The sequence below is a fragment of the Pyrococcus yayanosii CH1 genome (assembly GCF_000215995.1).
Lineage (GTDB): Archaea > Methanobacteriota_B > Thermococci > Thermococcales > Thermococcaceae > Pyrococcus > Pyrococcus yayanosii.
This window is the reverse complement of the sequence record NC_015680.1, coordinates 484,574-595,873: the sequence shown is the minus strand read 5'-3', so window position 1 is coordinate 595,873 and position 111,300 is coordinate 484,574. Positions and strand designations below refer to the sequence as shown.

General features: G+C 52.3%; 114 protein-coding genes, 2 tRNA genes, 3 pseudogenes and 1 CRISPR repeat array (2 of these 120 only partly in view). Of the genes and pseudogenes, 69 read left to right on the top strand and 50 right to left on the bottom strand.

The features are described 5' to 3' along the window. Both PYCH_RS10330 and PYCH_RS03435 read left to right on the top strand, forming a co-directional pair. Positions 1-536, top strand: a pseudogene (locus tag PYCH_RS10330) (ATP-binding cassette domain-containing protein); it begins 606 nt to the left of the window's first position. 198 nt (positions 537-734) lie between these two features. Then, the gene (locus PYCH_RS03435; RefSeq protein WP_013905445.1) at positions 735-1,625 is read left to right on the top strand and encodes an acetamidase/formamidase family protein; all 891 of its coding nucleotides are present in this window, start codon (positions 735-737) and stop codon (positions 1,623-1,625) included. A gap of 115 nt (positions 1,626-1,740) precedes the next feature. Here PYCH_RS03435 and glmM read toward each other — a convergent pair whose 3' ends face one another. The 9 genes from glmM to PYCH_RS03390 all read right to left on the bottom strand — a co-directional run bounded on the left by glmM (position 1,741) and on the right by PYCH_RS03390 (position 8,744). After that, positions 1,741-3,111: a phosphoglucosamine mutase gene (gene glmM / locus PYCH_RS03430; protein ID WP_013905444.1), complete on the bottom strand. Its 1,371-nt coding sequence runs from the start codon at positions 3,109-3,111 to the stop codon at positions 1,741-1,743. Between the two features lie 10 nt (positions 3,112-3,121). Beyond that, on the bottom strand, positions 3,122-3,505 hold the full coding sequence (locus tag PYCH_RS03425; RefSeq protein WP_013905443.1) for a hypothetical protein: 384 nt from the start codon (positions 3,503-3,505) through the stop codon (positions 3,122-3,124). 2 nt (positions 3,506-3,507) lie between these two features. Then, positions 3,508-4,890, bottom strand: coding sequence for a mannose-1-phosphate guanylyltransferase/mannose-6-phosphate isomerase (locus PYCH_RS03420; RefSeq protein ID WP_013905442.1), 1,383 nt, complete (start codon positions 4,888-4,890; stop codon positions 3,508-3,510). Next, positions 4,887-5,618 carry a mannosyl-3-phosphoglycerate phosphatase gene (gene mpgP / locus PYCH_RS03415; RefSeq protein ID WP_013905441.1) on the bottom strand — a complete coding sequence of 244 codons (732 nt, stop codon included), beginning with the start codon at positions 5,616-5,618 and terminating at the stop codon, positions 4,887-4,889. Before mpgP ends, PYCH_RS03420 begins: the two co-directional genes overlap by 4 nt. Beyond that, entirely contained in the window at positions 5,615-6,799 is a 1,185-nt protein-coding gene (gene mpgS / locus PYCH_RS03410; RefSeq protein ID WP_013905440.1) for a mannosyl-3-phosphoglycerate synthase, read from the bottom strand. Before mpgS ends, mpgP begins: the two co-directional genes overlap by 4 nt. A 53-nt stretch (positions 6,800-6,852) precedes the next feature. Then, complete coding sequence (gene cutA, locus PYCH_RS03405; protein ID WP_048058357.1) at positions 6,853-7,158, bottom strand: divalent-cation tolerance protein CutA; 306 nt, start codon at positions 7,156-7,158, stop codon at positions 6,853-6,855. Between the two features lie 2 nt (positions 7,159-7,160). Further along, the gene (locus tag PYCH_RS03400; RefSeq protein ID WP_013905438.1) at positions 7,161-8,321 is read right to left on the bottom strand and encodes a 60S ribosomal export protein NMD3; all 1,161 of its coding nucleotides are present in this window, start codon (positions 8,319-8,321) and stop codon (positions 7,161-7,163) included. A gap of 6 nt (positions 8,322-8,327) precedes the next feature. Continuing rightward, entirely contained in the window at positions 8,328-8,636 is a 309-nt protein-coding gene (locus PYCH_RS03395) for a DUF424 domain-containing protein (RefSeq protein WP_013905437.1), read from the bottom strand. Positions 8,637-8,656: 20 nt separating this feature from the next. Further along, positions 8,657-8,744, bottom strand: a tRNA-Leu gene (locus PYCH_RS03390). Between the two features lie 235 nt (positions 8,745-8,979). Between PYCH_RS03390 and PYCH_RS03385 the strand changes: the two genes are divergently transcribed. The 6 genes from PYCH_RS03385 to PYCH_RS03360 all read left to right on the top strand — a co-directional run bounded on the left by PYCH_RS03385 (position 8,980) and on the right by PYCH_RS03360 (position 13,489). After that, on the top strand, positions 8,980-9,780 hold the full coding sequence (locus PYCH_RS03385; protein ID WP_013905436.1) for an N-glycosylase/DNA lyase: 801 nt from the start codon (positions 8,980-8,982) through the stop codon (positions 9,778-9,780). A gap of 37 nt (positions 9,781-9,817) precedes the next feature. Continuing rightward, positions 9,818-10,339 (top strand): ferritin, encoded by a 522-nt coding sequence (locus PYCH_RS03380; RefSeq protein WP_013905435.1) that lies wholly within the window; start codon positions 9,818-9,820, stop codon positions 10,337-10,339. A 6-nt stretch (positions 10,340-10,345) separates the two neighbouring features. Beyond that, on the top strand, positions 10,346-10,867 hold the full coding sequence (locus tag PYCH_RS03375) for a 4Fe-4S dicluster domain-containing protein (protein ID WP_013905434.1): 522 nt from the start codon (positions 10,346-10,348) through the stop codon (positions 10,865-10,867). 4 nt (positions 10,868-10,871) lie between these two features. Next, positions 10,872-12,743 (top strand): aldehyde ferredoxin oxidoreductase family protein, encoded by a 1,872-nt coding sequence (locus tag PYCH_RS03370; RefSeq protein WP_013905433.1) that lies wholly within the window; start codon positions 10,872-10,874, stop codon positions 12,741-12,743. A gap of 25 nt (positions 12,744-12,768) precedes the next feature. Beyond that, positions 12,769-12,990 carry a MoaD/ThiS family protein gene (locus PYCH_RS03365; protein ID WP_013905432.1) on the top strand — a complete coding sequence of 74 codons (222 nt, stop codon included), beginning with the start codon at positions 12,769-12,771 and terminating at the stop codon, positions 12,988-12,990. A 106-nt stretch (positions 12,991-13,096) separates the two neighbouring features. Beyond that, positions 13,097-13,489, top strand: a complete 393-nt coding sequence (locus PYCH_RS03360) for a CoA-binding protein (protein ID WP_013905431.1) — start codon at positions 13,097-13,099, stop codon at positions 13,487-13,489. An 89-nt stretch (positions 13,490-13,578) separates the two neighbouring features. Here the strand turns inward: PYCH_RS03360 and PYCH_RS03355 are convergent, their stop codons facing one another. Next, positions 13,579-15,492 carry a GNAT family N-acetyltransferase gene (locus PYCH_RS03355; RefSeq protein WP_048058186.1) on the bottom strand — a complete coding sequence of 638 codons (1,914 nt, stop codon included), beginning with the start codon at positions 15,490-15,492 and terminating at the stop codon, positions 13,579-13,581. 91 nt (positions 15,493-15,583) lie between these two features. On the opposite strand from PYCH_RS03355, the gene PYCH_RS03350 reads away from it, so the two are divergent. From PYCH_RS03350 to PYCH_RS03310, 9 genes are all read left to right on the top strand, one after another. Next, positions 15,584-16,585, top strand: a complete 1,002-nt coding sequence (locus tag PYCH_RS03350) for a FecCD family ABC transporter permease (RefSeq protein ID WP_048058185.1) — start codon at positions 15,584-15,586, stop codon at positions 16,583-16,585. Beyond that, positions 16,578-17,294: an ABC transporter ATP-binding protein gene (locus PYCH_RS03345; RefSeq protein WP_013905428.1), complete on the top strand. Its 717-nt coding sequence runs from the start codon at positions 16,578-16,580 to the stop codon at positions 17,292-17,294. Before PYCH_RS03350 ends, PYCH_RS03345 begins: the two co-directional genes overlap by 8 nt. Positions 17,295-17,325: 31 nt before the next feature. After that, positions 17,326-17,856 (top strand): NTPase, encoded by a 531-nt coding sequence (locus tag PYCH_RS03340; protein WP_013905427.1) that lies wholly within the window; start codon positions 17,326-17,328, stop codon positions 17,854-17,856. Next, positions 17,837-18,673, top strand: a complete 837-nt coding sequence (gene taw2 / locus PYCH_RS03335) for a tRNA(Phe) (4-demethylwyosine(37)-C(7)) aminocarboxypropyltransferase Taw2 (RefSeq protein WP_013905426.1) — start codon at positions 17,837-17,839, stop codon at positions 18,671-18,673. Before PYCH_RS03340 ends, taw2 begins: the two co-directional genes overlap by 20 nt. Positions 18,674-18,688: 15 nt before the next feature. After that, a complete protein-coding gene (locus tag PYCH_RS03330) occupies positions 18,689-19,420 on the top strand; it encodes an arginase family protein (protein ID WP_013905425.1) in 732 nt (243 codons plus the stop codon). Next, positions 19,417-19,734: an Sjogren's syndrome/scleroderma autoantigen 1 family protein gene (locus tag PYCH_RS03325; RefSeq protein WP_013905424.1), complete on the top strand. Its 318-nt coding sequence runs from the start codon at positions 19,417-19,419 to the stop codon at positions 19,732-19,734. Before PYCH_RS03330 ends, PYCH_RS03325 begins: the two co-directional genes overlap by 4 nt. Continuing rightward, on the top strand, positions 19,731-19,943 hold the full coding sequence (locus PYCH_RS03320) for a helix-turn-helix domain-containing protein (protein WP_013905423.1): 213 nt from the start codon (positions 19,731-19,733) through the stop codon (positions 19,941-19,943). Before PYCH_RS03325 ends, PYCH_RS03320 begins: the two co-directional genes overlap by 4 nt. 398 nt (positions 19,944-20,341) lie before the next feature. Beyond that, entirely contained in the window at positions 20,342-20,677 is a 336-nt protein-coding gene (locus PYCH_RS03315) for a DUF4855 domain-containing protein (protein ID WP_158306784.1), read from the top strand. Between the two features lie 88 nt (positions 20,678-20,765). Further along, positions 20,766-21,809 (top strand): CGP-CTERM sorting domain-containing protein, encoded by a 1,044-nt coding sequence (locus PYCH_RS03310; protein ID WP_013905421.1) that lies wholly within the window; start codon positions 20,766-20,768, stop codon positions 21,807-21,809. A 66-nt stretch (positions 21,810-21,875) separates the two neighbouring features. Here the strand turns inward: PYCH_RS03310 and trmBL2 are convergent, their stop codons facing one another. Beyond that, the gene (trmBL2, locus tag PYCH_RS03305) at positions 21,876-22,670 is read right to left on the bottom strand and encodes an HTH-type transcriptional regulator TrmBL2 (protein ID WP_013905420.1); all 795 of its coding nucleotides are present in this window, start codon (positions 22,668-22,670) and stop codon (positions 21,876-21,878) included. A gap of 176 nt (positions 22,671-22,846) precedes the next feature. After that, the gene (gene rgy, locus PYCH_RS03300; RefSeq protein WP_013905419.1) at positions 22,847-26,485 is read right to left on the bottom strand and encodes a reverse gyrase; all 3,639 of its coding nucleotides are present in this window, start codon (positions 26,483-26,485) and stop codon (positions 22,847-22,849) included. A gap of 106 nt (positions 26,486-26,591) precedes the next feature. Here rgy and PYCH_RS03295 point away from each other — a divergent pair, with 106 nt between their 5' ends. Further along, positions 26,592-27,110 carry a cob(I)yrinic acid a,c-diamide adenosyltransferase gene (locus PYCH_RS03295; RefSeq protein ID WP_013905418.1) on the top strand — a complete coding sequence of 173 codons (519 nt, stop codon included), beginning with the start codon at positions 26,592-26,594 and terminating at the stop codon, positions 27,108-27,110. Further along, positions 27,107-27,787, top strand: coding sequence for a cysteate racemase (locus PYCH_RS03290; protein ID WP_013905417.1), 681 nt, complete (start codon positions 27,107-27,109; stop codon positions 27,785-27,787). The genes PYCH_RS03295 and PYCH_RS03290 overlap by 4 nt, the downstream gene beginning before the upstream one ends. On the opposite strand, the gene PYCH_RS03285 is transcribed toward PYCH_RS03290, so the two are convergent. Both PYCH_RS03285 and PYCH_RS03280 read right to left on the bottom strand, forming a co-directional pair. Further along, positions 27,750-28,283, bottom strand: a complete 534-nt coding sequence (locus PYCH_RS03285; RefSeq protein WP_048058184.1) for a FumA C-terminus/TtdB family hydratase beta subunit — start codon at positions 28,281-28,283, stop codon at positions 27,750-27,752. The genes PYCH_RS03290 and PYCH_RS03285 overlap by 38 nt on opposite strands. Next, a complete protein-coding gene (locus PYCH_RS03280) occupies positions 28,274-29,110 on the bottom strand; it encodes a fumarate hydratase (protein WP_013905415.1) in 837 nt (278 codons plus the stop codon). The genes PYCH_RS03285 and PYCH_RS03280 overlap by 10 nt, the downstream gene beginning before the upstream one ends. A gap of 60 nt (positions 29,111-29,170) precedes the next feature. Between PYCH_RS03280 and PYCH_RS03275 the strand changes: the two genes are divergently transcribed. Further along, a complete protein-coding gene (locus tag PYCH_RS03275) occupies positions 29,171-29,452 on the top strand; it encodes a DUF3216 domain-containing protein (protein ID WP_013905414.1) in 282 nt (93 codons plus the stop codon). 38 nt (positions 29,453-29,490) lie between these two features. Further along, a complete protein-coding gene (gene hflX / locus PYCH_RS03270; RefSeq protein WP_013905413.1) occupies positions 29,491-30,771 on the top strand; it encodes a GTPase HflX in 1,281 nt (426 codons plus the stop codon). Here the strand turns inward: hflX and PYCH_RS03265 are convergent. Beyond that, a complete protein-coding gene (locus tag PYCH_RS03265; protein WP_013905412.1) occupies positions 30,749-31,705 on the bottom strand; it encodes an inorganic phosphate transporter in 957 nt (318 codons plus the stop codon). The two genes, hflX and PYCH_RS03265, sit on opposite strands and share 23 nt — an antisense overlap. A 176-nt stretch (positions 31,706-31,881) precedes the next feature. Here PYCH_RS03265 and PYCH_RS03260 point away from each other — a divergent pair, with 176 nt between their 5' ends. The 7 genes from PYCH_RS03260 (at position 31,882) to porB (ending at position 37,506) form a co-directional block, all read left to right on the top strand. After that, complete coding sequence (locus PYCH_RS03260; RefSeq protein ID WP_013905411.1) at positions 31,882-32,439, top strand: pyruvate/ketoisovalerate ferredoxin oxidoreductase subunit gamma; 558 nt, start codon at positions 31,882-31,884, stop codon at positions 32,437-32,439. Positions 32,440-32,468: 29 nt separating this feature from the next. Beyond that, the gene (locus tag PYCH_RS03255) at positions 32,469-32,786 is read left to right on the top strand and encodes a 3-methyl-2-oxobutanoate dehydrogenase subunit delta (protein WP_013905410.1); all 318 of its coding nucleotides are present in this window, start codon (positions 32,469-32,471) and stop codon (positions 32,784-32,786) included. A 10-nt stretch (positions 32,787-32,796) separates the two neighbouring features. Further along, a complete protein-coding gene (porA, locus tag PYCH_RS03250; RefSeq protein WP_013905409.1) occupies positions 32,797-33,981 on the top strand; it encodes a 2-ketoisovalerate ferredoxin oxidoreductase subunit alpha in 1,185 nt (394 codons plus the stop codon). Positions 33,982-33,986: 5 nt separating this feature from the next. Then, positions 33,987-34,922 carry a 3-methyl-2-oxobutanoate dehydrogenase subunit beta gene (locus PYCH_RS03245; protein WP_013905408.1) on the top strand — a complete coding sequence of 312 codons (936 nt, stop codon included), beginning with the start codon at positions 33,987-33,989 and terminating at the stop codon, positions 34,920-34,922. A gap of 61 nt (positions 34,923-34,983) precedes the next feature. Continuing rightward, the gene (porD, locus tag PYCH_RS03240; protein ID WP_013905407.1) at positions 34,984-35,301 is read left to right on the top strand and encodes a pyruvate synthase subunit PorD; all 318 of its coding nucleotides are present in this window, start codon (positions 34,984-34,986) and stop codon (positions 35,299-35,301) included. Positions 35,302-35,312: 11 nt separating this feature from the next. After that, positions 35,313-36,500, top strand: coding sequence for a pyruvate synthase subunit PorA (porA, locus tag PYCH_RS03235; protein ID WP_013905406.1), 1,188 nt, complete (start codon positions 35,313-35,315; stop codon positions 36,498-36,500). 10 nt (positions 36,501-36,510) lie between these two features. Then, complete coding sequence (gene porB, locus PYCH_RS03230) at positions 36,511-37,506, top strand: pyruvate synthase subunit PorB (protein WP_013905405.1); 996 nt, start codon at positions 36,511-36,513, stop codon at positions 37,504-37,506. A 732-nt stretch (positions 37,507-38,238) separates the two neighbouring features. Next, positions 38,239-39,290: direct repeats of the CRISPR family, unit length 30 nt; unit sequence CTTTCAATTCTCTTTGAGTCTTATTGGAAC. 539 nt (positions 39,291-39,829) lie between these two features. On the opposite strand, the gene PYCH_RS03225 is transcribed toward porB, so the two are convergent. After that, a complete protein-coding gene (locus PYCH_RS03225; protein WP_013905401.1) occupies positions 39,830-41,458 on the bottom strand; it encodes a Na+/H+ antiporter NhaC family protein in 1,629 nt (542 codons plus the stop codon). A 166-nt stretch (positions 41,459-41,624) separates the two neighbouring features. Between PYCH_RS03225 and PYCH_RS03220 the strand changes: the two genes are divergently transcribed. Continuing rightward, positions 41,625-45,770: a bifunctional RecB family nuclease/DEAD/DEAH box helicase gene (locus PYCH_RS03220; RefSeq protein ID WP_237698688.1), complete on the top strand. Its 4,146-nt coding sequence runs from the start codon at positions 41,625-41,627 to the stop codon at positions 45,768-45,770. 85 nt (positions 45,771-45,855) lie between these two features. Here the strand turns inward: PYCH_RS03220 and PYCH_RS03215 are convergent. The 5 genes and pseudogenes from PYCH_RS03215 to iorA all read right to left on the bottom strand — a co-directional run. Next, positions 45,856-46,220, bottom strand: a pseudogene (locus tag PYCH_RS03215) (RNA-guided endonuclease InsQ/TnpB family protein); the annotation flags it as partial. Further along, positions 46,201-46,383: pseudogene (locus tag PYCH_RS09595) on the bottom strand (IS607 family transposase); the annotation flags it as partial. The pseudogenes PYCH_RS09595 and PYCH_RS03215, both read right to left, overlap by 20 nt. Next, complete coding sequence (locus PYCH_RS03210; protein WP_148236186.1) at positions 46,353-46,682, bottom strand: hypothetical protein; 330 nt, start codon at positions 46,680-46,682, stop codon at positions 46,353-46,355. The gene PYCH_RS03210 and the pseudogene PYCH_RS09595, both read right to left, overlap by 31 nt. Positions 46,683-46,883: 201 nt before the next feature. Then, complete coding sequence (locus PYCH_RS03205) at positions 46,884-47,288, bottom strand: DUF2240 family protein (protein ID WP_013905397.1); 405 nt, start codon at positions 47,286-47,288, stop codon at positions 46,884-46,886. A gap of 88 nt (positions 47,289-47,376) precedes the next feature. Continuing rightward, positions 47,377-49,224, bottom strand: a complete 1,848-nt coding sequence (gene iorA / locus PYCH_RS03200) for an indolepyruvate ferredoxin oxidoreductase subunit alpha (protein WP_013905396.1) — start codon at positions 49,222-49,224, stop codon at positions 47,377-47,379. Positions 49,225-49,272: 48 nt separating this feature from the next. Between iorA and PYCH_RS03195 the strand changes: the two genes are divergently transcribed. Then, complete coding sequence (locus tag PYCH_RS03195; RefSeq protein WP_013905395.1) at positions 49,273-50,799, top strand: amidohydrolase; 1,527 nt, start codon at positions 49,273-49,275, stop codon at positions 50,797-50,799. Here the strand turns inward: PYCH_RS03195 and hypF are convergent. The 3 genes from hypF to PYCH_RS03180 form a co-directional block, all read right to left on the bottom strand. Further along, complete coding sequence (gene hypF, locus PYCH_RS03190; RefSeq protein ID WP_013905394.1) at positions 50,769-53,087, bottom strand: carbamoyltransferase HypF; 2,319 nt, start codon at positions 53,085-53,087, stop codon at positions 50,769-50,771. The genes PYCH_RS03195 and hypF overlap by 31 nt on opposite strands. A 92-nt stretch (positions 53,088-53,179) precedes the next feature. Continuing rightward, a complete protein-coding gene (gene hypD, locus PYCH_RS03185; protein WP_013905393.1) occupies positions 53,180-54,298 on the bottom strand; it encodes a hydrogenase formation protein HypD in 1,119 nt (372 codons plus the stop codon). Position 54,299: 1 nt separating this feature from the next. After that, complete coding sequence (locus tag PYCH_RS03180) at positions 54,300-54,536, bottom strand: HypC/HybG/HupF family hydrogenase formation chaperone (protein ID WP_013905392.1); 237 nt, start codon at positions 54,534-54,536, stop codon at positions 54,300-54,302. 234 nt (positions 54,537-54,770) lie between these two features. Between PYCH_RS03180 and mobA the strand changes: the two genes are divergently transcribed. Next, a complete protein-coding gene (gene mobA / locus PYCH_RS03175; protein ID WP_013905391.1) occupies positions 54,771-55,346 on the top strand; it encodes a molybdenum cofactor guanylyltransferase MobA in 576 nt (191 codons plus the stop codon). Here mobA and PYCH_RS03170 read toward each other — a convergent pair. Next, positions 55,333-56,229: a GNAT family N-acetyltransferase gene (locus tag PYCH_RS03170; protein WP_013905390.1), complete on the bottom strand. Its 897-nt coding sequence runs from the start codon at positions 56,227-56,229 to the stop codon at positions 55,333-55,335. The two genes, mobA and PYCH_RS03170, sit on opposite strands and share 14 nt — an antisense overlap. Further along, positions 56,222-56,704 carry a hydrogenase 3 maturation endopeptidase HyCI gene (locus PYCH_RS03165; RefSeq protein WP_013905389.1) on the bottom strand — a complete coding sequence of 161 codons (483 nt, stop codon included), beginning with the start codon at positions 56,702-56,704 and terminating at the stop codon, positions 56,222-56,224. Before PYCH_RS03165 ends, PYCH_RS03170 begins: the two co-directional genes overlap by 8 nt. Positions 56,705-56,900: 196 nt before the next feature. Between PYCH_RS03165 and PYCH_RS03160 the strand changes: the two genes are divergently transcribed. After that, positions 56,901-57,638, top strand: a complete 738-nt coding sequence (locus PYCH_RS03160; protein ID WP_013905388.1) for a cytochrome c biogenesis CcdA family protein — start codon at positions 56,901-56,903, stop codon at positions 57,636-57,638. 77 nt (positions 57,639-57,715) lie between these two features. Here PYCH_RS03160 and PYCH_RS03155 read toward each other — a convergent pair whose 3' ends face one another. Continuing rightward, on the bottom strand, positions 57,716-58,441 hold the full coding sequence (locus PYCH_RS03155) for an Mrp/NBP35 family ATP-binding protein (protein WP_013905387.1): 726 nt from the start codon (positions 58,439-58,441) through the stop codon (positions 57,716-57,718). Beyond that, positions 58,438-58,857 carry a hydrogenase nickel incorporation protein HypA gene (hypA, locus tag PYCH_RS03150; RefSeq protein WP_013905386.1) on the bottom strand — a complete coding sequence of 140 codons (420 nt, stop codon included), beginning with the start codon at positions 58,855-58,857 and terminating at the stop codon, positions 58,438-58,440. The genes PYCH_RS03155 and hypA overlap by 4 nt, the downstream gene beginning before the upstream one ends. A 98-nt stretch (positions 58,858-58,955) precedes the next feature. On the opposite strand from hypA, the gene PYCH_RS03145 reads away from it, so the two are divergent. The 9 genes from PYCH_RS03145 to PYCH_RS03105 are packed head-to-tail and all read left to right on the top strand — an operon-like array spanning position 58,956 to position 64,370. Beyond that, positions 58,956-59,792 carry a M55 family metallopeptidase gene (locus tag PYCH_RS03145; protein WP_013905385.1) on the top strand — a complete coding sequence of 279 codons (837 nt, stop codon included), beginning with the start codon at positions 58,956-58,958 and terminating at the stop codon, positions 59,790-59,792. Positions 59,793-59,832: 40 nt separating this feature from the next. Beyond that, entirely contained in the window at positions 59,833-60,585 is a 753-nt protein-coding gene (gene cobB / locus PYCH_RS03140) for an NAD-dependent protein deacetylase (RefSeq protein WP_013905384.1), read from the top strand. 22 nt (positions 60,586-60,607) lie between these two features. Then, positions 60,608-61,213 (top strand): Na+/H+ antiporter subunit E, encoded by a 606-nt coding sequence (locus tag PYCH_RS03135; protein WP_013905383.1) that lies wholly within the window; start codon positions 60,608-60,610, stop codon positions 61,211-61,213. Continuing rightward, positions 61,189-61,461, top strand: a complete 273-nt coding sequence (locus tag PYCH_RS03130; protein WP_013905382.1) for a monovalent cation/H+ antiporter complex subunit F — start codon at positions 61,189-61,191, stop codon at positions 61,459-61,461. Before PYCH_RS03135 ends, PYCH_RS03130 begins: the two co-directional genes overlap by 25 nt. After that, entirely contained in the window at positions 61,454-61,768 is a 315-nt protein-coding gene (gene mnhG / locus PYCH_RS03125) for a monovalent cation/H(+) antiporter subunit G (protein ID WP_013905381.1), read from the top strand. Before PYCH_RS03130 ends, mnhG begins: the two co-directional genes overlap by 8 nt. Beyond that, positions 61,749-62,210: a hydrogenase subunit MbhD domain-containing protein gene (locus tag PYCH_RS03120; RefSeq protein WP_013905380.1), complete on the top strand. Its 462-nt coding sequence runs from the start codon at positions 61,749-61,751 to the stop codon at positions 62,208-62,210. Before mnhG ends, PYCH_RS03120 begins: the two co-directional genes overlap by 20 nt. After that, positions 62,207-62,590, top strand: coding sequence for an MnhB domain-containing protein (locus PYCH_RS03115; RefSeq protein ID WP_013905379.1), 384 nt, complete (start codon positions 62,207-62,209; stop codon positions 62,588-62,590). The genes PYCH_RS03120 and PYCH_RS03115 overlap by 4 nt, the downstream gene beginning before the upstream one ends. 2 nt (positions 62,591-62,592) lie before the next feature. Beyond that, a complete protein-coding gene (locus PYCH_RS03110) occupies positions 62,593-62,871 on the top strand; it encodes a cation:proton antiporter subunit C (protein WP_013905378.1) in 279 nt (92 codons plus the stop codon). Further along, positions 62,868-64,370, top strand: coding sequence for a proton-conducting transporter transmembrane domain-containing protein (locus tag PYCH_RS03105; RefSeq protein ID WP_013905377.1), 1,503 nt, complete (start codon positions 62,868-62,870; stop codon positions 64,368-64,370). The genes PYCH_RS03110 and PYCH_RS03105 overlap by 4 nt, the downstream gene beginning before the upstream one ends. Here PYCH_RS03105 and PYCH_RS03100 read toward each other — a convergent pair. Next, complete coding sequence (locus tag PYCH_RS03100; protein ID WP_013905376.1) at positions 64,348-64,755, bottom strand: ACT domain-containing protein; 408 nt, start codon at positions 64,753-64,755, stop codon at positions 64,348-64,350. The two genes, PYCH_RS03105 and PYCH_RS03100, sit on opposite strands and share 23 nt — an antisense overlap. Before the next feature lie 174 nt (positions 64,756-64,929). Between PYCH_RS03100 and PYCH_RS03095 the strand changes: the two genes are divergently transcribed. Both PYCH_RS03095 and PYCH_RS03090 read left to right on the top strand, forming a co-directional pair. After that, complete coding sequence (locus tag PYCH_RS03095; protein ID WP_013905375.1) at positions 64,930-66,246, top strand: NfeD family protein; 1,317 nt, start codon at positions 64,930-64,932, stop codon at positions 66,244-66,246. 1 nt (position 66,247) lies between these two features. Then, a complete protein-coding gene (locus tag PYCH_RS03090; RefSeq protein WP_013905374.1) occupies positions 66,248-67,051 on the top strand; it encodes a slipin family protein in 804 nt (267 codons plus the stop codon). Positions 67,052-67,056: 5 nt separating this feature from the next. On the opposite strand, the gene PYCH_RS03085 is transcribed toward PYCH_RS03090, so the two are convergent. From PYCH_RS03085 to thiC, 4 genes are read right to left on the bottom strand one after another with little or no spacing between them, the layout of a single operon-like run. Continuing rightward, the gene (locus tag PYCH_RS03085; protein ID WP_013905373.1) at positions 67,057-67,647 is read right to left on the bottom strand and encodes an IMP cyclohydrolase; all 591 of its coding nucleotides are present in this window, start codon (positions 67,645-67,647) and stop codon (positions 67,057-67,059) included. Then, positions 67,644-68,576: a formate--phosphoribosylaminoimidazolecarboxamide ligase gene (locus tag PYCH_RS03080; protein WP_013905372.1), complete on the bottom strand. Its 933-nt coding sequence runs from the start codon at positions 68,574-68,576 to the stop codon at positions 67,644-67,646. Before PYCH_RS03080 ends, PYCH_RS03085 begins: the two co-directional genes overlap by 4 nt. Next, complete coding sequence (locus tag PYCH_RS03075; RefSeq protein WP_013905371.1) at positions 68,573-69,232, bottom strand: phosphoribosylaminoimidazolesuccinocarboxamide synthase; 660 nt, start codon at positions 69,230-69,232, stop codon at positions 68,573-68,575. Before PYCH_RS03075 ends, PYCH_RS03080 begins: the two co-directional genes overlap by 4 nt. Further along, positions 69,229-70,521 carry a phosphomethylpyrimidine synthase ThiC gene (thiC, locus tag PYCH_RS03070; protein WP_013905370.1) on the bottom strand — a complete coding sequence of 431 codons (1,293 nt, stop codon included), beginning with the start codon at positions 70,519-70,521 and terminating at the stop codon, positions 69,229-69,231. The genes PYCH_RS03075 and thiC overlap by 4 nt, the downstream gene beginning before the upstream one ends. 80 nt (positions 70,522-70,601) lie before the next feature. On the opposite strand from thiC, the gene PYCH_RS03065 reads away from it, so the two are divergent. Together PYCH_RS03065 and PYCH_RS03060 are read left to right on the top strand one after the other, a co-directional pair. Further along, positions 70,602-71,360 carry a sulfide-dependent adenosine diphosphate thiazole synthase gene (locus PYCH_RS03065; RefSeq protein ID WP_013905369.1) on the top strand — a complete coding sequence of 253 codons (759 nt, stop codon included), beginning with the start codon at positions 70,602-70,604 and terminating at the stop codon, positions 71,358-71,360. A gap of 159 nt (positions 71,361-71,519) precedes the next feature. After that, a complete protein-coding gene (locus tag PYCH_RS03060) occupies positions 71,520-72,671 on the top strand; it encodes an inositol-3-phosphate synthase (RefSeq protein WP_013905368.1) in 1,152 nt (383 codons plus the stop codon). Between the two features lie 2 nt (positions 72,672-72,673). Here PYCH_RS03060 and PYCH_RS03055 read toward each other — a convergent pair whose 3' ends face one another. Beyond that, positions 72,674-73,306: a hypothetical protein gene (locus PYCH_RS03055; protein ID WP_048058183.1), complete on the bottom strand. Its 633-nt coding sequence runs from the start codon at positions 73,304-73,306 to the stop codon at positions 72,674-72,676. 61 nt (positions 73,307-73,367) lie between these two features. On the opposite strand from PYCH_RS03055, the gene PYCH_RS03050 reads away from it, so the two are divergent. Further along, positions 73,368-73,667, top strand: a complete 300-nt coding sequence (locus PYCH_RS03050) for a DUF2103 domain-containing protein (RefSeq protein ID WP_013905366.1) — start codon at positions 73,368-73,370, stop codon at positions 73,665-73,667. Between the two features lies 1 nt (position 73,668). Here the strand turns inward: PYCH_RS03050 and nurA are convergent, their stop codons facing one another. From nurA to PYCH_RS03020, 6 genes are read right to left on the bottom strand one after another with little or no spacing between them, the layout of a single operon-like run. Beyond that, the gene (gene nurA, locus PYCH_RS03045; RefSeq protein WP_013905365.1) at positions 73,669-74,994 is read right to left on the bottom strand and encodes a DNA double-strand break repair nuclease NurA; all 1,326 of its coding nucleotides are present in this window, start codon (positions 74,992-74,994) and stop codon (positions 73,669-73,671) included. Further along, a complete protein-coding gene (gene rad50 / locus PYCH_RS03040) occupies positions 74,991-77,645 on the bottom strand; it encodes a DNA double-strand break repair ATPase Rad50 (protein ID WP_013905364.1) in 2,655 nt (884 codons plus the stop codon). The genes nurA and rad50 overlap by 4 nt, the downstream gene beginning before the upstream one ends. Beyond that, positions 77,642-78,886, bottom strand: coding sequence for a DNA double-strand break repair protein Mre11 (mre11, locus tag PYCH_RS03035; protein ID WP_013905363.1), 1,245 nt, complete (start codon positions 78,884-78,886; stop codon positions 77,642-77,644). The genes rad50 and mre11 overlap by 4 nt, the downstream gene beginning before the upstream one ends. Positions 78,887-78,898: 12 nt before the next feature. After that, positions 78,899-80,587, bottom strand: coding sequence for a DNA double-strand break repair helicase HerA (herA, locus tag PYCH_RS03030; RefSeq protein WP_048058182.1), 1,689 nt, complete (start codon positions 80,585-80,587; stop codon positions 78,899-78,901). Positions 80,588-80,618: 31 nt separating this feature from the next. Beyond that, positions 80,619-81,794 carry a cation:proton antiporter gene (locus PYCH_RS03025; protein WP_013905361.1) on the bottom strand — a complete coding sequence of 392 codons (1,176 nt, stop codon included), beginning with the start codon at positions 81,792-81,794 and terminating at the stop codon, positions 80,619-80,621. A gap of 49 nt (positions 81,795-81,843) precedes the next feature. Then, entirely contained in the window at positions 81,844-82,089 is a 246-nt protein-coding gene (locus PYCH_RS03020; RefSeq protein WP_013905360.1) for a TIGR00304 family membrane protein, read from the bottom strand. 78 nt (positions 82,090-82,167) lie between these two features. On the opposite strand from PYCH_RS03020, the gene PYCH_RS03015 reads away from it, so the two are divergent. The 4 genes from PYCH_RS03015 to PYCH_RS03000 are packed head-to-tail and all read left to right on the top strand — an operon-like array spanning position 82,168 to position 85,447. Continuing rightward, a complete protein-coding gene (locus PYCH_RS03015) occupies positions 82,168-82,845 on the top strand; it encodes an HAD family hydrolase (protein ID WP_048058181.1) in 678 nt (225 codons plus the stop codon). After that, on the top strand, positions 82,829-83,431 hold the full coding sequence (locus tag PYCH_RS03010) for a diacylglycerol/polyprenol kinase family protein (RefSeq protein ID WP_013905358.1): 603 nt from the start codon (positions 82,829-82,831) through the stop codon (positions 83,429-83,431). Before PYCH_RS03015 ends, PYCH_RS03010 begins: the two co-directional genes overlap by 17 nt. 40 nt (positions 83,432-83,471) lie before the next feature. Beyond that, positions 83,472-84,623 carry a tyrosine decarboxylase MfnA gene (gene mfnA / locus PYCH_RS03005; RefSeq protein WP_013905357.1) on the top strand — a complete coding sequence of 384 codons (1,152 nt, stop codon included), beginning with the start codon at positions 83,472-83,474 and terminating at the stop codon, positions 84,621-84,623. After that, entirely contained in the window at positions 84,620-85,447 is an 828-nt protein-coding gene (locus PYCH_RS03000; RefSeq protein WP_013905356.1) for a radical SAM protein, read from the top strand. Before mfnA ends, PYCH_RS03000 begins: the two co-directional genes overlap by 4 nt. Here PYCH_RS03000 and tgtA read toward each other — a convergent pair. Both tgtA and PYCH_RS02990 read right to left on the bottom strand, forming a co-directional pair. Then, on the bottom strand, positions 85,426-87,177 hold the full coding sequence (gene tgtA / locus PYCH_RS02995) for a tRNA guanosine(15) transglycosylase TgtA (RefSeq protein ID WP_013905355.1): 1,752 nt from the start codon (positions 87,175-87,177) through the stop codon (positions 85,426-85,428). The two genes, PYCH_RS03000 and tgtA, sit on opposite strands and share 22 nt — an antisense overlap. Positions 87,178-87,288: 111 nt before the next feature. Continuing rightward, positions 87,289-87,948 carry an adenylate kinase gene (locus tag PYCH_RS02990; protein ID WP_013905354.1) on the bottom strand — a complete coding sequence of 220 codons (660 nt, stop codon included), beginning with the start codon at positions 87,946-87,948 and terminating at the stop codon, positions 87,289-87,291. A 58-nt stretch (positions 87,949-88,006) separates the two neighbouring features. Between PYCH_RS02990 and PYCH_RS02985 the strand changes: the two genes are divergently transcribed. From PYCH_RS02985 to PYCH_RS02975, 3 genes are read left to right on the top strand one after another with little or no spacing between them, the layout of a single operon-like run. Beyond that, complete coding sequence (locus PYCH_RS02985; RefSeq protein ID WP_013905353.1) at positions 88,007-88,465, top strand: single- stranded DNA-binding family protein; 459 nt, start codon at positions 88,007-88,009, stop codon at positions 88,463-88,465. Next, positions 88,455-88,931, top strand: coding sequence for an NDR1/HIN1-like protein (locus PYCH_RS02980; protein ID WP_013905352.1), 477 nt, complete (start codon positions 88,455-88,457; stop codon positions 88,929-88,931). Before PYCH_RS02985 ends, PYCH_RS02980 begins: the two co-directional genes overlap by 11 nt. After that, positions 88,928-89,341 (top strand): GIY-YIG nuclease family protein, encoded by a 414-nt coding sequence (locus tag PYCH_RS02975; protein WP_013905351.1) that lies wholly within the window; start codon positions 88,928-88,930, stop codon positions 89,339-89,341. Before PYCH_RS02980 ends, PYCH_RS02975 begins: the two co-directional genes overlap by 4 nt. On the opposite strand, the gene PYCH_RS02970 is transcribed toward PYCH_RS02975, so the two are convergent. Then, the gene (locus PYCH_RS02970) at positions 89,338-91,143 is read right to left on the bottom strand and encodes a PINc/VapC family ATPase (protein WP_013905350.1); all 1,806 of its coding nucleotides are present in this window, start codon (positions 91,141-91,143) and stop codon (positions 89,338-89,340) included. The two genes, PYCH_RS02975 and PYCH_RS02970, sit on opposite strands and share 4 nt — an antisense overlap. Before the next feature lie 96 nt (positions 91,144-91,239). Here PYCH_RS02970 and PYCH_RS02965 point away from each other — a divergent pair, with 96 nt between their 5' ends. Together PYCH_RS02965 and PYCH_RS02960 are read left to right on the top strand one after the other, a co-directional pair. Then, on the top strand, positions 91,240-91,842 hold the full coding sequence (locus PYCH_RS02965; RefSeq protein ID WP_013905349.1) for a hypothetical protein: 603 nt from the start codon (positions 91,240-91,242) through the stop codon (positions 91,840-91,842). A 45-nt stretch (positions 91,843-91,887) separates the two neighbouring features. Further along, positions 91,888-93,099 (top strand): ATPase domain-containing protein, encoded by a 1,212-nt coding sequence (locus PYCH_RS02960; RefSeq protein ID WP_013905348.1) that lies wholly within the window; start codon positions 91,888-91,890, stop codon positions 93,097-93,099. Here the strand turns inward: PYCH_RS02960 and PYCH_RS02955 are convergent. Then, entirely contained in the window at positions 93,080-93,850 is a 771-nt protein-coding gene (locus PYCH_RS02955; RefSeq protein WP_013905347.1) for a geranylgeranylglyceryl/heptaprenylglyceryl phosphate synthase, read from the bottom strand. The genes PYCH_RS02960 and PYCH_RS02955 overlap by 20 nt on opposite strands. Positions 93,851-93,916: 66 nt before the next feature. On the opposite strand from PYCH_RS02955, the gene PYCH_RS02950 reads away from it, so the two are divergent. Continuing rightward, positions 93,917-94,531 carry a hypothetical protein gene (locus PYCH_RS02950; protein WP_013905346.1) on the top strand — a complete coding sequence of 205 codons (615 nt, stop codon included), beginning with the start codon at positions 93,917-93,919 and terminating at the stop codon, positions 94,529-94,531. Positions 94,532-94,539: 8 nt separating this feature from the next. On the opposite strand, the gene PYCH_RS02945 is transcribed toward PYCH_RS02950, so the two are convergent. The 3 genes from PYCH_RS02945 to PYCH_RS02935 all read right to left on the bottom strand — a co-directional run bounded on the left by PYCH_RS02945 (position 94,540) and on the right by PYCH_RS02935 (position 95,550). Then, entirely contained in the window at positions 94,540-94,788 is a 249-nt protein-coding gene (locus tag PYCH_RS02945) for a hypothetical protein (protein ID WP_148236185.1), read from the bottom strand. Positions 94,789-94,887: 99 nt separating this feature from the next. Then, entirely contained in the window at positions 94,888-95,250 is a 363-nt protein-coding gene (locus PYCH_RS02940) for an RNA polymerase Rpb4 family protein (RefSeq protein WP_013905344.1), read from the bottom strand. Positions 95,251-95,256: 6 nt separating this feature from the next. Next, a complete protein-coding gene (locus PYCH_RS02935; RefSeq protein WP_013905343.1) occupies positions 95,257-95,550 on the bottom strand; it encodes a 50S ribosomal protein L21e in 294 nt (97 codons plus the stop codon). A gap of 153 nt (positions 95,551-95,703) precedes the next feature. Between PYCH_RS02935 and pyrE the strand changes: the two genes are divergently transcribed. The 3 genes from pyrE to PYCH_RS02920 are packed head-to-tail and all read left to right on the top strand — an operon-like array spanning position 95,704 to position 99,132. Next, positions 95,704-96,258, top strand: coding sequence for an orotate phosphoribosyltransferase (gene pyrE / locus PYCH_RS02930; protein ID WP_013905342.1), 555 nt, complete (start codon positions 95,704-95,706; stop codon positions 96,256-96,258). Between the two features lie 44 nt (positions 96,259-96,302). Continuing rightward, a complete protein-coding gene (locus tag PYCH_RS02925; RefSeq protein WP_013905341.1) occupies positions 96,303-97,793 on the top strand; it encodes a HEAT repeat domain-containing protein in 1,491 nt (496 codons plus the stop codon). After that, positions 97,762-99,132, top strand: a complete 1,371-nt coding sequence (locus PYCH_RS02920; RefSeq protein WP_048058180.1) for a hypothetical protein — start codon at positions 97,762-97,764, stop codon at positions 99,130-99,132. Before PYCH_RS02925 ends, PYCH_RS02920 begins: the two co-directional genes overlap by 32 nt. Here the strand turns inward: PYCH_RS02920 and PYCH_RS02915 are convergent. The 3 genes from PYCH_RS02915 to PYCH_RS02905 all read right to left on the bottom strand — a co-directional run bounded on the left by PYCH_RS02915 (position 99,116) and on the right by PYCH_RS02905 (position 100,639). Further along, positions 99,116-99,448, bottom strand: a complete 333-nt coding sequence (locus tag PYCH_RS02915; RefSeq protein ID WP_013905339.1) for a nascent polypeptide-associated complex protein — start codon at positions 99,446-99,448, stop codon at positions 99,116-99,118. The two genes, PYCH_RS02920 and PYCH_RS02915, sit on opposite strands and share 17 nt — an antisense overlap. Before the next feature lie 17 nt (positions 99,449-99,465). Continuing rightward, a tRNA-Leu gene (locus PYCH_RS02910) sits at positions 99,466-99,553 on the bottom strand. A 39-nt stretch (positions 99,554-99,592) separates the two neighbouring features. Beyond that, positions 99,593-100,639, bottom strand: a complete 1,047-nt coding sequence (locus tag PYCH_RS02905; protein ID WP_048058179.1) for a M42 family metallopeptidase — start codon at positions 100,637-100,639, stop codon at positions 99,593-99,595. Positions 100,640-100,752: 113 nt separating this feature from the next. Between PYCH_RS02905 and PYCH_RS02900 the strand changes: the two genes are divergently transcribed. The 10 genes from PYCH_RS02900 to PYCH_RS02855 all read left to right on the top strand — a co-directional run. After that, the gene (locus PYCH_RS02900; RefSeq protein WP_013905337.1) at positions 100,753-101,907 is read left to right on the top strand and encodes a hypothetical protein; all 1,155 of its coding nucleotides are present in this window, start codon (positions 100,753-100,755) and stop codon (positions 101,905-101,907) included. Beyond that, positions 101,907-102,941 (top strand): RNA 3'-terminal phosphate cyclase, encoded by a 1,035-nt coding sequence (gene rtcA / locus PYCH_RS02895; RefSeq protein WP_013905336.1) that lies wholly within the window; start codon positions 101,907-101,909, stop codon positions 102,939-102,941. The genes PYCH_RS02900 and rtcA overlap by 1 nt, the downstream gene beginning before the upstream one ends. Further along, complete coding sequence (locus PYCH_RS02890; RefSeq protein WP_013905335.1) at positions 102,938-103,450, top strand: metallophosphoesterase; 513 nt, start codon at positions 102,938-102,940, stop codon at positions 103,448-103,450. The genes rtcA and PYCH_RS02890 overlap by 4 nt, the downstream gene beginning before the upstream one ends. A 67-nt stretch (positions 103,451-103,517) precedes the next feature. Beyond that, positions 103,518-104,012, top strand: coding sequence for a Gins 23 protein (locus tag PYCH_RS02885; protein WP_048058177.1), 495 nt, complete (start codon positions 103,518-103,520; stop codon positions 104,010-104,012). A 6-nt stretch (positions 104,013-104,018) separates the two neighbouring features. Beyond that, positions 104,019-107,843 (top strand): MCM2/3/5 family DNA replication licensing factor, encoded by a 3,825-nt coding sequence (locus PYCH_RS02880; protein WP_013905333.1) that lies wholly within the window; start codon positions 104,019-104,021, stop codon positions 107,841-107,843. A gap of 50 nt (positions 107,844-107,893) precedes the next feature. Continuing rightward, complete coding sequence (locus PYCH_RS02875; protein ID WP_013905332.1) at positions 107,894-108,316, top strand: translation initiation factor IF-2 subunit beta; 423 nt, start codon at positions 107,894-107,896, stop codon at positions 108,314-108,316. Positions 108,317-108,465: 149 nt separating this feature from the next. Further along, a complete protein-coding gene (mmdA, locus tag PYCH_RS02870) occupies positions 108,466-110,034 on the top strand; it encodes a methylmalonyl-CoA decarboxylase subunit alpha (RefSeq protein WP_048058176.1) in 1,569 nt (522 codons plus the stop codon). Between the two features lie 9 nt (positions 110,035-110,043). Next, complete coding sequence (locus PYCH_RS02865) at positions 110,044-110,397, top strand: OadG family protein (protein WP_013905330.1); 354 nt, start codon at positions 110,044-110,046, stop codon at positions 110,395-110,397. A 2-nt stretch (positions 110,398-110,399) separates the two neighbouring features. Further along, positions 110,400-110,828: a biotin/lipoyl-containing protein gene (locus tag PYCH_RS02860; protein ID WP_013905329.1), complete on the top strand. Its 429-nt coding sequence runs from the start codon at positions 110,400-110,402 to the stop codon at positions 110,826-110,828. 5 nt (positions 110,829-110,833) lie between these two features. Beyond that, positions 110,834-111,300, top strand: partial view of a sodium ion-translocating decarboxylase subunit beta gene (locus PYCH_RS02855; protein WP_013905328.1) — the beginning only. It continues 736 nt past the right edge of the window; the window shows 467 of its 1,203 coding nt (coding positions 1-467); it begins with the start codon at positions 110,834-110,836; its stop codon lies beyond the right edge, outside the window.

Here is a 111,300-nt window from a genome sequence, read left to right as displayed (position 1 = left end):
GTGAGCCTCAAGATAGAGCGAGGAGAGGTGTTCGGATTTCTCGGACCCAATGGGGCAGGGAAGAGCACGCTCCTCTTTCACCTGAACGGAATACTAAAGCCGAAGAGGGGAGAGGTTCTCGTGGAAGGCCTCAATCCAGCGAAAACCCGAAAGAAGTTAGGAGGAAGGTTGGCATACCAACAGTTTTTGAGGACGTGGCCCTTGGTCCCTACAACCTCGGCCTCCGGGGAGAAGAGCTCAGGGAGCGGGTTCTCTGGGCCTTGAGAAAGGTGGGCATGGAGATCCATGCAGACAGGGAAACTAGGGAGCTCAGCTTTGGTGAGAAGAAGCGGGTGGCGATAGCGACCGTCCTCGCCATGGGGCCCGAGGTTATAGTCTTCGACGAGCCCTTTGCAAACCTTGACTTTGGGGGAAAGGTTCTCGTGGAGAACATCATCAGGGAGCTAAGGACAGAGGGCAAAACCGTAATCCTCGCATCCCATGAGGCCGAGTACCTAATGCTTTGCGATAGGATTGCACCGATGGATGGGGGATAATAGTCAAAATTGGCACCCCCGAGGAGATCTTAGGGAATATCGAGCTCTTGAGAAGCCACAACCTGTCGGTTCCTCCGCTCGTGGAGATCTTCTTGAGGTTAGGGCTCGGCGTTCCAAGAAGCCTTGAGGATGCGAGAGAAAGGCTTAGAAGCATGATTTTTAAACATCAAAGCCATATTCAACAGTTGGTGAGCTCCCATGATACTAATACCGAAGGAGAAGCACGTGTATTCTTTTGGGCCGAATATGAAGCCCGTCGCAAGGGCAAAGCCTGGCGATATCGTGGTCTTTGAGACCATTGATGCCCTGGGAGGGCAGATAAAAGACGAAAGCGACACCATAGAGAAAATTGACTTCTCCCGTGTGAATCCTGCCACAGGCCCTCTCTACGTTGAAAACGCCAAGCGTGGCAAGGTCTTGGCCGTTGAGATCCTCGACATCGAGATTGCTGGTAGGGGGATTGTAGTTACGGCGCCAAAAGCAGGGGTTTTGGGAGATAAGGTTGAAAAACCAAGGACAAGGATATGCGAGATAAAAGACGGAACCGTCCACTTCGGAAACCTCAAAATACCGGTAAAGCCAATGATAGGGGTCATAGGTGTGGCTTACGATGAGGAAATCCCAACGGGAACACCGGGAAGGCACGGGGGAAACATGGACACGAATTTAATAACGAAAGGCACGATCCTGTATCTTCCGGTCTTCAAGGAAGGAGGACTTTTAGCGATAGGCGACCTGCATGCTGTCATGGGGGACGGGGAAGTTTGCGTTTCTGCGTGTGAAGTGTCGGGAAGGGTGAAAGTTAAAGTAGACGTCTTGGATGGCGTCCTCGAGTGGCCCCTCCTTGAAACGGCGGATGCCTACTACTTGCTCGTATCGATGGAAAAGTTGGACGATGCCATTAGGGAAGGCGTTGAGCTGGGGGTTGAGGCGCTCGCCAAGGCGAACGGGCTTGAATGGGACGATGCATACATGCTCGCGAGCCTCGTGATGGACGTCGAGATAAGCCAGCTGGTTGACCCGGCGAAAACGATCAGGGTGAGGATACCAAAGGAGTATGTCAGTTTAGAGGCGTTTTTCAAGGGATAGGAGGCACTAACTTTTTCTTTCTAGATATTCAGGATGAACAGCTTCACCAAGTTCCCACTTAAATACGCAGTTGTTTAATGATTAAATAAAATAAAATTAATAAGTTAGGAAGAAATTACTCCATTGCTTTCTCAAGAAGCTCAAGGCCTAGCTCGAGGTATTCTTGGGCCTTCTCCTCACTCTTGGCCTCGCTGAAAATCCTTATTATCGGCTCCGTTCCGCTGGCTCTCACGAGAACCCAGCCCTCCTCGAAGATTACCTTAACGCCATCGGTGGTGTCTATCCTGTAGCCCCTTCTCCTCGCAAGTTCCCCAACTTTCGCAACAACTGCCTTCCTGTCGCCCTCAACGTGCCTCTTGGTCTTTATCTGGTAATACTTTGGCAACTCATCGATGAGCTCACTGAACTTCTTGCCGCTCTTCGCGAATATCTCCACTACCTTCGCTACCGTCATCGCGCCGTCCCTTCCCAAAACGTGGTCCGGGAAGATGACGCCCCCGTTCTCCTCGCCGCCTATTGTTCCGGCGTGCTCAAGGAGAGCCCTTGCAACCACGAGGTCACCTACCTTCGTCCTGAGAACCTTAGCCCCATTGCGCTTCGCTATATCATCAAGCAGGTTAGAGGTAGCCACAGTAGTGACAAGCAGGCCACCCCCCCTTTCCCTGAGGACGGCATCAGCAACGAGGGCAAACGTCTTGTCTCCTTGGATGAAGCGCCCGTTTTCATCTATGAAGACGGCCCTATCTGCGTCGCCATCCTGAGCAACTCCAAAGTCCGCTCCAAGGGCCTTGACAATTTTCATTAATCCTTTGAGGTTCTCCTCGCTAGGTTCTGGGTTTCTGGCCGGGAAGTGGCCATCCGGATGTGCGTTGACGCTCACAACCTTACACCCGAGCTCCCGAAGGAGGTATGGCAACGTAAGGGAGCCGGCGCCGTTGGAGGTGTCAACGACTACAAATGGCTTTCTCTTCCTTATTGCATCCACGTCGACCTTGCTCTTTATCGCGTCGATGTACGGTCTTATGATATCCTCCCGTCTAACCCTACCTATCTCATCCCACTCTGCCCTGTCAAAGTCCTCCTTGAGGAAAATCTCCTCTACAATCGCTTCCCTTTCCTTCTTAAGGCCCATGCCGTTGGGCTCGAGGAGCTTTATTCCGTTGTATTCCGGAGGGTTATGACTGGCGGTGATTACTGCTCCCCCATCGGCCCTGAAATGTTTGCAGGCAAATTGAACTGCAGGCGTTGGTGCTATTCCAACGTCGATAACATTGACTCCAACACTCAGGAGGCCGCTTATTAAGGCGTTCTTGAGCATCTCCCCACTCACGCGCGTATCTCTGCCAACCACGACCCAAAGCTCCTTCGCTGGGTTCTCCCTCTTCAGCATCGTCCCGAAGGCCATGCCGAGCTTCAGGGCGAACTCTGGAGTTATATCCTCATTCGCTATTCCCCTAACGCCAAATGTCCCGAATAACTTTCCCATTCCCATCACCTCACGCAAGCATCGCAGCGAAGTCAAGGATTGCCCTCACGAAGACGTAGAGGGCGTATACGAAGGTGCCCGCTTGGAGCAGGGCCACCAAGGCCTTCAGGGGCTTGAGCTTCTCCGGGAAGAGTGGCATGGGAAGTCCCAGGAGTATCGTCCCGAAGAGATAAATTACCAAGCTCCTGATTGCTTGGACGTTCATGGGGACTCCGATGTCTGGTAGCTTCATAGTAACTACCTGGCCCGAAACCGGGATTCTCAGTTCGGCTCCCTTGAGACCCCACGTGAGCACGTAGGAAAGGACTAAGATAAAGAGGAGGGTGGAGAGGAGGTTTATAGAAAGGGAGGATATCCCGGAGCTGAATCTCTCCCAACCGTCACGCTCCCCCATGCTCACTCCCTTCCGTAGTCGTCTTGGAAGCGGACTATGTCGTCCTCGCCAAGGTACTCGCCTATCTGAGTCTCTATGACCTCAAGAACGACTTTGCCCGGATTCTCCAAGCGGTGCTTGACTCCAGCCGGAATAAAGGTGCTCTCGCCAGGCCTCAGTATGAGCTCCTTCTCGCCAACGATAACCTTGGCGGTTCCTCTGACAACGACCCAGTGCTCCGAGCGGTGGTAGTGCATCTGGAGGGAGAGTTTCTTTCCGGGCAGGACGGTTATGCGCTTTATCTTGTACCGGTCGCCCTCTTCAAGAACCGTGTAGGAGCCCCAAGGCCTGTAGGCAGTTCTGTGAACTAGTGCCCTCTCGTCTCCATCCTCCTTCAGCCTCTTGAAAACTTCCTTAACCTTCTGGGTCTCGCCCTTCTTCGCAACAAGGAGGGCATCGCCCGTATCTATTATCACGAGGTCCTCGACGCCGATCGTCGCCGTCAGGCGCTCCGTCATTATGAGGTTGTTCCGTGAGTCGACGTTTATGTACTTGGCCTTGAAGCCCTTCACCCTAACGGCATTACCGTTCTTATCCTTCTCCATAGCCTCATAGATGGCGTCGAAGCTCCCGAGGTCATTCCAGTAGGTGTTGAGTGGGACAACTGCGGCTTTATCCGTCTTCTCTAGTATTCCGTAGTCTACGCTCGTCTCCGGGGCGAGCTCATAAGCCTCTTCGATGGTCTTCGCCTCCTCAAAGGCCCTGACGAGCTCGGGTGCATGCTTCCTTGCCTCCTCCATGAAGATCTCCGTGCTGAACATGAACATCCCGCTGTTCCAGTAGTAACCGTTCTCCACGTAGCGCTTGGCGGTCTCATAATCGGGCTTCTCCTTGAACTCCGCCACTAGGTAGCCACCCTCCAGTTTTTCACCGGGTCTTATGTAGCCGTAACCCGTGTGCGGCTTAGTAGGCTTTATGCCGAAGGTCACGAGGTACTCCTCTGCGAGCTTCTTGGCTCTCTTAAAGGCCTCCATGTAGCTCTCGTTTACCTCTATCCTGTGATCGCTCGGCAGGACCGCGACCACGCTCCTGCCAAAGTTTTCCCTAATGACCTTGAGGCCCCAGTATATCGCCGGTAGCGTGTTCTTACCGACGGGCTCGAGGAGAACGTTCTCCTCCGGAACCCTGATTCCCAGCTCGTCGAGTTCATCAAAGACACGGAACCTGTATTCCCTGTTCGTCACTATAAATATCTCCTTGGGCTTCGAGAAGAGAAGGGCCCTCTCAATGGTGCTCTGGAAAAGAGAGCGGTCATCAAAGAGCTTTATGAACTGCTTAGGAAGAAGCTCCCTGCTGAGGGGCCAGAGCCTTGTCCCCTTCCCACCGGCCAGTACCAAAGTCTTCATCCAATCACCTCCAAGAGCTTTTCAATGGATGGAATATTTTTCGCTTTTGAATGCCTGAGGTCTCCAACTATGAACGCCCTGTCGACGACATCGAACATGGGAAGGTCGTTCTCCCCGTCCCCAACGGCCCAGCTCTCGACGGGGCCCACCTTGAGGTAAAGATCGAGCAGGACCCTTGCGGCACTTCCTTTGTCCGTATTTCCTGTAACGGTGTGGAAACGGCTCCCCCTCGTGACCTTTAGGCCTCGAGCCTTCAAAAGCTCAGCCCATCCATCCCTGGTCCATCTGAATACCGTCTCGCTGTACTCTCGCTTTACGGCGAGTTTTGCTAAGTCCCTCGGTAAGCCAGTAAAGGCTACGACCTCTTCGATGGTCGAGTTCCCGTAATATTTTAGGCCGTATTCTTGGGCTATCTCATCGAGCGCTTCCCTTATTGTTTCGTATCTCATTCCCAGCTCTATCACGATGTATTCTCCTTTTTCCCGGCCCTCAACTGGGAAGGGAAAGTAATCTTTGGGGATGAAGATGGCACTCCCATTCTCGACTATGAATGGATCCTCGACGCCGAGTGCCTGCCTGTAGTACTCGACCTCGGCCCTGGTCTTCGAGGTGTTGAAGACGATGATAAAGCCCTTCCTCTTGAGCGCCTTCACCACGGGACGTGCTAGTTCCGGAGAGTAGTCGTCGCCGATGAGGGTTTTATCGAGGTCTAGGAATATGGCCCTCATACCTCGAACCTCAGGAGGGTCTCTGCGCTGTTTTCTAGTACCTCCATCCACTCCTTCACGTCGATGTCCTTTATGGGCCTCATCACGGTGGGTTTCGGCGGCTCCTCGTTGGGGCCTATTATCCCGTGCTCCCTGAGGTCCTCGAGTATCCTCTTCCGAAGGTTCTCGGAGGCAAGCTTCGAGTGGTAGATAGTAGTTAGGCTTAGGAGTATCATCTCCTTCACATGCTCCTTACCCTTGTCTTCGTGGAAGTGCGGGTTGAGGGTTTCAATCTGGAATATCTCTATGCCCCGGTCGAAGACATCCTGAAACTCCTCGACGTTCTCCCAGCGACCAAAGCGCTCAAGGAGGTAAACTATCTCGTAGGGCTCTATGGAGTAGCCAGTCGAAAATGGCATTATCTCGGCAAGCTTCATCGTCATCGCATGCTCTCCCGCGTTGCCCGTGACCATTATAGTTGTCTCGAAGGCAGTCTGCTCGCTTATGAGCATGTTGAGGTAGTGGTTCGTTATCTCGCTGACCCTCCCCCATTTCCTGAAGTATAGGCTACCCTTCGTAACCTTAGGTTTATGCCTCCAGTGAAGCCTCACCATTGTGTAGTCACTCTCGCTCATCAGAAAGCCTGCGGCGTAGTCCTTCACGTATTCGTTGACAGAACCCGGAATGTAGTTGTCAGCATCGACAAACCCGACGTACTTAGCACCGATGGCCTTCGCAAGGAGGATTCCTATGAGCATGCCCTCTCCTTTACCGCTCCTCACGTTGCCCTTCTCATCCAGTATATCGGTATAGCCGACCTCCTTGAAGGCCTTGGCAAGGCCGGGGTCCCTCTGGTGAACCATGATTACCTTCGAATGCGTCAGGTTGTAGAAATGCCTGACCAAATCGACCTCCAGCTTGTACTGGTTGGGGCCTTCGCGCTTACTGTTAGAGACGATTATTATCGGACACTTATGAGGAATCGCCTTAAGGACGCCATCCACGAGGTGAAGCTTTTCGTCCTTCATGGGGACGACTATCGCCATCTCACCCAGCGTTGAGTATATCTTCTCCCTTGGAACGTTCGTTATGGTGTATATGGGAACCTCTTCGGTTTCGGTGTCCATCTTTATGACTTTCTGGAGCTCATAAATTTTCACGGCGCCAAATATCTCCTTGTAAACGGGAGCTTCGAGAAGCATCTAACCACCCCGGGTTTATAGACGGCGAGGAAATATATAAAAGTTCGGACGCATCACTTGGTTTCCTCAAAAAGCCACCGGAGGTAGGGTTCATTCACATCGCTCGCGTCAATCCTTATTATCGCCGGAACCGTGTAGGGATGTTCTTCCTCCAGCCTCGCCTTTAGGGTCTCCCACAGCTCCTCCTTCGTCTTCAATATCGCCCCTACCTCAGTGTCCTCCTCTATCTTCCCCTGCCACCAATAGAAGGCCTTGTGCTCCCTGAGGTTGACACAGGCAATGAGTCTCTCCTCCAAAAGCTTCTTTACAACCCTTTCGGCACTCTCCCAGTCCGGGAACGTCGTGTAAACGAGTATCATGCTCATTCACTCACCCCCATAAACCCCACGTAGTATCTGCCCCTTACCCTTATGAGTCTATAAACCCTTCCCTCTTCGAGCTCCATCTTGGGCCTCTCTATCTCGAAGGTCTCGTAGGTCTGCATGTCCATAAACTGAGCCTCCTTCGGCGTCAGGTTCATGAGGAGGGCCTTCCTCTCCTCGTGCTCCACTAGGTCAATCCCATCCCTCTTCACGGTCCTCCAGTCCCTGTGCTCCTCGCTCCAGTCCTCAAGATTCCTGAGCTTAAGCCCTTTGCCATCCACACGCTCGACAACGTAAACGCGCCCGTGCTTATCCCCAACCACGTCCCCCTTCCTGAACTTCGGTAGCCTGATTGTGACGCTTGTCCTGTAGATCTCCTTGCTGGTCTGTCTGTCAAGGCCGACGAGCTCGTAGGCCTCGCTTATCGTCCCGCCGAAGCGCTCCCTTATGGCTTGGGCAAGTTTTCTGGCACTAGAAGTTGAACCCATGTAGAAGTCAATTCCTTCCTCCTTCTCTATCGTGTCTTGGATGAAGCCCATTCTGTCCCTCTTCATTATCTCATCGACCTTAGCCTGGACGAGCCTCGTTATTTCCTCCCTCTCTTCCTTCGTGAACTCCCTGCCCTCCACCCTCACTTGGAGGATGGCCTCGTAGTAGCCCGCGAGGAACCTTTGGCATCTCGGGCAGACCGTCTGACGGACGTAAACGGTGACCCTTCTCGTCTCGTCGTGGGGCTCGACCTGGAGCTCGTGGATTCTGGCCTTGGCACGCACCTCGTAGATAATTATGGCAGGAAAATAGTCCACGTGCCAGTCAACGGGCCTGAAGGCCACGAGGGCTCTCCCGACGGGCGGCTCCCTTTCTTCGATATCCTCCCACCCAACTATCTCGAAGTCCTTCACACGGACCAGGCATTCCTCGAGGCTCTCAATAAGGGTGTTCTCGGCAACCTCGAATATGAGGGCTGGGAGCTCGTAGTTCTGGGGGTCCACCCAAACGCCCCCCTTTTTATAGCTCCCGCAGTTCTGACATAGCTCCGTGTTTTTCTCCGGCTCTAGGAGAAGGATGGGATTCTCCCTGCGGAAACACACCTGACAGAGGCCGTCTATGAGAGGGCCACCCTCTTCTTCGCTTATCCCACACCGATAACAGAACCTCATAGTCCATCACCACAGCATCTTGGCCATCTGGGCGTGGGGAACCCCCTGAATGCGGAGCACCCTCTCCTCATCCACGTATCCCAACTCTATTGCCTTTCCTACGCACCTCTCACCAACGAGATTCGCTATCGTTGCCTCCTTGAGGAAGTCGGCGAGGGCATCGACCTCCACGAGCTCCCCCTTGTAGAACCTCTCCTTCACATCTAACCTTAGCTCTCCTTCTCTGAAGGTTTTCCCAAGGAGTTCCTCGTCGCAGGCTGCAAGAAGAACTTCACCTTGAACCCTATAGACCTTAATGTATACCTTTCCCGACATACTAACCCCTCAGAAGTAAATGGTGCGGGGGCGGGGATTTGAACCCCGGAACCCCTACGGGACGGGACCCTCAATCCCGCGCCTTTGACCAGGCTCGGCAACCCCCGCTCCGTCCCGCTTGTTGTCGGGTTATAGTTCGACGGGGAAGCACTTATAAAGTTTTCGCCGGCCGCCGTCGGGAAGGGGGTTATAAAAGGGATTATCCAAGATAGACCCGAGAGGCACCCTTGGGAGGAGGTTCGGGAATATGGGGGCTCGTGAAGGTCATCAAGGCAAGACTTATGGCCGTGGTCAAAGTAGGGAACTTCAGTGTTGACAGGTGAAGGCCCGAGGTGAAGCATCTATGACCCCCGACCGCTTCTTAGGCCTTGATGATAATGTGGCCAGGCTGAAGGGGATACTCGGAAAGCTTGGCATTGAATGTGCCCGGACGATAGAGGAGCGGGTCGATCTCCAGTTTGACGCCCTGAGGAACCTCTGGAAGAACCTTGGGGACGAGGAACCTTTTCTCAAGCTCGTTATCGCGAACGCCGTCGTCAGCTATCAGCTGAGCGGGAAGGGTGAGGACTGGTGGTGGGAGTTTTCGCAGTACTTTTCAAAGAACCCGCCGAGGGGAAGCATAGCCGAAGCCTACGCCCGGTTTCTTCCCCAATCTAAGACCAACCGAAGGCTGGTTGGGAGAAAGGTAGCCCGTCTCCGGAAGCTTGAGCCCTTCCTTGCTCGTCTGGACCTTGGGAGACTGAGATACTACTACCGGAACATGCTCTCCCTTCAGAGCAACTTGGCCAATGTTCTTGGCACGGGAAAAAGCACAAAAACAGTTGTGTTCGCGGTTAAGATGTTCGGCTACGCCTGTCGGATAACCTTTGGGGAGTTTCGACCCTACCCAATGGAAATCCCAATCCCCGAGGATGTTAGGATAAGAGCCTATACGAGACGGTTTACAAGAGAGCCGCCTGCGACCTTCTGGAGCCGAATAGCGAGGGACGTTGGTATTCCGCCACTTCACATAGACTCAATCCTCTGGCCGGTTCTTGGCGGCGATGAAAGGGTTATTGAGAGGCTGAGGAGGCACTGCAAAAAAGCGGACCTCGTCCTTGAACTCGCAAACCTTGGCACAAATGTTAACGGTCAACATCCTTAAAAACTCAAGCCTCGTAATATAGAGATGGTGATGCCAAATGCTGAGCGAAAGGATGCTTAAGGCACTCAATGAGCAGATAAACAAGGAGCTATTTTCCGCATATTTCTACCTTGGGATAGCTGCCTACTTCAAGGACAAGGGGCTTGAGGGCTTCGCCAAATGGATGGAGGCCCAGGCTGAGGAGGAGCTTGGCCACGCGATGAGGATATACGACTATGTCTTCAACCGCGGAGGCAAGGTCGAGCTTTATGAGATTGAAAAGCCAAAGCAGGACTTCGAGAGCCCGCTCAAGGCCTTCGAGGCCGTTTATCTCCATGAGGTAGGGGTCACACAGTCCATATTCAAGCTCGTCGAGCTGGCTCAGGAGGAAAATGACCACGCAACATACAACTTCCTCCAGTGGTTCGTCGAAGAGCAGGTAGAGGAGGAGGCCTCGACAAAGGCGATACTCGACAAGCTCAAGATAATCGGCGACAATCCCCAAGCCTTATTCATGCTCGACAGAGAGCTTGGCCAGAGACAGGCAAAGCTCGGGACCTTGATCCAAGATAAGGAGTGATTTTCAGTGTCCACGGAGGATAGGATTTGGATCCTGGTAACTCCAGAGAGGTGCAGTGGCTGCAGGCTGTGCGAGGTAGCCTGTTCCTTGGAGCACGAGGGGGTAATCTGGCCGGAAGCATCGCGCATAAGGATATATGAGCTCCTCCCGGGGGTCAACGTCCCCCACACATGCGTCCAGTGTCAGGATTATCCCTGCGTAAAAGCGTGCAACTTTGATGCTCTGAGCGTGGACGAGAAAACGGGAGCAGTTCTCGTTGACGAGGAGAAGTGTACCACGTGTGGAGCCTGCGTCTTAGCATGTCCAGGCAACGTCCCAAGGATTCCTGTGGGCAAGGGAAGCGTCGTCATCTGTGACCTTTGTGAGGGAAATCCAAAGTGCGTAGAGGTTTGTCATGAAGCAGGGCACGATGCACTAACGCTAGTAAAAGGCCAGTACCGCTCCGTCTACAGAACCTTCGCGAAGGATCCGGTTGAGAAGAGCATCGAGCTTGCGAGGAAGCTCTATGGGGAGGAGTTCCTGGGGTGATACCGTGCACGGCTACACCGGAAAACTCATAGACGTTGATTTGGGCACTGGAAAAGTTAAAACCGTTGAAATAGATGAAGAAATGCTCCGCTTCTACGGCGGCAGGGGGCTTGGAACTTACATCCTGTGGAAGGAGCTTGGGGAAAGGTGGGAAAAAGTTGATCCGCTCGGTGAAGAGAACCTTCTGCTGATCCTCACCGGGCCGCTGACGGGCTACTACCCAGGGATAAAGACTTCTGTGGTAGCCAAATCGCCCGAGAGCAACGGTGTCGTTGGCAGTGTCCTTAGCAGTGAGGTAGGTCTTGAGCTCAAAGCGAGCGGCTACGACGGGATAATAATTCGCGGCAAGGCTAAGGAGCCCGTCTATCTTTTCATAAACGACGACGAGGTTGAGATCCGCGACGCGTCCAAGTACTGGGGAATGGGTGGAATAGAGCTCCACAAGACCCTCCTCAGGGAAGTCCACGATGAGCTTAGGAAAAAGGCTAGGCTGAGGGGCGTTCCCAAGGAGCCCGCCATGATGTACATCGGAAGGGGTGGAGAGAAGAAGGTGCGCTTTTCTGCGATAATGAGCAAGCTTATGCACGCTGCTGGCTACGGCGGTTACGGTGCCGTGATGGGGAGTAAGAATCTGAAGGCGATTCTGGTTAAGGGAAGCGGACCTCTCCCAGCTGTTCATGACAGGGATAAAGTCAAGGCCATGCTGAGGGAATTCTGGAGGGAGCTGTTCCAAATGACAACTTTTAGACAGTGGGGAACGGGAGCGGGAGGCTACAGCGTTGGAAAGGACCGCTCAAGCGAACCGATTAAAAACTGGCAGGAGGAGTACCACGACGACGAGAGGATAAGTGTGGTGAACTTCGAGCTGAAGGCCTGGGTGAAGAAGTACTGGGCCGATTACGGCTGTCCGGTCAACTGCATGAAGATATCCTACCTCCGCTACGGAGAGTACAAAGGAGCCATAACGGACGCGCCCGACTACGAGCTGATGGCATACATGGGAACAAACCTCGGCATCTTCGAGCCCGAGAAGATAATCTACCTCTCTTACTTGGTTGACGAACTCGGCTTGGATGGCATAAACGCCGGCAACGTCCTCGGCTTTGCGGCAGAGCTTTACCAGCGCGGAATCCTCACGGAGGAGGACATCGGATTCAAGCTTGAGTGGGGAGATGAGAAGGCCTTCGCAAAGCTACTTGAGCTGATAGTTGAAAGGAAGGGCATCGGGGAGATACTGGCCGAAGGCACCTACCGGGCCGCGCTTAGAATCTCCGAGATGAAGGGCGTTGATGTCCTCAAGTATGCCGTCCACGTCAAGGGCATTGGCGTTGGTGCCCACGGAGTTAGGAGCGGCCTCGACTACACGAAAGAGATAAGCTACGCCGTCTCCGTTCAGGGAGGCGACCACACAGCAACTGCCGGTTTGCCGGCGAAAAGCTACGAGGGCGAGCTGGTGAATGCATTCTATGACTCTGCGGTGATATGCATGTTCACAACTAAACCCGGCTTTGAAAAAATCATCGAGTTCGGAAACGCGGTTACGGGCTTCGACTTAACCCCTGAGAAGTGGTTTAACGAGGTCGGCCTTAGAATAATCCACCTCCAGAGAATCCTTCTCCTTCTCGGCGGCCCTGATGTTTATTGGGATCCAAGGAAGGATGACGATAATCCGCAGAGGTTCTACGAACCTCTGCCGAGCGGCCCCATGAAAGGGAAGGCTCCCACAATGGAGGATATCATGGAAAAGCGCAAGCAGTACTATGCGGAAATCGGCTACGACGAGAACGGCATACCAAGGGAGGACGTTCTTGAGGAGCTAGGCCTCGGTGAGGCGAAGCGTGAAGTCAGGAGGATAAGGAAGCGCCTCGGTCTCTGACATTACTTTTTTTTGAGGTGGGCCTATGAAAGTCGTGCTTATCCTCTACGGGGAGCTGGCTCTTAAGTTTTCACCCAGGAGCGAGGTGGAGGTTGAGGAGGGAACCACGATTGGAGAGCTTCTCAGAAAGCTTGGGATAAGTGCGGAGGAGCATCATATACTAGTAAACGAGAAAAAGGTAAGTGAGGACCACGTTCTGAAAGAAGGCGATATCGTGAAGCTCCTGCCCGTAGTTTTTGGGGGTTGATGGAATTTAATCGCGACAGAAATAGGAAGATTTGGCCGGTTTGCCTACTCATTTTTGCCCAGCAACGTATAAAAAGGGCAATCCTTATTCAAACTTGGTGAAAGAAATGAACCCGAAGGAGTTCAAAAAGATAGCCCTCGTCGGAGCATCTAAGAACCCAGCCAAGTATGGGAACATTATCCTCCATGATCTGCTTGGCAAAGGGTTTGAGGTTCTTCCAGTTAATCCCAACCACGAGGATATCGAGGGGCTGAAGTGCTACAAGAGCGTGAAGGAGCTTCCAAAGGACGTGGACGTAATAGTATTCGTAGTTCCTCCGGAAGTCGGCATTCAAGTGGCGAAGGAAGCCATCGAGGCGGGCTTTAAGAGGCTTTGGTTCCAGCCCGGCGCCGAGAGCGAGGAGATTAGAGAGCTCTTAGAGAGCCACGGCGTCGAATACAGCTTCGGGAAGTGCATAATGGTGGAGACAAGCGACAGAAAAATGTTCTTGGAGGTGTGAGTGATGAAATTCTACTATGTCAGACGTTTTGAGGAGGATCTATGACTTCGTGTGGGAGCGCTTCAAGAGGAGGCTCGAGGATGGGGGAACTAGCGTTTGTCCACAACCTCCTCGCTCTTCTTCATGACCGCCGTGCCATAGCCGACAAAGAGCACCCTGTCGGGGTCAAGGGCCTTCACGACCTCGGGTCTGTGGGTGATTATCACCGCGGTTATGCCAGCCTCACGGATTATCTCGGCAACTTTCCTTGCCACCCTCATTGCCGTCAGAGTGTCGAGGTGGGCCGCAAACTCGTCTATCAGGAGGAGATTTGGCCTCTCGGCAAGCAGGGATGCAATCTTGGCCCTCTCTTTCTGGCCCGTCGAGAGCTCACTGAAACGGGCCCTGTAGAGTACGGCGTCGCTGAGTCCGGCCCTGTTGAGAACCTCCACGGCCGCGTTCAGGTCCTTAATCTTCCTGTAAACGTGCTCCAGTATGCTCTCTGAACCGAAGGACGGCTCGAATTCACCGGGAATTAGGACTGACACCCTCACGTTCCTAGGGACCTTAACTTCACCGCTCGTGGGCCTGTACTTCTCTTCCCAATAGCCCTTCGCCGCACCTAGTATTAGGCGGAGGAGGGTAGTCTTACCGGCCCCGCTCGCCCCAACGACGGCTATGAGCTCTCCCGGCCTTATCTCAAAGTTGAGGTTTCTCAAGACAGGCCTCTGGATTACACGGTGCCTTACGCCAAAGGCCTTCAGGAGCTCCTGAATGTCATCCGGCAATCCTTTGATGTCCAGCTCGCTCTCGAAGACCTTTGAGACGTTCCTGAAGACTATGGGCCCACTTAGAGGCTCCACCTTCCCGTAGCTTGGCCTCCAGAGGGGCCCCTTGGGGGCGTGGGGGTCTTCCCTGAAGTAGCGGTCTAGATACTTTGCTGCCTCGTCTGTGAGTGGGTATATGAGGACTGGCCTTCCGCTGGCGGTCTCCCAAACGAACCTGAAGCCGACCTTCTCGAAGAAGGGGTTGTAGCGGGCCATCTGGGCTATCGTCTCGACGAAGTGCTTCTTCTTCCTCATTTCCGGAATTCTTCTCTCGGCAATCCACTCGAGCGCCGCTCTAACGCTTAATTGGCCTAATCCGTCGGAGCGATAGTCCGGATGGACAACGACCCTTGCTATTCTAGCCCCTGCGGTATCGCTCTCCCTGAGGGCCCTCTCTTTCGCCTTCTCCCAAAGGAGCGAGCGAGCTATCTTCCTGGGGTACTTTTTCTTGAGCTCCTCGTAGAGCTCCTTCATTATTTTTTCGGGCCAGAAGCTTGGTTTGAGCCAGTCCTCAGGAAAGACTTTCTCTCTAATGTTTTTGTCCACGCTACCATCGGGAAGGCGTCGGTGCATTAGGGGAATGGGCGGGTCGATGCGGACGTAGGCGAGGACCCTCGGCTCGTACTCCTCCCTCTTGACGAGCTCCAGGAGCAGGAAGCGTGAGGCGGGCGTCGAGCCCTTTATCTCGAGGATGTGGACTTTTTCGCTCCCACATTTAGGACAAGGGGGCCTTGTGTTGGCCTCGATTATCATCCCACACTTCTCACACCGCCAGAGGGCGACCTTCTCCTTCTGGCTGGCGTAGTGATACTGTTCCAGCTCCGCTATCGCCTCAAAGTCACTCTCGTACGTCGCCTCCCTTGCCCTTATCTCGTAGGTGTAGAGGAGTTCGCCCGTCAATGGGGAGAAGCGTTTGGCCTTATACGTTTTGACCCAGAGGGGCCAGACCTTGACCTTCTCTCCCTTGTAGAACTTGTAAAGCTCATAATCATCGAAGTCGAGGAGCCTAACTCCGTCAACGGTCCTAGGCGGGTTCTTAATGTGTATCTCGACTTCGTCCCCTTCCACAAGCCACTGGGCAATCCCGCTCATGTAGAGCCTGTATATCTCGCCGCCAACGTCTACATCAAGGATTCCAAACCACCGGTGCTTGAAGCGGGGCACCTTGCCCGCCACGATCTTGCCCCTCAGTATCACCAGAACCACCATAAAGATTGGGGCGGGGTCATTTAATAACTGTTCCCTAGTCGTGGAAAACCCTTTTAAGCTCATGGATGATTTGTCCAGCATGAAGGTCAGGGTCACAACGACGCTCATCCTGCTATCCATAGCCTCTCTCATTATTGCCCTCTCACTTGGCTCAGTCAGGATACCCCTTTCCGAGGTTTTCTCATCTCTGAGCCCCTCCATGGTCTCCGAGTGCCTTCGGGGAGGGAACGTGGGCTCAAACGCCTACATAATCCTCAAGATACGGTTGCCGAGGGTTCTACTTGCCTATATCGTGGGCTTCTCCTTGGCATCGGCCGGCACGGCCTCGCAGGCTCTCTTTAAGAATCCGCTCGCCGACCCATATATCCTCGGCATAAGCGGCGGGGCCTCGGTTGGGGCGGCCCTTGCCATGGTTTACGCCCCGAAGTACGTGGGCTTAGCTGCTCTGGTAGGTGCCCTCTTGGCTGTTTACATCGTCTATGGTCTGGCAAAGGTGGATGGGCACGTTCCCGTGGACGTCTTACTCCTAGCAGGAATAGCTCTTGGATTCTTCTCTCACGCCTTAACCTCCTACATCCTCTACGTGAACAGGGAAGAGATTCACGCTGGGATACTCTGGCTCATGGGGACCTTCAGCCTGGCCGACTGGGGGAAGCTCGCCGTCATGATTGGTGCCGTTCTAGTGGGCTTCTCCCTTCTCATGTTTAGCTGGAGGGAGCTCAACCTCCTTCTCCTGGGAGAGGAGAGCGTGGCCCTCGGCCTCGATGTTAACCTATACAGGAAGCTGGTGATAGCGGCGATATCCCTCCTCACGGGGGTGGCCGTCGCAAACAGCGGGATAATAGGGTTCGTGGGCCTCGTGAGTCCTCACGTTATGAGGCTCATCGTGGGGCCCAATCATAGGCGGCTCCTTCCGGCGGCCGCCCTCTTTGGTGGTGTTCTCATGGTTCTCTCTGACCTGATATCGAGGGTGGTGATAGCCCCGGCAGAAGTCCCCGTAGGGATAATTACGGCACTCTTTGGGGCACCCTTCTTCACTTACCTCCTCGTCAGGAGGAAGAGGGGGGAGCTCTATGCCTGAGCTGAGTGTCGAGGTCTCCTTTTCCTACGGCAGGAAAAGGATACTTGAGGGCGCCTCGTTCTCGGCGAGAAAGGGAGAGCTTCTATCCATAATTGGGCCAAACGGGGCCGGTAAGTCCACGCTCCTCAAGTGCATCGTTGGGATACTGAGGCCAACTGGCCGGGTGAGCTACGATGGTGTTGATTTGTTGGCCCTTAAGCCTAGGGAGCGGGCCTGCTACGTCGCTTATGTCCCTCAAAGCTCCTTCCCCGAGTTCGCCTTCACCGTGGAGGAATTCGTTGAGATGGGTACATATGCAACGGGCGGAGACGTGAGGGATGCCCTGGAGAGGGTAGGGCTCTGGGAAAGGAGGGGTGAGCTCATAACGAGGCTCAGCGGCGGTGAATATCAGCTCGCCCTAATAGCGAGGGCGCTCGCCCAAGGGAGCGACGTCCTGCTCTTGGATGAGCCCACCTCACACCTCGACGTGAATCATGCCGTGAGTATTATGGAGCTCCTCGAGGAACTCAAGGAGGAGAAAGTCGTGGTGACAGTTCTCCATGACCTCAACCTCGCCCTGCAGTACTCGGACAGAATCGTAATCCTTCGAGAGGGCCGCGTCTTCTGGGAGGGGAGGAGGGAAGAGCTTGAGGAGAATGTTCTGGGGGCCGTTTACGGAATACCTCTGCGGATAAGGGAGGTCGAAGGTAGGCTAGTAGTCGTCCCGTAATTTTAATAAGCCGTGTGCTGAGCTTTCTCCCATGAGGTTCTTCGTCTCGGGGATGCCAGGTGTCGGCAAGACAACCCTCGCGAAGAGGATAGCGGAGGCTTTGAGGGAGAAGGGATACTCCGTCGGTGGGATGATAACTGAGGAAGTGAGGAGTGGTGGGAGACGGGTTGGTTTCCGGGTGGTGGCCCTTGATACGGGTGAAGTCGGAAGGCTTGCCTACGTCGGTCAGGGATACCCCCGGGTCGGGAAGTACGTTGTTGACGTTGAGGGCCTTGAGAGGGTCGGCGTTCCGGCCATAAGGAGGGCTATTGAAAGCGCTGACGTAGTGATAATTGATGAAATCGGGGCAATGGAGTTCAAGAGCAACGAGTTCGTGAGGGTTCTTGGGGAGGCTCTAAAGGCAGAGAAGCCCCTACTCGCAACCGTCCACAGGAGGTACGTGGATAGGTACAGGGTGCTCGGCGAGTACTACTGGCTGACGCCCGAGAACAGGAACTCAGTCTTCATGGAGGTTCTTTCGGCACTACTGAGGGTGCTGGGGAATGAGAACGCAGGTTATTAAGCCAAGAATTAGGGAGATACTATCTAGAGAGCTTCCACCCGAGCTCCTTGAGAAGCTGCCTAAGCACTGGGTCAGGATAGGGGATGTTCTTCTTCTCCCCCTGAGGCCCGAGCTCGAACCCTACAAGCGCCGGATAGCGGAAGTTTATGCTCAGGTTCTGGGTGTCAAGACGGTTCTCAGGAAGGGTCACATAAGGGGGGAGACCAGGAAGCCGGACTTCGAGCTTCTATATGGAAATGACACGATCACGGTTCACATTGAGAACGGCGTGAAGTACAAGCTGGATGTCGCGAGGATAATGTTCTCCCCAGCCAACGTCAAGGAGAGGGTGAGGATGGCCGAAGTGGCAAAACCAGGGGAGCTGGTCGTTGATATGTTCGCGGGCATAGGCCACTTGAGCCTCCCCATGGCTGTTCATAAGCGGGCGAGGGTAATAGTTATAGAGAAGGATCCCTACACCTTTCGCTTTTTAGTGGAAAATATCTGGCTGAATGGCGTTCAAGACCTCGTCACGCCATACAACATGGACAACCGCAACTTTCCAGCCGAGAATATCGCCGACAGGGTTCTGATGGGATACGTCGTTAGGACGCATGAGTTTATTCCCAAAGCCCTAAGCATAGCGAAGGATGAGGCGATAATCCACTATCACAACACGGTTCCCGAGAGGCTCATGCCGGAGGAGCCGTTCCGAACGTTCCGGAAGGTCGCCGGAGAGCTCGGGTACGAGGTCGAGAAGCTCAATGAACTTGTCATAAAGCGCTACGCCCCCGGCGTTTGGCACGTTGTTGTTGATGTGAAGGTTTACAAGAGTTGAAAAGGGGTAAATCCTATGGTCACGCTCATAGCCCTTGGGGAGGCGCCCAACAGGGAGGGTGTGAAGTACGTCGGGAGGCTCCTGGTGAGGGAGGGTCTTGTCGACGATTTCCGGCTGGTGGAGGCTCTCACCCTCCAAGGGCTTCCCGGAATCCCCGAAGATAAGTGCTACATCGTAGGAGAGCACCTGGCCACCTACGGGATTCTCAAAAGGGTGAAGCCGGGGAGGATAATAAGTGTGGATGCTCACACGGATCTTATGCATGACTACCTTGACCACGGTTCATGGCTTGCCTATGCCCTGGAGGAGAGAGTCGTTGAGAGGGCCGCCGTCATAGGACCCGTCCTCATGATTCCGGCTACCGAAAAATCTCGGCTCTGGACGAGGAGGGTGAGGATTTATCCAGCCATCCCAAGGAGCAGGAAAACGGGAAGGGGATGGAGGACTTATGTGAACTTGAGGAGCCACGGTGTTTTGGGTGTGGTCGAGGACGCCAGACGATACCTTGGTCCTGCCATATATTTAACGGTGGATCTTGACGTCCTGAGACCTGAATATAGGATAGCAAGGTTCCAGCACGGGGAACTCTGCCTCGAGGAGCTCCTTGAGCTCATCGAGGCGATTGGGGAGGTGTTCACGGTTAGGGCCTTTGACATGGCCGAGATCTCCGACAGGGTGAAGAAATCACAGCTTGGAAGGAGAGCCGTGTTGGAGGTCTTTCAGGCCCTGAAGGAGGTGATTGAATGATAACAGATGAGGAGATTCGGAAGATCATAGCCCCTCTCCTCCTTTCAGGAGCTAAGATGCTGGACAAGCACTGCCCCAAGTGTGGTGCTCCTCTCTTCGAAAAGGATGGAAAGGTCTTCTGTCCGGTCTGTGAGTACAGGGAGAAGAAGCGCAGGGAGGAGATGAGGAGCGTTGAGGAAGTTCTTCTTGAGAAGCTGAGGGAACTTGCCAGCTCTCTGCCCAAAGATATTGAGGCGCTGGAGAGGCACCTTGAGGTCATGGAAAAGCTTATCACGGTCATCGAAAGATACAGGCGTCTGGAGGGAGGGACATGAAGCACCTGAAGGTTCTCAAGGCACTTGAGAATGGTCCCAAGACGGTTGAGGAGATAGCTGAGGAAACCGGAATTGGGCCAATGGAAGTGAGGCGCTACTTACTTCGCTTCGCAGAGAGCGGAAAGGTCGGGAGCTACCGGAAGGACGGAAAGCTCTACTGGAAGCTGAAGGAGAGGGACGAGCTCGGGGAGGAGTTCAAGTACGTTTGAGCCCTTTCATATTTGGATTGGAGCTTGAGTAAAAATTCAAATAGTTTTTTATACGTGTCAGCAGTACTTATGATGGTGATGTCTCGTGGCAAAGTTCGCACTATGGTGGGTTAGGTGGAATTGTTCTGACTACGAGTCAAGGATGACCGTTGGAGGCAGGAAGGCCACCCCGAGGACTTCAGAGGGAGGGGTTTTGATAGAGTCGTTGCACTTGATGGGGAGGGGGAGGTTCCCACTATACCGGCCCGTATTATGATTCAGGACGCAACGATGGGAAAGAATTCGCAACATGGGTAGCAAACCATATACGCGAGATTCCGGTGTACACAACGATACCCTTCAAGCGTCCTGATGGGGGCCAAAGGGACCAGACACTGATTCCATTTAAATACTCCGGCGTGAACTCGTACTATAAAGGCTGGATTGATGGTGTTCTGAGCGTTAACAACGGCAACCTCCGGGGCTTTTACTGGAGCTACGAGAGCTGTCTTCAAACCAGCAACTATGGCAAGAACGTTTCTAAGGAATTCATCCAATACATGTACGACTACATCCACGACCATTGGCTGGAGTTGATCTGGATTCCGGCAACTAATGATAGAGGCGTGTCGTATTTGAGCAATGATGCGTTTGACGGGATTCTCAAAGTTGGCGGCTACTTTGATTACGTATTCGTTCAGCCAAATTACTATCAGAACAAAAACTGCATAACAAACGTTCCCGTACTCATATAAGAAACTCGTTGAGAAAATCAGGTACATTCACGATGGGCTGCAAAAACAAGTCAGGAAACAAAATCCAAACACTGTAATCTCAATAGAGATGGAAGCAGACAGGACAGTCCTGGGCATTCCGTGCGGATATTCGGTCAGATGCGCCGAAAACAAAACTATCGTCATTCTGTTCCTCTCCCTCACCCTCTTTTCCAGAGCGGTGGTTTCAGTTGAATCAGGCGGTTACGTCTATAACGTTCGGTACTCCGTCATCTCCAACGGAAGCGACGCTTTTGTCCCTCTCCTCATCCTCACTTACGAGCCATACTGTCCTCCCCTCTCAGGAATCAACTGCGCCAACGCAACCACCGGGGAGGTTCTTGGGGGAAATGAGTACCTTTTTTATTTCAATGACGCCCAGCTCTACATTCTCAACTTCACGCCTGCGTTCAGAGCTCTTTATCCAAACTATAGCACCCTCCTTGACCAGTTCAGGGCCCTCTACCACTACACCCTTAGACATTCTCTCAACGGTGCGCGCTTCATAAACGGAAGCTGGTACCTGGACCTCACGTTCTACCCTCCGATGACTCATGTCTATGGTATCTACCGCTTCAATCCCAGTAAATTCTGCATTGAGCCGGTCAATGTCAGGATGAGGGGTTTCACGTTACCCTCCAGCGTTGGAGGGTTGGCGTTGTTAAGCGTCCTTTCAAAAGACTGCCTCCTGGCAGTCAAAAACTCTGAGGGGTGGCCTCTAAACGATAACCCTAATCCGGGTTTGCCGGTAGGGGTAACGGGCCGAAGACCCGGCCTGCGGGCTGAACCGAAACTGGTAACGGGGGTAGGTGATGGGCCCGCGAACCGAACCGCCTCTGGCGAGGGGTTAACTCGTTGGAACCCTCGCCCTTCAGGGCGGGGAGGAGGTCAGTGGTTCCCGGACAGTGTCAAGATAGCCAACGTGACGGTCTGCAAGACCAGTGCGGATACATCTACCAAGACCGTTGAGACCAACGGCACAACCTACACAACAAAGATGTCTCCCAATACAACGAAAACACCAACCAACACAAAAGAAACCAAAAAGGGCATCTGCGGACCAGGGCTGATAAGTTTGCTCGTAGTGATTCCGTTAATCCTCAGAAGGCGTTAGCTCTCCTCTCTTTTTAACGCAGGTAGGGTAGCAAAATGGCACATAAAGAACAAAGGAAAAGAGGAATCAGATCTTCTCTCCCTTGTCCCAGTATTCGTTGAACTTGGACTTGAAGAGCTCAACGATGCGGTAGTCCTTTATCCAGACCTGGGTCTCGTAGTTGAAGTATCTTGCTGCAATGTCCTCGAGGGCGAAGAATACCTCCTCGTCGCAGATGAGCATTGGTATATCGATTTTCTCGATAGCCCTAATCTCTATCTTGCCCTTCTTGGCATACTCGATCAGCTTGGAGCCCTTGAGCCTTGGTAGGAGGGACTTCGTGAGGACGACCTTTATCTTGACGCCCTTGTCAGCGGCCGCGAGTATATCCTCCTCAAGGTTCACGGCAATAAAGCCGTCATCCGCTAGGAGTATTTCCTTTTCAACTTCCTCCAGCATTTCCTTGGTCTTGAGGGTGGAGTTCTTGATACCTCTGACGACCCAGACTCTCTCAACGCCGTACTTGGGAACCTCCGTCTCTATGAGGGGAGCCATAAGCTCAAGAAGCTCCTCCTTAGCCTTCTTCTTGGCTTCCAACTCCTCCTTAACGCGCTCCTGCCACTCCTCAATGAACTTCTCTAGGATGTTGGCCGGGTGGACGGGCCTGTACTTGTTGGTCTTGCCGGGCTGGCTCATTGCAAAGCCCTTCTTCTCGAGGCTCCTAAGGACATCGTAAGTTCTTGGGGCAGGAACCTCAGAAACGCTGGCCAATTCGGCGGGGGTAAGGACTCCAAACGCCACGAGGGCAACGTAAGCTCTGGCCTCGTATAAGTTAAGCTCAAAGTGTTCTTGTAAAAGCTCGACCATTCTCTCCTTGCTCATGGTTACCACCGCCATATACTTGTCAATAGGTTTTGGAAGCTTCTAGTATATAAGTTTTTCTCAATTGAAGATAAAAATCATTAGATGTATGATCAAAATTGCTGGATACTCGGGCGAATTTGAGGAAAGTTGTATGCATGTGCAAAGATAGAAAGAGGGGTTAAAAAGGTTCTCGGCTACCTAACATATGTTTGTATCTCTTTGTAGAGGTCATTGAGAACCTCTTGATAATCGGCTCTGGCTTCCTCAACCATATCCATGAGTTCTTCCAGCTGTCTTGTCCTCTCCTCGCTCACGAGGTCCTTGTACTTGCTCACTAGGTAGTGGTAGACCTTTATCCCCTTCTCCGTTGGCACGAGCTTCTTTCTGCCCTTCGTCTCAACGACGTAGCCCCTCTGGAGCAGGGTCTGAACTATCTTTGCATAAGTGGACGGCCTTCCTATCCTTCTCTCCTTCATAAGTGCTATCAGGTCGCCTTGCGTGTACAGGGAGACCTTCGGGGCGCGCCAGTGCTTGAGCTCTTTGACCTTGATCCTCTGACCTGGCTCCAGCTTCGGAAGCTGCTTGAGTGGCAGGGGCTTTATCCTTGACCATCCGTCGAAGAGCACCTCCAAGTAACCCTCCACTTCGGCCTTTCCAAGGCCGGCGTTGATTATAGCTTTCTCGTAGAGGACCCGGGCGGCTTTCATCTGACTCGCGATGAAGCGCCTGAATATTAGGTCGTAGAGCCTGAAGTGATCCCTCGTGAGGTTCTTGGGCAGCGTTATTATGCCATCGCGAATGAGCTGGATTAGCCTGCCGGTGTCTATTGGTCTCGTGGGTCTTATGGCCTCATGAGCTCCTTCCTGCCCCCATGGCCTTGGCTGGAAGTAGCCCTCGCCTATCTCCTGGGTTATGTATTCTTTGGCTATCTCTATCCCTGTGTTGCTTACGTGAATGGAGTCGGTTCTATGGTAACTCGTAAGTCCGGCCTCGAAGAGGTCCTGGGCGAGCTGCATGGCATAGGGGGCAGAGAAGCCGAGGATGCGGGAAGCGTCTTGGAGCATGGTGTCCGTGGTGTAGGGTGGCAGTGGATTGACGTCACGCTCTTCCACCTGAACATCCTCAACGATTACCTCTCCCACCTTGCCCTTAGCACCTTCCAGGGTAATGCTAAGTCCGTTCTCTAGGGTTATGTTGAGGAAGTCTGTCTCGCTCTCTGTGAACTCCTTGTAGCGCTGGATTACCCAGCCGAGCACGGGTGTTTGAACGCGACCGGCGGAGAGGTTTCTGTTCTCGAAGACCTCCCAGAGCTTCTGGCTGAGTTCGAAGCCTATCCATCTATCCTCTATGCGCCTGACGAGCTGGGCGTTGACGCGGTTCTCGTTTACGTCCCTCGCCTCCCTGAGGGCCTTCAGTATTGCTGGCCTTGTAACCTCGTGGAACTCTATGCGCTTTATGACGGGGGCGTATGGGGCAAGGACGTTTCTTATGTCCCAGGCTATCTTCTCACCCTCGGTGTCTGGGTCCGTTCCTATGAGGATCTCATCGACCTCTTGCGCTATCTCGCGCATCGCTTTCACGTTTTCAAGGGCATCGTGGACGTTCTTTGAGCCGCAGCGGGGACAGGCTCCTTTTTCCTCCCAGTCTACGAACTGATGGCCGCAGTCCCTGCACCTCTTTATCGTGTCGTAAACTGGTATGAAGAATGGCCTTCCTTCCTTCTTCTGGATGAGAACACCGTGATATCCCTCGTTCGTAACGAGATCAAACATGTGGCCACCGCTCGCTAGGATTGTAAGCATTCTGTCGCCTATGCTTACCTCGTAGGCCACTAAGTCCCCTATCCTTCTCTTGCTGGGCTGACCGAAGAAGCTGGCTATTGTTCTGGCCTTGTTGGGGCTCTCCACTATCATAAGTGCCGATTTGACTAGGTCCTTGACCTTGGCGCTTATCTTGCCCTCCATCACAAGTTTAACTTTCTCCCTGTCCTCGTCTATCTCCTTGAGAACTTCCTCGAGGTCAAGCTCCTCGAAGGGGATCATCTTGAACTCCGTGAAGCGCCAGCGCATCTGTCTGACTAGGCCGTTGAAGACTTTTTCGTCGTCCACGATGAGGACGCTGAGACCCTTGGTTATTCCGCCGGCGAAAAGCCTGCTCGTCCTTCCGCTGGCTTGGATGTATGTTCTGACGTCCGGTATCTCAATGAACCACTTGTCTCCTTCTCTTTTCAGGCTGAGGAACGGATCTTCTGCTATCTTCTTAAGCACGATCTCGTTCTTCAGAACTCTCCGAAGGAATTCGACGGCTTCCCTAAATATCTCAAGGACGTGGTTTTGGAAGCCTTCGAGGGGGAGTCCCTCGGCGAGGGCCTCTTCTATTTTCATAAGCTCGAACTGGGGCACATTCCTGATAATCTTCCTAAGTCTTGAGTAGAGCTTCTCTCCGGTTCTTCTATCTTCTTCGGGCAGGAACTCTATTATCTCGCTCATGAGTCCGAGGACTCGGTATATTGTGGGCTGTTCGAGGTCGAGGCTGAACCGGAACTTGGGGATGCCTGTGAATAGGGCGAAGCGTATGAGGTGTGGCAGGTCGAGTCCTCTGACTATTGTTCCATAGTAAGTAGCCACGCCTACAAGGTGGTCCACTTCGCCTCTCTCGAAGAGCTCTAGCCCCTTCTTGCTCCTAGCAGAGACGAGCTCGACCCTGAAGCCTCTTTCCTTTAGGAACTCGGTGAGCTTTTCCGCGTACTCGATGCCCTTGTCTATGGGAACGAATATCAGGCCACCCTTGCCAAGCTTCTGAAGGAGCTCTGCCACGACGTCCTCTACGGGCTTTTCGGGTATTAGATAGGAATCTACGACGTTCCTGAGGACGGACTTGCCGCTCCCGACCTCGAAGCCGAGGAGCTCGCGGTAGAGCTTTATCCTGTCTCCTCGGGCGCTTCCTGTGGCCGAGGCTACTATTAGGACACCTACATTGTTCTTTTGCCTAAAGGCTTCTATTTCTTCCTCTAATCTCTCTATTTGAGAGTTGAGCCGCTCGATATCTTCGATATTTCCTCTCTGAAGGAGCTTTGCCAGTTGTTTCTTCAGCTTGATTATCTCCCAGGCCTTCGCTATTACATCCTCGGTGAAGCCGAGGAGAATTAGGGAGCGGTCTATGTTCTTGCTCGCTTTGAGGAAGGCGTCAACGTCGTCCACGAAGATGAAGTCGAACTTCTTATCCTTCAGGAGCTCGTCGAAGCGCGTGGCGAGGAACTGAGAGCTCGTAACGAGAATCTCGAAGTTCCCGTCCCTTATCTTGGCCAGCATATCCTCCTTCTCCTTTTTCTTGAGGTTGCCATGATAGTAAGCTAGGTTTACTTCGACGCCGGCTCTCTCTGCCATTGTCCGAATCTTCCTGACTGTTTGGATGACGAGCGGGGTTGTTGGGACGACTATGTAGCTCTTCTTCCCCTTCTGGGCGAAGTATATCGCCATGAAGGCTCCGAAGGTGCTCTTGCCCATTCCGGTTGGGGCTATTATCGAGAAGCTCCTTCCCCTAACGAGCCTTTTTACCCACGTCTTCTGGGCGCTCCAGAAGGTGAAGCCTGTGGCCTTTTCGAAGAACTTTTCCACGTCCTTCACGGCCTTGTTGAGCTTATAAATTTCCTCCCACTCTTTGAGAGTCCCTTTGAGCTTGAGGGCGTCCCTAACGGCCTTTATGAGGTCAAAGTAAACCTGCTCGCCGACGGGTTCGTCAAGACAGGATTCACAAGGGTTTTTCATTGAGAGCCTCTCGTCGCTTATCCTGCCCTCACAGTTTGGACACATGCCTCTGTAAATTGCTTTCATGAGCCTCCCCTCTGAATTATAACTTACCGCTCGGGACTCTTTAAAAGGTTGTCCAGCCGCGATAATCGTTATATTCTCGTGGGCGAAGTTGGGGGAGGTGGGTGTCATGAGGGTGACGACGAAGACGGGGGACAGGGGGACGACATCTCTCTTCGGAGGGGATCGCGTCTGGAAGGACTCACCGATAATTGAAGCCAATGGGACGATAGACGAGCTCACTAGCTTCCTCGGCGAGGCAAGGCACTACTTGGACGATGAGATGCGTGTAATCATAGACACCGTTCAGGGTCATCTGTACTCCATCATGGCCGAACTCGGGAGCAAGGGGAGGATGAAGAGTGTTGGTGATGGTGAGATAAAATGGCTAGAGAATGTTATTGCTAAGTACGAGCCTCAGGTTGAGCTGAGAAGCTTCGTTCTGCCCGGAGGAACACTTGCAAGCGCGAAGCTTGACGTCTGCAGGGCAGTTGCGAGAAGGGCGGAGCGCAGGGTAGCAACTGTTTTGAGGGAGTTCGGCATTGGTGAGAAGCCCCTTATATACCTCAACAGGCTCAGTGACTTGCTCTTCCTTATGGCGAGGGTCATTGAGATTAGGGAGGGGAGGCTTAGGGAGGTGAAGCTATGAAGACTATCGGAATACTGGGCGGTATGGGTCCCCTAGCCACGGCGGAGCTCTTTAGGAGGATAGTGGAGAAGGTTCCTGCAAGGAGGGATCAGGATCATCCGAAAGTTATCGTGATCAGTAATCCCCAGATACCGGATAGGACGGCCTTTATTCTAGGCTATGGGGAGGATCCGAGGCCGGCCCTTGTGGAGACGGCGAAACGGCTTGAGGCCTGCGGGGCTGACTTCATAATAATGCCCTGCAATACGGCCCACGCCTTCATAGAGGATATTCAAAGGGCAGTCAAGATACCTGTCGTGAGCATGGTGGAGGAGACCGCCAGGAAAATAGCTGAGATGGGGGTCAAACGAGCTGGCCTGCTTGCCACGACGGGCACCGTCGTCAGCCGCGTTTATGAGAGGGCCCTTGCAAGGTGGGCCGTAGAGGTTGTCGTGCCGGACGAAGAAGGGCAGGAAAAGGTTATGAGGGCTATATATGAAGGGGTTAAGGCTGGGAACATCGAACTTGGCAGGAGGCTAATCCTCGAGGTCGCAAGGTCCCTTGAGGGGAGGGTTGATTGCGTGATAGCAGGTTGCACGGAAGTAAGTCTTGTCCTCCACGATGGCGACCTGTCAGTTCCCATCGTAGACCCGATGGATGTTATAGCTGAGAGGGCCGTGAGGTTAGCTCTTGAGTGAATTTCCGATAGAGCGTGCGGCCGTGGGCATCTATTGCTACGAGCAGCGGAAGGTCTTCAACTTCAAGGGCCCAGACCGCCTCCGGCATCCCGAGCTCTGGCCAGAAGACGCCCTTTATTCTCCTCACATGCTCGGCCGCGAGACTTCCAGCTCCGCCGGGAAATGCAAAGTAAACGGCCCTTCCCCTGAAGGGCTCCGGCATCATGCCTCCTTTCCCGATTATTCCCCGGATGCCCATCCTGAGTACTTCTTCGAGATAGATGTTCATCCTGGCGCTCGTTGTTGGTCCTGCCGAGATAACCCTGTCATCTTTAATTAGGGGTCCGCAGTGATATATGACGGCGCCCTCCGGGTTGAAGGGAGGTCCTTCCTTTATGATTCTCTTGTGGGCAAGGTCTCTTGCCGTGTACACGATACCAGAGAGGAGCACCTTGTCACCGACTTTTAGCCTAAGGACATCTCTCGCGCTCAGGGGAGTCTTCAGCCTCACTGCCAAACCCTAACCCTCCCGCCCTTTATCTCCACGAACGCTCTTCTATGGGCCCAACACTGAACGGCAAGGGCAACTGGAAAGCTCGCAGGGTGCCTGGGGGCAACCTCTACCTTCACGTCGAGGGCCGTCGTCTTTCCGCCCAGGCCCATCGGTCCGATTCCCAGGGAGTTCACCGCTTTAAGCAGTTCCTCCTCAAGGGCCGCAAGCTGGGGGTTCGGGTTCCTTTCCCCAATTCTCCTGAGCAGGGCTCTTTTGGCGAGCTCCATGGCCTTTTCGGCCGTGCCCCCGACTCCAATCCCTAATATAATGGGGGGACAGGGCTTGCCACCGCACTCCGCTACCTTCTCGATTACGAATCTCTTCAATCCATCAAGGCCTTCAGCGGGTGTTAGCATGGCGAGGGCTGAGCAGTTCTCGCTTCCTCCCCCCTTCATTAGCACTGCTATTCTCGTCGCCTTTTCTTCCGTGGTCTCCATGTGGATGATTGGCAAATTTCCGAGATTCTCGTTGGTTAGGACGTTCAGGGCGTTCGGCCTCAGAGGAACATCTTCCGTTGTTATCCTAACGGCCTCTTTTATTGCCTTTACGAGTTCACCCGGGTTTGAGTAATCGCCGAGCTCCACGAAGAAGGTTGGCGTTCCCGTGTCCTGGCAGACGGGCACTCTTTTTTCCTGCCCGATTTTTATGGCCTTTAGTATTAGGGAGATGTTGAACTTCGCAATGTCGTTTTCCTCTTTCTCGTAGGCTCTTGTAAGAGCCTTTTCGACGTCGTCCGGTATTTTGGTAACCGCGAGCCTAATCGCTTCAACGAGGGCATCCACGAGCTCCATGAGATTTGGTTGAGGCAAGCCCTTTATAACCTTGGTGCTTAAGATTGTCCGGTGGGTAGAATGCTCATTGAGGAGGTTAAGGAGCTTTGTAGGGAGCTGGGTGAAGAGGGGTTGATAACCACCATAGATTCCTTCGTTAGCCTTAACAGGGAGCTGGAAGGGAAGAGGGGGAATGAGTTTGTGGAAATCGCTGTGCTCGGGTTTCTTGAGGGTATCTTGACGACCCTTAAGATCCGGCACGAGGATGGGAGAATAGATGCCCTCCTCGGTAAGGTTAGGGCGAGGAGAGAGGAACTCGAGGCTCTCTTCAGGAGGTCAAGGTCTCCGCTTACTGAGGTTTGAGCCGAAAGGTATTAAGGTTCCGGGAGGATCTTTGAACGATGAAGGTCGTTGGGGTGATAAGGCACGAGCCGAGAAGAAGGGCCAGTAGGGAGGAGTTCGAGGAGCTCCTGAGGAGTGCGGGCTACGAGGTTCTTGCCATAGTCGAGCAGGTCAGGGAGGAGCATCCCCGGTATAACATAGGACCCGGCAAGCTGGAGGAAGTGAAGAAGCTCGTAAAAGCTCTTAGGCCTGATAGGGTTGTCTTTGCTAACCGCCTTACTCCAAGCCAAGCTTATAATCTCTGGAGGGAGCTTAGGGTTGAGATAATGGATAAGTGGCAGCTCGTTCTTGAGATATTCGAGAAGAGGGCCCATTCGAAAGAGGCTAAGCTTCAGGTGGAGCTGGCAAATCTTCAGTATGAGTTGCCGCTCGTTAAGGAGGCGATAAGGAGGATAAGGCTTGGCGACAGGGCGGGTTTCAAGGGTATGGGTGAATACCAGACGCAGCAGTACCTCAAGCACATCCGCTACAGGATGGGCAAGATTAGGGAGGAGCTGGAGAAGATAAGGGCTGAAAGGGCTGTGAGGAGGAAGAAGAGGGAAGAAGAGGGATTCGTTCTGATAGCACTGGCCGGATACACGAACGCTGGCAAGTCAACTCTTCTCAATATTCTGACCAACGAGGATGTGGATGCCAAGAATCAGATGTTCACGACTCTTGACACGACCACGAGGCGCTTTAGGCTGAGGGGCAAGAAGGTTCTTATCACCGATACGGTTGGGTTCATAGATGACCTCCCGCCCTTTATAGTCGAGGCCTTCCATTCGACACTCGAGGAGATTGTCAAGGCGGATGTTGTTGTTCTGGTTGTGGATGCCAGCGAACCCTGGCCCGAGGTCCGCAGGAAGTTCTTAGCCTCTTTGGATGTCCTCAGGGAGCTGAAGGCTCTTGATAGGCCAATAATCGTGGCCCTCAACAAGGTTGATCTGGTTGGAGAGGAGGATGCGGGAGAGAAGGAGGCTCTTATCTTGGAGCTTGCTGAGAGGAGGAGCGTGACGCTATCTGGTACTGCCAAGATATCCGCGAGGCTTGGAAGGGTTGAGGAGTTGTTGGAGGTTCTCGAGAGGACGATATTGAGCCTTCCGAAGTTCAGGCTCTTCGAGATTAAGATAAGGGAACCTGAGAAGGTGGGTAAAGTCCTTTCAATCGTCAGATCAATCGGTGAGCTCGTTGCCGTTGAATACGGTCCCGAAACAACCATTCGAGCCTACATCCAGGCGGGAATGATAAGAGAGCTTACGAAGCTGGGTGTCGAGCTCAGAGCAGCCCAACCGCCATGAAGAGCTTCGATAGGGTGAAGGCTATCACCATGCCCGTCGTGGGTGTTGCTACCCATCCAAAGAGCACGTCAGCCACGATTCTCTTATCAACTCTCTCCCCCGCCGCGAGTCCAACTCCCACAACACCTCCTACTATTGCCTGACTCGAGCTCACAGGGAGGCCGAAGTAGTTCGCTAGGCTGACGGCGATTGCCGAGGAGAACTGGGCTGAGAAGGCTGATACTGGGCCGAGGGATGTTATCTTTTTTCCAACTGTGTGCATAACGGCGTAGCTGAAGGTGAGGCTTCCCAAGGTTAGGCTGATGGCTCCAAAGAGACCGGCCCACCTTGGCGTGAGGAGGTCTGCTCCGACGAGTGGTCCCGTGGCGTTGGCGACTTCGTTAGCCCCGAAGTTGAAGGCCATATAAGAGCCTCCAAGGATCGCCATCCACTTATAAAGGAGCTCAAGCCTTCTGAGGCTCTTTATAGATGCAATAATCCGTGAGTAAAACTTGTATAGGAGGGCAGCAAAAATCCCTGCTATCACAGGGGAAAGTACCCAGGCTCCTACGACCTTTTCCATTACGGACCAGTTTATTGTCGCGCCCGTGGCGAGTCCTGCCCCTATTACACCTCCCACTATCGCCTGCGTTGTTGAGACGGGGAGTCCTTTTATAGTTGCAATGGTCACCCATATGCCTGCTGAGAATAGAATGAGGATCGCTAATTCCATGCTCATCGAGCTGATTATTCCTTCTCCAACGGTCTTCATGACCTTGTAGCCTCTAAGGTAGGCGCCGAGGATAACGAAGATGCCGATGGTTAAGGTGGCCTGTCGGAAGTTTAGTATTCCTGCACCGACTGCTGTCCCCATGGCGTTGGCTGAATCGTTGGCGCCTATGTTCCAGGCTATGTAAAAGCCAACGGCGAGGGCGGCCACGAGGGCGGTGTCCATGTTATAAGTTCCGCCCGGTCCATTAATAACGTTATTCCCTCACGTGTTCATCGCTATCATAAGATGTTCAGCTATACACATCTGCAATCGTCGTGAGGGCTTTCTTCCTGCACCGAAAACTAAATAAATGCGGTTCCTTTAATTCAAACCGAAAAAACTTTCAGGGGGCAAAAAGGATGATAGAGATTCGTTTTCACGGTAGGGGTGGACAAGGTGCAGTTACGGCCGCGAACATTCTTGCCGAAGCAGCGTTCTTGGAGGGCAAATATGTGCAGGCCTTCCCCTTCTTCGGTGTCGAGCGCAGGGGTGCTCCAGTTACGGCCTTCACGAGGATAGACGAGAAGCCAATCCGCATAAAGACTCAGATATATGAGCCTGATGTTGTCGTCGTTCTTGATCCGTCTCTCCTTGATACCGTTGACGTTACTGCAGGCCTTAGGGAGGGCGGGATAGTCATAGTTAACACAGAGAAGAGCAAGGATGAGGTTCTGGAGAAGCTCAAGAAGAAGCCCGCCAAGCTTGCCCTCGTGGATGCCACGACAATAGCCCTGGAGATACTTGGCCTTCCGATAACCAACACCGCAATCCTCGGTGCCGTTGCAAAGGCGACCGGTCTTGTGAAGATAGAGAGCATTGAGGAAGCCATAAAGGACACTTTCTCTGGCGAACTCGGTGAGAAGAACGCAAGGGCGGCTAGGGAAGCTTATGAGAAGACGCAGGTCTTTGAGCTCTGAGTCTCCTTCTTAACTTTGGGGTGATAAACGTGAACACCCTGTTCGGCAGGGCGAAGGAGGAAGTTAGGAGGATATCACTCAAATCTGTGGACGAGTATCCCGAGGCCCCAATAAGCCTCGGAACGACGCTCATAAACTTCACCGGCGACTGGAGAACCTTCATGCCTATCATAGACAAGAGCAAGTGTGTCAAGTGCTACATCTGCTGGAAGTTCTGCCCAGAGCCGGCCATATACATTAAGCCCGATGGTTACGTCGAGGTGGACTACGATTACTGTAAGGGTTGTGGCATCTGTGCGAACGAGTGCCCAACGAAGGCTATAACCATGGTTAGAGAGGAGAAGTGAGGTGGGTCGTATGGAGTACAAGCCAATTAAGAAGGTCATAAGTGGTAACTATGCGGCCGCTTATGCGGCTCTCCACGCTCGTGTTCAGGTTGTCGCCGCCTATCCAATCACACCGCAAACAAGCATTATCGAGAAGATAGCCGAGTTTATAGCTAACGGTGAGGCTGATATTCAGTATATCCCCGTTGAGAGCGAGCACTCGGCGATGGCTGCTTGTATAGGTGCCTCCGCTACGGGGGCTAGGGTTTTCACGGCCACGTCCGCTCAAGGTTTAGCTTTGATGCACGAGATGCTTCACTGGGCTAGCAATGCCAGGCTACCGATAGTCATGGTGGACGTTAACAGGGCTATGGCTCCGCCTTGGAGCGTTTGGGATGATCAGACCGATAGCTTGTCGCAGAGGGATACTGGCTGGATGCAGTTCTATGCTGAGAACAATCAGGAGGTTTACGATGGCGTTTTGATGGCATTCAGGGTCGCCGAGACCGTTAACCTGCCTGCCATGGTCATCGAGAGTGCTTTCATCCTGAGCCACACCTACGATATCGTTGAAATGATTCCCCAGGAGCTCGTTGACGAGTTCCTTCCGCCGAGGAAGCCTCTCTACACGCTCACCGACTTCGATAACCCCATCGCCGTCGGCGGCCTTGCAACACCTGCCGACTACTACGAGTTTAGGTATAAAATAGCGATGGCCATGGAGAAAGCCAAGGAGGTCATTAAGGAAGTTGGAAGGGAGTTTGGGGAACGCTTTGGTAGGGACTATAGTCAGATGATAGAAACCGCCTACATAGACGATGCGGACTTCGTCTTCATGGGAATGGGTTCCCTTATGGGGACCGTTAAGGAGGCTGTGGACATCCTGAGAAGGGAGGGTTACAAGGTCGGCTACGCCAAGGTTCGCTGGTTCAGGCCTTTCCCGAGGGAGGAGCTTATCGAGATAGCCGAGAGAGTCAAGGGAATAGCCGTCCTTGACAGGAACTTCTCCTTCGGTCAGGAGGGCATACTCTTTAACGAAGCCAAAGGTGTTCTTTACAACACCGGCCTTAGGCCAATAATGAAGAATTACATCGTTGGCCTTGGAGGAAGGGACTTTACTGTGAAGGACGCGAAGGTCATAGCTGATGATATGAGGAAGCTCATCGAGAGGGGCAAGCTGGATAAGGAAGTGGAGTGGTATCACCTCAAGAGGTGAGAAGGATGGAGGTTCCCGAGAACGTTAAGAAAAAGGTCACGATACCCTTTGAGGAGCACTTCTTCGCCGGCCACACCGCTTGCCAGGGTTGTGGTGCCTCCCTTGCTCTCCGCTACGTGCTTAAGGCCTACGGCAAGAAGACGATAATTGCGATTCCCGCCTGCTGTTCGACTATAATCGCTGGCCCCTGGCCGTACTCTACCCTCAATGTCCCGCTCTTCCATACCGCCTTCGAGACCACTGGTGCAGTGATAAGCGGCATTGAGGCCGGCCTCAAGGCTCTTGGCTACAAGGTTAAGGGTGACGATGGCATTATGGTCGTTGGATGGGCCGGCGACGGTGGGACTGCTGATATAGGACTCCAAGCTCTCTCTGGCATGCTTGAGAGGGGACATGATGCGGTCTACATTATGTATGACAACGAAGCTTACATGAACACGGGAATTCAGCGCTCAAGCTCCACCCCCTACGGAGCCTGGACAACCAACACGCCGGGCGGGAAGAGGCACTTCCTTGAGAAGAAGCACAAGAAGAAGGTCATAGACATCGTTATAGCTCACCGCATACCTTACGCTGCTACGGCGAGCATCGCCTATCCGGAGGATCTAATAAGGAAGCTCAAGAAGGCCCAAAAGATACCGGGGCCAAGTTTCATCCAGCTCTTTGCTCCATGCCCAACTGGTTGGCGTGCCCCGACCGACAAGACAATTGAGCTTGCCCGCTTGGCCGTGCAGACGGCTTACTTCCCGCTCTTCGAGTACGAGAATGGGAAGTACAAAATAAACATGCCAAATCCCAAGAAGGAGCCCAAGCCAATCGAGGAGTTCCTCAAGCTCCAGGGCAGGTTCAAGTACATGACCAAGGAAGACGTGGAAATTCTTCAGAAGTGGGTGCTTGATGAGTGGGAGAGGCTCAAGAAACTTGCTGAAGTGTTCGGCTGACTTTCCTTTTTTCGAGATCTATTTAAGGTGCCGAGTGTATAACTTGCCTGGGGTGGTAGGTATGGCGGAAAGTCCGTTTAAGGCCGATATAGAGAGGGCCCAGAGGGAACTCACCGAGAAGATGACGCCCGGGGCGATAGTCTACATTCCCGGAAGTAGCGTCATAAACAAGACAGGTAGCTGGAGGGTCTTCAGACCAGAGTTCCACAGGGATAAGTGTGTCAGGTGCTACCTCTGCTACATCTACTGTCCGGAGCCGTCTATCTATCTTGACGATGAGGGCTATCCGGTCTTCGACTACGACTACTGTAAGGGTTGTGGCATCTGCGCTAACGAATGCCCGGCAAAGGCGATAGAAATGGTTAGGGAAGTTAAGTGAGGTGGTGAAAGATGCCGATTAGGAAGGTTATGAAGGCCAACGAGGCGGCCGCTTGGGCGGCCAAGCTTGCCAAGCCAAAGGTCATAGCCGCGTTCCCCATCACACCCTCGACCCTCGTGCCCGAGAAGATAAGCGAGTTCGTGGCCAACGGAGAGCTCGATGCTGAGTTCATAAAGGTCGAGAGCGAGCACTCCGCCATCTCGGCCTGTGTTGGCGCCGCTGCCGCTGGCGTTAGGACGTTCACCGCCACAGCTTCTCAGGGTCTTGCTTTGATGCATGAGATACTCTTCATTGCCGCAGGCATGAGGCTTCCAATAGTCATGGCCATAGGCAACAGAGCTCTATCGGCTCCAATAAACATCTGGAACGACTGGCAGGACACGATAAGCCAGAGAGACACGGGCTGGATTCAGTTCTATGCCGAGAATAATCAAGAAGCTCTCGACCTCATCCTGATAGCCTACAAGGTGGCTGAAGACGAGCGCGTTCTTCTCCCGGCTATGGTTGGTTTCGACGCGTTCATCCTAACGCACACCGTCGAACCAGTTGAGATACCTGACCAGGAAGTCGTGGACGAATTCCTAGGCGAGTACGAGCCAAAGCACGCTTATCTCGACCCCGCCAGGCCCATAACCCAGGGCACACTTGCCTTCCCAGCCCATTACATGGAGGCGAGGTACAAGGTTTGGGAGGCTATGGAGAGGGCAAAGGAAGTCATTGACGAGGCCTTCGCCGAGTTCGAGAAGAGGTTTGGCAGGAAGTACCAGAAGATTGAGGAGTACCGCACAGATGACGCCGAGATGATCTTCGTTACCATGGGCTCTCTCGCCGGAACCCTAAAGGAGTGGGTGGACAAGAAGAGGGAGGAGGGCTACAAGGTAGGAGCAGCAAAGATAACCGTTTACAGGCCGTTCCCAGTCGAGGAGATCAAGGCCCTTGCGAAGAAGACCAAGGTGCTTGCGTTCATCGAGAAGAACATCACAATCGGGCTCTATGGAGCGGTCTTCACGGATGCCTCTGCCACTCTCATAAACGAGAAGGAGAAGCCTCTGATGCTGGACTTCATAGCGGGACTTGGTGGAAGGGATGTTACCTTCGAGCAACTTGACGAGGCCTTCTCCATAACCAGGAGGGCTCTTGAGGAGGGTAAGGTTGAGAAGCCTATTAACTGGATAGGACTTAGGAAGGAGATACTGTGAGGTGATGGAGATGGCAGTTAGAAAGCCCCCCGTTACCACTCGCGAGTACTGGGCACCTGGTCACGCCGCCTGTGCCGGTTGCGGCTGTGCCACCGCTCTCAGGCTTGCAACCAAGGCTTTTAGCGAGGCCATGGAGGAGAAGTATGGTGATCCAAACGCCTTCGCCATAGCCCAGGCCACCGGATGTATGGAGGTTGTTAGCGCCGTCTTCCCGTACACATCATGGAAGGCACCCTGGATTCACGTGGCCTTCGAGAACGCTGCTGCCGTTGCATCGGGAATTGAAGCGGCTTGGAAGAAGCTCGGCAGGAAGGGCAAGATATTGGCCATAGCTGGTGATGGTGGAACCGCCGACATAGGTATGCAGGCCCTGAGCGGTATGCTCGAAAGGTGGCACAACGTTGTCTATCTCATGTATGACAACGAAGCTTACATGAACACGGGAATTCAGCGCTCAAGCTCCACCCCCTACGGAGCCTGGACGACCACCTCACCACCGGGCAAGCTCTCAATAGGTGAGGACAAGCCCAAGAAGTGGGTAGCTCTCATAGCCGCGGCCCACCAGATACCCTACGTAGCTACGGCAAGCATAGCTAATCCCTTCGACTTCATCAAGAAGATGAAGAAGGCGGCCAAAGTTGATGGCCCAGCATTCGTCCAGGTCCACTGCACCTGCCCAACCGGCTGGAGGACACCACTGGAGAAGGGCATTGAGATAGCCCGCCTTGCAATCGAGACAGGCATATGGCCGCTCTTCGAGATTGAGAACGGTGACTTCCACAACATCAAGATACAGCCACCAGGGGGAGGGGCCAAGGTCCACAGGGAAGGAGGCAGAGTAGTCAGGATAGAGTTTAAGAAGCCCATAGAAGAGTACCTTAAGCTCCAGGGCAGGTTCAAGCACCTCTTCAAGAGCCCAGAAGCCATCGACCAGCTCCGCGAGCAGATAAAGGCAATGTGGAAGGTCCTTGGTGTGGAAGCCATCCTGCCGAAGCCTGAAGAGTGACTCCGTTTTTCAACTTTTGGTTTAATTTTTAAATTATTATCTTGCTTGCTGGAGCAAAGCCCCTTTAAATTATATCGAGCTCAAGCTAGGTCTTCAACTTTGATATCGTGGGAGAACAAAGAGACATCACATTGCAATTTATGGAATAACCTGCAAATTGTTACGTTAACCATATTCAAAAAATTACTTGTTCTTGACGTAGCTACGTATTTTTTCTTTTTGTTTTGGTGGTGGTTGTTGGGTTTGCGTTAGTTTTTTACGCAAAGTGTTGGGGTGGGTTATAGTATTTTTTATTTTTTATTTTGCGAGTGGTGGGAAGTTCGAGAAGAAATTTTGTGAGTGAAGGTGGGATTTTAGCATTGCCTGGTTAACGAACTTCAGTAGTAATCGTTGGGCTGGCTTGTCATGACATTAATCAACACGCGAGTCCTGAAAATTTCACCATCACACGTCCCCACAATTAACCTGACATTCAACACCCGCCCCTTCCCCTCAAAACCACCAGATATAAAGCGTCCTTACAAGCACCCAACAGCACGGATAGAGCTCATAATAACTTAAGATCCAACCAACAGATAATCAAAATAATAACCCAACCCAACTAACGAATAGCAAAAATAAGAATAAAAACAATCACAAACCCCCTCCAAACACACTTTCAATTCTCTTTGGAACCCAGGAGTCTTATTGGAACCTACAAGCCGGCCGCAACCATTTCCGGCTTGAAAGAAGCTTTCAATTCTCTTTGAGTCTTATTGGAACGAGGAGGAGTTATTTGAGATCTTTGTAGAGTACGTCTTTCAATTCTCTTTGAGTCTTATTGGAACACCCCGGGACCCCAATGGCCTCTACGAGAATTTCAAAGCTTTCAATTCTCTTTGAGTCTTATTGGAACCGAGATACACGTCGAAAACGACATCCTCGACACCCTTCTTCTTCTTTCAATTCTCTTTGAGTCTTATTGGAACACCGCCAACCACGTGTTTTTATACACTGCGAATGACTTTCAATTCTCTTTGAGTCTTATTGGAACGCTCGCGGCGCCCTCGAAGTCTATTATCTCCGCCCCAACCTTTCAATTCTCTTTGAGTCTTATTGGAACACTATATGTAGTTATGAACGAGCAGCACAAACTACTGCCTTTCAATTCTCTTTGAGTCTTATTGGAACGAGGTCGTGATTTACGTCCACAGGCCAGTCTGGGGCGGAAGCCCGACTTTCAATTCTCTTTGAGTCTTATTGGAACACAGCCCAGAGTTCACGATAGTAATGCTTCTCAGTACTTTCAATTCTCTTTGAGTCTTATTGGAACAGGTTACTAGTGATCCAGAAGAATTCAGAGAGATCCAGCTTTCAATTCTCTTTGAGTCTTATTGGAACCCCCGCGGGGGCGGATTTCCCGCCGGCTCGCGCCCCGCTTTCAATTCTCTTTGAGTCTTATTGGAACATAGGTGTAATGACATAGATAATAATGAAGAAAACGACTTTCAATTCTCTTTGAGTCTTATTGGAACATGACGACGAAGACGTCGTACTCGTGATTATTAGAACTTTCAATTCTCTTTGAGTCTTATTGGAACATTTGAACCTTTTCCTGATTTGAGCTCCGAGCCGGGGCTTTCAATTCTCTTTGAGTCTTATTGGAACGATGTTCTTCTTCACGATGAAGAAGCCGGAGCAGGGGACTTTCAATTCTCTTTGAGTCTTATTGGAACCCCCGAGACGAACGTCCAGACTTACGAGGTTAGCCCGGACTTTCAATTCTCTTTGAGTCTTATTGGAACAGGTGGGTTTTTTGCTTGTTTTCTTCTATGCTTTTCTTGGGAGTCTTGGATTTTATAAATCTTTTGGCGAGGGGGTCTTAACGAGGCCTTGAGAGGGCTTGAAATGCAGTCTTGAGGAGTCAAAACTTTTGGTAAAAAGCTTCTAAAAAACCCCATAATTTCAATGATCGAAAGTGATCATAAGGCTTCCAACGGTTTCTCAACCAATTAAATCAAAAATTAAGGAATAATTTAACAGTAAGTGGAAAAAGACACAATTTCAATAGGGTTTTGCGTGAGAGGACTGTTCTCCCCACCCCACTCCCAACTCCGAAAAAAATTCGTCACAAAACACACGAAAAAACACAACAAAACGTTATATACCAACAAAACATTACTAAAACCCTCCAAACCCCCCACAACCCACCATTTGCCCAAAAGAAAAATATCTCAGCATTTTTAGGCAAAATAACTGTTCAAAACTAGTATCTAAAAATTTTCGTTTTCAATTGCTGAGCCTTTTGCGGGCAGTTAGGTTAAGAATTAAAAAGGGTAAGGGGTCATTCCTCTACAATGTATATTGGGACTTTCCCGTGAGGGATGCCGACTTTCTTTCCATACCACTCACTTAGAATGTAGTGAAAGCCTATCAACATAGGTATTGCAATGGCCAGTAGTAGCCAGCCGTTTGTTATTCCTATGGCGAACAGTAGTAACATTATGGCCCCGATGATTGCTGCGGTGAGTGCGTATGGTATCTGTGTGTTCACGTGATCTATATGGTCGCAGCCTGAGAACATTGAGCTCATGATTGTAGTGTCGCTTATTGGTGAGCAGTGGTCTCCGAAGACACCTCCAGCAAATACCGAGGCTATGCTGGCGTAGACAACTGGGCCGAGGCCTCCGCTTAGGTGGTAGGCTAGTGGTACGGCTATTGGCATCATTATTGCGAAGGTTCCCCAGGAAGTTCCGGTGGTAAATGATATGAATGCTGAGATAACGAAAATTACAAATGGCACTAAGCTGGGTGAGAGAATATCTGAGGCAACTCTTACAACATAGTCTGCAGTTCCTACGGCGTCACATGCACTTTTAATGCTCCAGGCGAGGATGAGGATCATCATAGCAAAGTGCATCTGTTTCATTCCTGCAACGATTGTTTCTTCAACTTGTTTGAGATCCATGATTTTCATTCCGAGAATGAGGGCCATTGCTACGATGACCATTCCAAAGGAGCCCCAGACAAGAGCCCAAGTTGAATCTGCGTTTGACAGAACCTCTTGGAATCCACCTTTTGCATATGCCTCACTTCCTCCACCGGTGACCCATAGTCCTATGAAAGTCAAAGCTATCAGCGTTATCACTGGCAGTATAAAAACCCATATGTTCTCTTTGCCCTTAATTGGCGTTCCGACATCTATTTCAGTGGTCATCATGGGCTGGGCGCCGTCTCTGAGTACTTTTCCTGTTGTCCTTGCTCTGTATTCGGCTTTGAGCATAGGGCCATAATGTCTGTGGGTAATTGCAACTAAATAAACCAAGATTATTGCCAGTATTGGATAGAACCTGTAGGGCCAGCTTGCAAACCATGCTGAGTAGGCGCTTATATTTTCTCCTATACTTGCTAGGGCATCTTTTAAGAGTCCAAGTTCGTAGCCTATCCAGGTTGAAACAACTGCTAGAACGGCCACAGGGGCTGCCGTAGAATCATCAGCGTATGCCAAAAATTCTCTCGATACTCTCGTCCTGTCTGTTATTGGTCTCATTGTGTTGCCGACTATTATTGTATTTGTATAATCATCAAAGAAAATTATGGTTCCGAAGATTGCCGCCATTAAAGAAGCAGCTCTGCTACTTTTAACTTTCTTTGTTACGGCTTTTGCAATGGCGTTCATTCCACCCGCTTTGTATATTAAAGCCACACCGGCACCGATCAATGTATCAAATACTAATATCCGTGTATTCCAAAGGTCAGTGACTAGTTGACCGTTTTCCTCCCATGCTGAGGCTATGTTGAGGACGATCCATTTGAGGGTCTGAACCGTAGCTCCTATTGGGTCTCCCCCTGCAACTAAAAGGCCACCGACCCATACTCCGAAGAACAATGCAAATAGCACTCTTTTCGTCAGTATTGCCAAACCTATGGCTACTAGAGGGGGCAAAAGGGACAAGATGCCGTAATCTGTCACGTTTTGCACCTCCTTGATGTGTTCGATCAAAATTTTACAAAAATCACGTATAAAAATCTTCTTAGAACCTTTTTAGGCTTCAATGGTCATTTATGGTGAACAAACCAGCAGGCTACTCCAAGAAGTTGTGGCTAAATTTGCCAGGCATGTATTTATATAAACATCGTTGGAGTATTATAACTTGGGGGTAGTTATGCCGGAGATACTCCATCCCAGCGAGATAGCGAGGTTTTTCGAGCTTCAGGAATGCTCAAATTACCTGAGGCTACTTTTCTCGTATAAGAGGGGCGAACTTGAGAAGTATAAGCTTGTTCTGAAGGTGAAAGAGGAAGCTGGTAGGTCACTCGCGAAATGGGGAGAAAATTTTGAGGTTGAGCTTCTCAGGCGGCTGAGGCATATTTTACTGAACACGCAATTCTACGGGTTTTTTACTAGCTGTAAGCGGGATGGTTCCTTCTCCTTTTTCAACAGGTTCTTTCCGAAAAACATAATTCTATGTTCTTCGGATCAGGAGTGTTTTGAGAGGGTTGGAGAGCTTCTCAAGCGGGAGGATAAGCTTCTACTTTACCAGCCGCACCTTCGAGGAAGGATCGGTGCGTTCATAGTCAGCGGGAGGGCTGACTTCATCGTGAGGGAGGGTAGCACCTTTTATATCCTCGAGGCCAAGTTCACGAGGGAAGAAAAGCTCGCCCATCGTTTTCAGGCCGTTACATATGCTTATCTGCTAGCCCAAATGCTTGAAGAGCTTAAAATTCGGGGAAGGATTCTGCTGGCAGTAATCACCAAAGGGAAGCTGAAGGGGTGGCCACCGGAGAGCTTTGAGTTCTCCAGAGATGTTGAAGAATACGTAATGACGCTTGAAGGAAAGCTTTCAGAAAATGGTCCCTTTGCAAGGGTGCTGAGGGGGGGAAGGTCTCATCTCTGGCTAACTGCAAGGTGCGCGGAGTGTCCTTTTGAGCCGGTGTGCATAAAGGAAGCCGTTGAAGCTAGAAGTCTTGGACTGCTTGGAATACCTCCCGGCCATCAGGAGGCCTTCAAGAGTGTTGGAGTGAACACTGTGGACGACCTGGCCGGACTCTTTGAGTTTTCCTCGCTTTGGCCGACGAACTTTTCGGAACCTGTGATGAGGAGGCCCGATATTGTTCTAAAACTGATGAGAGTTGTGGGCATAACGAACCTTCCAAAGCTCTCCAGATTGGCTCAGGTGATAAAGAGGGAGCTCGACAGAGTGCCAGGGGATAAAGCCTGGCCTGAGTTCATTCCGGGGACTGGGTATAACTTACCAAAGGATACCTGCGAGGGTAAATGTCCTGAAAATTATCCGGCAGGCTCACTGGTTAGAGTTTATCTCTTCATTGAACAAAGCCACATAACTGATACGTTACTTGGAGCATCCGCCGTCGTTGAAAATACTATGACTGGAAAGATGGAGATTGTGGCTGAAGTTGTTGAGGAACCTCCAATGGATCCCGAAATTGGAGAAAAGCTTGAGGGGCTCATGCTGGATAAGTTCTTTAGGAAGCTGTTCGCTGCCATTCGCCAAGTGGCCCCCAACCTGGAAGGCGAGACATACAAAGTTGGAAGGAAAGTAGAATCCTGTAATGGGGATGAAGTGTTCCTCCACCTTTACTTTTACAGCAGGTTCCACCGCGACGCACTGATGGATGCCGTTAGGAGGCATCCCCACCTTTATGGTAGCAGAGCCATTAGAGCATTACTCAGCCTTAGGCGGGCGATAGATCAAGAAGGCTACTCTATAATAAAGGACGAACTCATCTCAAGGCACGCGTTACGATTCCCGCCTGGGCTTGGAATAATGCTCGTGGCCTCTCAATTCGGCTTTAAGTGGCGAGTCGTGAATGGATTTGAAGAAATATTCAAGTTCCTTGCGGAAAGGAGGGGTTATGAAATAAATCTTGAAAAGCTCTACAGCATCGCGGAGGAAGGTCTAGACAGCAAAAGCAAGGCACTGTATCCTGTATTCAACAGGGAAGACGAGCAGATACCCTTCACTGCCTTTTGGCAGGCCCTGCTTGATGAGAAAAAAGACAGCCTGCTCGAGATGCTGAAGCAGATGGCTCTGGCAGTGAGGCACATCGAGAGAAGAATACCTGAGAAGGTAAAAGATGCGTGGGTTCCAAAGGAACCGCTGAGCATGAGGGAACTTGAGAGCTTTGATTTAGAGAGTCCCAACTTGGCAAGCGTCTTAATGGAATATCAGATGCTAGAATTCTTCGCGAGAAAACAACAGCTCGAACAATACTATAGACTCCCAAGAGAAACCCGAGCATACCTTGAGAAATCGGCCTTTGTGCAAGTTGAAGATGTAATCACGTCTAAAAGCGGGTGCTTCATACGGGGCAAGATAGTACTCCCAGATTCGGAAACTTGGAGGCCCTATTCCAAGGAAGAAGTTTTGATTGACTTAGACGAAGGATCCTGGGTTGCCGTAACTCCATTGGAAGCTTTTGGTAACGAGGACCCCGCAAGAGTCATTAGAAGATCTCCCCTTGGTGTTATAACCAGGATAGACCACGATGATGGTAGCGTGGAGGTCAAACTAATTGGAACGCCGGGGAGGGGCAGGTTCATATTCTCTCACGAGGGGTTTTCCTGCAAGAAGGGAAAAATAACAATAGGCAAGGCCAATGTAATCTCGAAGGGCAGTATCATAGTCCTTGATCCATCCATCGATGACATCAGCATGTCCCGCGCATACGATGTCCTGGAAAAGATAATCAGGGGAAAGCGACACTACGTATACGAAAAGCTCTCTGCGATATATTCCGCCGGAAAAGTAGAGACATCCGACGACAACTTTAAGATAAACATCTGGCAGGAAGAGGACATAGAAGAGTTCCTTGTGAAACTTGAGAATGTTGCAAAGCTTAATGAGGAGCAGAAGAAGTTCGTGAAGGACATCCACTCATTTCTCGTGTCTCTCCAAGGGCCTCCAGGCACTGGGAAGACTGCCAGAGCAGTTGCCCCAGCCATACTTGCTAGAGCCTATTCCTCCATAAAACGGAAAAAGGATGCCCTCTTCATAGTAACTGCCATATCCCACAGGGCCGTGAACGAGGCCCTAATAAAGACCGCAAGATTACTGGAGGAGCTTTCTCCCCTCATCCCAGAGCTGAAAAATGTGGAGCTCATAAGGGGATTGGCAAACGAAGAAGCCATCGAGAGCATTAAGAGAGAGCTTGAAGGAATCAAGAACATAAAATTCGAACACGAGAAGTTGAATTTCGGCGGAGGCCAAAGAAGCCTAGAAGCGATCATATCCAAAAGGGGACTCGTCAAGGTGCTCTTCGCGACCCCACAAACCTTAGCAAAAATTGTAGAATGGGGAAAAGCTGATCTAGTTGTTGTCGATGAGGCAAGTATGATGGATCTCCCAATTTTCCTCCTCGCAACGGCTCCAGCTAGAGGCCAAGTTCTGATCGTCGGAGACCATCGACAAATGCAGCCCATCCAGGTTCACGAATGGGAGCTTGAAGACAGGAAAACAATAGAAGAACACTTGCCATTCCTTTCCGCCATAAACTTCATCCGCTTCCTTAGGGGCGAGCTTGAGGAGAGGGAGCTCAAGAAATTCAAGAGAATACTTGGAAGAGACCCCCCAGAATGGATTGCAAACAAAGACGATATCCTGCCAGTTTACAGGCTCAAAAAAACCTATAGGCTACCAGAAGCACTGGCAAAGTTGCACACAGAACTATTCTACATCTTCGACGGCATAGAACTTGAGAGCGAAAAGAAGTACGACGAGGAAAAGCTGAAATTGCTTAGAGAAGCATCCAGAGAAAGGAGCTGGGTTGGATGGATTCTTGACCCCAAACACCCCGTAGTCCTCATCGTGCATGAAGAGTCATCATCAACAAAAATTAACGAGTTCGAAGCAAAACTAGTTGCAGAAATAGTTTCCAAAATCCCGAACGGACTTAGCATTGGCATTGTAGTGCCATACAGGGCACAGAAAAGGCTCATAAAATCACTAATTGGGAATAAGGCCGAAGTTGATACTGTGGAAAGATTTCAGGGAGGAGAAAGAGACGTGATAATAGTCTCAATGACATCAAGCGATCCAGCCTACCTAATGCAAGTATTCGACTTCATCTACAACCCCAACAGGCTTAACGTCGCCGCCAGCAGGGCAAAAGAGAAGCTCATATTAATAGCCTCGGAGAACCTCTTCACACTTTCCGCCCACGACCTAGACCATTTCGAAAAGCTCAGGCCATGGAAAAAATTCTACCTGCTCATGACCAGAAAAGAAGAACTGAGAACGGACAAATTCAGAGCGTTTAGATAGCCCATTAAATCTCCTCGTACAACCGTTCTGGTTAGCCGTAACTTTTGGTTTGTAAATGTCGTTACGGCTAACCTTCCAGCCTCGGCTCATTGAGTAGCCAGTCCACGCCAACAAATGCTTTAGGCTCTCGAATCTCAACTTTTTTTCGAGAAAACAACGTTTAGAAAAACTCCCTTCGGTGTTCTCACTAACCAAGCCTGCCCAACCTTCCAGCCCTTAAACTTCTCGTGGTACCTTGCAGGGTAAAACTCTAACTGGATTCTCCCCTTCAGAGTGGAGAGTTTTGTAAGTCTCCTTCTTCAATCGGTAAAAGCTGGTAACGTTGTTCTCAAAAGCATGAGTGATGAGAAAGTTCACGATTTCCCGGTAAGTCTGGAAAAGCTCGTCTAATCCTTCGGGAGTTTCCTTCAACTTGAATTTTGCCGTGAGTTTAATTGTCTCTGAGGGCATTCTTTACCGCCTCGACGAGGCGTTTTTTCCTGTGAGAACGCATTCCATAAAGCTTTCCAGCGAAGGAAGTTACTATTGCCAGCAAGTCCTCAACAAGTTCCTTTTCTGGCGTTTTCCCCTCATCGTCGAAGATTACTTCAATCTCAACGCCCTTGGCACTCCAAGGGTCGCGAGGACCATCGCTATCTCCTCGGGTTGGTTCGTCGAGAAGGAAATGCTCCATCCCTTCCTCCTGTTTATTTGAATACAGCCCTTGGCCGGAATCGTGAAGTGTATCATTCCATGGCAAGCACTCCATGAATCCGAGACCAAGAAGCTCTCGATTTCGTCAATGGGAATGGTTTTCCTGAAAATTCCGAGCAGGCCTCTGAGCCTCAGCTCGCGCTCGTCTATCTCAATCCTCAGGGCAGAGGCGTCGATTAAAAGGGCAGTTGTTATAAACGCAGTTGGAAGCATGGACATCCTTGCTTCCTCAACCCCCCCAAGTCATGTAAAGGGCAAAGAACATTGGAAGTAGAGAGGCAAATAAAACCGCTCGGAGCACGTTACTCGTGACCTTCTCCTCATACAGCATCTCCAACAACCTTCCTTGCTCTTATTGAGCCCACTTTCCCGAGTATCTAAACTAACAGCTCCTCAATAGGTTGAGGACATTTAGCCAGCCTATCCCTCCAGCCTGTCCCGGAACGGCGACATGTCAAGCCCTTTTTCGAGACCGTAAAGGTATGCTACGAGTTTCATATCGAGATTACCGTATCTCCTCCCAAATTCCCTCAGCTCCTCCATTACCTCCATCTCCGTCATGCCAAGCTCCCTGGCGATGTAGGTTACAATCTCCCCAAGGACATCACCTTCTTCCTCTTCCTCCGCCACTTGAAGGTTCACGACGAGAAGCTCACCTCGCTCTTCAATGATTCCTTCCTTTATAGCTTCTTCTACCAGCCGCTTGGCTTCCTTAACGCCGAGCAGGGACAGCTTAAAAGTTATTATGCCTATGAGTTCGCTCCTCGAGAATTCGTTGGATCCCTTCAGCTTGACGGCCTCTAGGATGGGGGAATACTTCCCCAACGTCCCCTCCTCCTCAAATAATTAGGGAGCCGAACAAAATAAGGGTTACGTGCCGGTGAAAGCCTCGCCCTTTAGGGAGGGGAGGAGGTCAGGAAGAGCGGAGCTCGCTTGGGAACTTAATGGCCTCGAAGGGACAGATCTGGTTGCAGACTCCACAGCCCGTGCATATCAGCGAGTCTATCCTGACCTTCCTCGTCTCCTGCTCATATATCAAGGCCGGACAGCCGGTCAAGAGGATGCAGGCCTTGCAACCCGTGCACTTCTCCTCTACGACAACGGGGATTTCGCCAATCTCACCCCTTCTGATGACCGGAATTACACATTCGCGCCTCGCTATTATCACGGCCGGTCCCTTGACCTTCATCGCCTCCTTTATAGCCTCCTTCGTGGCCTTGAGGTCGTAGGGGTCAACGGTCTTTACGTATTTAACGCCAATGGCCTTCACGAGGGCCTCGATGTCTATCTCGCGGAACCTCCTCCCGGTCTCGCTTCCTCCAGTTCCCGGATGCGGCTGGTGGCCCGTCATCGCGGTGGTCCTGTTATCGAGAATGATGACAAGGACATCGAGATCCTTGTAGACAGCATCAATCAGCGGCTGGATTCCGTTGTGGAAGAAGGTGGAATCGCCTATCGTGGCGACGATTTTCTTCTTCATAACGGCGCTCTGACCGTTCGCCAAGCTAATGCTCCCACCCATCACGTACTCGGTCCATATGGCCTCAAGGGGCGGGAGGAGCGACAGGGCATAGCACCCGATATCGCCGTGAACGGGGATGTCGAACTTTCCAAAGCCGAGCTCCCTCAGGGCGTCAAGCAGGGCCCTATATGAACCGCGGTGGGGACAGCCGGGACACATAACGGGCGGCCTCTTGGGGGCGAGGCTTTCCGCCCTTTTGACTTCTTCAGGCTTCCTGTACTCCTCTGCCTCCTTTCCAAGGAGCCTAAGGAGAGCATTCCTGACGATGCTCGGTGTAAGTTCCCCCTCAAGTGGCAGGTGACCAGTTCTCTTTCCGTAGACGGGAACGTTAAGAGCCTCTTCGTATGCAACTATCTTGACTTCCTCTTCGAGGAAGGGAGCACCGTCCTCGATTACTATGGCCATGTCAACGCCCTTAAGGAACTCCACGACGAGCTTTCTCGGGAGCGGATGAGGGGTTGAAAGCTTTAACACTTTAAAGTCGCCATCAAGCTTTGGGAGAACCTCCTTTACGTAGTTGTATGGAGCTCCCTCGACGATGATGCCTATCCTCCCGTCCCCCTCGACCCAGTTGAAGGGCATCGAGTTGAACTCCTCCTCTATCTTCGCCAGCGTCTCGTTGAGCCACTTATGCCTTCTCCGGTTGCCCTCCATGCTCGCCCTTACATAGCGCTCTATATCTTTCTTAAACTTCGGCTCGCGGTTGAGCTCGACGAACTCGCCGACCTCGACGTCTGCAGTGGTGTGGTTAACCCTCGTCGTGGTTCTGAAGATCACCGGAACCTTGTACCTCTCGCTCAGCTCGAAGGCGTACTTTATTAGGTCGTGTGCTTCCTGCGGGTCAGCAGGCTCGAGAACCGGGAGGAGGGCGATTTTGCCGTAATACCTATCGTCCTGCTCGGTCTGAGAAGTATGCGGGCCAGGATCGTCGGCAACGAGAATAACAAGGCCGCCTTCAACTCCGGAGTAGGCGAGGCTCATGAGCGGGTCGGCGGCGACGTTAAGGCCCACACACTTCATCGTGACCAAAGCCCTGAGGCCGGTGTAGGCAACGCCAGCGGCTTCTTCAAGGGCAACCTTTTCATTGGGGGCCCACTCGGCAAAGACCTCAGGCTTGAGTCTGGCTATCGTCTCTATGACCTCCGTGGAGGGCGTTCCGGGATAACCGGTTGCGAAGGCGATGCCGCTCTCAAGAGCCCCATAGGCAATCGCTTCGTTGCCCATGAGGAGCCTCTTCATTACAACCACCCAAGTTAATGATTTAAGCGTCGGGTTAAAATATTGCCGGTGGTTGAGTTGAAGGCCTTCGTCAACGGCAGGATATACGTATCCTTCAGGCCCCTTAAAATCGTGGACGGTCTCCTGATAGCGGGTGGCCGTGTCCTTTATGCAGGAGATATGGCGAAGGTTGCAGAGGTAGCCCGGAGGCTCGGCGGCGAGGTCGTGGATTTACGAGGAAAAACCGTTATGCCCAGTTTCTTCGACTCCCACATCCACCTCGACGAGCTCGGCCTATCCCTCGAAATGCTCGATTTGAGGGGCGTTCGGGACATTGAGACCTTGAAGAGGAAGCTCCTAAAGTACGCTAGCGGGCATAAAACCTCTTGGGTGCTCGGATACGGTTGGGATCAGGAGGAACTCGGCCGCTATCCCACGAGAGAGGACCTAGACGTCGTAAAGAACAGGCCCGTCCTCCTGTACCGGCGGTGCTTCCACGTTGCCGTTGCGAATTCAAGGGCCCTTGAGCTCCTCGACCTCAAACCATCAGAGGACTTTGACCCAGAGACGGGCATAATAAGGGAGAACGCCCTCGACGAGGCAAGGAAGAAGGTTGAAGAAACGCTTACCGTCTGGGACTACGCTCGCTTCATAGAAAAGGCCCAGGAGCACTTGTTAAGCCTCGGTGTTACCGCCGTAGCCTTCGTAAGCGTTGGGGAGAAGGCCCTTAGAGCTTTATTGTGGCTTGATAGGAAGGAGCGTCTCCTCCTTAGAGTATTTGCCTACGTGAATCCGGATGTCCTTCCAAAGCTAGATGCCCTTGGAATAGGTCCCTTCGGCGGCGATATGCTCAGGATAGCAGGTGTCAAGGTCTTAGCTGACGGGAGCCTCGGGGCAAGGACTGCGTGGCTTAGTGAACCCTATGCGGACGAGCCCACGAGAGGTCACCCCAACCTCAATAGAAAGGAGCTTAAGGAAATAGTGGAGGCCGCCAAAGCTCTCGACCTCGACGTTGCGATACACGCCATAGGGGATGCGACCCTTGACATGATACTCGACGTCTTCGGGGAGGCAAATGTGAAAGGGAGGGTGGAGCACGCCTCCCTTGTGAGGGATGACCAGCTCGATGAGATGGCTTCCCTCGACATAAGAGCGGCTGTTCAGCCGAGGTTCGTGATAAGCGATTGGTGGGCCGTGAGGAGGCTAGGCCCAAGGGCGAGGTTCCTCTACAGGTTCAGGAGCATGAGGGAGAAGGGCATCGAGGTCGGGTTTGGCACGGACTCCCCCATAGAGCCCGCGAACCCCTGGGAGGGTGTTTACGCCGCCGTCACGCGGGGAAGGTTTGAAGGCATCGAGACCTTCCACTATACAGCCCAAGAGGTTCTCTCTATCAGAGAGGCCCTCGACGCCTACACGAGGTGCTCCGCCCTGGTAACCCTCGCTCCCGATATCGGAAGGCTGGAGCCCGGATGCCGGGCCGACTTCATAGTTCTCGATAAAGATCCGCTAGCGATATCCGAGAGCGAGCTTAGGGAGGTGGAGGTCCTCGAGACGTACGTGGCCGGTCACATGGTCAGGTCGTCCCTGCTGAGGTAGCCTTCTAGATAGAGACCGCCGAGGAAGGCCTGGCCGACGTTTATCCCGTTGTCGCCCCTTGGGACCTCGTAGGTTGAGTAGAACCTCAGGCCGTTCGCCTCTACGATTTTTCTTATAGTCTTCGTTATGAGCTCGTTATAGGCAACGCCGCCGCTTAGGGCGACAGCCTTAACGCCAAATTCCCTCGCCTTCTCGACGGCAACCTCTGCAAAGGTCCTAGCCATCGCAATATGGACCGAGTATGCGATGTCGGCTGGGCTTGCCTTCTCGAGGAGGTCTAGCACGTCCACGAAGAGCTCCTCCACTTTTATGGTCTTCCCCTCAACGGGCACCTCAAGCTTGAGGTCGTTCTTACCCTTCATGGCAAAGCTCTCGAGCTTCATGGCAGGCTCTCCCTCGTAATGCCTCCTGTAGACCACGTTGAGGAGGACTGCGAGAGCGTCAAGGACGCGGCCCGTGGAAGAGGCGTAGGCAACGTTTATTCCCCTCACGAGCTGGCCGAGGGCAACCTTGAACTCGGTCTCCCCGTACTTTAGGCTCTCAATGGCCCTCGGGCAGTAACCCCTGATTATTCCCTCCAGCTCCTCCACATCGTAAACCTTGCTCAATATTCCCATCAGGGCCCTTAGCGGGTAGTAGCTTGCTATGTCGCCGCCTGGCAGTGGGTAGTAGGCTATATGAGCCAGCCTTTCCACGTCCTCGTAGCCCAGGTAGATTACCTCGCCACCCCAGACCTTCCCGTCCGTTCCGTAGCCGACACCGTCTAGGGCTATTCCCACAACCTCTTCGAGGCCATGCTCGGCCATGACACTTGCCACGTGAGCGTAGTGGTGCTGAACCTGGAGGAACTCCACGTTTAGCTCGTTGGCAATCTCCATCGCCAGCTTCGTAGTGTTGTAGCTCGGATGAAGGTCGGCCACTATGAGGTCGAGCTCCTTGACGCGGAGTATCCTCCTGAAGTGTGCTATGGCTTCACGCATAAACTCCAGCACTTCCACCTTCGACGTGTTGCCTATATACTGGCTTGGGTAAACCTTACCGCCCTTCGCGATGCCGAAGGCGTTCATGAGCTCGGCTCCGACGGCGAGACCGTTGTACTCAAAGGGAATCTCTATCGGGAGCGGGACAAATCCACGGGAGCGCCTTATAACGGCTCTCTTCCCGTCCACGAACCTCACTACGCTGTCATCGGCCCTGTTCAGTATCTTCCTGTTATGGAGCAGGAAGTAGTCCGCAATCTCCCTCAGCTCCTTAAAGGCCTCCTCGTTGTCTTTGACCATGGGCTTGCCGGGATAGTTTGCCGAGGTCATGACGTAAACGGGCGTCTTCGAGTGGTGGAAGAGAAGGTAATGAGTGGCAGCGTAGGGAAGCATGACACCGATTGTGTGGAGACCTGGAGCAAGGTTATCGGGCAAAGGAAACGGGTCCTTCTTCCTCAGGGCAATAATAGGCCTTCTGTAGCTCATGAGCTCCTCCTCTTCCTCCGGGCTCACGTAGGCAAAGCTTTTGACGGTCTCCAGGTCCCTGGCCATTATGGCAAAGGGTTTCTGGGGCCTAAAGGTTCTCCTCCTGAGCTCTGCAACTATATCTTCCCTCGTCGCATCGCAAGCAAGGTGTATTCCTCCGATTCCCTTGATGGCAACGATGTAACCTTTGTCTATAAGCTTGGCCGCCTTTTTCAGTGGGTCGCCGGTTATCTCCTGCCCGTCGTTTGTGTAAAGCCTATAGCTCGGCCCGCAGACGGGACAGCAGACGGGTTCGGCGTGATAGCGCCTGTTAAGCGGGTCTTTATATTCGCTCTCGCAGAAGTCGCACATAGAGAATTCTTTCATGGTTGTATTCTCCCTGTCATAGGGCAAATCCTCTATTATCGTGAACCTTGGGCCGCAGTTGGTGCAGACGATAAAGGGATACATATAGCGCTTGTTCGCCGGGTCGAATAGCTCTCTTAGGCAGTCCTCACATATAGCTATGTCCGGTGGAATAATCGAGTTCCCACCCTCTCCCTCTTGGGAGCTCTTCTCAATGTAGAAGCGGTCGAACCCCTGTGGCGGTATCTCCTTCCTCTCTAACCGGTCTATCCTCGCGAGGGGAGGCTTCCTCGTGTAGAGATCTCTGAGAAAAGCCTCTATGTCCTCCTCCCGCCCCTCAACAACTATCTCGACGCCGGCATCGCCGAGGTTCCTCACGTAGCCCCTGAGATTATGGGCGTGGGCTATTCGATAAACGAAGGGGCGAAAGCCAACAGCCTGAACTATACCCTGGACCTTGATGCGGTAGGCCCTCATTCCATCCACCCGTTTTCCTTTAGTCTTTCCAGCCTTTATGCGTTTCTAAAACCAAAAGTTGAAAACGAGAGTGGAGTTTTGAACCTTTGGTGTCAGAACAACGCCCCATATTTGTAGAATATGCTGCACGTTCCCTCATATGAAACCATACAGGGGCCTATTGGATGCCTAGGTGTGCAGGCATTTCCGAAGTGCGGGCATTGGGGCGGCAGGGCGAGCCCCCTCAGGATGGCTCCACAGAGGCACCCCTTCTCAAGGTCGGGAAGCTTTGGCACGTCGGGGTTGTAGTAAGTCCTTATCTCGAGCTCCCTCCATTCTCTCCTCAACTCAAGGCCACTCTTCGGTATAACACCCAGAGCTCGCCACTTGGCGTCCTTGACCTCGAAGAACTTCTCTATGAGTTCCTGAGCGACAACGTTACCCTCCCATTTCACCACGCGCGTGTACTCGTTGAGTATATTAACTTCACCTGTCTTGACCATCCTGATGAGGAGCAGTATCGCGAGGAGCATGTCAACGGGCTCAAAGCCAGCCACGACCTGCGGGATGCCATATTTCTCCGTTATAGGGGCCCAGCCCTTGACGCCTATTATCGTTGAGACGTGGCCCGGATCAATTAGCCCGTGAAAGCGCGTCCCCTGCTTCACCAAAGCCTCCACGGCTGGCGGCGTTAAGCGGTGAACTGAATATATCTTGAAGTTCTCGAGGCCCCCCTCGACGACTGCGTTGAGCATGCCTGCCGTCGGGGCGGTCGTGGTTTCAAAGCCCGGCGAGAAGTGGACCACGAGCCTATCCGGATTCTCTTTCGCAATCTTGTAGGCATCGTAAATGGAATAGACAACGCGGACGTCGTAGCCCTCACTCTTCAAATCGGCGAAGCTTCCCAGGGGGGTGGGAATCCTGTACATGTCGCCGAACGTCGTTAAGATTATCCTATCCCCCTCGGCGTAGGCCTCCCTAATTATCTCTTGCATCCTCACTATATCCTCCACGGGGGTTATGCAGACGGGGCAACCCGGCCCGCTCATTATCTTGACGTTCTCAGGCAGGAGAGACCTTATTCCGCCCCTGGTAACCGTGTCTTCGTGAGTCCCGCAGACATGCATGAGGCGGACTTCGTCCAGGCCCTTAGCTTCCTCGTGAATCTTTTGAACTATCCTCTGGGCGAGCTCTTTGTCCCTGTAGGGCCCTAGGATATTGGTCGAAGCCATATCAGCCACCTCGGCGCTCAAGCTTCCAGAGTTCCTCCCAGACCGAGAGTATCTCCCTAGCAGTTTTCTCGTCTACCTTCTCTATGGCGAAACCAGTGTGAACGACCACGTAATCGCCCACCTCAACGTTCGGGAGGAGATCGAGCCTTATCTCCCTCCTTATCCCTCCGAAGTCTACCACCGCGGTTTTACCATCCTCGCTGATCTGAAGCACCTTGGCAACCGTTGCTAAACACATCCCTTTCACCCACCCAAGTTTGGATACCGGGATTTTTAGAATTTTTTCAAAACTAATGGTTTATAGCCAAGCACCTCTCGGGAATTCAGGGTTTTTAGACGTCGCAAAGGCCTATGAAATCGCCCAAGATTAAGTCGGAATCTTCTTAAAAAAATGCTGAATCTCAAGCAAGATTATGTAAGTGCCTATCGAATACGTCCACATAAAGAAGAAAAGGAAGAAAAGGGATGAAAAATGATAGGCGCGGTATTAGCTGGCGGCAGGGGAAGGCGGTTTGGAGGCGACAAGCTTCTCTTCAGGATTGGTGGAAAGCCACTTATCTCCTACGCCCTCCAGGGTTTGGAGATGTCTCGGTACATTGATGAAGTCGTTATAATCGCGGCCCCCGAGAACGCCCAACGCCTCCGCGAGCTCGGTTATCGAGTCGTGATAGACAGGCTCTTAGTAGGGCCTATTGGGGGAATATATATCGCCTTGAGCCTCGGGGATGCCTTCGTCGCTGCGGGGGACATGCCCTCAATAATTCCAGAATTCGTGGATTATATAATTAAACAATTCTGGAATAGTGGAAAAATTGTATGTGTTCCCCGATGGGCAAATGGCTATCTTGAGCCCCTGCACGCCGCCTATTCCCAGGACTTTAGGGAAATCCTTGGAGAGCAGATACGGAGCGGAGATTACATGATCCGCCGAGCTATAGAAAAGGTGGACGCATGCTACATCCCGATAGAGGAACTGCCCGAGGAATGGAAGGCTAGCTTCTTCAACGTGAATCGGAAAGAGGATTTAAGGCGGTTCAGCCCCCTCTAATCCACAGCGGCTCCCCAAGCGGTCTTACCAGTATGTTGACCTCCCCGAGGATTTCGGCTCCCAAGTTTAAGATGTTCATCATAAATACCTTTTCAACGGTCGTCCTTACGGTTCTAAAACCCCTCTCCCACGCGAGCGCCAGCAACCCTTCAAGGACTTCGAGAGTGTTTCCTCCCCAAGCGTAGGCCGTCACGGCGTTCTCGTCGGTATAGCTACCCTCGAACACATAGAAAGAGTTTCCGACCTTCCCGCTCTCAAAATACACCATCAGATCTATGTCCGCGATTCTGTCGACGAACTCCGAAAACCAGTGGTTGTAAGAGCTCTGGAACTGGCCGAGAACCATGGGAAGTTCCTTCAACCCGGTCCAACTGGGCTCCATGGTCTCGACGGTCGGAGCTCTCCCGGGCCTCGTCGGGATGTCCACGAGTACACCCCTGTATAGTTCCTCCTCAAAGCCAAGCCGCTTATAGAAGCCGATGGCACCCTTTTCGGGCGTGACCGTCATGATCTCGTATCCCAGCTCCTGTGCCTTCTCTATCAGGTGCTCAACGAGCGCTCTGCCGATTCCTCTGCCCTGATATTTCTTCGCGACTTCTATGACGCTGAGATGAGCTGTCCTCATAATTCGCCCCTTCCAAGGTTCCTCGCTGAAGAGGAGCTCTGCTTCTCCAACCACGCGCCCATCGAGCTCAGCCACGAGGGCCAAACCGCCGTGAAGCTTGAGGTTGTTGAGATGGATGGCACACGTTTCTACCCTCGCCCACGGGCCGACACGGAGGTAGGCTTCAAGGGAAGACGAGCTCCTTACATCTTCGTTCGAAATATATACGTCCACTATTTTGGCACAGTCCCAGAGCTCGGCCTCCCTAATCCTAATCATCGGATCTGCCCCCTAGTGCCCCCGCAAGCGCCCTCGCGAGCTGCTCGGCCCTTTCCCTTATCACATCGCTCGGCTCCTCGAAGAGGCCAAGAAAACGGGGCTGGCACCCTATGAGGATGAAACGAGCTCCCGTCCTCTCCTTCAGGTATTGGACGAGGAACCGCAGGGGCAGGCCGTGAGTTGAGATGGCTTCCCCTATAGTATCCTCCGGGTCTGCCACTATCATATCTCCATGCCTCCCCCCGAACTCAACGGCGTCCACGAAGACGACTAGGTCAGGCTTGAAGGAAGCTATTTTTCCCGTGTAGCTCTCGGGAACTTCTCCGCAGTTGAGTATGAGAATATCTCGACTTTTCACAAGCTCCCTTAGCTTTTCCACGACGAGGAGTCCGAAGGCGTCATCGCCCCTCATCTCGTTTCCCATGCCACAGATAACTACCCGACCCGCATTCCGAAGGAGCTCCCAGAGTTCCATCTCTCGGTCCTCACGCATCTTAATCCCCAGGGAAGTTATTATGGGGGAGCTTAAAAATTGGGGAGTTTCAAACCTCGGGTTTACCTACCATCTCAACAGGGAGTCCTGGGGTGTCAAATTCTTCAACTTCCGGTTCAAAACCTTCCATTGAGAAAGGGCTAAAAAACAACGCTTCGAACCATTTCTGGGAACCCCAATGAGAGAGCTCCTAAAGAAGCCCGAGCTTAAGTATCTCCTCCTGATCCTCGCGTTATCCTTTGGCCTCAGCTCCCTCACTCTCAGCGCTCTAGGAATGATTAGTTTCATTCCCCAGTTCCTTGCCCTTGCCCTCACGGACTCCGTGAACCCCTGCACCTTCGTCGTTTACACGATATTTCTCATAGCCCTCTCCGTCAAGGGCCTGCCAAAAGGGAAAGTTTACCTCGTGGGTCTGCTCTTCATAATGGCCGTTTACATCTCCTACTACACCCTCGGTGTTGGCCTCGTCATCCTCGCCGGCAAGATACCAACGGTGTGGGCGGGTTACCTTGCAATGGCCTTTGGCCTTTACACAGCAGTTACAGGCCTCTTCGAGAAGTCCCGCGTTGTCGGGAAGGGTAAGCTCAGAAAGCTGGCCTTCTCCACAGAGGCAACTGTAGCGGGTGCCCTGCTCCTCGGCTTCGCAGTCTCCACGACTCTCTTGCCATGCTCCATGGGGCCATACGTCGTTTACGCTGCGATAATATCCAAGAGCGGAGCCCTGGCGTACCTCCTCTTGGCCCTCTACAACATCATCTTTGTCCTTCCGCTCTTCGTGATACTCTTCGCGATGGGAAGCTTAAGCGAGAGCAAGGCCTTTTCAAGGGCGATGGTAAAGCATTCGCGGGAGCTCTCCCTCTTATCGGGCTTTCTCTTGGTGCTCCTTGGCCTGTGGATATTGACCGCTAACCCATAACAAATCAAGGTTTGAGAGCTTCATCAGGCGTCGGGAAAAAGTTAAAAATTGCAGCAAAAAGAGCTCTACCGGTCTCCTTAGAGCCTCTCGGCGAGCTTCCTAATTCTCTCGGCAAACTCCGTCTTAAGGAGCTCCTCTGGCTTCCCTATCTTCTCTTCAAGGTCCCCGTAGAATGGTATGCCCGCGAGGTAAGGAACGCCCACCTCCCTCGCCAGCTCCTCCACGTCCCTTTCCTCATCCAGCTTCATGTTCTCAACGATTCCAAGAACCTTGTGGCCCTCCTCCTTCAGGAGCTCAATGAGCTTCCTGACGACGTTGAGGGCCAGCTTCGAAGGGGTTGCCACAACTAAGAACTCGCCCCTCTTGAGGAACCTCAGGACATCGAGGAACTGGTCGCCCATGCCGGGCGGCATATCTAGTATGAGGTAATCCAGCTCGTCCCAGCGCGTTATTGTAAGGAGCTCTATCAGGGCGTCGCTTACCTCCACACCCCTCAGGGGCGTGGGTCTGTCCTCCGTGTAATAGGCGATTGTCATGAACTTTACGCCATGAACCGTGGCCGGGACGACTCCTCTGTCCTCCTCGGGGAACTCTTTCGGCTCGAAGCCAAGAATCACATGATCGCTCGCTCCGTGGAAGTCGAGGTCGAGCAGACCAACCCTGTGGCCCTTCTCGGCCAAGATTAGGGCGAGCGTCGTCGAGATGAGCGACTTCCCAACCCCACCTTTTCCACTCACGATGGGTATTATGCGGTTGACCTTCTCAAGGCGAGCCTCTATGGCGGAGGTCCTCGGATCTATCATGCCCCTCCCTCCTTCTCAACTTTTATCCCCGCTATATAAACTCCCCTTCCCTTGACGACCTCGAAGTCGTGGCTGCCGCATTTCGGACAGGCAAGGAAGGCATGGACGACCTCCGGGATGAAATGGATGTCCTCCCTGATGCGCTCGTCGAGGCGGTTCTTAACCTCCTTGAGCTTCCAAACGTGGCCACAGTTGCGGCACCTAAAGATTGCCTCTTCCTCCTCAAAGATTATCTCGGCTCCCTCTGCGATAGTCCCCTTCATGAGTTCCCTCATCGCAAAGGCCACGACCTCGGCGTTTACGTCTTGGAGCTCCCCGAGGACCACCCTAATGGCTAGCACCTTGCTAGCACCTTCTTTTCCAGCATACTCCAGCACAGTCCTTACAATGGCATCGGCAAGGGCCCACTCGTGCATCTTGTTTCACCAAATTAAAGTGCTCCCAAGGGCTTAAAAAACCGAGGGTTATGGTAAAATTTTTATGAAAGCGTTTTGATTAATGTCTGGTGATGGCCGTGAGGGCGTTTATCTCCGTTGACCTTGAGGGGCTCCCCTACGTCGTCAGCAGGGAGCACCTCCTCGTGAAAGGAACCCTTTACAACGAGGCCAGAAAGATAGCCACGAGACTCGTTAAGGCGACTGCAGATGCCCTCCACGAGAACGGTTTCGACGAGATTGTTATAGCGGACAGCCACGGTCCAATGGTGAACGTCGTCCCCGAAGAAATGCCCGAGTACGTGGAGCTCGTCCGCGGCTTCCCGAGGCCCCTCAGCATGGTGGCCTTCGCCAAGGGAAGCGACATGGCTCTTTTCATTGGCTATCACGCCAAGGCCGGGACTGCTTATGCCACCTTCGACCACACCTACAGTGGGGCCACGATTGACAGGATAGAGATCAACGGGATTGAGGTCAGCGAGTTCCTCATGAATGCGATGCTCCTCGGCGAGTGGGGGATTCCTCTTGGTGTCCTTGCCGGCGACGAGGCCCTGCAGAAGGATGCCGAGATGACTCCCTGGGTAGAGTTCGTTCCCCTTAAAAGGGCATCGGGCAGGTATTCCGCCATAAGCCCCTCCCTGCCGAGGATAGAGGCCTCGATTAGAGAAGCCATTGGAAGGGCCATCAGGAAGCTTGAGAGGGGAGAGCTCAGACCTCTCGAAGTGAAGAAGCCGATGAACGTCAGGGTGAGATTCCTCAACAGCGCTCACGCCGAAGTTGCCGAGCTGCTACCCTTTGTAGAAAGGGTGGATGGCAAGACCGTTGCCTTTAGGGCGGAGAGCGTTGAGGATGCGTACAAGGTCATCGAGGTCCTCGTCTTTGCTGCCGCCGGCGTGAATTACATCGTGAGCCGCTGATAGGAAGCGTTTTTAAGGCGTTCCGGCCAAACTTTTTTCGATGATGGCCGAAGCCGCGAAACTTCTTGCCCGTTCGAAGTTCGCGATAGCTTTCACGGGAGCGGGAATAAGCGCCGAGAGCGGGGTGCCTACGTTCAGGGGTAAGGATGGCCTTTGGATGCGGTACCGACCGGAGGAGCTGGCAACGCCTGAAGCGTTCTCCAGAAATCCTCGACTCGTGTGGGACTTTTACAAATGGAGAATGAAACTCATAGCGAAGGCAAGGCCCAACAGGGCACATTACGCGTTGGCGAAGCTCGAAGAGATGGGCATTTTGAAGGCTGTGATAACACAGAACGTTGATGACCTTCACAGGGAGGCCGGCACAAAGAACCTCATCGAGCTCCACGGCAACATATTTCGCGTCAGGTGCACCTCCTGCGACTACCGAGAAAACTTAAAGGAGAGTTGTAGCCTAGAGGAGTTCCTGAGGGAGGAGTTGCCAAAGTGTCCCAACTGTGGTTCACTCCTGAGGCCTGACGTCGTCTGGTTCGGCGAGCCGCTGCCAGAAGAGGAGCTGAGCGAGGCCTTTAAGCTCGCGAGGAGAGCTGACCTCATCCTCGTCATAGGGACGAGCGGCCTCGTATATCCGGCCGCCTACATACCTTACATCGTCAAAGAGAACGGCGGCATCGTGATAGAGATCAACGTGGAAGAGAGTGCCCTAACACCGATAGCCGATATATTCTTGAGAGGGAAGGCGGGAGAAGTCATGGGAACTCTGCTCGAGGAAGTTAAGAAGATTTTAGACTAGAGTACAAGGGGGAAAACGCTCCATGACCCGAGTCCCTCTCTACCTGAGGTCAAGGATCGAGGAGGTAAGAAAGCGCTTCACCTACGAACTTTACGAGAGCCAAAAGTTGCCGGATTGGGAGCGCTTCGCGATAACTTGGATAGTCCTCATGGTCTTCTGGCTCATCATAACGAGCGACCTCACGCTTCAGGGCCTAGCCCTCGGCCTCCCCGCTACGGGCATTGTGGCATACTTCATGCGGGACTTCCTGACTGATGACATAAGGCACTCCAAGCACCTAGTGGGTAAGCTCCTATACTTCGCCCTGCTCTACCTCCCCCAGTACTTCATCATAATGGCCTTCCGCCTGTTAGAGAGCAACATAAAAGTTGCCAAGCATGCCCTCCTCGGAGACATAAGGCCGGGCATAGTGAAGATTAAGACCGACCTCCACTCCGACACTGGCGTGACTATACTGGCGAACTCCATAACCCTGACACCGGGCACCCTAACGCTCGACGTGGTGAAGAAGCTCGATGGTACATACCTCTACGTCCACTGGATAGATGTTCAGACCCTGAATCCTGACAAGGCTGGAGAAATAATCAAGGGGGACGTGGAGGAATGGCTCAAGAAGGTATTCTGGTAGCTGGAATCTGGTTTCTCCTCCTGACGACAATCATGGCAACTTATAGAGTTATGGTTGGCCCGACGCTTCCCGACAGGGTGGTTGGCCTCAACACCGTTACGACAAAGGTAGTTGTTATGACAGCGGTTCTCGCAGTCCTATGGGAGGAATGGTACCTCATAGACGCCGCAATAGTCCTGCTCATGGTGAACTCCGTTAGCGGGCTTCTCCTTGCAAAATACCTAGAGAGGAGGGGTAGGCGTGCTTGAGATTATCTTCCTACTCTTTGGATACTCAATGATGTTCTTCGGGGCACTCGGAGTGATAAGGTTCCCTGATGTATACACGAGGCTCCACGCGGCCACGAAGTGCGACACTGGAGGGGCGATGGGCATAGTCTTTGGGCTCGCGCTCATGGCGGACGCTCCGATAATTGTGAAGGCGAAGCTATTAATCCTTCTCATGTTCATCGCCATGATAAACCCCATGATCAGCCATGCAATAGCAAAGGGGGCCTATAGATACGGTGTTAAGCCGAAGGTTGAGGTGGACATGTATGCTTGGGACAATCCTTGAAGGCACGTTAATCCTCCTAGCCCTTTTCGTCATCCTCCATAGCAAGATCCTACCTGCCCTCGTGGCATACTCCCTCGCAGGCCTTTCCTTCATACTCCTCCTAATACTCCTACGGGCCCCTGACGTGGCCCTCTCAGCCATAGTGGTCGGCGCCCTCGTGATAGGCCTATTCATCTTTGCCCACGAGTCAGTCAGAGAAGAAGGAGGCCTCAGGCTCTTCCTAGCCTTAGCTGTGATTCCCCTCTGTCTCTTCCTCTTAACCCTTGAATACAGGGTGGCGCCGGGGGGGAGCTATGCCTATTATCTCGTCAATTGGAGAATGAACAACCTAGTTACAGAGATACTCGCCAGCTGGAGGCTCTACGACAGCGTCGGCGAGGCTTTGTTACTCTTTGCAGCGTCCCTAGGCTTCTCCGCCGTTCTTGGAGGTGGTAGGAGGTGAAGATGAGCATAGTTGCCAGAACCACAACAAAGCTCGTCAGCCCCTTCCTCGTGACCTATGCAATATACCTCATGCTTTATAGTACAGACGCCCCTGGTGGAGGATTCCAGGCCGGCGTGGTGCTTGCAGTGGCTGTAGTCCTCTTAATAACGTCCCATGGTTACAAAAAGGTCAGGAAGAGGTTCAGGAAGAAGGTCGTCGGAACCTTCGAGAGTGCCTTTGGGCTAGCTGTCGTGACTCTCCTTCTCTTTGTTGTCGCCCTCTCACTTCCCCCCTCCAATTACTACGTTGTTCCTTTCAACGTTCTCGTCGCGGTGAAGGTAGGTTCGGCATTCACATTAATCTTCTACACCCTAACGGCCTTCCTAGAGAGGGATTGAAAATGATGAAGATAGCCATACTTGTTATGACGATTGGACTTGCCGGAATAATCATCAACAGGGACAGGCTAAAGCAAATCCTCTCCCTTAATGTGATGTCTCTCGGGATAGTCCTCTTTTTCGTGGCCATAGGAGCAGAGAAGGGGAGCTTCCCTCCCCTCAAGGAATTTGGAACTCCAGTTGATCCCCTTCCCGCCGTCCTTATGCTCACGACGCTGGTGGTTGACGTGGCCGTTACCGCCCTTGCACTCGGGCTCGTGATGAGGGGGGATGGGGCGTGAACCCGCTACTACTTCCCGCTTTTCCCCTGACCTCAGCCCTATTGGTGTATCTATTCGGAACGCTGAAATGGGAGGGCTCGATACGGGCGAGGTTCAGATTCCCCCTACTTCTTGAAATCAAGTTTCTCTTCGCCATAGGCTCTCTAACTCCCCTCATCATACTCCCCTTTGTGAACGAACGAGTAATCGTGGGTAACTACCCCCAACCCATTGGTATAGAGGTTGGGATTTGGGAGCTGAACTGGCCTTTATTGCTTGCTGAAGTTGTTGTGTTCGGAGCCGCGGCCCTCTACGCTCTCAGGAGGGTAAACGATTGGAAGGAGCTGTCTCTCTTCCTCATCATGCACGGTGGCCTTCTTGGAGCGTTCATATCACTCGACCTCTTCAACTTCTACATCTTCATGGAGCTCGCTTCCGTGGCGTCCTTTGCCCTAATAGCCCTTTCACCGGAAAAAGGAGCCAGAAAGGCTGCCTTTAAATACCTTATGCTCTCCATCGTGGCATCCTATCTCTTCATATTCTCCCTTGGCGTGATATACGCAGAAACCGGCTACCTGAACGCGGAGCTCATCAGGGAGGTTGCCAAGCCCTCGAAGACCCTTCTCGCTGCACTCTCCGTGGCCCTAGCATCCCTGCTCCTGAAGGCGGGAATCTTCCCCCTCCATGTCTGGCTTCCCGACACCCACTCTAAGGCTAAGACCCACGTGAGCGCGGTGCTCTCGGGCCTTGCCGTGAAGGCACCTATCTATGGGATGCTCCTCCTCCAGTACTCACTGGGCATTCCAGAGGCCCTTCTCTTGGCCCTCAGACTGATAGCGATTGCTTCTATGATATTCGGTGTCGTTATGGCCCTCTTCCAGACAGACGTCAAGAGGCTCCTCGCCTACCACACCGTTAGCCAGATGGGATATGTCCTCCTCGGTATAGCCCTAAACCTTCCGGGGGCGGTTGCTCTTTATGCCCTAGCCCACGCCATCTTCAAGGGGGGCCTCTTCCTCTCCCTAGGTGCCCTTGCGGATGCCAGGCGGAGCAAAGAACTCTCCCGCCTCGGAGCAAGGGGAGAGCCAGTGCTCCTGACAGCGGTTCTCCTCCTAAGCCTTGCCATCGCGGGCTTTGGCCCATCCATTGGTGGCGTTGTGAAAGGCATCCTAGCCGTTGGGACTTTGGAAAAGTTAGCCATTTACGGTGTCTCAGTCGGGACGGCCGCCTCTTTCACCAAGGTCAACTACTACCTCCGGAGTGGCTACGGCCACGGTCCAGGTCCCATAGACACCGTGCCGGGCCTAGTTCTAGCCCTATTGGCTTTGATCCTTGGTGTCCTCCTCGGTGGCAACGTATCCCCCACAGATGCCCTCCTCGTTCTCGGGCTGATAGTCTTCCTTGCCCTAAAGCTCTTCGGAATGCCCCGCAGGGAGATGGTGCTTGACATAGACGTCGGGGAGGGGGTAGCTCTCCTCTCGTTGCTGACAACGGCTCTTATTGTACTCTCAGCACCTTGACTTCCTTAACTTCCTCAATTGATCCGAGCACCTTCTCAAGCTCCTCCGGGGTGACTTTTGAGCCGCTAACATCAACGATTGCAACGAATGCCGAAAGGCCGAGGGTTTCGAGTTCCTCTGCTTCGTTGAACAATATGTTAACACCAAGTCTTCCCAGGGCACCGCTGACCTTGGCCAGAACACCCGGCTTGTCCTCGATGACAAGCTCAATCTCAACGAGCTCCTTCCCGGGCAAGGCTATTCTCTCGATGTGCATCTCCTTTATGTCGGTGTCTGCCTCGACGAGGAAGTATGCTCCCTTCACGAGACCCACTTCATAGGCCACATCCAAGGGAAGCTCCAGCTTCCCGTCCTCCTTAACCCTAACTATCAGGTACCTCCTCATGGAGCAACCCGCCGAGATTGGTATTGTAAAGTTAAGATTTAAAGTCCTCGGTGCTAATTTCTCCGGGGCGATGACGAGTAGCAAGCCCACTGAGTTATGATGACGTGAACACCCCCTGAGCCCAAAACCTTTATAACATGGGTAGTGGTATCATAACTAGACGGGGGAGTTGGAATGCGGAAGCCTCTGCTCTTGCTGGTAATATTCCTGCTCCTTCCCTCTGTTCTCGCACAGGAGAGAACCGTTTATGTGGCCCAGGTAAGGGGCGAGATAACCTTTTACACCTACGATCAGTTCGACCGATATATAAGCGAGGCCGAGCGGGCAGGGGCAGAGGCGATAATCATCCAGCTTGACACGCCGGGAGGAAGAGGGGACGCCATGCAGGCCATAATCCAGAGGATTCAAAAGGCTAAGGTCCCCGTGATAATATACATTTACCCTCCCGGAGCAACGGCGGCCTCTGCCGGCACCTACATAGCGCTTGGCTCTCACTTCATAGCTATGGCTCCCGGAACAAGCATCGGGGCTTGTAGGCCCATACTTGGCTACGCCCAGAACGGCTCCATAATAGAGGCTCCCCCAAAGATAGTGAACCACTATGTAGCCTACATAAAGAGTCTCGCCGAGGAGAGCGGCAGGAACGCCACGATTGCCGAGAGGTTCATAACTGAGGACCTGAGCCTGACGCCGGAGGATGCTCTGAAATACGGGGTAATCGAGGTTGTAGCGAGGGACGTCAATGAGCTATTGGAGAAAGCCGACGGCATGACGACAAAGCTCCCCGTCAATGGACGGTACGTGACGCTCCACCTAAGAGGGGCGAGGGTGGTTTATCTAGAGCCCTCCTTCAAGGACAAGCTTATAACCTACATAACGGACCCGACGATAGCATACTTGCTTCTCACGCTCGGCATATGGGCCCTAATTCTTGGCTTCCTAACGCCGGGATGGCACGTGCCGGAAACCGTCGGGGCGATAATGATAGTCCTCGCCATAATAGGCCTCGGTTACTTTGGCTACAGGAGCGCGGGCCTCCTGCTGATCATCGTCGCCATGCTCTTCTTCGTTGCCGAAGCTCTGACGCCGACCTTTGGCCTCTTCACGGTGGCCGGCCTGATAACCTTTCTCCTCGGTAGCATCATGCTTTTCGGGGGTGGTGAAGTGGAGTACCTCATTGGTCCCGACGTCTTCAGGGAACTCCGGCTCGTCATAATTACCATCAGCGTTCTCCTTGCTCTCTTCTTCGCCTTCGGAATGGCCGCCGTGATAAGGGCGCACCGAAGAAAAGCCAAGACAGGAAAGGAGGAGATGACAGGCCTCACGGGCATCGTCATCGAGCCCCTTAATCCCGAGGGTATGGTAAAGGTCAGGGGTGAGCTCTGGAGGGCGAGGAGCCGTGATGGGAAGAAGATAGATGTTGGAGAGAAAGTTAAGGTTGTCGATATGGAGGGTCTAACGCTGATAGTCGTTAAGGAGGGAGGTGATTGAGTTGCTGCCGACGAACTTTATTGTTTTGGGAATAGTTTTGCTTTTTGTGCTGGTGTTCCTTGCTAGCGCCATAAAGATAGTCAAGGAGTACGAAAGGGCAGTCATCTTCAGGCTCGGGAGGGTCGTCGGCGCCAGGGGGCCCGGCCTGTTCTTCATTATACCGATATTCGAGAAGGCCGTGATAGTTGACTTGAGGACTCAGGTGCTCGACGTTCCAGTTCAGGAGACCATAACAAAGGACAACGTTCCCGTTCGCGTCAACGCCGTCGTGTATTTCAGGGTTATCGACCCCGTTAGGGCTGTTACGCAGGTGAGGAACTACATAATGGCCACGAGCCAGATATCCCAGACCACGCTGAGGAGCGTCATAGGCCAGGCCCACCTCGACGAGCTCCTGAGTGAGAGGGACAAGCTGAATAGAGAGCTCCAGCGGATTATTGATGAGGCCACGGACCCGTGGGGCATAAAGGTTACCGCCGTGGAGATTAAGGATGTAGAACTGCCAGCTGGAATGCAGAGGGCTATGGCAAGGCAGGCGGAGGCCGAGAGGGAGAGGAGGGCCAGGATACTCCTGGCCGAGGCAGAGAGGCAGGCGGCCGAGAAGCTCCGCGAGGCGGCGGAGATAATCTCAGAGCACCCGATGGCACTTCAGCTTAGAACGCTCCAGACGATAAGCGACGTGGCTAGCGACAAGAGCAACGTTATCGTCCTGACGCTTCCAATGGAGATGCTCAAGCTCTTCAAGAGCCTCACAGAGGCCGCGGAAGCCTACAGGGAGAAGGCTGAGAAGGGAGAAGGGAAATAAAGGACTCAAGGCCCAACTGCTATCTCCCACCCCTTCTCCTTTTCTACGACTCCAATCGCCAGCACCGCATGGGTGAATTTAAAGCTCAAAACTTTCTCCACAAGCTCTTTGGCGCTCGAAAAGCTCAGCTCGATTTCTTCAACGCCATCGACGTTATACGTGGCGGTGAAGAAGGCCATCCCCTCCCTCAGTTTGAGGCCTTTAACCCACAGCTCGTCCCTGCCGACGAAACCGAGCCACCCTCTAACCTTTCCGCGCTCAACTATTCCAGCGATCCTCGGGGTGTTGTAATCGTCGCGCTCGTAGTCAAAGGCATCGAGCACATGAATCAGAGCCTTCTTAGGGCTTTCCCACTCTAATGCCTGAGCGATGAAAGTCGTCTGAAGTCCATTGCTCACCACTACGTACCCTTCAAGGAGCTTGACGACCGGATAGCTCACGTAGGGATTGTCCGTCTCCTCCTGATTAACTATGAAGACATCGCCCCCCCTAACAACAGCTTTCCTGTTGGGAAAGGAGCGAGAGTTGAGGCGATAGAAGGCAAAGGGCTTGCCGTTATTGAGGCCAATTCCAAGCATCCTGCCGACGTACCTCAAGTTATCACCTCCTCAAGGCGATCCTCGTTGATTGCCATCCTAATCTCGCGAGCTATCCTCTCTCCCATGAACATGGATTTCCCCCAGTAGAGAGCCGAATACCAATGAGAGGCGTTGCTCCCGCCGTCTATTCTTGATGCAAATCCCATGCAGTGAAAATCACCGTCGTAGGCGAAGTGGAGTGCGAAGGGACCGATGACACCGGGCCTTTCTAGCTCCTTCATAGCTTCCACAAAAGCCAAGCCGTAGTCGTAGAGCTTTGGAAGAAGGGACTCCCTCAGGGCCACGGCCTTGTTGCCGACTATGATATAGGGCAGGGACTTGAAGGGTCGCCTCTTATTGGCGTCTGCTATGACCAAGCGTTCATCCACACCGAAGAGCTCCAGTCTGTCCATAATCGGCGAGTAGAAGAAGTGAACATAGATATAAGCGCCACTAATGAAGCGCTCAATCCGGTAGGGCTCGCTTATTTTTTCGAGCTTTTCCTCAAGCTCTCTTCCGTAGGCCATGAAGTGGCCACTTCCACCTCTCGGCCCCTCAATGCGAACAAAGTAAAGCTCGTCGGGCTTAACATCTTCAGACTCAACGACCTCAACGCTTGGAATTCCTGCTTTCTCAAGGGCCCTGTCCTGTAGCTCAAAGGTGGTCTCCCACTTGAGGAAGCGCTTGTTGCCGAAGAACTTAGCCTTGGAGTTTTCTATGGCGTCGATACCGAGATAAGCGACAAAAGAGCCGTGTGGAATGACTATTCCATCGTCATTAAGTATCCTCGCCATATCCTCGGTAACGACGAGCTCATCAACGAGCGGAATGGATGAGTAGAACGCTTTCCTGCGAGGCTTGATGTAGAGCCGCGTTTGAAAGCCCTCGTTTTTCGCCCCAAGGAGAATCTGGAGAGATGAGTGGGAGGCTATCGTGGAAATTATCATCCTATCACCTCCAAGAGCTCTTCCTGACTCAAAAGCTTTCCATTTCGCATCACCCTCATTGTGTCGCCGCTTATCTCGTCGATTACCAGGAGTCTCCTTTCTCTCCTCCCGAACTCAAGCTTGAAGTCGATTATATCGAGGGCCTTAGATGAGAAGAATTCTCGCAGGATTTTAGCGACCTTCTTAGTCGTTTCTTTCATCTGCCGTATCTCTTCGGCCGATGCTATGCCGAGCCTTTCTATTGCTTCCTCCGTTATGAGCGGGTCGCCGAGTGAGTCGTCCTTCAGCGTGAACTCGACGATGTTGAGCTCCTGCAATGGCTCAACCCACCCGCAGTAACGTCTGAGGAAACTCCCGTAGGCCTTGAAACGATAAATGACTTCCAGAGGTATCTTCTCGGCCTTGAGAAACCGGGCCCTTCTCTCGTCCAGCCGCTCGACAAAGTGCGTCTTTATTCCATGTTCCTCCAAAAGTTTAAAGAAGAACTCTGCCTGTTTCAGCACGGCGCTTCCCTTGCCCTTCCGCTCACCTATTACTTCGTTGCCACCTGTATCTTCCTCATCGCCAAAACCAAGGAGGGAGTCCTTGAAGTAAAATATAAGGTAGGGGCCGTCCTCGTAGACGTTCTTCGTCTTGCCCCTGTAAATTAGCCTCAATCCTCCTCACCCTTCTTAGCGAGGATCTCTTGGATTATCTTTATCGCACAGAGGTCTCCGCACATGGAACATGCCTCAGTCTTGGTGGGCCTCTCCTTTCTTATCTCAATGAAGCGCTCCTTGTCCGGGGCAAGTTCATACTGCTTCTCCCAGTTTAGCCTCCCCCTGGCCAGACTCATGAGGTAGTCCTTCTTGAAGTCTGCCTCGAAACGGGTCAAATTGACGGCGTGGGCTGCTATCTTGGCCGCTATTACCCCCAGCCTCACGTGTTCCTTGTCAGGGAGGCCAAGGTGCTCGGCGGGAGTAACATAGCATAGGAAGTCCGCTCCGTTGAGGGCGGCTATCGCACCGCCTATAGCAGCCGCTATGTAGTCGTAGCCGGGGAAGATGTCCGTGACTATCGGTCCTAAAACGTAGAAGGGCGCGTTGTCTGTGGCGATCTTGGCGAGCTTTATTTGAGCAGGTATCTGGTCTATTGGCACGTGACCCGGCCCTTCCACCATGGTTTGAACACCAGCCTCTCTTGCCCTCTTCACGAGCCTTCCGAGGGTGTAGAGCTCGGCAATCTGCAGTTCATCCCCCGCATCTGGAAGTCCTCCCGGCCTTAACCCATCGCCGAGACTCAGCACGACATCGTACTCCTTGGCAAGCTCGAGAAGGTAGTCGTAGTCCTTGTAGAAAGGATTCTCCTTGTCCCAATGGAGTATCCAGGCCGCCAAGAAAGTCCCACCGCGGGACACCATGCCGACGATGCGCTTGGTTTTCTTCATCTTCTCGACGACCTCCTTGGTTACGCCGACATGTATTGTTGCGAAGTCAACGCCGTCCCTGAAGTGCTTCTCAACGGCCTTCCACATATCGTCCTCGGTCATCTCGATGATGGCCCTTCCTTTAGCCAGCATCTCCTCGGCCGCCTGGTATATGGGAACCGTGCCTATTGGCACGTCAATTGCTTTCATGATTTTCTTCCTTATTTCATCGAGATCGCCGCCGGTAGAGAGATCCATTATCGTGTCGGCACCGTACTTGACGGCTATCTTAGCCTTCTCTATTTCTTCCTCGACGTTGATTATGTCCCTCGAGGTTCCTATGTTGGCGTTCACCTTCACGCGGACGACGTTTCCAACGGCGACTGGCTTAATCCAGTCATGCCTAACGTTCCTGAAGATTACCGTGTGACCCTTAGCAATGCTTCTCCTGAGCTTCTCGGCACTTATTCCCTCCCTTTCAGCTATAAATTTCAGCTCCTCCGTTATAACACCCCGCTTGGCTTCCTCCATCTGCGTCATTGCAACCACCGTGTATAACAAAGTTTTTAAGTCTCAAAACTTAGTTTTGCCTGGTCCTTATAAATTTTGGGGGTGCGAAAATGCTTGAGCACGTGGCCATAAGCAGGGCAATAATCGAGTCCTACATGAAGGAGCTTCTCAACAGTCTTCGCCTAGATGTCGCGATTGTCGGCGCGGGCCCGTCCGGTATGGTCGCTGCCTACTACTTAGCAAAGGGTGGGGCCAAAGTGGCTATCTTCGAGAAGAAGCTGAGCATCGGTGGCGGAATCTGGGGAGGTGGTATGGGGTTCAATAAGGTGGTAGTTCAGGAGGAGGCGAGGGAAATACTCGACGAGTTCGGCATAACATACGAGGAGTTCGAGCCCGGCCTTTACGTCGCCGACGCTATCGAGGTTGCCACTACCATAGCGAGCAAGACCGTGAAGGCAGGGGCAAAGATATTCAACATGGTCGAAGTTGAGGATCTCGTCGTCAAGGAGGGCCGCGTCTCCGGAGTTGTCGTTAACTGGACACCGGTAAGAATGACGGGTCTTCACGTTGATCCACTGACGGTCGAGGCAAAGTTCGTTATCGATTCAACTGGTCATGGCGCCCAAATAACTCAGCACCTCCTCAGAAGAGGCCTAATTGAGAAAGTGCCGGGCGAGGGACCCATGTGGGCCGAGATGGGTGAGCGGCTTACGGTCGAGCACACGAAAGAAGTCTTTCCGGGCCTCTACGTAACGGGAATGGCCGCCAACGCCGTCGCAGGAGCTCCTAGGATGGGGCCGATATTCGGCGGCATGTTCCTGAGCGGCAGAAAGGCCGCCATGGAAATCCTGCAGAAGCTGAGAGCATAGTAGATCTCCTCGAATTTATTATTTTTTAGGTGTGGGATATTGAGGCGACCGAAACCTTTAAAAACAGAATGTTCCTAAAAGTCTTTCGGCCTATTGGCCTTCTGGATTCCTTGTTGAAACTACCTCTTGGGATACCAAGAATCCTTAGGGGGTGTTGTGATGGTAAGGGTTGTGATAGTCGGCCAAGGATACGTTGCGAGCATTTTTGCGGTGGGCCTTGAGAGGATAAAGAGGGGGGACCTCGGTTACTACGGTGTTCCCCTAGCCAACGAGCTTCCCATAAAAGTCGAGGACATTCAGATAGTCGGCTCCTATGACGTTGACAAGACCAAGATCGGACTGCCCCTCTACGAAATCGTCCAGAGGTACTGGAAGGGCGATGTTCCTGAAACTCTTCAGGAGGTCTTCGTGAGGAAGGGAGTCCACCTCAGGAGCCTCAGGAACCTTCCCATAGAGGCAGTGGGCCTTGAAGACGAGATGAGTCTCAGGGATGCCATCGAGCACCTTGTGAGTGAGTGGAAGGAGCTCAAGCCAGATGTCATAGTTAACGTGCCCACGACGGAAGCCTTCGTTCCCTTTGAAGACCTGGAAAAGCTTGAGAAAGCCATAAAGGAGGATGACAGGGACAGGCTCACAGCCACGCAAGTCTACGCCTACGCTGCAGCCCAGTATGCCAAAGAAGTTGGAGGCGCGGCTTTCGTGAACGCCATCCCGACCCTCATAGCCAACGATCCAGCATTTGTGGAGCTCGCGAAGGAGAGCAACCTTGTCATCTTCGGGGACGATGGTGCCACCGGTGCAACGCCCCTTACTGCGGACGTCCTCGCCCACCTCGCCCAGAGGAACCGCCACGTGAGGGATATCGCCCAGTTCAACATAGGTGGAAACACCGACTTCCTTGCCCTGACCGACAAGGAGAGAAACAGGAGTAAGGAGTACACCAAGAGCTCCGTGGTTGAGGACATCCTCGGCTACAATGCACCGCACTTCATCAAGCCCACAGGCTTCCTTGAGCCTCTGGGCGACAAGAAGTTCATAGCCATGCACATCGAGTACGTCAGCTTCAATGGTGCCATCGACGAGCTCGTCATAACGGGCAGGATAAACGACAGTCCAGCCCTTGCCGGACTCCTTGTGGACCTCGTCAGGCTCGGAAAGATTGCCGTGGATAGGAAAGAGTTTGGAACCGTCTATGAGGTTAACGCCTTCTACATGAAGAACCCCGGTCCCAAGGAGGCCAAGAACTTACCCAGGATAATAGCCTACGAGAAGATGAGGCAGTGGGCAGGCCTGAAGCCCAGGTATCTCTGAACTTACTTCAATTCTTTTCTTCCCTCGAAGAACGCCTCAAGCTCCTCGTCCTCCTCATGATCCTTGCAGTAGCCGAGCTCCCTTTTCTGGAGTTCGATGAGGTCCGGCGTGAGCAGGAGCTTTCCATTCAGCTTTGGAACCGCGTAGTGAAGAGTAATCTCGCTGAACTCGTCAAGCTTTATCGTGGGGTTTAGCTCATACTCAATCTCGTCTAGCCGCTTCCCTTCGGCGATTAGCTTTGCCACTATCGCCGAGCCGTCTATGGAGAACTGGACGCTTCCAATGTGCCTGGCATTCGCCCCCTCGATTTTATCAGTTATGAACTTCTTAGTCTTCCCTGTGAACTCAAAGTCCCCGAGAATTCCTCCGACTACGATTATGGTGTCATCCTCGATATCTTCCGGCTTAAGTTCCTCCTCAGCGAATGGATCAAGGATTATCAGCTTTGACCTGTCAATGGGGAATTCGGTAATGCTCTGGCTCAAAACGCTCCCCAGCTTTGCCAGCCTCTCTCTGTCCTTGGCCGGGACGTTCGTGAAAATTAATTTTTCTCCCCACCACTCGCTCACGTGCTTGTACTCGAGCCAGAGCCACTCGCTTATCTCCTCGAGGTGCTCTATGACCAGGTAGGGCATCCTCACCACCGGCGGCGGTATGGTCCTTATCTTTAAAAAGCCTTGCATCGAGCTGGTAAACATGCCGAGGCACTTCAGGAAGGGCGTCAAGAGGGAGCACCACTTCCTCAAGGGGCTTGAGAAACCCCTCGAGCGGATCGCGGCTATACCAGGCGTTAAGAAGGTTATTCCTGGCAGGATTTACGCCAGCGATTCGAGGGGCTTTGAGATAAAGGTCTCTCGGGAAACGAGAACCGGCCTCAAGCTCATTGCGAAGAGCGACGGGAGCGTCCAAGAGGTCTTCCTCGTGGTGGATATAGGGGACAGGGAGAGGGTGAGGAAGGCAATTGAAGAGCTCGCGGAGGAGTGGAGAAAGTGTTAGCTCACTCCAGCGGTGAGCGTCCGTATTTGACGAAGACCCTCAAATCGGGGTCCTTCAAGCGGAGATGGTTCATCAGCACGTCGAGGGCTGTGCGAAACTCCCTCTGGGAGATTTTAACGCCTTCGTGGGCCCGCTGGAGGGGCCTTAGATAGCCACCAGTCCTGTGGTGGAGGGCCTTGGGGAGCACCCTTGTTATCTCCTTGTTCGACTGGACCATGTAAATTACGTCCCCCCTCTCGAACCTGACATATGCCCCGTGGACACCTTCCTCACCACACCGGCGAACTCTTTCGAAGAAATCCCTGAGAGGGTCGGGTATCTCGTGTTCTACCCTAATTCTCTCCTCAAGCTTTAGATAGCCGGGCTCTTCGCTTCCTCTCAGCTTCCTGAGGATAGCGTCAAGGTAGGCAGAATCGACGATTGGAACGCCGGCTTTTGAGCTCAGCCTTCTCGTGTAGAAGCTCTTCGCAACATAGAAGAGGTCAAGGCCGAGCAGCCTTTCTAGGGAGTCGAGGTACTCTACGTAGGCGAGAACGACATGAAAGGCATCCCTTAACTCCTCCCTTGTGGCTACTACCCTTATTCCCTTTTTCTCCTCGATCTCCCTCAGTAAATCCTCGGCCGTCTTTCCCTCATTTGCCGCCCTTTCAAGATCTGTCAACCTTATGGTTATCTTTTCTGGCAGAGATTCCCGTGACCTTATTACAATCCTTTCCGGCATTATCTTTCCCCGCGTGAACCTTTCGAAGAACCTGTCAACGAGCATATCGGCGAGTATTGGACTTTCTGAAAAGCCCCTCTCCATTAGTTCATCTTCTAAGTTCCTGTAATGGGAGTCCAGCTCTTTCCGGAACTCCCTGACAAGTCTCCTGAGCTCTGCTTTTCCAAGGAACATCTCCAAAGTCCTTATCCCCCTTACGCTCTCCGGGTAAACTGGCGGCCTCGTGAGGGAGCCCGTTAAAGTTCCATCCATTATGACAAGGTCGACATCCCCGAGCTTTCCCGCGAGATAGCCGAGCTTGTTCTCGAGCGTCTCCATCTGTAGCCTTATCATTTGGTCCGAGATTCCGTAGTTGTAGAGCATTGCGTTCGTGTAGAAGAGCCTGTAGGGGCGTCCGCTTCCAAAGGCAAAAGAGGAGACCATGTAGATTATGGTTCCGCTCAGTCTGGCCTTGCCTTGGCTCCCATCTACCGCATAAACCCTGCTCTCCTCGGACTTGGGCAGGGGTCGCCACTTAACGTCCCTGAGCTTTTCCTCCACCTTTTTCAGCTGTTCTTTCAGCATCGTAGTTATTCTCTCAACGTGGTTCGCCGGCAGAAGCCTCAAGAGACCACCCCCTCGACGCTCACCCTGGAAACACCGTCCTCGAGCCGAACCCTTATGACCCTATCCGCCGCATCTTTCAGTTCCTCGTCGTGGGACACCACTATGACCTGGGGTATCTTTCTGAGGTAGCCCTCCATTATGCTTATAAGCCTCCTGCGCCTCTCCTCATCTAGGAAGGGCGTTGGCTCGTCAAGGATGAGAAGGCTCATCTCGCCAGCCAGGAACATGGAGAGGGCGAGGCGGAAGGCTAAGGCGAGGGCTATCCTTTCACCGCCGCTGAGGAAGCTCAGGGGCCTTTCTTTCCCCTCATAAACCACGAAGAGCCTGAGCTTGTTTTCATCTGCCTTCAGGACTACTCCGGAGTATTTTCCCTCCGTCAGCTCTTCAAATATCTCGCTCGCTATCTCAGCAACGCTCTCCAGGGCCCGCTCCCTTATCGCTGCCTTGTACATCTTTATCTTCTTTCTCAGCTCTTCGGCGTTAAGCTCGGCCTTCTTGAGCCTCTTGAGCTCCTCCATCTTCTTTTTTCTCTCCTCCCTCTGCTCTCTTAGAGCTTCAAGGGTCTTCTCGACTCTTTCCCTCTCCTCCTCCAGTATCTTCAGCTCGTTCTCGAGCTTTCCGAGCTCCACAGCGAGCCTCTCCTTCCTCTTTCTCACCTCTTCATGCCTCACTGGATCATAGGTTTTTTCAAGACCCCTAAGCTCCTCCTCAATACTGTCTATCTCACCCCTCAGTCTCTCGACATCTTCCCGGACTTTTCTTAGCTTGACTTCCTTCTCAGCAACGTCCTTAATCTCCCTCTCGAGCTGTCCCTTCAGGGCCCTCAACTCAAGGTATTCCTTGTACATCGGCTCGAGCTCCCTCAACCTCTTCTCAAGCTCGTCCTCGCTCCCAAATCCCTTCTTCCTGAGTTCTGCTTCAAGCTCGTTAAGCCAGGCTTTTCTGCCATCGAGCTTCTCCTTCAATAACTCTCGCTTCTTCTTCAGGGCAGTGAGCCTGCTCGCTTCTTCCCTCAGGCCCTTAACCTCACCTTCAATCCTGCCGATTTCATCCCTAACCCTCTCGAACTCCCTTGCCTTCTCCTCGATCTCAGGGCTGAAGGACTTCAGCTTAGCCTCGAGCTCCTCGACCTGCCTCAGAAGCTCCTCCTGCTTTATGAGCTCAACCTCCCTCGCGAGCGTCCTCTCGACTTCCCTGAGCTTCTTCCTTATCTTCCCAACCTCTTCTTCAATCTCCCTAAGCCTCTCCTCCATCCCCGAGACTTCCAGAGTGTACTTCTCTATGAGCTCCTGCCTGTGTTCCTCCGTCAGCTCGGTACCGCAGACGGGGCACTTACCCCTCGCCCTCTTGAGCTCCTCGATTGCCTTCTCCCTATCGAGCATCCTGCTTTCGAGCTCGCCCCTCAGCTTGCTCAGCTCTTGCAACCTTTTCTGAAGCGTCTCTCTCTCACTTTTTGCCCTCATAATTTCTTCCCTGAGCTTCTCAATCTCCTTTCTGCTCAACCTCAACTTTCTTCTTTTATTTTCGAGCTCCCTTCTGATGGCTTCTCTCTCATCAAGCTTCCCCTTAAAGGGCTCAAGCTCCTTGAGCCTCTCCCTGAGCTCTCTCAACTTATTCTCAAGCTCTGCAATCCTTTCAATCTTCCCCTCGAGCTCCATAATCCTGTCCTCAACTGCCCTGAGCCTCTCCTCAAATGCACTTATTTCCCTCTCGATCTCGGCCTTCCTCTTCCTGTAATTCTCGAGGAATGCAGAAAGCTCTTTAAATTCCTTTGCCCTCTCTTCGAGTTCTTCGAGACCTTTGAGCCTTTTTTTGAGCTCCTCTATCTTCCTTTTTCCTTCTTCAATGGCCTTCCTGAGCTCCCCCTCCATTGCCCTGAGCTCCCTCATCTCGCCCCTCTTCCTCTCGAGTTCAATCTTCAGACCGTTGATTCTCTTTTCTTTCTCGTCGAGCTCCTTAAGCTCCCTCTCAACCACCGCGAGCTCCTGCCTGAGCTCTGGGAGTTTGGAGGAGAGCTCGTTAATCCTGCTGAGGATTTCAATGAGCCTCCTCTCGCTCTCCACGATAGTCTCCTCGACTTTTTCCGTTTTTTTGAGGAAGTCTTCAGCTTCCGTAATTCTACGCCTTATCTCTCTCAGAACAGCCCTCAGGTTGCTGTAGGCGTTCTCCAGCTTCTCTATTCCAAGCACCTGCCTGACAACTTTTTCCCTCTCCACGTCGTCCCTTAGTATTGCCTCTATCTCCCCCTGCCTTATGTAGACGGCGTTCACGAAGACGTCGTAGGATATGAGCCGGTTCATCCACTCCCTCACGGCATTGTGTCCGCTGGCCTCAATCGTCCTCCAGGTGCCGTTGTCGAGATATTTGACGTGGGCGTAGCTACCGTGTATTTTCCTGTGAACCTGGTATTTCACACCCCCGACCTCGAAGAACACCGTTATCTCGGTTCCTCTGCCCCCTACTCTCAGGATGTCTTCCTTTTTCAGCTCGCTCGGGCGCGATGGCCAGTAAAGGCCTACCAAAATCGCCTCGAGGATGGAGCTCTTCCCGCTGCCGTTCTGGCCAATTATGAGGTTTATTCCGGGAGTGAAGTCTACCGCTGTCAGCTGGTGAGAGCGGAAGTCCTTGATTATTACCTTCTCGAGCCTCATCCCCCACCACCGAGCCACGCGAGTATGTCCCCCTTCTTTTTGGGAGGCGCGAACTTTCTCTCAACCTTAGGCTCTTCCTCTACACTCTCCTTTCTCTCGGTGACAATTCCAGAGAGGATCTCTATAACGGCGTCAATGTCCTCAATTTCCCTTCCGCCGAGTAGCTCGATTATCTTTTTCTCGGCCTCCGTGAAGTATTCTTCGGGCTTAACTGGTCCCCTTTCTTGTCTCCTCCCGAACCTAGTTCTTACCTGAACGTGCCTCGCTCTAATAGTCTCATAAATGAAGGCGACGTCAAAGGGCCTCTCCCACTCCACGTCAACCCTCACAAAGGCCTCCCTTGGAATCCTTGGAGCGAGCCTCTTCAGCTCTTTCCTCAGAACGGCCTCATTTGCCTTAATCTTCACGTCTATGAAGGGCCTGACGTCGAGTTTAATGAACCTCGGCTCAAAGTCCTCGACTATGTAGAAGCCCTTCTCCGTTCCAGCGATCGGTTTGAAAGCCTTTCCGTCCCAAGCGTACCTAACCTCGTAATCTCCGAAATCCCATCTCTCGAGTGAGCCTGGATAGACCACCTTGCCGATGTCGTAGCTCGTAACGAAGTTCTTGTGTATGTGTCCCATCGCGTAGTAGAGGTAACCCCCGGGAAGGTCACCGAGCCTTATCTCGTAGTAATTCCTTTGCCTCTCAGGGACGAAGGTCATCCTTTCTATTATCTCCTTGATGCCCTGATGAAGCATCAGGATTGCCTTTCCTCTCGGTTTGAATATTCCCTTAATTCTGTTCCTCTCATGCCAGGCGGGACTCATGTATTTAAGGCCATGTATCTCAATGTCGTTGAAGATCCCCTTAATTAAGAACTTACCTCCAATCCTTTCGCTCCTAAGAAACTCGCCATTAACTTTCTCGTCCCTTATACCGACGAGATTTAGGAGCCCGAGGTCCTCGAGTAGGTTGTACACAGATACCTTTCTTTGCGTCCTGTCATGGTTCCCCTCTATTGCAAACACTGGTATTCCCTTCTCCTTTGGGAGGGACAGAATCTCTATCGCCTGTTTTATTGTCTCTGGACTCGGTCTGCTCGAGTGGAAGAGGTCACCGCTAATCAGTATGAAGTCGGCTCTCTCCCTCAGGGCTATCTCAATGGCCATTCTGAAACTCTCCGCAAACTCCTCAGCTCTAAAGGGTAAACGATACTGCTCGAAGCCTAGGTGAACGTCAGCTATGTGCGCAAACTTCATCGTAAAAGCACCTCACCAATCAACATCAACACCAAGCTCGCCATAAAGTCTTTCGACTTCTTTTTCGGCTTTCTGAGCCGCCACTCGCTTCTTCCACCTCTCAACGACCCCTATATCGCCTCCACCATAGTTACCGCCTAGCTTTTTGAAGTCATATATCTTCACGAGGGCTGGAAGCTTCACGGCCTGACCGACTATGACAGCTTCTCCCCTGCCGAGTCCTGCTATGTCGTCGAGCAAATCTTTGCTCAGCTGTTCACTCGCCCTCAGCACATATTCTTGGTCCTTGGGGTTGACTATCCTGAGGATTATCTTAGTGTTCGTCTGGCTCAAGACGTCCTCGTTGAGCCTGTTTGGTCTCTGGCTAACTATACCAAGGCCTACTCCAAATTTCCTCCCCTCTCTCGCTATCCTTCCAAGTATCCTCGCGACATCGCTCTCCTCCCCCTGTGGGGCGAATATGTGGGCTTCCTCCACTATCACGAGGACTGGCTCTGTCAGAGCTGGGTACATGCCCTCTATTCTTCTCTTCTCCCTCAAAAGCTCCTCGTCAACTTTTCCTGACTCCTCCCTCTTGAGGGCGCTCTCGTAGTCAACCCTCGCCTCAAAGAGCCTCCTAAGGAACCTCGAAACCACAACCTTCATCTGCTCTTCCTCGAGGGGGGCAAGGTCAATGACGTTAACTTTTCCGGCCTCGATCTTGGCTAGAAGGTCTTCGCTCGTCAGTAAATGCCCATAGTTCCTGAGGAAGCGCGAAATCCTCATAACGACCTTGAGAATGGTATTTTTAGTGTTCGAGTCGAGGTTCTCAATTTTCTTATATCTCCCTTCAAAGGGGTCCCAGTACTCTCCTCCACCATTCTCGACCCACTCGTTAAGCTTCTCCCTGAGCTTTACGAGGAGCTCCCTTCCACCTATGTTCTGGTTCCCCTGCCTCACCGTGTCCCAAGCCCTTTCAAGGAATGTCCTCTGTATCTGGGCGTCCCTTCTCACGCCGAGGATTTCCGCAAGCTCATCACTGTCCAGCAACTCAGGCGTTATTCTGGCATCTATGACGTTCACGAGCTCATCCCCTGTTTTAGGTAACCTGAGCCTCACGTAGTCCCCGTGGGGGTCGAGTACCACAACCGTCCCGCCGAGCCCCTCTACTATTCCGGCAACCATAACTGCTATCGCGTTGCTCTTTCCAGCACCGGTGACGGCCAAAACCGCGAAGTGTCTCGAGACGAGTTCATCGACGTCGAGGCTTATCTTCACGGAATCTCTCATGAGCAGGGTTCCGACCTCCATGCTCCCACCCGTGGGCCTGTACATCTCCTCAAGAACCTCATCACTGGCGAGATAAACGAACTCACCGTTGGGTATTGGGACCCTGTTTGGGAGAACCTCCACAGAGCTTCCGAAGCTTAGCTTCCCGAGAATCCTAACAGTGGCTCTTATCTCCTCGTTTACCCCAATGCTATCTCCATATTCATGTATGTCGAGGAGGAGTGAGTTGTAATTGCTCTTACCGCCTGAGAGAAGCCAGTTCATGTTTTCAATTTTCCTCACGGTCCCTATCACCCACTCGCCGTTTCGGTTCTTCGTGACGACGAACTCTCCGAAGGACAGCTTTGCCTCTGGACTAACGGAGAACTCAAAGCTTGAAAAGCTCGCCTCACCTCGGACTATACCAACCGGATCGCCCTCAAATACCTTCATTAACACCACCCTCCCCTTAAATACTCTCCCACTACTTTTTAACCTTCTTTATCGCGTGCTTGAAAAAGATGGGCGTAGTGAGGGCCGTCAGCATGGAGATGATTATTATGGTGGCGAAGAGGCTCTGATCTATTATTCCGCTCTCAAGGCCAAATTTCAGTATGGCGAGCTCGAGGCTTCCTCTCCCTCCCATTCCAATTCCCACGAGGATGGCATCGCTCCAGGAAGCTCTAAATAATTTCATGCCGAGGCTACAACCAATAAGTTTGCCGAGGACTGCGGAGGCGTAGAGGGCGAGTATCAGAGGAATGCTAACTTTCTCCAGGGGCGGATTAAACATCAAACCCACGTAGATAAAGAAGAGGGGTATGAAGAACTCTGTGAGGACCACCTGGAGGTCGTTTATGAGCTCGTTCAGCTTTATCTTGCTGACTACGAGAGGATCCTTCCTCTCCCTGAGCCTGCTTATCGTCAGACCAGCAAGGTATGCTCCGATGATTTGGTTCAGGCCAATCTCCTCTGCAATCACAGCGAGGGCAAAGGTCAGGATTATGGTGAAAGTGAAGAAGACGTTGAGGTTTCTAACGACAGCATAGAACCAGTGGGAACGCTTAAACACGAACTCGGAAATCAAGAGCGTGGCAACGAGGAAGAGAGCTATCTTAAGGGTAAGGAGGACAATGGAAATTAAGTCTAAGCTCCCTTTCGTCATTGCGGTTACGACACCTATGAGGTAAACCGCTATTATGTCGTCCGCGAAGGCCGCGCCCATGAGAACTGACGACACTAGCCTTCCAACGCGCTCTTTCACGAGGACGCCGCTGGTGACTTCTATAGCCGTGTTGCCAAGGGTAACTCCCACGAAGATGGCCGCCACAAAGGGAAAGCCGAAGGCCCTCACGGTTAGATAGCCGAGGATAAAGGAGAAGGCCACGCCGAAGGAAGCAACCACAAGGGCCTTCTGGGTGTTCTGAGCTATCGCCGAGAAATTACTCGTAAGACCCATGTAGAGCATCATCATTAGCAGGCCAAACTCGCTCAGAACCTTGAGCTGCTCACTCGGGGAGACGAGGTCTAGGACGAAGGGTCCGAGGATTATCCCTGTTGTTATGTGAGCGAGTATTGGATGTATGTCCTTCTTCTCCAGGAGCCACTCAAGGCTCTTAGCAAAAACGAGGAGTATGGATATGCCGAGGATGTAATTCATCTTAGCTGTTCCTCCTCTCCGTTGTATGGTGGTTTGGCTACATGGCTCCTTACTTCATTCGAGAGACTAGAGCAAGGAGGAACCAAAGGACCATGAGTACTATCGCGAGCACCATAGCCAGCGTGGCACCCCTTTGAGTGCCAAAGATTATTGGTATGGGCCCTATCATTATTACGCCGCCTCCTTCGACCTCGCTCTCACCGCTTAAAGCCGACATCATGGTTCCGATAAAAACCAGCAGGAAGCCCACGAGGATTAGGACTATGCCTAGGACTGTGAGGAGCTCGCCCCGCATGGTCTAAACTCTTCGGGCCGATTTAAAGGCTTTTGCCAAAAGCATTTTTAAAGTCCTCATATACTTCAACCGAGAGCGATGCTTGTGATAGTAGATCTCGACGACACCCTTTGCAACACGTGGGAGGCAGCCAAGAAGGCCGCCATAAGGCTACTTCCCAGAATATTCAGGCTGAGAAAGTTCAGAGCATTTCTCTACGTCGCCTCGAGGAGGTATAAGGAACTAGAGGAGATGAGGGAGCTCCACCTTCTTGGCCTCGACGAGATAGTCCAGAAGGTTATGGGGAGGATTTATAAGGGAGAGAATTACAGTGATATAGCCGAGGAGTTTGACAAGGCTTTCTTTTCGCACCTCCACCTTTACCCAGACGCAGAACCATTCTTAAGAGGACTGAAGGAGATGGGAGCAAAGATCGTTCTCGTCACGGACTCCTCGGCGAGGTGGCAGAGGCGGAAGATAGAGCATCTTGGCATTGCTAGGTATCTCGATGGTGTCATAATAAGCGGGGAGACGGGTCACACGAAGTTCGAGCCCCACAACTTCATCCTCGCGAAGAGAATGTTTCCAAAGGAGAGAAGGATGTTCGTTGTGGGTGACAGGGACGAGACGGACATGAAGGGTGGCAAGAGCATCGGCGCGACGACGATACTTGTGAGAAGGGGGTACTTCAAAGGAAGAAAGGCAAGACATGCCGATTTCGTCGTTAAGAACCTCTCTGAGGCCTTAGAGGTGATAGAACGTGAGCATAAAGCTTGAGATTAAACGGAAGGCCCTCCATTTAACAGGTCTGAGCGTGCCCCTCGTATATCTCCTACTCGGCAGACATGCGGCCCTTTTCTTCACGGCTTTTGCCCTCGTCATCTTTCTGGCCCTCGAACCCTTCCGCGTCATCGAAGATCTCAGGGAGAGGGCAAAGCGGAAACTCGGCCTTCCAAACCACGTCGTTGAAAAGCTGGAGAGGGAAATAGATGGCATAGCCAGAGAACACGAGAGGAGGGGAATCGGAGCCCACATATATTTCACAAGCGCGGCTTTCCTCGTGGTTTTGCTCTTTCCGAGGGAGGTTGCTCTTGGAAGCATAACCCTCGCGACCCTAGGCGATGCCATGGCGGCGATAATTGGCAAGCCCTTCGGAAGGCACAGATTCCGCAATGGGAAGAGCCTCGAAGGGAGCCTCGCTTACTTCGTGACTGGCCTTCTGATTCTGACGCCCCTAGTTGGCATCTTTCCCGCCGTTTTAGGTTCCCTTGTCGGGACCGTGGCAGAGCTCTACGAACTGCCACCAGACGACAACTTCTCGAATCAGCTCGCCGTAGCTGTTGCTCTCTGGCTTGTAGGGTAAACTTTAAACGGCCATCGAAATATGGAGGCGTGGTGAGACCATGCGATTTCCGGAGAGGGGAATGGATGAAGAGGAAGTTTTGGAGGAGCTGGAGAGGCTAACTCGGGAAGATCTCACGTTTGACTCAGGCAGGATCTTAGGGTCTATGTGTACTATGCCCCATCCACTCGCCATCAAGGTCTTCTGCAGGTTCATAGACAGGAATCTTGGTGACCCGGGGCTTCACGTGGGGAGCAGGAGGATAGAGAGGGAAGCCGTTCAGATGCTTGGTGACCTTCTCCACCTCGAAAGGGCATACGGCCACATAGTCTCCGGGGGAACGGAGGCCAATATACTGGCCGTTCGAGCTTTCCGCAACATGGCCGACGTCGAGAAGCCCGAACTTATACTACCGAAGAGTGCCCACTTCTCATTCATAAAGGCCGGTGAAATGCTCGGCGTGAAACTCGTTTGGGCTGAGCTTAAGAGCGATTACACGGTGGATGTGAGAGATGTAGAGAGCAAGATAGGAGACAACACGATAGGGATCGTTGGCATAGCGGGAACTACTGGGCTGGGCGTCGTGGATGACATCCCGGCCCTCAGCGATCTGGCTCGGGACTACGGCGTCCCCCTTCACGTCGATGCTGCCTTTGGGGGCTTCGTGATACCCTTTGCGAAAGCCCTCGGCTACGACCTGCCTGACTTCGACTTCAGGCTGAAGGGAGTTCAGAGCGTGACCATAGACCCCCACAAGATGGGCATGGCCCCCATTCCTGCCGGGGGGATAATATTCAGGAGGAAGAAGTTCATCAAGGTGATAAGCGTTCTGGCCCCCTATCTGGCTGGGGGAAAGGTGTGGCAGGCCACTATAACTGGTACGAGGCCGGGGGCAAGCGCGCTGGCTGTGTGGGCCCTCATAAAGCACCTCGGCTTCGAGGGCTACAAGGAGATAGTCGCCAGGGCGATGGAGCTCACTAGGTGGTTCGCCCAAGAGATTAAGAACACCGCTGGAGCGTGGCTCGTTAGGGAACCCATGCTCAACATAGTGGCCTTCAAGACTAAGAACCTGCCCCGTGTTGAGAGGGTCCTGAAGGGGAGGGGTTGGGGTGTAAGTGCCCACAGGGGCTACATAAGGATAGTCATGATGCCCCACGTGAGGAAAGACCACTTGGAGGCGTTCCTGAGGGATTTGAGGGAGGTTCTTGGATGAGAAAGCTCAAGGTCTACATTCCAAGCGTGAAGTTTCCCCCGATATCGGTCACGGGAAACTACTGCCATCTCAACTGTGCCCACTGTGATCATCACTACCTTGAGGGAATGCTGAAGGTTACGCGGAGAAACCTCGTGGACTATTGTAAGGCACTTGAGCGAGAAGGATACATGGGTTGCCTGCTGAGCGGTGGCCTCGACGAGCGGCTCAAGGTTCCCCTCGATAGGTTCGCGGAGGAGATAAAGGCGATAAAGAGGGAGACGAGCCTGAAGCTAAACGCCCACGTGGGCTTTATCGATGAAGACGATTTAGAGTGGCTGAGATACGTGGACATCGTTTCCCTCGACTTCGTGGGCAATGATGACGTGATAAGGCGCGTCTACAAGATAGACAAGACCGTGAAGGACTACCTTCGAATTCTGGAGCTCCTCACAGAGAACAAGATAAAGGTGGCGCCGCACATAACTATAGGGCTCGACTTCGGCAGGATTCACTGGGAGTTTAGTGCCATCGACACGCTCGCCCAGTACCCGATAGATGTCCTCGTCCTTAACGTCCTGATACCCACAAAGGGAACTGAGATGGAGGGCGTTCCAAAACCTGGCGTTGATGAGACAATTAGGGTCGTAGAATACGCCCGCGAACACTTTGGGGGCGAGATAAGCGTAGGGTGCATGAGGCCCTTCGGAAGATGGAGAGAGGAGTTTGATAGGAAAGCTATTTTAGCGGACATCGACAGACTGACGAACCCACCGAAGAATGTCCTTGGGTGGGCGAAGACTGTTAGGGAAGTGGAAATACTCTATGAGTGCTGCGTCCTTTGAGCTATTCCTCTCCTCACCCTCACGGCCCTTCCCGTCGTGAAGACAACCATCTCCCTGCCGTTAAGCAGGGCCTGACCCGTCGCCAAGAGCTCATCCCTCTCGTTCACCACAAGAACCTCGTCGTAGGGCCGTATGTTTGGGTCAGCAAAGAGCACGAATTTTGCGAAGACGTCCCTGCCCTCCCTCACAAAGGGCTCCGCCTCCTCGCTCACCACGACGCGCATCCTGGGATAAGGCAGAACGGTATGAAGCCTCCTAGCCCCCTCGATGCCGAGCGTCAGGAGGCCATCGTCAGCCCTGACCGTGGCCAGATGGACGCCCTTGGCCTTAACTTGCCTCGGCATCCCCGTTTTCTTAGAGAGCTCAACGAAGGCATCCTTGAAGGCTTCTCCTGCCCCGGGGCCGAACTGGTACTCAGCTATGGCCATCACGTACTTCTTGGCATCCATTCTCGACGGCCTCTCGATGGTGAAATCCTCCTCGGCCTCGCTCTGAGCAAATGGATAGCTAAGCGAGAGGTACTTGGGAATCTCACCGAATATTGGGTGCCTCAAGGTCTCGGGGAAAATCTCTTTCACGCGCTCAGCTCTCTCCCTCGCCCTCCTCACGATGGGCCATCTAAGGGTTTCTTCGCTCACCTTGAACAGGGCCGACTTTTTTGTAATGGGTTCGTTCTCCTCCAAGAATTTGTAGTAGTCGAGCAACCTCTTGTAGGCCGCGTAAAGCTTAGGATGGGCTCTCGCTCTCTCATCAACTAATTTCCAGAGCTCTCCTTCCCTTATGGCCTGCTTCACACGGTTGAGCTCCTCCCTGAGCATCCAGAGGTTATGGATTGCCAAGAGCCTCATCCGCTCCTCTTTTGGCATCTCTCTGAGCTCCTGGGGAGTGTAGCGGCTACATACGGGACAGGAGCAGGGGAAGTACTCGAGCTCATTTAGGTGCTTCGTTCCTTCTGGAGTTAGATAGCGGTCGTCCTTGGCGTAGAGGGCATAAGAGGCGGAGTCGAAGAGGTCCACCCCCATGGCCACGGCGAGGGCGAATATCATAGGATGACCAGCGCCGAAGAGGTGCACCGGTCTGTCTGGTCTAAGGCCAAGCTTCGCCGCAATGACAACATCTACGAGCTCCCTAAAGCGGTAGGACTCCATAAGGGGAACAACAGCCCCTATGGGGTGTATTTCGAAGTTCATCTCACTAAGCCTTCTTGCGGCGAGCGTCCTTAGGTTGAGATACGTGGAGCCCTGGACGGTTGCGTTCATTGGTATCTCCTTCATCTCCTCGGCCTCTCTCGCCCTCTCAAGCGTTATCTTAAGATCCTCCTCAGCCTTTTCGCGTGGAACATCGGGAGGTGTAGGGATGTCGAGGAACGTCCCTATATCAACCCCTATTTTGTGCTGAAACTCGATTATCTCCCTGTTGGTGACCTCGACACCCCCATAGCGCATAAGCTGAAAGGAGCCGGAATCCACCTCTATGATTCCGTTGTAGTCTAGCAGTCGGTGGATTCCCTCCTTAAGGGCCCTCTCCCTCAGCTCGGGAGTCTTGTAGATGATGTAGGAGTTAGTGATTATTATCCCGAAGCCCATCTCCTCAAGCTCTCTCGGAGTCACGATGAGTTGCTTCGGGTTAACAACGGGCATTATCGCAGGCGTTTCAATCCTTTTCCCGTTAACCTCAAGCCTCCCAATCCTTCCAGCGGCATCCCTCGCCTTTATCTCGAAGCGAAACATCCTCCCACCCCGGCTCATTCGGGCTGGACGTCATCATCAGCTCAGGTTTTCCGGAGTCAAATCATCGCCCCTCCGAGATAGATAGGGAAGAAGAAAAACCTTTCGGATACTTCATCGGGACTCTAGATTGTGAATGTAGTCGAGAAGGGGCCTTATTCTCTCCCAAACTTCTCCTATAGTGCCGCACCCCTCTATCCGGACGTATATCCCCTGCTTCTGGTAGAACTTTATTATAGGCGTCATGTTGGCCGTGTATATATCATAGCGCTTCGCGACTATCTCGGGTCTGTCGTCCTCTCTCTGGATGAGCTTGCCACCACAGACGTCACATCTTCCCGGCACCTTTGGTGGATTGAAGTCGACATGATATACTGCTCCACATTGAGAGCATATCCGCCTTCCCGATATCCTTTTAATGCTCTCCTCTTTGGGGATGAATATATCGATGGCCACGTCTATCTTGATGCCGTGGTCGTAGAGATAGTTTTCGAGGGCTATTACCTGCTCCGGCGTCCTCGGATAACCATCCATTATGAAGTTCTCCCTGACTCTTCTGAGCTTTGAGATCACCAGGGTGTTAACGACGGTGTCCGGAATTAGATCGCCCCGAGCCAGATAAGCCTCCATCTCCTTTCCGAGAGACGTTCCGGCCGATATTTCTGCCCTTATTAGATCGCCCGAGGCTATATAGGTTAGGCCATACTTCTCGACTATCTTTCGTGCCTGGGTTGATTTTCCACTCCCTGGTGGACCAAATATTAAGATGTTCACTGGGGTTCACCAATAAGGATTTATAGACTGCGTGGCTAAAAATTATACGGTGATGTCCGTGCCTAAGCTAATGACTGGCTATGTGCGGGCCTCTGGATACGCCAACAAGGTTAGGAGAGTGCTCTTTGCAATAACGAGGGGCAAGGTTAATCCCGAGGAGGTCGTGAGAGCTGCTGGAGAGCTAAATCAATCAATCTTCGAGAAGTTTAGAGAGGTTGGCGTGAAAAAAGAAGACGTCGTCAGGATTAGCGTGGATTTTGAGATTCAGGACGGAAAGATAATCTGGAACTACGACTCCCTTCAGATAGAGGTTTACAGGAAAGAGGAAGAAGAGAGGCTAGCTCAGGCCATGGAAGAAATAGAGGAGATGGAGAAAGCCTTCGAGGAGGCAATAAAGGAGTTAGAGGGCCTCGCCGAGAAGCTTAGAAGGCTCAGTGAGGAAATTTCCGAGAAGGTGGAAAGGATAAAGCAAGAACATACGGGCCTGAAACTAAGGGTGGAAGAGGATGAAACGTAGCCTTTTGGTGCTCGTGAGTCTCATAATGGCCATTCCCCTAATAAATTTTGGATACTTGGCCATCCAATACTTTGCAGTTGGTCCTGTAAAGGATTGCAAGATTGAGCTCAGTGAGGTAAAGGTTGAGGAAGCATCCGTGGATGGGGCTATTCTAGTGGCCACGGTAACAATAGATAATCCAACAGACCGGAGCGTCAGGATAGACGGCTTTGAATACACCCTATTTGCCAACGACACCCCTATTGGCACTTACAAGATTAGCAGGATTATCCTGATACCCGCTGGGAGCTCCATCAAACTCAAGGGCACTTTCGAGGTGAGATACCCCACGATGCCCACTGGGATAATCAGGGCCATAATGAATGGCAGACTAGAGGAAATAGAGTGGAGGATCGAAGGAGAGTTCTACGTGAACTCGACCTTGGGGACGTTTGGAGTTCTTTTCAACGTTACCACGGGGAGATGAAGGGGGGATATTTTCTCATCCTGTTCCTTCCCGAGGACTTCCATGTAAAGACAAAGGGCAGAAATTTCTTTCTCCGAGCTGGCTACTACGTTTACGTGGGTTCGGCCATGAACTCCCTAGAGGGTCGGATCGCTCGACACTTCAGGAAGGAGAAAAGGCCTCACTGGCACATAGACTACCTCCTGATGCAGGCCGAGCTCCTTAGGGCATACTTGGTCCCGAGCGAGAAGAGAATAGAGGAGGAGCTCTCCCGGGGGGTCGCGGAGTTCGGAGAACCCGTGCCTGGCTTCGGGGCGAGCGATGTTTCCGTGGGAACCAACCTCTACAGGTTTGATGAGCCGCCCGACGAAAAGATAAAGGAAATACTAAGACGGCTGGGCTTGAAGTGGATGGTTGTGGAGAAAATTTAGGGGGAGGCCCATATATCCACGCCCTCATCTATGAGTCTCTTGAGCTCCCTGCCTATGGGCGTGTTCTTGGCAACCTTTACTATGCCCTTCTTGCTCGGCGTGGCGGTGAATATGTACTCACCGCCACCATAGAATCTGAGGGGCCTCTTGGCGTAGTCCGGCGAGACCCTCAGCACTATGCTCTTCTTCTTCTCTTCGATGTCCACAGGGATCTTTTCCCTAGGTTCCGGTGCCTTCTCAGCGAAGCTCTTGACCTCTATGCTTATTCCGAGCCTCTTCTCCAGTTCGGTTATCCTCTTGCCCTTCTTCCCTATTATCGCTGGGATGTCGAACTCGTCCGCGTATATGACCGCCTTGTGCGGGCTTATGATCTCGACATCGGCGTAAACATCTGGCAAGAACTTCTTTATCTCCTGCTTGAGCTTCTTCTCGGCAAGCCTTAATGCCGGAGCCTTTTCCTCCTTTTTGACCGGGACGACGCTCACTTCCTCGCCGAAGGTGTATATTTCGTATTCGAGCTCCCCGGTTTCAAAGTCCCTGACCTCTATAACCGGCCTTGCTAGGTCCTCTTCCTTCATGCCGCTGGGTACCTTGACCTTGTACTCGAGAGTCAGAACTTTAGCAACGCGGCCAGCCTTGATGAATATCACAGTATCAACGATCTGCGGTATCATTCCGAGCTCTATCCTACCGATAAAGCGCTGAATTGCATCTATCGGCTTCGTCGCGTGCACCACACCGACCATTCCCACGCCCGCTAAACGAAGGTCGGCGTATATCAGGAAATCGCTCGTCTTCCTCATCTCGTCGAATATTGTGTAGTCGGGTCTCACGAGGAGCAGTATGTCACCCGTTTTCTCCATGCTTCCTCCGAGGGCCGTGTACTGGGTTATCTCCTCACTCACTTGGAGGTCGCGGGGCTTCTCCATTGTCTTCACTATCTTGCCCATGGAGGCATACCACTCGGCAAGAGCCTGAACAAAAGTCGTCTTTCCGGCTCCAGGTGGGCCCGCCACGAGTATTCCCTCGGCCCTCTCCCTTAGTCTCTCCATAAGCTTCTCGCTGAGGTTGTAGTCCTCTATGCTCAGCTTCTTGACTGGCCTCACGGCCGTTATCTCTATCCTGTCGGCAAAGGGTGGCTTAGCGATTACTATGCGGTAATTCCTAAGCTGGACAACCGTAGCGCCCTGCTCGTCAAGCTCGATGAAGCTCTCCCTATCCCTCCTCGCCCTCTCGATTATATCATCAGCAATCTCCTCAAGCTCCTCCTCCGTCAGAGGCTCGTCCCTCACGGGAACAAGCTTCCACTCTCCCGGCCTTCCTTTCTTTGCCAGAGGCTTTATCCCTGCCTTCAGGTGAACGCTCATGGTTTCCTCATCGAAGAAGTCCTCGAGCCTCATCCTCGGCTCCTTGCGGCTTTCTAAGTAGATAACGTCGATTCCCTTAGCTATCGCTATGTCCCTCTGAACTTGGTCACCCGTAATGAGTGTCGCGTTGAGCTCTCTCGCTACCTCTCTAACCATGTGGTCTATCTCGCCCGCCTTAGCCCTCTTTATCTGCCAGAAGTCCGGCCTCTCGCCGTAGAACTCAAGAAGTATCTTCCCTTCGTCAGCCATCGCCCTAAGCTTCTTGAGTTCCTCCAAACCCACGTGACCTATCGCTCTCCCCGCATTCGCCTGGTGCTCAATCTCAGCAATCACGGCCTCGGGAATGACAACCTTAACCTTCTCGCCAAGCTCACGGAGGTACTGGATGAGCCTGCCATCCACTATCACGCTCGTGTCAGGAACTACGACTTTCATGCTCTCACCTCGGCCTGAGTTCCCTAACCTCCTTAAAGGGTTTCCGGCGGAAATTTTAAATACTCAAGGTTAATAAAATCAGGTGGAGGTGAGAGAATGGGACTCGCGGGGACCGTTAAGGGAATAAGGGAGGTAGAGGAGAGAGCTCTGAAGGAGTACATCGACCTTTTGAAAGAACTTAAAGATCCCGAAGATGCCGAGCTCAAGAGGGTAGTCTTGAGGCTCGCGGTTGACAAGATATTCCACAGGGAACTGGCCTTAGCAATCGAAAGGGCATATAGAGAGGCTACTAAACTCTTGAAAGAGCACCTTGAGCCTTTCTACCCTGAGCTAGAGCCCATAAGGGAGTCAGTTCTGGAGCTCGATAATGGCGTAGCTTTAGTTCCCGGTCTCCCAGCCTTGTTACTGCCACCCGACCTTGAAAAGCTGGGAGTCAGGATACCACCGGAGGAGGTCCTTGAAGAACTCGTGAAGGGATTCCCAGAGCCCTCCCTCCTACCCGTGGATAAGGCCAAAGAAATAAGGGAGAAGCTTGCAAGGGTCGTTGAGATGGAAGAGAGAATGAAAAAATGTTATGGAGAGCTCCAAAAGAAAGCTCAACATCCCGTGATAAAGGATATCGCGAAGAGCGTGATGCACAATGAAGATCAACATGGAGCTATCCTCAAGAAGGTCCTTCAGAAGTTTGCAAACATCTAGCCTTCAGAAAAATTTTTAACCACCATAGTGAATTCGTCCTGAGTTATGGAGGGGGAGTTCATAAAGTCGGGCGTGGAGAGACTTGACCAGATACTTGGAGGTGGCTTCAGAAAAGGATACAATGTGGCAGTCGTGGGTGGCCTAGACGGGGATAACGTGCTCTTTCTTCATAACCTTGTTTATTCCCTCCTGAGTCAAGATTACCGCATTCTGCTTGTGGAATTTAGACAAGAGCCAAGCCATCTCTTTTCGTGGCTTAAATCGTTCGGGATAGACTACGAGAAGGCTGTCGAGGAAGGTAAGCTCAAGATAATAGACGGATTTTCAAACCTCTACTTCCCAACCCCCATATCTAAAGAAGAAAATGTCCTCCCCAATCCTCTCGACCTCAGCATAACCACCGCGCTCATCCGCGATAGCATAGTGAGGGATAGTTACAACTTTCTCGTTCTCGACGACCTAAGCATCCTCTATACGCTCCAAGCTGATCCCAAGGTTTACGTTCGAGTCATGGTTAGGCTTGTGAACTCCATAAAGAAGTTCGGAGCCCAGACGATAGCTTCCCTGAACTCTGACGTATTCTCGAGCAAGGATCTCGCAACCCTTTTGGTGCCCTTCGAGTACGTTATTGACGTTAGGGAGGGTACCGCAAAGGTTGCGAGATCTCCATATCCCCTATCATCTCCTCAGAATTGCTTCCCCTATACAAAGGCTAAAAACGGAATAGTTCCCTTATCCGAGGCTTATGAAAATCTGGAGGTCCTGAAAAATTCCCTTAAACTTGACGACGAGGGTAATTTGTGGTTGGGTACTGAGAGGGTCCAAATCGTCGTAGAGGAGAGCGAAGCCTCTCTAGTAGAGTTCGTTTATAATTATCTTGGACCTGAGGAGGGAGAGAGATTCCTATACTTATGGGGTAAGTGGGAGTTCAAGGGATACGGTAGCCTTATTCGAAAAAAACACGAAAACCTTGAGGATGCGCTGATGGGCCTGCTATCTACGACGAAAGTCTTGGGAGGGGGTCATCTCGAGTTCGTTCAGATGACGGATGAGCTGATCGTTCTCAGGGGTAAAAATCTCTTCCCAAGAATAGAGAGGTTCCCCTACCACGCCCACGTCAATTATGCCGGTGCAATAGCCCAATTCGTGGAAGATTTCACGGGAGAGAAGTGGGAAGGAAAAGAGGTTAGGTGCCAGGGTCAAGGAGCCTCCCATTGTGAGTTCGTGATAAAGAAAGTCAAGGACAAACGGATTTAATTGCCCTATTTATCTCTTCGAGCTTCTTTCTAGCCTCATCAAGGGAACTTGATTTTTCTATGGCAGTTCCCGTGACTATTATGTCAGCGCCGGCCTCAATAAGTTTCCTTGCCTGCTCACCCCTCCTTATCCCTCCTCCAACTATGAGAGGCACATCTATGGCCGCCTTCACTACCTTGACCATCTTGGGGGGTACGGGCTCAGGAGCTCCACTACCAGCTTCCAAATAAACCAAGCGCATCCCGAGGTACTGACCTGCAAGGGCATATGCAGCTGCAAGCTTCGGCTTGTGCCTCGGGATGGGCTTTGCATCACCCACCCATCCCACGGTCTCACCCGGCTCCACGACGATGTAGGCCATGGGGATTGGTTCTAGACCGTAGCGCTTGACCGTGAAGGCTCCCAGAGCCTGAGCCCCCGTTATGAAGAAGGGGTTCCGCGAGTTGAGCAGGCTCATAAAGAATATTGCGTCAGCGTATTTACTTATCCCACCGTGGGAGCCTGGAAAGAGTATAACCGGCAAACCTGAAGCCTCCTTTATAGCTTTAACTACACTATCAAGAACTTCTCCTTCTGCCCCGGTGGAACCCCCTACCATTATGGCATCTACACCCGTTTCCTCGCAGAGGGCCGCCAGTCTTCCCGCGGTCTTAGGCGGAACGTCATCCGGGTCTATGAGCACAAAGTGGAGCTTACTATTTTCCAACTTATTTAGTATCAGGCGTTCGACCTTGCCTATCCTCATCTTCATCCCCAGCCCCTTTCCCCAGCAACCTTTTTAAACACTCCGGGACTTCCCCCATTTGGTGATGGCCCTGTGAAATTCAGAGGAAGCACCTTTGGTAACTCCGTGAGAATAGAGTTTGAAATCCTCCGTCTCGGCGAGCTCAAAATAGATGACCTATCCGACTTCGATACCGACGAGATAAAGCTGGAAATTAGGTCCTCAACCTCTGGACTCAAGCTCATCGGCATATGGGAGGGAGACATCGAGAGAGTTGGTGAGGGAATTAAGAAGGCCCTTGAGGAGAGCGCTAAGCTTAGGGAGAAGCTCCTCAGGAGGATGAAGAACAAGGTTGAGAGAATTAGGAAAGCCCTAACTGAGATGGGCTTCAGAGAGGAGTCCATGAGCTACGGGGACGTAGTCAGGTTTACCAAGAAGGTCGGGGACTACGAAATAGCCATACTGGTCTCTTCGAGGGACGACGTAGTTAGGGTGGAGGTCTACGGCAACAATAGAAAGCTTTTGACTCCCGAGCTCGAGACGCTGTTCGAGGACGTCAACGTCGAGGAGCTGGAGCTCTATGACATAGAGGAAGAAGGCAAGGAGGAGAGGGTTATAATAAACCTAGAGCTTCCTAAGACGGACGAAAAACCCGAGAAAAGGATAGCAGAAGCTATAGAGATACTTGAGAATATTCTCATGACTTGAAATTTTTCTCATGCCTGCATGACCTTTATCTTGAATGGAACTCCATGGAGTATTCTCCTGAGCTCAGACATTATGCTAGAAGGGTCTTCGTCGGTTTCAACTTCTATGAGAACCTCGCTGAAGCCCCTAGAGTCAGGAGGATATAGATGGGCCTCTTTAATCTTCCCGCGTAACTTGGAAGACAACATCTTCAGGAGAGCTCCCCTCTTGTTGCAGGGAAGCCTCACATCTATTTCAACGATTTTCATCCAAATCACCGATTTGTTTTTAAAAACGAAAGTCTATAAAACCCTTTCCATTCACGTGGATTATCGACTACGAGGCCAAAAAGAACCGAGAGGAATAAAAGGGAAAAGTCACTCCCTATACTCGTCAAGTATTTCGACTATCCTCTTGGCTTCCTCTGGGGTTGGTTGATACTCTTCCTTGGCGAATATCACGCGGACGTCAAAGTTGTCCTCAGGCATTATGTCTATTATCTTGCTGGCAAGCCTTTCGTCCATCCACTCGAATTCCGACATAAGTCTCTCTCGTATCTCCTTGGCCTTCTCCGCCGGAACCTTGGCGAACCTTTCAGCGTGTTCGAGGGCCAACCTAGCCTCGTAGAACATCGGCTCCTCCAAGCCCTTCTTTAGATCCTCCTCCTGCCTTTTGAGGAGGAGCTCCTTGGCCTCTGCTATCGTTATGTACCTCTCAGCAAGCCTCTTCCTGCCTATCATGGCTCGTCACTTCTGGGGTCTTAGGTGAACTGGATGAATGAAGAGCGTCTTAACCTTGCCCCCATCCGTCACCTCAACTATGTAGGCGTCACCCCTCTTTCCAACGACGACTCCTGTCCTTCCATGGAACCTCGGGTCAGGCATGCCCTTGTGGTAGCTCGGCTCTATGACTATGTGAACCCTCTGGCCAACTTCAAACTCCTGGAGGAACCTGGTGAGCGGGGGAAGGCCCCTCCTCCTCGGGTGCTTGCGAAGCTTCTTCCTGGTCTTTCTCCTAAAGCTGTGAGCCTTCTGAACCATTCCAATCACCTCTGAGAGGTTTTAAAACCACAACTCGGCACCCACGGGGTCGTTACCCCGTCTCGTGTGTGGTTCATGGGGGCCGTTTATAAAGTTTTCAGTCGACCTGATGGTTTTTAAACATCTCTCCCCTAATTAGCCTTAGGTGAGAATATGAGCAGGGAGCGCCTTATAGACCTAATATTCGAGGAAGGTTGCATACAGTTTGGCCACTTCATCTTGACATCTGGAAAGGAAAGCAACTACTACATAGACGTTAAGAAGCTCATAACGAACCCCGAAGCCCTTGGGCTCATAGCGGAGCTTATAATTCAAAAAGCCAAGGAGCTTGGCCTTGACTTCAACAAGGTAGCTGGTCCCGAACTAGGCGCGGTCCCGATAGCCACCGCCGTGGCACTGAAGTCTGGAAAGCCCCTGCTCATAGTGAGGAAGAAGAAGAAAGAGCATGGAACAGGCAAGCAAATTGAGGGAGAAGTTAAACCGGGGGATAAAGTCCTGCTCGTTGAGGACGTGACAACGACAGGTGGAAGCGTTCTCAGGGCGGCAGAGGTTCTTAGGGAAGCTGGGGCCAAAATTGTGGGGGTTTTTGTCGTCGTTGACAGGGAGGAGGGAGCTAGAGAGAACCTCGAAGCAAAGGGTCTTCAGTTGCATCCATTAATCCTAGTTAGCGAGCTCTTTGAGAGGAGAAGTAAGAAAAGCGAACCTTAAAGTTAATATTGCCTAAGGGGTAGTAGTGTATTAGTGGGGGATGTATGCTGGCAGCTGAGGGAGAGTTTTTCCTTGTAAATTTTAACCAGTTGCGGAATGACATCAAAAATTGGAGGCTTAGAGAGGCCGTTGAAACTCTTGAGCGGATTTCAAATCCAGAAAAACTCCTTAAAAAGTTGCTTCACGATAAGGATACGGCCGTCAAGGGGAACACAATATATCTAATAGAGAAGCTGGTTAAGGAGAACAAAATTAAACAAGAAACCGTTGAGGCCCTGCTCGATGACTTAATGGCTCTTACGGAAGACGATAACGAAAAGTTAACCTTAGACACAGTAAGGCTCTTTAATGTAATCCTTGAGAAGTTTGAGCTTGAGGAAAAAGACTACGACAGGATAATGGAGGTTCTGATGAATGTAGTGAGTTCCGGCCGTGGAATAGCAAGCGAGTACGCTGCGGAAGGCCTTGGGATACTTGGAGCAGCTCTAACAAGGGTCGCGAAGAAGATAATAAAGCTCCTTGTATCCCTGATAAAGGGAAGTAAAGATAGGGAAGTGCAGAGCGCCGCTATGACGGCCCTCACCGAAATAGCAAGCAGAACCAAGGACAAGGAGGTGTTGAACGAGGCGGTCTCAGAAATTGCGAGCCTGCTTGATTCTGAAGATGTCTACCTTAAGGAGAGAGCAATTTCCTCCCTTGAGAGAATAGTAACTGTCCAGAGAAGTCGGATATCCTCGGGAATTCTCAACACCCTAAAGGAGAAGGTGAGAAGCATCGCCGGAGGAAATACTCCTGGGTCTAAGGTGAACGCCCTCATGAAAGTTATCTCGAAAGAAGAGGCAGAAGACACGCTCCCTGATGAATTCGGGATAGAAGATATCGAAAATCTCTTTGATAAAGACAAACATGAAATAGTTGCCGAAATGGCAAAGAAGAGCGATGTCATTCTCGACAGAATTATAGAGCTGTTGTCCTCTGAAGATTACATAAGGAGAACGGACGCGCTTTGGGTAATATCCAGAGTTATTGGCTTTCTTGGCCCCACGAGGGCCTACTCAATACTGCCTATCCTCGGGGACTTCTTGAGGAGTAATAACCCCTGGATCAGAACAACGGCAGCCAAGACGCTCGCTGAGATTTATTCCCTATACCCGGGGACGAAGGAATACATAATCTCCCTCCTCGATCTCATGCTAAAGTCTTCAGACAGAAAAACTATCGAAGCCGCCCTTGAACTCATAAAGGAGATAACATCCCGCTCCTCAACAAAAGAACTCTTCAGGGCCGCCATGATACTCACGATAAAAAGATTGAATGATCCAAACATTAGATTACCAATTCTAAAATTCTATGCCCTCTCCGCTGAGGAACTCCTCTCCCTCGATAGAGAGATACTTGAGGCACTCCTCCACAAGCTCAGCGAGGTATACGGAAAGGCAGGTAATGAGGAAAAAGAGCTTATAATTTACATCCTTGACCTGATAAACACCCTCCTTGAGGAGGATGATAAAGGTGAAGTACGCCGAGATTCTTGAGGAATACATAAAGGGCTGGAGGCTTAGGAAGGCTGTGGAGCTCGTTGAATCTAATAGAGAGGCTCTCCTTGACCTTGAGAAGCTTTTACATCACAAGGACCCCCTCTTGAAAAAAGGGGCTCTCTATATAATAAAGAAACTGGCATCTAGAGGAAAGCTTTCCTTAGAGGACGTCAAATTTTTTCTTCCGAGCCTCATAGACCTTTTAGACGATAAAGAGGAGTCCGTTGTTCTTCAGACCGTTGAAACTATAAACGCAATAATAACCTTCGTGGAGCTCGACGAGAAGACTAGCGAGGAGCTTTCCTCCCTCCTAATGAAGACCGTCGAGAATAAGCCTGTCCCAATAAATGAATACGCTGCTGAGGGTCTCGCGGCAATAGGTGCCAAGATACTGACTGTAGCAAGAAAGATATTCTCTTGGATAAGGGCAATTATCCGAGGCTCATCGGAGGATAAGAAGGTTGCAGTCCTCAGGGTCCTCCGGGAAATGGTTGCGAGAACCAAGAACCCTCAGATAATGGAGGAAGCCTTCAATCTAGCGCTTGACCTCTTGAACAATGAAGATCCTATCGTCAGGAGAGCCGCACTCCGCATCGTCGAGGTTGCCGTGGACAGGAATGAGCTACTGTCCAGAGCAAGTCTTGAAAGAGCTTCGAAAGAGCTCAGCTCGTCATCCCTTGGAAAGAAGGCTATGGAGGCAAAGGAGAGGATAGATGAGTACCTTAGGGGAGAAACCAAACCAGCGAGTGTCGAGGAGCTTCCCGAGTATTCGGTAGGCATGATAAAGAAGATGTTCGAGAGAGAACAGCATCCTGCCGTTCTAGAGCTTGCCAGGAGGGATTATGGGGTCCTTAAGCTCGTCATAAAGATATTCCTCTCGGAGGATTTGCTAACGAAGCTGGACGCTCTCTGGGTCCTGTCCAATGCCGCCGGTTATATAAAGAGGGACGATGCCGAGAAGCTCATACCCCAGCTTAGGGAGCTACTTCTCCACGACAACCCATGGATAAAATCGACATCCGCCAAGCTCTTCGGTGAGCTCGCAGTGAATTACTCCTCCCTGATGGACGAGGCCATAAGGACAATACTCGAATACTTGGAGTCCAAAGATCCCAAGAAAGTAGGGGCAGCCCTAGAGCTCGCCGAGGCAATACTTTCAAGGGTGGAGAACCTCGGGCTCATTGAGGAGATCGTTAGGAGGCTCGTTGAAATGGATAGACTTACCCCCGAGGCCCTGGAGTTCATTAAAAAGCACGAGAGGGAAATTGAAGATCTTGAGCCAGAACTTAAGAAGAGATTGACGATGAAGTTAGCGAGCTTTATTGCCCCTCCGTGAGCCTTATTATCGCCTCCGCTATATCCCCCTTCGTTTCCTCCAATGCCCTCTTCGCAGTCTCATAGTCAACCCCAGCCTGCTCCATCACGAGCCTTATATCCTCCTCCGGAATCTTCAGAAGCTCCCTAACCTCCTCGACGCCTCCGAGAATCTGGTAACTCTTCTCTCCCATGGCCTTTATTACTGTCACCGTCGGGTTCTTTATGATTATTTCCCTGTCCCCCATCCTTATTATAACCTCGCTAACTCCTTCGAGCTCCTCCATGTTTATCTGCTTCATAAGCTTCCTGAGCTGTTTTGGATTCATAGGGAGCATAGAGCATCACCTAAAACTGGTGCGGGGGGCGGGATTCGAACCCGCGCAGCCCTACGGCACCGGATCTTAAGTCCGGCCCCTTTGGCCAGGCTCGGGCACCCCCGCCCGAGAAGAGGTAAGGGAGGAGGAAGCTTAAAAAAGTTGCTAAAGCTGGAGCTCATGGATGTGCTCGAGCACCTTAACCATCAACTTGACGCTAGCATCCACGTCCCTCTCGTCCACGACCTCGGCGTTGGAGTGGATGTAGCGGGCCGGAACGCTAATTGCTCCAGTCGGGATGCCGGCCTTAGTGAGGTGTATTGCACCTGCATCAGTTCCCCCACCGAGGAGAATGTCCCACTGGTAAGGTATCTCGTACTTCTTGGCGAGCTCCTCCATCCACTTGACGATGGTCGGGTGGCAGATGACGGAGCGGTCCATTATCTTGATAGCAGTTCCCTTGCCAAGCTGGGTAACCTGCTTGTGCTCCGGTGTTCCGGGAACGTCAGCGGCTATTGTAACGTCAATGGCGAAGCCGTAGTCTGGCTCGATGCCGAAGGCCGAAACCTTTGCGCCCCTAAGACCTACCTCCTCCTGGACAGTTGCAACGAAGTATATGTCAGCATCAGTCTCGCCTAGCTCCTGCGCGGTCTTGATGAGGGTATAGACGGCTATCCTGTCGTCGAAGGCTATGCTGACGAAACGATGCTTGCCAAGCCTCTCAAGACGGCCGTCCCAGGTTATTATGGTGCCTATGCGGACGCCCATCTCCTCGGCCTCTTCCTTGCTCTCAGCACCGATGTCTATGAATATTTGGTCCCAGTCAGGAGCCTTCTTCCTGTCCTCGGGCTTCTGGATGTGGGGTGGAACTGAGCCTCCGACTCCATAGATGAACTTGTCCTTGTCAACCCAGACCTTGAAGCGCTGGGCGATTAGGGTTCTGGGATCAATGCCCCCTATCGGCGCGACGCGGAGGAAGCCGTTCTTCTCTATGTGGGTGACCATAAGGCCAATCTGATCCATATGTGCCGCAAGCATGACCTTAGGCCCACTGCCCTTCTTGTGGGCTATGACGTTTCCGAGCTTGTCGACCCTTATCTCATCAACGTAGGGCTCGAAGGCCTCTATGACGACATCCCTTATGCCAAGGAACTCGTATCCAGAAACGCCCGGAGCCTCAACGACCTTCTTAAGGAGCTCGTAGTCCACCATGATCACCGCCTCCATTAAGATTTTCATCTAAATGTTTTTCCAACCCCTATTTAAGGCTTTCCGCAGGCTAAATGATATTAAGGATTTTTCGCAAAGGTATAATGGGATGCCCGATGGAGAATATAACCACTCCAAAAGAAAGGCGGGACTCCCTTGTCCTAGCGGGTATGACGCGGGACGGAAAAATCGAGTTCGTAAAGGTCTACGCCCTGACAAAGGAGTTGGCACTCACCGTGTTAGATGACTTCTTTTCGGAGAATGAACTTCATCCATCCGACTTCGTGCTGATTCATGAAGGATACGAGGACGTCTCAGGTAAGGAGGTTATAAGCACGAGAACAGAAGAAGAGCTCTCCGCGATGCTCGCGAGGCTTGGCCTCAAGCTCGTCTCTAACGGCCTCTTATACCTCGATGACGTTGACAGGCTCTATCAGATAACGGCGGTTAGCAGGAGATTTCTTGAGAGGATGAGAAAGCTTAGAGAGGGAACTGAGGTCGAAGAAGTAGTAACGTTGAACTTTGATCATATAGAGCTTCCAGAGAAATACGCGAGGAGACTACAGCTCCTGGCCCTAAGGGAAGATGCCATGGTGCTCAACGCCGTCGAGCTTGATCTTCCCTCCCTCCTCAGGAAAGTCGTGGAGGGTAGGGTCCTTATACCGAGGTTCGTGGAGAAGGACGAAGTGATAATTAGAGTATTTGATGAGGAGATCCACGAAGTCCTTGGCTCTCACTTCGATAAGGTCGTGGTAAAGCCCCCTATCGTTCACTGGGACGCTCACGTCGACGACGTAGATGATTTCTCTTTTAAGAAGATCGAAGAAAAGATATACTCGGCACCCTTGTTTCTGAAGGCCTCCGGAGGGTTCCTTATACTTACGGAACCTCCCAGGGAGCTCGTTAGAATGCTACTTAAGATCAAGAGAAGGGGGGAAATCAAGGTCAGACTAAACAATGTCCTTATGAGAATTCCTTTGGATTTCACGTTGGTAATCGACACCAAAGAGCCGGGAAGATACTCAGGCCTGAAGTTCCCGGTAAGAATCAACCTACCGCCCCTTGACGAGGAGACTTTTTCCAAGCTCCTCTCGGAGAGGCTCGGAATAACTGTTTCAGGTGACGCCATGAAAGTGTTCCCTGAGGAGTTCAGGACATTTCTCGGTGTTGAAATAATCGAAAACCTTTGGAAAAAGCTTGTCGGTAGGGGAAGGAAAGCAGACTTAGAGCTTTTAAAGGAGGTGGCCAACATAGTAACCGGTGGTGTGTAGTGATAACGATAGACGGAAGCTACGGTGAGGGCGGAGGACAGATACTGAGGACTGCCGTAGCTCTTTCTGCAATAACGGGTACGCCTGTAAGGATAATAAACATCAGAGCCAACAGGCTGAATCCCGGCTTGAGGCCTCAGCACCTTCACGCGATACTAGCCCTCAAGGAGCTGAGCGGAGCGAGGGTGAAGGGAGCGAGTGTAGGGTCGCGGGAGCTGGAGTTCCATCCCGGAAAATTAAAAGGTGGAAAAGTCCGGGTTCCGATAAAGACCGCGGGTAGCATAACCCTTGTCCTCCAGGCCCTTCTTCCGGCCGCGGCCTTTGCGGAGCGGGAGGTTGAGTTTGAGATAACAGGTGGAACGGACGTCCCCTGGTCGCCCCCCGTTGACTACCTGAAGAACGTTACGCTCTTCGCCTTGGATAGGATGGGTCTCAGGGCTAAGCTCGAAATAAGGCGGCGTGGCCATTACCCAAAGGGAGGGGGCCTCGTCGTCGGCCAGGTAGAACCATGGATGGAGAAGAAGCCTCTGCGGGTGGAGAAGCTCGGAAAGGTCATTGGCTTTGAAGGTATAAGCCACGCCACCAACCTTCCAGCCCACGTCGCCGAAAGGCAGGCAAGAGCCGCCAGAGAAAGGCTTAGGGAGTTCTACGACGCCCCTGTAGAGATAGCCACGGAAGTTTCTCGCTCCCTCGGGCCCGGGAGCGGAATAGTTGTCTGGGCAGAGACGGACTGCCTGAGACTCGGAGGAGACGCCCTCGGGGAAAGGGGAAAGCCGGCGGAGAAGGTGGGAAGGGAGGCTGCCGAGGAGCTCCTATCCCAGCTGGAGAAGGGGGCGTGCGTTGACAAGTTCCTTGGAGATCAGCTGATACCTTTTCTGGCCTTCACCGGCGGCGAGATTGAAGTTGCCGAGGTCACGAGGCACCTCGTGACGAATGTGTGGGTCGTGGAGAAGTTCTTCGGGAAAGTTTTTGAAGTCGAGGGGGAAATAGGAAAGCCAGGCAAGGTTAAGGTAGTCAGGAGGGTAGAGATATGAAGGTCGGGATAATGAGCGACACCCATGATAATTTGGGGGCAATAAGGAGGGCCGTCGACTTCTTCAACCGCGAGGGGGTTGACCTCGTCCTCCACGCGGGTGACTACGTGGCTCCTTTCGTAGCCAGGGAGCTCTCTAGACTCAAGGCACCACTTAAGGGCGTCTTCGGGAACAACGATGGCGAGAGGGAGGGTCTAAAGAGGACCCTTGGCATAAAGGATGAAATCCTCGTCCTTGATATAGGGGGCATGAAGACTGTGGTCATTCACGGAACCGACGAGAGGCTAATCGAGGCCCTCGCCAAGAGCCAGCTCTACGACATCGTAATAAGGGGCCACACCCACAGGCAGGGGATAGAGGAAGTCGGGAGAACAATAATTGTGAATCCCGGAGAGGTCTGCGGTTATCTAACCGGAATCAAGAGTGTTGCCATCCTGGACATTCGGGAGAGGGAGGTTAGAATAGTAAACCTTGAAACAGGTGATATTATTGGCCTGATGAGCCTTTGATTGATCATCATTTTTGGGCAAGCAAACGTTTTAATCCCTCTCCCTCCATCCACCTCCGGTGTTTATGATGCTAACGGGCAAGGCCTTGATTCCAGTCAAGGTCATCAGGTCCTTTGGGAGCTGGAAAGAAGGAGATATGATACTTCTGGAGGATTGGAAGGCTAGGGAGCTCTGGGAGAGCGGAGTGGTTGAGGTTCTGGATGAGGTTGAGAAGGTCATAGGAGAGATAGACAAAGTTATAAGCGAGGAGAGAAAAAGTGAACCCCTTACGCCCATCCCAGAGGGCCTCTATGAGCGAGCGGAGTTCTACATCTATTACCTTGAGCGATATATCCGTGAAAGGGCAGGAGAAAGCGTCGAGGTAATAAACACAAAGATGGCGAAGCTCACGAACCTGAAGAAAAAATACAACCACCTCAAGGAACTTAGATTCAAGAAGATCCTTGAGGCCGTTAGGCTGAGGCCTGGCAGTATGGAGATACTCACCCGCCTCTCTCCAGAAGAAAGGAGGATATATCTCCAGATGTCCCGCATCAGGAACGAGTGGCTCGGCGAGAGGTGATTTGATTTGGATAGGGATGAGATGATAAATCGCTTCGTCAGTTTCCTCCGTGAATATGCCGACGAATCTGGCGAACCCGTTTACAAAGAAAGGATAAATGATATTCTGACGGTGACTCCCAAGCGCTCCATATCCATAGATTGGACACATCTAAACTCCTTTGACCCAGAACTCGCCGAAGAACTTCTAAATAATCCTGAAGAGAGCATAGCGGCGGCAGAGGATGCCATCCAGATAGTGCTGAAGGAAGACTTCTTCAAGGAGGAACCCCCCAAGGTTCACGCCCGGTTCTTCAATCTTCCTGAGACACTCCTCGTCAAGGAAATCGGGGCCGAACACATAAACAGGTTCATTCAAGTGGAAGGGATAATAACAAGGGTGAGTGAGATAAAGCCCTTCGTCAGGACGGCGGTCTTCGTGTGTCGGGACTGTTACAATGAGATGATTCGCGTCCAGAGGCCTTACGGCGGCATGACAAAGGTTACCCGCTGCGAACAGTGCGGGAGCAAGAACATCGAGCTCGATGTCAACAAGAGCTCCTTCATAAACTTCCAGACCTTCCGCCTCCAGGACAGGCCCGAGAGCCTAAAGGGCGGCCAAATGCCCCGCTTCATCGATGCAGTACTCCTCGACGACCTCGTCGATACGGCCCTCCCGGGTGATAGAGTCCTCGTTACCGGAATACTCAGGGTGGTGCAGGAGAAGGGAGACAAGACGCCGATCTTCAGGAAGATCATAGAGGTCAACCACATAGAGCCCCTCAGCAAGGAGATGGAGGAACTTGAAATTACTCCAGAGGAGGAGCAGAAGATAAGAGAGCTCGCTAAGAGAAAGGACATCGTGGATGCCATCGTGGATTCCATAGCACCCGCCATATATGGATACAGGGAGGTAAAGAAAGGCATAGCTCTGGCCCTTTTTGGCGGTGTTCCGAGAACGCTTCCGGATGGAACAAGGCTGAGGGGAGACATTCACGTTCTGCTCGTGGGCGACCCAGGAGTTGCCAAGTGCGTTGATTACCACACGAAGGTTCTGCTTGCCGATGGGAGCTTAAAGGAGATTGGTGAAATAGTTGAAAAGGCTATTGAGAAAGCTAAAGTGGAAGGAACGCTCGAAACTGTTGATGATGGCTTCTATGCGCCAATTGACCTCGAACTCTACGCTCTCGACGCAAAAACGCTGAAGGTCAGAAAGGTCAAGGCCAACATCGCTTGGAAGAGAACCGCTCCGAAGAAGATGTTCAGGATAAAGACCGCGAACGGGCGCGAGATTAGGGTCACCCCAACTCACCCGTTCTTCACATTTGAGGACGGACATTTCCGGACGAAAAAGGCCGAGGAGCTCAGGGTTGGAGACTTCATAGCCGTACCAAGAAGAGAGAACGAACCGAGGATAGTGCCCGAAACAGAAGACGAAAGCCTAAGGAAACTCCTTGAAGAGTCGGACATCTTCTGGGATAGAGTAGTCGAAATTGAAGAGTATAAGCCAGAGCACGGGTGGGTCTACGACCTTCAGGTCCCGGAGCACCACAACTTCATAGCCAACGATATTTTTGTCCACAACAGCCAGCTTCTCCGCTACGTGGCCAATTTAGCTCCCAGGGCCATCTACACTTCTGGAAAGTCCAGTTCGGCGGCCGGGCTTACGGCCGCCGCCGTCCGCGATGAGTTCACGGGTGGCTGGGTGCTTGAGGCGGGCGCCCTCGTCCTTGCCGACGGCGGCTTTGCGATGATCGATGAAATAGATAAGATGAGCGACCGCGATAGGAGCGTAATCCACGAGGCCCTAGAGCAGCAGAGCTACCACAGGAACTTCGAGCTCCTTCTAGCTGATGGAAGGAAGGTAAAGATAGGCGAGTTCGTGGACGAAATAATTGAGAGGAACCGCGATAGGGTGATAATAGGCAAGGACACAGAAATCCTGCCCGTCGAGGACGTCTACATCCTCGCGTACGATCCTAAGAGGGGCCAGATAGTCAGGGTAAGGGCTGACCGCGTAAGCAGACACAAGCCACCCGAGAAGTTCATTCAGATTAAGCTCGAGAACGGAAGGGAGATTCTTGTCACGCCAGAGCACCCGGTTCTTGTATGGGAGAATGGTGTCAAGGAGGTTCCTGCCGAAGATCTTAGACCAGGAGACTTTGCAATAGGCGTTAGAGAGTACCCACCCCTCGGAGAAGAAGAGGGAGATATTGAAGCTGTTTTAAGAAATCTGTTCAAAGAAGGGAGCAACAGGTTCAAGAAGGGGGCAAGAATTCCGCCAGAGGTCTTTAGATTTAGAAGAGAGCTCCTAGAAGAACTCGTCAGGAGGATATGGACAATTAGAGGCAGGGGACTGAACGGGAAGCCCGTGATTAGATTCCCATCAAGGGAGCTGGCGGAGGACTTCCAGGACCTTCTGCTATTCCTGGGAGTTTGCTCTACGCTCAGAGAGGGAGTGGGAAGCTTCTCGCTAATAGTGCAGGAAAGAGAATGCATTAAAAGGTTGGAAGAAATCACGGGCAAGCGATTCGGCGAAGGAAGGGAGGAGAAGGTGCCCGGGGACTTTGGAAGGGCAATTCTGGAGGCCGCTGACCTCTTAGGCTTAAGGATTCCAGCCGGGAGCAGGTCGAGGCTCAGGCGCAAGGTAGTTTCCCGGAATATAGTCCTCAAGTATTCCCAACAGGTTCAGGAGACCATTGAAAGGCTGAAGCGGGCAATCGAGAATGATGACATGGAGAGGGTCGTGGAAATTCTTCCCAAGTGGAGGCTTTACTACGAGCACGGGATATCTCCCTTTTCCCTAAGGCGAAGGCTGAGTGATGAGAAGATTAGAAAAATTGTGAAGGAAGAGGCAACAAAACGGCTTGAAAAGGCTGAAAAGCTAATAGAATTCGTGGAAAGGAACCTAGAGAGGATAAGATTCGTTAGAATCGTTGCCGTCAATGAAGTTCCCAACAAGGACTCCGAATGGGTCTACGACGTCACAGTTGAGCCCCACCATCTCTTCGTATCCCATGGCCTCGTGCTCCATAACACCATCAGCATATCGAAGGCAGGTATAACGGCTACGCTGAACGCGAGGGCCACGGTTATTGCCGCAGCAAACCCGAAACACGGCCGCTTTAACCGCATGAAACCCATCTCGGAGCAGCTCGACCTACCCCCAACCCTCTTGAGCAGGTTCGACCTAATTTTTGTCCTCATAGACGAGCCGGACGAGGAGATAGACAGCGCCATCGCGACCCACATACTCCGTGTCAGGAGGGGAGAGAGTGAGGTCGTCACGCCCAAGATCCCCCATGACCTTCTCCGGAAGTACATAGCCTACGCAAGGAAGAACGTCCATCCCGTGATAAGCGAGGAGGCCATAGAGGAGATAAGGAAGTACTACGTGAAGATGAGAAGGAGCGCAAAGAGACTTACTGAAAAAGACGAGGAAGGGATAAGGCCAATACCCATAACCCCGAGGCAGCTCGAAGCTTTAATTCGTCTAAGCGAAGCACATGCCAAGATGAGGCTCAGCCCCATAGTGACGAGAGAGGATGCCAGAGAGGCCATAAAGCTCATAGAGTTCACTCTTGGGCAGATTGCCAGGGATGAGGAGGGACAGATAGATGTGACAATACTTGAAGTCGGACAGAGTGCTAAGAAGCTCAGCAAGGTCGAGAAGATACTTGCGATTATAGAAAAGCTTGAGAAGGTTAACGAGAAGGGTGCTTACATTGAGGACATTCTCGAAGAGGCGAGCAGAGCTGGAATAGAGAGAAAGGAAGCGAGAGATATAATAGAGAAGCTCCTCAGAGGGGGCCAGATATATATGCCTGAGACCGGCTACTACAAGACCCTCTGAACCAATAACGTTTTATAAGGCATCGGATAAAGCCGTGTGGGGGTGATGTTATGGAGATAGACTATTACGATTATGAAAAGCTGCTTGAGAAGGCTTACGAGGAGCTTCCCGAGAACGTCAAGCACCACAAGTCCCGTTTTGAGGTTCCAGGTGCTCTCGTCACGATTGAGGGCAACAAAACGATAATAGAGAACTTCAAAGACATAGCCGAGGCCCTGAACAGGGATCCTCAGCACGTCCTGAAGTTCCTACTCAGAGAGATAGCTACCGCTGGAACGCTCGAAGGAAGGCGTGTCATCCTTCAGGGTCGCTTTACGCCATATCTCATAGCCAACAAGCTAAAGAAGTACATCAAGGAGTACGTTATCTGCCAGGTATGTGGTAGTCCGGACACCAAGATACTCAAGAGGGACAGGTTCTACTTCCTCAAGTGTGAGGCCTGCGGTGCCGAGACCCCAATTCAGCATCTCTGAGGTCTTCCGGGATGATGACTTTGCCGAGTGCTGACGGATGATGAGTAAACAGTCGGCTGACCGCCCCTATATTTAATTTCACGCTCTATGAAAAACCCTTTTAAGTCCTTTTACAAACACCAGCCAGACCATGCCAGCGGGGGATGCTCATGAGCATGGAGGAGAAGGTTAAAGAGCTATACGAACGGAAAAAGAAGATAATGGAAATGGGTGGAGAGGAGGCCATCAAAAAGCAGCATGAGAAAGGAAAGCTGACCGCTAGAGAAAGAATCGAGCTCCTTCTCGACCCCGGAAGCTTCGTCGAAATAGGAATGTTCGTGAAGCACAGGGCCACCGAGTTTGGCATGGATAAGAGGGAACTGCCAGCTGATGGCGTAATCACAGGCTACGGAACAATCGACGGCAGACTTGTCTTCGTCTACTCGCAGGACTTCACGGTGATGGGCGGCTCCCTCGGCGAGATGCACGCCATGAAGATTAAGCGCATCATGGAGCTCGCTCTCGAGGCTGGAGCGCCAGTTATAGGCCTCAACGATTCTGGTGGAGCGAGAATTCAGGAGGGCGTTGACTCCCTCAAAGGCTACGGTGAGATATTCAAGATGAACACCATTCTCAGTGGCGTCGTTCCCCAGATAACGGCCATCATGGGGCCCTGTGCCGGAGGAGCCGTTTACAGCCCTGCCATAGGTGACTTCATACTCATGGTGGATAATCCCTCAACCTTCATGTTCATCACCGGTCCGCAGGTCGTGAAGGCCGTTACGGGTGTCGATGTTACGCCGGTCCAGCTTGGTGGTGCCATGGTTCACGCCCAGCGCTCAGGCCAGGCACACCTCGTGGGCAAAAATGACGAGGAAGTTTTGGCCTTGATTAGGAGGCTTCTCAGCTACCTCCCCTCCAACAATATGGAGAAGCCGCCTCGCGTGAAGACAAGCGACTCCCCCTTCAGGAGGACCGAGAACCTCTATAATATCGTGCCGGATGACCCCAACAAGGGCTACGACGTCAGGCAGGTCATTTACGAGATAGTTGACCGCGATGAGGACGGCAACCCGGACTTCCTTGAGCTCCAGCCCTACTTCGCCCCTAACGCCGTCATAGGCTTTGGAAGGATGAACGGTCAGACCGTGGGGATTGTAGCTAACAACCCCATTCACCTTGCGGGTGTGCTCGACATAGACAGCTCCGACAAGATCGCGAGGTTCGTCCGCTTCTGCGATGCCTTCAACATTCCCATAGTTACCCTCGTTGACGTGCCGGGTTACTTGCCGGGCGTTGATCAGGAAAGCAGGGGAATCATAAGGCACGGGGCTAAAGTTCTTTACGCCTACGCCGAGGCAACCGTTCCGATGGTAACGGTTATCCTCAGGAAGGCTTACGGTGGAGCATACCTCGCGATGGGAAGCAAGCACCTTGGAGCGGACTTCGTCTTCGCCTGGCCTACAGCAGAGATAGCAGTTATGGGTCCGGAGGGAGCGGCCAATATAATCTTCAGGAAGGAGATAGCCAAGGCCGAGAACCCAGAGGAGTTCAGGAAGCAGAAAATTAAGGAGTACAGGGAGAAGTTCGCCAACCCCTACGTGGCGGCTGCTCGCGGTTATATCGATGATGTCATCGATCCTGCTGAAACGAGAGCTAAGATAATCCTCGCCCTTGAGGCCTTGGAGGGTAAGCGCGTTAAACTGCCGCCGAAGAAGCACGGCAACATACCACTGTGAGGTGAAAGCATGGTGATTGGGGGGCTTATGGAGGGTCTTAGCATAACCGTCCTCGGTGTCACCGTCGTCTTCGGTGTTCTCGGAATACTGGCGGTTACTATGTACGCCATTGGATGGCTCGAGAGGCGCCTCGTTGAGAAGGAGGATGGTGGTGAGGAGCCGGTTCAAGAGAGTCCACCAAAGAAGGGTCTTGATGAGAAGAAGATTGCCGTGATAACGGCCGCCATAATGGCGTATCTGGACCAGAAAAGGCCTAAGGAGCTCCCGATTAAGAGGAAGCCTTCCGAAGCCTGGTGGCTTTCCGGTGTAACAAGCCATGTTGGAGAGGTCGAGAACTTCAACTACAAGCTCGGGAAGTGGTGAAGATGAAGGTTAGGATCGTCATAAATGGTGAAGAGTTCGAGGTCGAAGTGGAGGAGCTCATGCCCGGGAAGTTTAGGGTTACCCTCGAGGGAGAGACCTACGAGGTCGAGGCCAGGGGCATTCAGAGAGCCGCACCCGTCGTGACACCGACCCCAGCCCCAGCGCCCACGCCAGCACCCGCTCCAGCCCCTGTCCCAGCACAGCCCCAACCGGTGTCAGATAACATCGTCACGGCCCCTATGCCTGGCAAGGTCCTCAGGATACTCGTCAGCGAAGGCCAAGAGGTGAAGATAGGGCAGGGGCTACTCATCCTTGAGGCCATGAAAATGGAGAACGAAATTCCAGCCCCAAGGGACGGCGTCGTGAAGAAAATCCTCGTGAAGGAGGGAGATACAGTCGATACGGGACAAGCCCTAATAGAGCTCGGGTGATGGCCATGGGTATTGAGCAGGCAATAATTGACTTCTTTGAGCACATGGGCCTCGTGAACCTTACGATTGGCAACATCATCATGATACTCGTCGGGCTAACCCTCGTCTACCTCGCAATCCGCTATAAGATGGAACCGCTCCTCCTCCTACCCATAGGCATAAGCGCCGTCCTCGTGAACCTTCCGCTTTCGCACCTCGCCAATTGGCCCTTAGCCCCCCAACTGCCTCCAGAAGTGCAGGACAACATCTTCGCCACGCTGAGCTACCTGAACCAGCAGTATGGCCCACCGGGCATCTTCGACCTCATCTACTACCTCCTCATCAGGACGGAGGTCGTGCCCCTGCTGATATTCTTCGGCCTTGGCGCCATGACAGACTTCGGTCCGATGATAGCCGACCCAAAGACTGCCCTTCTCGGTGCTGCTGCACAGATAGGAGTCTTCGTGGCCATGCTCGCGGCCCTCGTTCTTGG

What these genes read in the sequence shown, in the direction of transcription:
- hflX (WP_013905413.1), top strand. Translation starts at nt 29,491, where the DNA reads ATGAAGGTCGTTGGGGTGATAAGGCACGAGCCGAGAAGAAGGGCCAGT.
- PYCH_RS03275 (WP_013905414.1), top strand. Translation starts at nt 29,171, where the DNA reads ATGCTCATTGAGGAGGTTAAGGAGCTTTGTAGGGAGCTGGGTGAAGAG.
- PYCH_RS02975 (WP_013905351.1), top strand. Translation starts at nt 88,928, where the DNA reads ATGAAGGGGGGATATTTTCTCATCCTGTTCCTTCCCGAGGACTTCCAT.
- PYCH_RS03325 (WP_013905424.1), top strand. Translation starts at nt 19,417, where the DNA reads ATGATAACAGATGAGGAGATTCGGAAGATCATAGCCCCTCTCCTCCTT.
- hypF (WP_013905394.1), bottom strand. Translation starts at nt 53,087, where the DNA reads ATGAGGGCCTACCGCATCAAGGTCCAGGGTATAGTTCAGGCTGTTGGC.
- PYCH_RS03360 (WP_013905431.1), top strand. Translation starts at nt 13,097, where the DNA reads ATGAACCCGAAGGAGTTCAAAAAGATAGCCCTCGTCGGAGCATCTAAG.
- PYCH_RS02875 (WP_013905332.1), top strand. Translation starts at nt 107,894, where the DNA reads ATGGAGATAGACTATTACGATTATGAAAAGCTGCTTGAGAAGGCTTAC.
- PYCH_RS02955 (WP_013905347.1), bottom strand. Translation starts at nt 93,850, where the DNA reads ATGAAGATGAGGATAGGCAAGGTCGAACGCCTGATACTAAATAAGTTG.
- PYCH_RS02940 (WP_013905344.1), bottom strand. Translation starts at nt 95,250, where the DNA reads ATGATAGGCAGGAAGAGGCTTGCTGAGAGGTACATAACGATAGCAGAG.
- mobA (WP_013905391.1), top strand. Translation starts at nt 54,771, where the DNA reads ATGATAGGCGCGGTATTAGCTGGCGGCAGGGGAAGGCGGTTTGGAGGC.
- PYCH_RS02885 (WP_048058177.1), top strand. Translation starts at nt 103,518, where the DNA reads ATGCTAACGGGCAAGGCCTTGATTCCAGTCAAGGTCATCAGGTCCTTT.
- PYCH_RS03100 (WP_013905376.1), bottom strand. Translation starts at nt 64,755, where the DNA reads ATGAGGAGGTACCTGATAGTTAGGGTTAAGGAGGACGGGAAGCTGGAG.
- trmBL2 (WP_013905420.1), bottom strand. Translation starts at nt 22,670, where the DNA reads ATGAGCAAGGAGAGAATGGTCGAGCTTTTACAAGAACACTTTGAGCTT.
- PYCH_RS03165 (WP_013905389.1), bottom strand. Translation starts at nt 56,704, where the DNA reads ATGGAACTCTGGGAGCTCCTTCGGAATGCGGGTCGGGTAGTTATCTGT.
- PYCH_RS02960 (WP_013905348.1), top strand. Translation starts at nt 91,888, where the DNA reads ATGGAGGGGGAGTTCATAAAGTCGGGCGTGGAGAGACTTGACCAGATA.
- PYCH_RS03155 (WP_013905387.1), bottom strand. Translation starts at nt 58,441, where the DNA reads ATGATAGATCCGAGGACCTCCGCCATAGAGGCTCGCCTTGAGAAGGTC.
- PYCH_RS03055 (WP_048058183.1), bottom strand. Translation starts at nt 73,306, where the DNA reads ATGCCCTACCTGGTCATAGAGCACCTCGAGGAGATAAGCGAGTGGCTC.
- PYCH_RS03385 (WP_013905436.1), top strand. Translation starts at nt 8,980, where the DNA reads ATGACCCCCGACCGCTTCTTAGGCCTTGATGATAATGTGGCCAGGCTG.
- PYCH_RS03095 (WP_013905375.1), top strand. Translation starts at nt 64,930, where the DNA reads ATGCGGAAGCCTCTGCTCTTGCTGGTAATATTCCTGCTCCTTCCCTCT.
- PYCH_RS02925 (WP_013905341.1), top strand. Translation starts at nt 96,303, where the DNA reads ATGCTGGCAGCTGAGGGAGAGTTTTTCCTTGTAAATTTTAACCAGTTG.
- PYCH_RS03170 (WP_013905390.1), bottom strand. Translation starts at nt 56,229, where the DNA reads ATGATTAGGATTAGGGAGGCCGAGCTCTGGGACTGTGCCAAAATAGTG.
- PYCH_RS03135 (WP_013905383.1), top strand. Translation starts at nt 60,608, where the DNA reads ATGACCCGAGTCCCTCTCTACCTGAGGTCAAGGATCGAGGAGGTAAGA.
- PYCH_RS03380 (WP_013905435.1), top strand. Translation starts at nt 9,818, where the DNA reads ATGCTGAGCGAAAGGATGCTTAAGGCACTCAATGAGCAGATAAACAAG.
- glmM (WP_013905444.1), bottom strand. Translation starts at nt 3,111, where the DNA reads ATGGGAAAGTTATTCGGGACATTTGGCGTTAGGGGAATAGCGAATGAG.
- PYCH_RS02965 (WP_013905349.1), top strand. Translation starts at nt 91,240, where the DNA reads ATGGGACTCGCGGGGACCGTTAAGGGAATAAGGGAGGTAGAGGAGAGA.
- PYCH_RS02935 (WP_013905343.1), bottom strand. Translation starts at nt 95,550, where the DNA reads ATGGTTCAGAAGGCTCACAGCTTTAGGAGAAAGACCAGGAAGAAGCTT.
- PYCH_RS02905 (WP_048058179.1), bottom strand. Translation starts at nt 100,639, where the DNA reads ATGGTGGACTACGAGCTCCTTAAGAAGGTCGTTGAGGCTCCGGGCGTT.
- herA (WP_048058182.1), bottom strand. Translation starts at nt 80,587, where the DNA reads ATGAAGGTATTTGAGGGCGATCCGGTTGGTATAGTCCGAGGTGAGGCG.
- PYCH_RS03425 (WP_013905443.1), bottom strand. Translation starts at nt 3,505, where the DNA reads ATGGGGGAGCGTGACGGTTGGGAGAGATTCAGCTCCGGGATATCCTCC.
- PYCH_RS03160 (WP_013905388.1), top strand. Translation starts at nt 56,901, where the DNA reads ATGAGAGAGCTCCTAAAGAAGCCCGAGCTTAAGTATCTCCTCCTGATC.
- PYCH_RS03330 (WP_013905425.1), top strand. Translation starts at nt 18,689, where the DNA reads ATGGTCACGCTCATAGCCCTTGGGGAGGCGCCCAACAGGGAGGGTGTG.
- PYCH_RS03210 (WP_148236186.1), bottom strand. Translation starts at nt 46,682, where the DNA reads ATGTCCATGCTTCCAACTGCGTTTATAACAACTGCCCTTTTAATCGAC.
- PYCH_RS03120 (WP_013905380.1), top strand. Translation starts at nt 61,749, where the DNA reads ATGCTTGGGACAATCCTTGAAGGCACGTTAATCCTCCTAGCCCTTTTC.
- PYCH_RS03420 (WP_013905442.1), bottom strand. Translation starts at nt 4,890, where the DNA reads ATGAAGACTTTGGTACTGGCCGGTGGGAAGGGGACAAGGCTCTGGCCC.
- PYCH_RS02920 (WP_048058180.1), top strand. Translation starts at nt 97,762, where the DNA reads ATGATAAAGGTGAAGTACGCCGAGATTCTTGAGGAATACATAAAGGGC.
- PYCH_RS03435 (WP_013905445.1), top strand. Translation starts at nt 735, where the DNA reads ATGATACTAATACCGAAGGAGAAGCACGTGTATTCTTTTGGGCCGAAT.
- cobB (WP_013905384.1), top strand. Translation starts at nt 59,833, where the DNA reads ATGATGGCCGAAGCCGCGAAACTTCTTGCCCGTTCGAAGTTCGCGATA.
- PYCH_RS03320 (WP_013905423.1), top strand. Translation starts at nt 19,731, where the DNA reads ATGAAGCACCTGAAGGTTCTCAAGGCACTTGAGAATGGTCCCAAGACG.
- hypD (WP_013905393.1), bottom strand. Translation starts at nt 54,298, where the DNA reads ATGGCTTCGACCAATATCCTAGGGCCCTACAGGGACAAAGAGCTCGCC.
- PYCH_RS03280 (WP_013905415.1), bottom strand. Translation starts at nt 29,110, where the DNA reads ATGGAGCTCGTGGATGCCCTCGTTGAAGCGATTAGGCTCGCGGTTACC.
- PYCH_RS03395 (WP_013905437.1), bottom strand. Translation starts at nt 8,636, where the DNA reads ATGTCGGGAAAGGTATACATTAAGGTCTATAGGGTTCAAGGTGAAGTT.
- PYCH_RS03340 (WP_013905427.1), top strand. Translation starts at nt 17,326, where the DNA reads ATGAGGTTCTTCGTCTCGGGGATGCCAGGTGTCGGCAAGACAACCCTC.
- PYCH_RS03310 (WP_013905421.1), top strand. Translation starts at nt 20,766, where the DNA reads ATGGAAGCAGACAGGACAGTCCTGGGCATTCCGTGCGGATATTCGGTC.
- PYCH_RS03130 (WP_013905382.1), top strand. Translation starts at nt 61,189, where the DNA reads ATGGCTCAAGAAGGTATTCTGGTAGCTGGAATCTGGTTTCTCCTCCTG.
- PYCH_RS02900 (WP_013905337.1), top strand. Translation starts at nt 100,753, where the DNA reads ATGGAGAATATAACCACTCCAAAAGAAAGGCGGGACTCCCTTGTCCTA.
- PYCH_RS03400 (WP_013905438.1), bottom strand. Translation starts at nt 8,321, where the DNA reads ATGAGGTTCTGTTATCGGTGTGGGATAAGCGAAGAAGAGGGTGGCCCT.
- rgy (WP_013905419.1), bottom strand. Translation starts at nt 26,485, where the DNA reads ATGAAAGCAATTTACAGAGGCATGTGTCCAAACTGTGAGGGCAGGATA.
- PYCH_RS03260 (WP_013905411.1), top strand. Translation starts at nt 31,882, where the DNA reads ATGATAGAGATTCGTTTTCACGGTAGGGGTGGACAAGGTGCAGTTACG.
- hypA (WP_013905386.1), bottom strand. Translation starts at nt 58,857, where the DNA reads ATGCACGAGTGGGCCCTTGCCGATGCCATTGTAAGGACTGTGCTGGAG.
- PYCH_RS03265 (WP_013905412.1), bottom strand. Translation starts at nt 31,705, where the DNA reads ATGGACACCGCCCTCGTGGCCGCCCTCGCCGTTGGCTTTTACATAGCC.
- PYCH_RS02970 (WP_013905350.1), bottom strand. Translation starts at nt 91,143, where the DNA reads ATGAAAGTCGTAGTTCCTGACACGAGCGTGATAGTGGATGGCAGGCTC.
- mfnA (WP_013905357.1), top strand. Translation starts at nt 83,472, where the DNA reads ATGCGATTTCCGGAGAGGGGAATGGATGAAGAGGAAGTTTTGGAGGAG.
- PYCH_RS03345 (WP_013905428.1), top strand. Translation starts at nt 16,578, where the DNA reads ATGCCTGAGCTGAGTGTCGAGGTCTCCTTTTCCTACGGCAGGAAAAGG.
- PYCH_RS02980 (WP_013905352.1), top strand. Translation starts at nt 88,455, where the DNA reads ATGAAACGTAGCCTTTTGGTGCTCGTGAGTCTCATAATGGCCATTCCC.
- mpgP (WP_013905441.1), bottom strand. Translation starts at nt 5,618, where the DNA reads ATGAGGGCCATATTCCTAGACCTCGATAAAACCCTCATCGGCGACGAC.
- PYCH_RS03295 (WP_013905418.1), top strand. Translation starts at nt 26,592, where the DNA reads ATGAGGGTGACGACGAAGACGGGGGACAGGGGGACGACATCTCTCTTC.
- mpgS (WP_013905440.1), bottom strand. Translation starts at nt 6,799, where the DNA reads ATGCTTCTCGAAGCTCCCGTTTACAAGGAGATATTTGGCGCCGTGAAA.
- cutA (WP_048058357.1), bottom strand. Translation starts at nt 7,158, where the DNA reads ATGATACTCGTTTACACGACGTTCCCGGACTGGGAGAGTGCCGAAAGG.
- PYCH_RS03025 (WP_013905361.1), bottom strand. Translation starts at nt 81,794, where the DNA reads ATGAATTACATCCTCGGCATATCCATACTCCTCGTTTTTGCTAAGAGC.
- PYCH_RS03060 (WP_013905368.1), top strand. Translation starts at nt 71,520, where the DNA reads ATGGTAAGGGTTGTGATAGTCGGCCAAGGATACGTTGCGAGCATTTTT.
- PYCH_RS03065 (WP_013905369.1), top strand. Translation starts at nt 70,602, where the DNA reads ATGCTTGAGCACGTGGCCATAAGCAGGGCAATAATCGAGTCCTACATG.
- porB (WP_013905405.1), top strand. Translation starts at nt 36,511, where the DNA reads ATGGCAGTTAGAAAGCCCCCCGTTACCACTCGCGAGTACTGGGCACCT.
- PYCH_RS02890 (WP_013905335.1), top strand. Translation starts at nt 102,938, where the DNA reads ATGAAGGTCGGGATAATGAGCGACACCCATGATAATTTGGGGGCAATA.
- tgtA (WP_013905355.1), bottom strand. Translation starts at nt 87,177, where the DNA reads ATGTTTCGCTTCGAGATAAAGGCGAGGGATGCCGCTGGAAGGATTGGG.
- mmdA (WP_048058176.1), top strand. Translation starts at nt 108,466, where the DNA reads ATGAGCATGGAGGAGAAGGTTAAAGAGCTATACGAACGGAAAAAGAAG.
- iorA (WP_013905396.1), bottom strand. Translation starts at nt 49,224, where the DNA reads ATGAAGAGGCTCCTCATGGGCAACGAAGCGATTGCCTATGGGGCTCTT.
- taw2 (WP_013905426.1), top strand. Translation starts at nt 17,837, where the DNA reads ATGAGAACGCAGGTTATTAAGCCAAGAATTAGGGAGATACTATCTAGA.
- thiC (WP_013905370.1), bottom strand. Translation starts at nt 70,521, where the DNA reads ATGACGCAGATGGAGGAAGCCAAGCGGGGTGTTATAACGGAGGAGCTG.
- PYCH_RS02860 (WP_013905329.1), top strand. Translation starts at nt 110,400, where the DNA reads ATGAAGGTTAGGATCGTCATAAATGGTGAAGAGTTCGAGGTCGAAGTG.
- PYCH_RS03080 (WP_013905372.1), bottom strand. Translation starts at nt 68,576, where the DNA reads ATGATAATTTCCACGATAGCCTCCCACTCATCTCTCCAGATTCTCCTT.
- PYCH_RS03020 (WP_013905360.1), bottom strand. Translation starts at nt 82,089, where the DNA reads ATGCGGGGCGAGCTCCTCACAGTCCTAGGCATAGTCCTAATCCTCGTG.
- PYCH_RS02865 (WP_013905330.1), top strand. Translation starts at nt 110,044, where the DNA reads ATGGTGATTGGGGGGCTTATGGAGGGTCTTAGCATAACCGTCCTCGGT.
- mre11 (WP_013905363.1), bottom strand. Translation starts at nt 78,886, where the DNA reads ATGAAGTTTGCGCACATAGCTGACGTTCACCTAGGCTTCGAGCAGTAT.
- PYCH_RS02915 (WP_013905339.1), bottom strand. Translation starts at nt 99,448, where the DNA reads ATGCTCCCTATGAATCCAAAACAGCTCAGGAAGCTTATGAAGCAGATA.
- PYCH_RS03350 (WP_048058185.1), top strand. Translation starts at nt 15,584, where the DNA reads ATGAAGGTCAGGGTCACAACGACGCTCATCCTGCTATCCATAGCCTCT.
- pyrE (WP_013905342.1), top strand. Translation starts at nt 95,704, where the DNA reads ATGAGCAGGGAGCGCCTTATAGACCTAATATTCGAGGAAGGTTGCATA.
- PYCH_RS03110 (WP_013905378.1), top strand. Translation starts at nt 62,593, where the DNA reads ATGATGAAGATAGCCATACTTGTTATGACGATTGGACTTGCCGGAATA.
- porA (WP_013905409.1), top strand. Translation starts at nt 32,797, where the DNA reads ATGGAGTACAAGCCAATTAAGAAGGTCATAAGTGGTAACTATGCGGCC.
- PYCH_RS03050 (WP_013905366.1), top strand. Translation starts at nt 73,368, where the DNA reads ATGCCGAGGCACTTCAGGAAGGGCGTCAAGAGGGAGCACCACTTCCTC.
- rad50 (WP_013905364.1), bottom strand. Translation starts at nt 77,645, where the DNA reads ATGAGGCTCGAGAAGGTAATAATCAAGGACTTCCGCTCTCACCAGCTG.
- PYCH_RS03245 (WP_013905408.1), top strand. Translation starts at nt 33,987, where the DNA reads ATGGAGGTTCCCGAGAACGTTAAGAAAAAGGTCACGATACCCTTTGAG.
- PYCH_RS03180 (WP_013905392.1), bottom strand. Translation starts at nt 54,536, where the DNA reads ATGTGTTTAGCAACGGTTGCCAAGGTGCTTCAGATCAGCGAGGATGGT.
- PYCH_RS03365 (WP_013905432.1), top strand. Translation starts at nt 12,769, where the DNA reads ATGAAAGTCGTGCTTATCCTCTACGGGGAGCTGGCTCTTAAGTTTTCA.
- PYCH_RS03000 (WP_013905356.1), top strand. Translation starts at nt 84,620, where the DNA reads ATGAGAAAGCTCAAGGTCTACATTCCAAGCGTGAAGTTTCCCCCGATA.
- PYCH_RS03290 (WP_013905417.1), top strand. Translation starts at nt 27,107, where the DNA reads ATGAAGACTATCGGAATACTGGGCGGTATGGGTCCCCTAGCCACGGCG.
- porD (WP_013905407.1), top strand. Translation starts at nt 34,984, where the DNA reads ATGGCGGAAAGTCCGTTTAAGGCCGATATAGAGAGGGCCCAGAGGGAA.
- PYCH_RS03015 (WP_048058181.1), top strand. Translation starts at nt 82,168, where the DNA reads ATGCTTGTGATAGTAGATCTCGACGACACCCTTTGCAACACGTGGGAG.
- porA (WP_013905406.1), top strand. Translation starts at nt 35,313, where the DNA reads ATGCCGATTAGGAAGGTTATGAAGGCCAACGAGGCGGCCGCTTGGGCG.